Source organism: Rhizobium croatiense, from assembly GCF_019793465.1.
Lineage (GTDB): Bacteria > Pseudomonadota > Alphaproteobacteria > Rhizobiales > Rhizobiaceae > Rhizobium > Rhizobium croatiense.
The window spans coordinates 1-113,994 of sequence record NZ_JAILYJ010000015.1; the positions used below are offsets into that span (position 1 = coordinate 1).

The window sequence follows — 113,994 nt, forward strand, 5'->3', positions numbered from 1 at the left end:
TGAATTTTGCAACACCGGTCACCATCGCCGCCAACACCACTTATGTCGCCTCCTACCACACGACAGGAGCCTATGTGGCGACCAACAATTTCTTTACGACCGCCGTCACTAATGGTCCGCTGACGGCCCCGTCAAGTGCCGTCGCCGGCGGCAACGGTGTCTATGCCTATGGAGGATCCGCCACTGCAGGTCTTTTCCCCACCAACACCTACAATTCAGCGAATTACTATGCCGACGTGGTCTTCCGGCCGCAGCTCGTCGCGTGAGGCATGTGAGGGGATTACGAACGGGTTTCGAATGAGGCTGATACGTCGCAAGTACTCGCCGCGGCTCCGGTCGCCCGGAACGCCCACATTCAAGGAAGGCCGATGAGCAGGATCGAACGGCTTCCGGTAACCGTGCTGGCCGGCTTTCTCGGCGCCGGCAAGACGACGCTCCTCAGCCACGTTCTGAATAACCGTCAGGGCCTGCGGGTCGCCGTCATCGTCAATGACATGAGCGAAGTGAACATAGACGCCAGTCTCATTCGCGACGGCGACTGCAACCTGTCGCATACGACGGAGACATTGGTCGAGCTCAGCAACGGCTGCATATGCTGTACCCTGCGCAACGACCTCCTGACGGAAGTACGACGGCTGGCAGAGGAGCGGCGATACGACTATCTGTTGATCGAGGGCACCGGCATTGCCGAGCCACGTCCCATTGCCGCAACCTTTTCCTTCCGCGACGAGACCGGTGTTTCGCTCGCTGATTTTGCCAGGCTCGATACGATGGTCACCGTGGTCGACGCTGCAAATCTGTTAGCCGACTACAGCAGTGCCGACCTGCTTGCCGACCGTGGCCTGCAGCGTGACGGTGAGGACCGGCGCACCCTGATCGACCTGCTGGTGGATCAGATCGAGTTTGCCGATGTCGTCGTGATCAACAAGATCTCGGATGCGACCGAAGAGGTCCGCGCGGAGGTGAGCAAGATCGTTACCTCTCTCAACCCGGATGCGCTTCAGGTGGAGACGGATTTCGGCAAGATTTCTCTTTCAACCGTCCTCGATACAGGCCTCTTCGATGAAGCAAAGGCCGCGGCGCATCCCCTGTGGCACAAGGAATTGTACAGCCCGGATGAGCATGTTCCGGAGACGGAGGAATACGGGGTCTCAAGCTTTGTCTATCGCACCCGGCGTCCCTTCGATCCGATGCGGTTTCGGGCATTCCTCGACGAGCCCTGGCCGGGAGTGCTGCGCGCCAAGGGCCATTTCTGGCTTGCCACGCGCCCGCGTCATGTAGGCCTGATGTCGGCTGCCGGGATCCAGCGGCGCTGCGAGCCCATGGGGCTCTGGTGGGCAGCCGTGCCCCGGCAGGACTGGCCCAACCACCAGCAGTTTCATCGACAGCTGCAGAGCCGATGGGACAGCGCCTGGGGCGACCGCCGGCAGGAACTGGTTTTCATCGGCGTGGGCATGGACGAGACAACTGTACGGACTGCGCTGGACGGATGCCTCGCCAGCGCCGATCCGCGCGACTGGGCCGCCCTCGAAGATCCGTTTCCGGCCTGGTAACACGGGCGGCGAACGACAACGCTCGAGTTAACCGGCGCGGTCACCCAGCGCGGCCACCTGGCAGCAGCTGTAGGCGGCTTTGGGACCTTCTCGGCCAGTAGGCGCTGAGGGTCATCATATCGACGTATGGGGGTACCACCCATATACCCCAGATTGCTGTCGTCCGTTCCTTCACGAAAGCTGGCAGGATGAATGTCTGCAATGTCGATCGACGGATTGGGGACGCCGCTGATGCGGAGAATTCATGTCAGTAATCGTGAGTACCTGAGTATATTTGGTGGAGCGTTGATTATCTGTCGTTCATCCTCTGCCTGGAGCGCAGGCCTTGGATCCACGACGGTCGTGTCTTCGACGAATAGCGATGGTTCCCCGGGCTTTGCCAATCAGGGCAGCGCAACAGTCCAATCCTCCTTCACCGGCACGGTCACATCGTCCCTGACATCATCGGTCGACATGCAGGCGCCCTCGGCATCGCCGACGGCCATGCCGACGCCTGCGGCCGATGGCGGCACGCAGGACACGTCCACGAAGACGGCGTCGGCTGCGACGGTCTTCGAGACGCCTTCCTCGACATCCGAGCGCACCGTGCTTGGCCCGGATCCGCTCGAGGAGGCTGCGACACTGCCTGCCGCTCCCGAGCTGACCGGTGTTACCAGCAATGCCGATACGGGCAGCGGCGAAACGGCGGCGCCTGTTCCTTCTTCCGGCAGTGTCGCCACGGCTTCGTTGCGCCTACAGGCCTCGATTGCATCCATTTCGGTCGAGCAGAGCCAGGACACATCTGCGGAGACGACAGCGGCCCCGACAGCACTGGTGGCCCCAGCGACGGCTGCGCCTGCGGCGACGCCCAACAAGATCGCGCTGGAAAACCTGAAGCAGGGCAACCCGATCAGCGAGTGGGGGCTGGAGGGCGACGGCGGCGGCACCATCCAGGGCTTTGCCACCGAAATCAGCACGAATATAGGCCAGACGGTCAATTTCAAGATCGCCACCGATTCCACCCATTACCGCATCGATATCTATCGCATGGGCTATTATGGCGGGGCTGGCGCGCGCAAGGTCGACTCGATCGAGCAGCAGCTGACCACGGCGCAGATCCAGCCGCATCCAATCGTCGACATGTCGCTCGGTCTCATCGATTGCGGCAACTGGTCGGTCTCAGCAAGCTGGCAGATTCCATCGGACGCGGTCTCCGGCGTCTATTTCGCCAAGCTGGTGCGCGAGGATGGCACCGAGGATGCCAGCATCATCCCCTTCGTCGTGCGCGACGACGCCTCGACCAGCGATATCGTCTTCCAGACATCGGACACGACCTGGCAGGCCTATAATGCGTGGGGCGGCGCCAGCCTCTATTATGGTGAAGTGCCCGTCGATCCGGCAGACATGATCGGCTACCTGCCGCCGAACTGCAGCTGCGGCGTGACCGCGATCGGCCGCGCTTCGGCGGTCAGCTACAACAGGCCGATCATCACCAATACGAGTCCTATCGGCGGCTCGCATGATTACATCTTCGGCGTCGAATCCTCCGCCATCTCGTGGCTGGAGCAGAACGGCTACGACGTGTCCTATATATCAGGCGTCGATACGGCGCGCAGCGGCGGCCTGCTGCTCAACCATGATGCCTATCTCTCCGTCGGACATGACGAATACTGGTCTGCCGAACAGCGCGCCAATGTCGAGGCCGCCCGCGATGCCGGCGTCAACCTCGCCTTCTGGAGCGGCAACGAATGCTATTGGAAGGTGCGCTGGGAAAGCAGCATCGACGGCAGCGGCCAGGCCTACCGCACCATGGTCTGCTACAAGGAGACCTGGGGCACGAGCACGGATCCGAGCAATGTCGGCACCGGCACCTGGCGCGATCCGCGTTATGCCGATCCGGGGCAGGAGCCGGAGAATTCGCTGACGGGCACGATGTTCCAGGTGGACAGCTACCGCCAGGATACGATCTCCATCCCCTACGACTATTCGAACCTGCGCTTCTGGCGCAACACCGAGGTTTCGGAGCTGCAGGAGGGCGATAGCTATAATCTCGTGCAGAACCTGCTCGGCTATGAATGGGATTCCGATGTCGAGAACGGATTCCGTCCGGATGGACTGATCAATCTGTCGCTATCCTCGGTCTCGGTGAGCACCTATCTGCGCGACTACGGCACGACGGTCGGCGATGCGGTGGCAACCCACAGCCTGACCATGTACCGGGCGGCAAGCGGCGCGTTGGTCTTCGGCGCCGGCACCGTCTTCTGGTCCTGGGGCCTGAGCGACAACCATCAGGGCCCGACGACATCGACCGATCGCAACGTGCAGCAGGCGATGGTCAACATGTTCGCCGACATGGGCATCCAGCCGATGACGCTGGATGCGAGCCTGATCCTGGCGACACAATCGACCGATACGCTGAAGCCCACCTCGTCGATCAGCTCGTCGATATCAGGCGCAAGCTTCGTCGAGGGGCAGCGCGTGACGATCACCGGCACGGCCCAGGATTTCGGCGGCGGCATCATCGCCGGCGTCGAAATCTCGACCGATGGCGGCCAGCACTGGTTCAAGGCGACGGGCCGCGAGACCTGGAGCTATAACTGGGTCGTCCAGGCGAGCGGGACCTATACGATCCTGTCGCGCGCCGTCGACGACAGCGTCAACATGGAGGCGCCAGCGGCCGGCAAGCAGGTCACCGTCACCCTGCCGGACACGCAGGGCCTGTGGACGCTGGCGGACAAGCCCGCCGTCGAAACGGCGATCGATCGTGATTCCGTCGAACTCGGCCTGCGCTTCCAGGCGACGACGGCAGGCTATGTCGAGGGCATCCGCTTCTACAAGGGCTTCTACAATACCGGCGACCATGCCGTCAGCCTCTGGAGCGCCAACGGAACGCTGCTGGCAACGGGGGTCTCGGTCGGTGAATCGCTCTCCGGCTGGCAGACGGTGATGTTCTCCAGCCCGATCCAGATTGCGGCCGGCACGACCTATGTGGCCTCCTATCACACCAATGGCTTCTACTCCGCCACCGATAATTACTTCGGCGGCACCTATGCCAGCGGCGCGCTGAAGGTCGTCGATGGCGGCGGCGTCTATGCCTATGGCGATAATGCCGGCACCTTCCCCGGACAGAACCTCGGAACCGGCACCAACTACTGGGTCGACGTGGTCTTCGACGCCGGCCCCAACAGCGCGCCGGTTGCGACCGACAATACCGGGCTGACGCTGACCCGCAACGACAGCGTCGTCATCTCGATCGCCTCGCTCGTCGGAAACGATACGGATCCCAACGGCGATGCGATGACGATTTCGGCCGTCGGCAATGCCGTCAACGGCACGGTGATGCTCAACAAGCAGAACGGCACCATCACCTTCACGCCAACCAGCAATTATTCGGGGCCGGCAAGCTTCACCTATACGCTGTCGGACGGGCGCGGCGGCACGGATCAGGGCAATGTCAGCCTCACCGTGGAGCCAGGCCCTTCAGGGGAGACGCTGTTCAAGTCGAGCGAGGGGCCGACGGGCGCAGGCTTCAGCGAGGGCCAGTCGCTGGAACTCGGCATGCGGTTCTCCGCTTCGTCGAGCGGCATGGTGACCGGCATCCGCTTCTACAAGGCGTCCGGCGATACCGGCCCGCATACCGGCTCGCTGTGGACGGCCGACGGCACGCTGGTCGCGACCGTCACCTTCGCCGACAGCGGAGCGGTGAGCGGCTGGCAGACCGCGACGTTCTCGAACCCGGTGCATATCCTGGCCGGCACGACCTATGTCGCCTCCTACCACACGACGGGCTCTTATGTGGCAACGGCAAATTATTTCACGACCACCCATAGCAATGGCTCGCTGACGGCGCTTGCCGGCAGTAACGGCGTCTTTGCCGACGGCTCCGGTTTCCCGACCTCCAGCTACCAGTCGTCGAACTACTGGGTGGATGTCGTCTATAACCAGACGAGCAACGTGCTGCCGGTCGCCGCCAATGACAATGGCTACACGACCTATTCCAGCACGGCGCTGTCGATTGCCGCAGCCAGCCTGCTTGCAAACGACACCGATGGCGATGGCGACGCGCTCAGCATCACCGGTGTCAATGGTGCGGTCCACGGAACGGTGAGCTTCAACAGCCAGACCAAGTCAGTCATTTTCACGCCGACGGCGGGTTATACCGGCGCGGCAAGCTTCTCCTATACGGTTTCGGACGGGTTTGGCGGCACGGCGGCCGCCACTGTCAGCCTCACTGTCGACACGCCGCCGGCCGGGGGCGCGACGTCGAGCCTGTTCACCGGCGCCGATACGTCGGGGATTGCCGCCGCCAACGACGCCAACTCGGTCGAACTCGGCGTCAAGTTCATCGCTTCTGCCAACGGCCAGATCACCGGGCTCACCTATTACAGAAGCGCCCAGGATACCGGCACGCATGTCGGCTCGCTGTGGACGGTGAACGGCCAGCTTCTGGCCCAGGCGACCTTCATCAACGAGACGGCAAGCGGCTGGCAGACAGTTTCCTTCACCCAGCCGATGAATGTTTCGGCCGGCACCACCTATGTGGCAAGCTACCATTCGAACGGCTTCTATTCGGCAACAGCGAATTACTTCACGACGGATTATTCGAACGGTGCGCTGACGGCGCCGTCGAGTGCGACGAGCGGCGGCAACGGCCTTTATGCCTATGGCACGAGCAGCCTGTTTCCGACCGCTTCCTACAATGCGAGCAACTACTGGATCGACGTGCTCTATCAGCAGGGCAGCGGGCAGAATGCGGTTCCGGTCGCCGCCAATGACAGCGGCTTCTCGACCAACACCGGCACGCCGATCACCATTCAGGCCTCGGCACTCCTGGCAAACGATAGCGACGGCAATGGCGATCCGCTTGTCGTTACCGGTGTCAGCGGCGCGGTCAACGGCACTGTTTCCTACGATGCCCAGGCCCAGACGGTGACATTTACGCCGACGGCAGGCTATTCGGGGCCGGCAAGCTTCAGCTACGCGATTTCGGACGGCAAGGGCGGCACGGCCTCGGCCCAGGTTGCGCTCACCGTCAACGGCAGCCAGTCGGCTGGGCCGGAGCAGAACCTCTTTGCCGCCGATGCGACGCCTGCGATCGTCAACGCCAACGACAACCAGCAGATCAATCTCGGTATGAAATTCCAGGCCGATACCGCGGGCTGGATCACCGGCATCCGCTTCTACAAGGGTGCCGATAATACCGGCCCGCATAACGGCTATCTGTGGACGGCCTCCGGCACGCTGCTCGGCAGCGTCACCTTCAGCAACGAGACGGCGAGCGGCTGGCAGACTGCGCAGCTCACCCAGCAGATCGCGATCCAGGCCGATACGACCTACGTCGTTTCCTACTCGAGCAACGGCAATTACTCGGCGACCGGCAATTATTTTGCCAGCGATGTGACGAATGGGGACCTGAAGGCGCCCGGCGGCAATAACGGCGTCTATGCCTATGGATCGGGTGGGCTGTTCCCGACCGCCAGCTACAACAGCACGAACTACTACGTGGACGTGGCATTCAAACCGCAACTCGCGGCGTAATGCCCACGCGGATGTAAGACCAAGCATGCCGTAAAGAGTGAGAGTATCGATGATGCGTACAGATATCAGATTGCCGGTTACGGTTCTCGCCGGGTTTCTCGGCGCCGGAAAGACGACTGTCCTCAATCATGTCCTGAGCAATCGGGAGGGTCGTCGGGTTGCTGTCATCGTCAACGATATGAGCGAGGTCAACATCGATGCGGATCTCGTGCGCGAGGGCGGCGCGGATCTGTCGCGCACGGACGAGACGCTGGTAGAGCTCACCAACGGGTGCATCTGCTGCACCCTGCGCGACGATCTCCTGAGCGAGGTGCGGCGATTGGCAGCCGCCGGCCGTTTCGATTATCTGCTGATCGAGGGCACCGGCATTGCCGAGCCGCTGCCGGTCGCAGCCACGTTCTCCTTCCGCGACGAAAGCGGGGCAGCCCTTTGCGACGTCGCCCGACTGGACACGATGGTCTGCGTCGTCGATGCGGTCAATCTGCTTGCCGATTACCAGAGTGCCGAGTTCCTTGCCGATCGCGGCGAACGGCGTGACGGGGACGATGAGCGCAAGCTCGTGGAACTGCTCGTCGAGCAGATCGAATTTTCCGATGTCGTCATCATCAACAAGGCAGGCGACGTGCCGTGCGCCGACCTTGCCGAGGTGCGCCGGGTCGTCGCGGCCCTCAATCCGGATGCTGGGGTGATCGAAGCAGTCTTCGGCCAGGTGCCGCTCGGCACGATCCTGAATACCGGTCTCTTCAGCGAGGCGAAGGCCGCCCGCCATCCGCTGTGGCACAAGGAACTCTTCGGTTGGGGCGACCATGTGCCGGAGACCGAGGAATACGGCATCAGAAGCTTCGTCTATCGCAGCCGCCGGCCGTTTGATCCCTCAAAGCTGCAGGGTTTCCTCGGCAGGAAATGGTCTGGCCTCATCCGTGCGAAGGGGCATTTCTGGCTGGCGACGAGGCCGGATGAGATCGGCCTTCTGTCGATTGCTGGCACGCAGTGCCGCATCGATACCAGGGGTTTCTGGTGGGCCTCGGTGCCGAAGGTGCAGTGGCCACGCTTTCCGCAGTTCCGCCAGCTCATCGACCGGTATTGGGACGAGGTCTGGGGCGACCGCCGCCAGGAACTCGTCTTCATCGGCGCCGGCTTCGACGAAGGAGCAATCAGGGCGGCACTCGACGACTGCCTGACCGGTGAGGAGACAGGCTTCGACCCGCAGACTGCTGTCGGGCTCCGGGACCCGTTTCCAGCCTGGCCGCACGGGCATGTGCATGCACATCAAACAGTTAGAGCGTCCTCATGGACGTAAGGCGCCCTAAGGTGAAGACGTTTTGATTATGAACCAGAGGAGAGAACAATGAGCAACGAACTCTACGCAGACGGCATCGGCGAAATCACCATTACCGGAACGATCGTGCGCATCGACCTGATGTCGCTTTCGGCTACCGATCGTGATGCCAACAACAACCCGAAACCGGTCTTCCGCCAGCGCATCATCATGCCTGTCGATGCCTTCGCCAATGCGGTCGATCTGATGCAGAAGGCGCTCGGCGGGTTGGTCGAAGCGGGGGCGGTTCGTCGCGTTGGCGATATGTCAGCTGCGGCGGCTGCCGATATTCAATCGGGGCCGGCCGGCGCTTCGAACGCTTCGCCGAACTTCAACTGATAAAACAGATATCGCCTCGGTTTCGTATTGGGTTTCGGGTGGGCCATGAGTGGTTTTCTGCATACCAACCTGCATTGTCTGGCGCTCGTCGCGCGGCATCACGGCGTCGATCTTGCTCCTGAGCGCCTGCAGCACGATTATGCCATCGGCAACGATCCCGTTGCCGTGCGGCAGCTGCTGCGCATGGCCAAGGATGCCGGCCTCAGGGCCCGGCATCTGACGCTCGACTGGCGATCGCTGTTTCAGCTCGGCGAGGCCTTTCCGGTGCTCGCGGAACTGACGAACGGCAATTGGGTGGTTATCGCCGATGCTGTCGGGAGCGGTGAGGAGGAGAGAATTCGCGTTCTCGATCCGCTCGCCTCACGCGCCGAAGCGATGATGCTCAGCGAAGAGCAATTCGCCAAGGCCTGGCTCGGATCGGTGATCCTGCTGAAGCGCAATTATCGCATGTCCGATGAGGACCGGCCCTTCGGCTTCCGCTGGTTCGTTCCCGAAATCATCAAGCAGCGCAGCTTCTTCCGCGATGTCGCGCTCGCGGCCTTCGTGCTTTACGGCCTTGGGTTGATGACGCCGATCTTCTTCCAGCTCGTCATCGACAAGGTGCTCGTGCATCAGAGCTATGCGACACTGACGGTTCTGACGGCCGGCATTGCGATTGCGCTCGTCTTCGACGCGACGTTCACCTTCCTGCGGCGCTATCTGCTGCTCTACGCCACCAACAGGATCGACATCCGGGTCGCGACCCGCACCTTCGGCCACCTGCTGAACCTGCCGATCGCGCTCTTCGAACAGGCTTCCGCCGGCGTTCTCGTCAAGCACATGCAGCAGACGGGGCGCATCCGCGAATTCCTGACGGGCCGGCTGTTCCTGACGCTTCTCGACGGCGTGTCCCTCTTCGTCTTCGTGCCGATCCTGCTTCTCTACAGCGTCAAGCTGACGCTCGTGGTGCTCGGCTTCGCAGCGCTTGTCGGTCTGGTGGTGATGCTGCTCGTCGGGCCGTTCCAGCGCCGCCTGCAGGCACTCTACCAGGCGGAAGGCGACCGGCAGGCACTGCTGGTGGAAACCGTGCACGGCATGCGCACCGTCAAATCGCTGGCCCTGGAACCGCGCCAGCGCAAGGTATGGGACGATTATTCGGCCCAGTCGATCTCGGTGCGTTTCCGGGTCGAGAAGATCTCGACCATCGCTCAGGCGATGACCGGACTGCTGGAGAAGCTGATGAGTGTCGCGATTATCGGCCTCGGCGCGCTCGATGTCTTCAATGGCGCGATGACCATCGGCGCGCTGGTTGCCTTCAACATGCTCGCCGGCCGGGTCTCCGGACCGCTCGTCCAGATCGTCACCATGGTGCATGAATATCAGGAAGTGGCGCTCTCCGTGCGCATGCTCGGCGAGATCATGAACCAGCGGCCGGAGCAGGCGGGCCGCGGGCGCGGTGTTCGGCCGCATCTGCGGGGCCACATCGCATTCGACAGGGTCACCTTCCGCTACGCTCCCGACACCGCGCCGGCGCTCGACAATGTCTCCTTCGCCATTCCGGCAGGCTGCGTCTTCGGCGTGGTCGGCAAGAGCGGCTCGGGCAAGACGACGATCACCCGGCTCATCCAGGGACTCTATCAAAGCCAGGAAGGGCTGGTGCGCATGGATGGTTACGACAGCCGCGAGATCGACCTCGTGCATCTGAGAACCAGCATCGGCGTCGTGCTGCAGGACAATTTCCTGTTCCGCGGCTCGGTGCGCGACAATATCGCCGCGGCCAAGCCCGATGCCAGCATCGAGGAGATCATGGAGGTCGCCCGCATCGCCGGCGCCGAAGAGTTCATCGAACGGCTGCCGCGCGGCTTCGACACGATGCTGGAGGAAAATGCCGCCAACCTCTCCGGCGGCCAGAAGCAGCGCCTGGCGATTGCCCGCGCGCTGATCACCGATCCGAAGCTGCTGATCTTCGACGAGGCGACGAGCGCGCTCGACCCCGACAGCGAGGCGATCATCCGCGAGAATCTGAGCCGCATCGCCGCCGGCCGCACCGTCATCATCGTCTCGCACCGGCTTTCGACGCTCGTCGATGCCGATGCCATTCTCGTTATCGATCGCGGCAAGGTCGCCGATATCGGCCGGCACGATCAGCTCGTGTCGCGCTGCATGACCTACCGTCACCTCTGGGCACAGCAGATGAGGCAGGTCGCATGAACGCGCATATCAGAAAATCCAGCGAGAACCTGCCCGTACGCTCGAACAAAGCCCCGTCGGCCACGGGGCCGGACAAGGGCAGGGAGCTCACCGCCCGCCCACCGCTGCCGCCGGCAATTGCGGAATTTCAGTCCGACGCCGTCGAGCTGGAAGAGCGCGCGCCGCCGCGCGTTGCCCGCATGACGCTCTACTGCGTCACGGCGCTGCTTGCCGCAGCGATCACCTGGGCCTCGGTCTCGTCCATCGACGAGGTGGTGATTGCGCCCGGCAAGCTCGTCACCACTCAGCCGACCATCGTCGTCCAGCCGCTCGAAACCTCGATCATCCGCACGATCGACGTGAAGGCCGGCGAGGTGGTGCGTGCCGGCCAGACGCTGGCGACGCTCGACGCCACCTTCAGCCAGGCCGATGTCGGGCAGCTGAAGACGAAGTTTTCCGCCCTCGACGCCCAGGTGAAGCGGCTTGAGACCGAGCTGACCGGCGAGGACTATTCGAAGATCGCCGGCAATACGCCGGACGAGCAGTTGCAGGTGCAGCTGTTCGGCCAGCGGCGTGCCTTCTACACGGCGCAGCTGCAGAATTTCGAGCAGCAGATCGCCGGCCAGTCCTCCGTCCTTAAGGCAAACCGCAACCAGGAGGCCGTGCTGAACGACCGGCGCGACAATCTCTCGCAGATCGAGGCGACACGAAAGAAGCTCTATGACACGGAAAGCGGCTCGCTGCTCACCATGCTCGGCTCGCGCGACGCCCGCCTTGATGTCGAGGCCGATATCACTGCCGTGCGCGGCAAGGCCGACGAGGCGGCTCACACCCATGCCAAGCTGGTTGCCGACCGTCAGGCCTTTATCGAGGATTTCCGCCGTGCCGCGATGGAGCAGCTGGCGGACCTGCGCAGCCAGCGCGACATGGCGGGCGAAGAGCTGAAGAAACTGGAGCTGCGCCGCAACATGGTGGCGCTGACGGCACCCGCCGATGCCGTCGTGCTCGATCTGGCGCAACGTTCGGTCGGTTCAGTGGTGCGGGAGGCCGAACCGGTCGTCACGCTGGTGCCGATCAACGTACCGCTCGAAGCCGAAGTGTCGATCAACACGCGCGACATCGGCCGCGTGGCCGTCGGCAAGGAGGCACGCATCAAACTCGACGCCTATCCCTTCCAGAAATATGGCACCGCCTCCGGCGAAGTGAGAACCATCAGCCAGGACACCTTTCTAACCGGCCAACAGGAGCAGTCAGCCACCCCCGGCCAGCCGGCCGCCCCCTTCTTCAAGGCGCGGATCCTGCTTGCCGATACCCGGCTGAATGCCGCGGATGTGCCGGTGCGGCTGCTTCCCGGCATGACCGTGTCGACGGAAATCAAGGTCGGCAACCGCACGGTGATGTCCTACTTCCTGTATCCCTTGCTGCGCGGACTCGATAACGCAATACGTGAACCATAGGCTGACGGATCGGTTGGCTGAAAACACAGTTCCGAGTGAGCTTTGAGGCAGATATCGCCTCTCATCGTCTGCGGTTTGGCGGCCTGCATGTTCGTGAAGTCGGTCGCCGCTTGACGCTATACGCGCCTAACCTCACACTCGCTGTGTCGAAGGTGAGTCGAACAGACTGTACGGTTTTTCAGATGCGTTGCTCACCTCCCCAGGAGCCGCGAGCCGGGGCTGATCGATCCAAGCCCGGTTGGTCGCAAAGAGAATCGAGGTCGCTCGACTTCGAACTCGCACCGGCTCCTATTTTGTTTGTGAGGCCGCGCCGTGGATAAGGTGTTATCAGACGTCGATCCTCCTGGCGGCGGCCCACGTTCACACTGGAATTTCCCATGGCGGAACGTCCCCCGCTGGCTGCTTTGGCCAGTGCTTTTGATCTGCATGTTGCTTGCAGCCGGGGTCGTCGTTTTTTTCGGTGGAAGCGACCGCCTCGAAGGTCCGGCTGGGCCCATTGAAGATCGAGCTCTCAATAAGGCTGCCCCATCATCGGAAATCGCCGCCCGTCGTGATGATGAGGCTGCTTCTCCTCTCCGGCCGATGTCGATATCGCCGCAGCTGATCGAGGTCCCGAAGCCGGCGCTGGCAGGTCAGTTTCTACGGATATGGCGCGTCTCGGGGTCGAACATTTGCGCTGCTCTTCGAGAGGCCGGTATCGAGATGAGCGAATGGAAAGCGGCATCGATGCGCAATCGCAATTATGAATGTTATTTTCAGCGCATCTATGAACGCGACGAGGCGCGTCCCCTCAGTTCCACCTTCCTCAAGGTTCGTGGAAATGAAATGGGTGATATTGTTGAGATCCGCGCCAGGATCATCGGGCCGACGACAGACGATGAGGGGCGTCTCGCCCCGGCTATTCTGCGCATGTTCGAGATCATTGTGAAGCAGGCGTGCTGGCGCGATTTCGAGGATAGTCTTACGTCGATCCAAAACCTTCGAAATGTCGAAGAAGAGCGATTCGGCGCCTATCTCAGTTTCATGCGCGAAGCCGATGGCGGAAGTAATTTTGATTTTGTTCTTGGTCTTAAGGCGACTTCAGCTTCGCAGGTGAGGACCAAGACGTATTTTTCGCCAGAGCGCTGGCTAACCGGAACCGATCGCCGCCCCATTTCGGGGAACGTGATCCTCACGGACCGCTCGGGCACGTCCACGTCAGCCAATTGTGCAAATTGACGGCGTAGGAGGGTAACCTGCGGGAGTTGCTACGACCGCTGAGAAGGGCGCCACGAACGACGCTTTACAAGTCCTTACGGATAGAAAAAACGTAGTTATAAGGCCTTCCTGAAGAGCTCTTCCGAACCTCCTCGGACGACAGGGACCGCAATCTTCGATCTTTCAGGCAATATACCGAATAGCCAAACGGTGTGAGATAGTCGATCACACTGGCGACAGCGTTGGGTCGATGTCGGTCTTCCGCCTCGATGAGCAGGTTGGGATGGTCCCGGCTCAATATGGCCTCCGCACCTTTGAGTACTTTTAGCTCGTGGCCTTCAACGTCGATCTTGATGAAGCCGACAGCGTTCACTGGGGATCGCATCGTTGCAACGCCAGAGCTATCGGAGTGCGACCTGCTCGACCCGAACCGACCTTCGATCTCGCCAGGGAATGATGGCGCGGTGGGACTGGTCCATCGCGGAGGTCGAAACCACCGCAGACCGGGCAGGCCTAGTTTCCCGACTACGTTGGCCCAGAGAGAGGCCCCCGCCGTTCAATCGTGGGAATAAAGGCAGCTTCAATATATACAGCATTATTGGAAATGCTGTATATAACAGCAAATACAGCAAAGGAGGACGCCGATGCCCAGGTCAAGCGGTTCCTATTCTACCAGTGATCTCTCCCGGAAATCCGGCGACATCATCGCCGAGGCGCTTCGTCATCCGGTCACCATCACCCAGCGCAACAAGCCGCGCCTCGTCCTCCTCAACATCGAAGACTACGAGCGGCTGATGAAGCAATCCGACCGCCGATCCGCCGGCACCATCGGGACCATGTCGGATGAACTCTTCGCTGAATTCGAGAACGCCGTCGAGACCTATGCCGGCGAGGATGAGGCAGGTCGGTAGTGAGTTACGACCTGATCCAGACCGCAAGCGTCATACGCTATCCTTACCTGTGGGCGCGGGAGGCTGCGCGTGGAGAGACGGAAGGACGCAAGGAGCGACCGGTCGCCGTGGGCGTGAGAATGCCACGGCCGGACGGTGATCTGGTCATGTTCTTTCCCATCACCACCAAACAGCCGGAGGCATCGCGCTTTGCCGTAGAGGTGCCTGCGATCGAAAAGCGCCGCGCCGGCCTTGATGCCGATCGCAGGCTTTGGATCATCTTCGATGAGTTCAACACCGACACCGTCGGCAATTCATTCTATCTCGAGCCCGAGCCGCCGACAGGCTGCTTCAGCAAAGCCTTCTTCCTGCCGTTGCTGCGCGAATTCATCCGCCGCCGCAAGTCGGCCACGGAAGTCAGCCGGTTCCGCTGACGGCCACGGCAAGAGTGCGGCGGCGTATTGATCGTCATGAAATGGATTTGACGAAGCAGTTTGCCGCGGCCGGCGCTGGTAGGTGAGGCTCTCGCGCGTGGAAATGGAATGTACCCCGGCTACATGCGAATCTGGCGTAAGTTCTATTATGGAACTCGATTATAGGGGCGAACGCGAAGCGGCTGGAACAGTGCTCGTCGCGCCAAAACCAACGCCACCGAGATATCAATGTAGAGACGCTCTGGCGGGCATCGAGCGACGCGACGGCCGGTTGGTTGCGCGGGGCATGGTCCTCCCTAATCGCCTTTGATGATGGCTTCCGCCGCCTTCTCAGCAACCATGATCACCGGCGAGTTCGTGTTGCCGGAGACGATCGCAGGCATGATCGAGGCATCGACGACCCGGAGCTTCGCCACGCCGTGCACGCGCAGCCGCGTGTCGACCACCGCCATGGGATCGCTGCCCATCTTACAGGTGCCGACGGGATGGAAGATCGTCGTGGCGATGTCGCCGGCGCGGCGGATCAGATCGTCGTCGCTCTCATATTCTTGGCCCGGCAGCATTTCCTGCGGATTGAAGCGGGCTATAGCCCTTGTCCCCATCAGTCTACGCGCGTGGCGGATGGATTTTGCCGCAAGCAGCCGGTCGCCGGCGGTCGAAAGATAGTTCGGGCGGATTTCCGGCGGCTGGCTGGCGTCGCCTGTCGTGACATGTACAGTGCCGCGGCTTTCTGGCCGGAGGCTGCAGACGGAAACCGTTACTGCGGGATAGCGGTGCAACGGTTCGCCGAGCCGGTCCGTGCTGAGCGGCTGGACATGATACTCGAGGTCCGCCGTGGCGACGGCGGGATCGCTTTTGGCGAAGATTCCGAGCTGGCTCGGCGCCATGGAAAGAGGGCCCGACCGGTTGATGGCATATTGAAGGCCCATTCCGGCGCGGCTGAAGAGGTTGTGGTAAAGCTGATTGAGCGTGCGCGCGCCTTCGATCTTGAAGACCGTGCGGATCTGCAGGTGATCCTGGAGATTTTCGCCAACGCCCTTCAGGGGGTGACGAACCTGAATATCAAGGGCCGAAAGAACCTCCGGCCGACCGATGCCGGAGAGTTCTAGGATTTTGGGTGAGTTGATGGCACCCGCCGACAATACGACCTCGCGGAAGGCGCGGGCGATACAGAGCCGGCCGCCAAGCCGGAAGCGCACCCCGGAAACCGCCTTGCCGTCGAACTCCAGCCGTTCCGTCTCCGCGCCCGTCAGGACGCGAAGATTCCCCCGCTTCATCGCCGGCCGCAGGAAGGCTTTCGTCGTGTTCCAACGCAGGCCGCCCTTCTGATTGACTTCGAAATAGCCGGAGCCTTCATTGTCGCCATCGTTGAAATCATCAGTCTTCGGAATGCCGAGTTCTTCCGCTGCATCGCGGAAGGCGTCGAGGATCGGCCAAGAGAGGCGCTGGCGCTCGACGCGCCATTCACCGCCAGCGCCATGCATGGCGGATTTGCCGCGGTAATTATCTTCCGACTTCAGGAAATAAGGAAGCACATCGTCCCAGCCCCAGCCGGCGTTTCCGGCCTGCCGCCATCCGTCATAATCGGCCGCCTGGCCGCGCATGTAGATCATGCCGTTGATCGACGAACAGCCACCGAGAAGTTTTCCGCGCGGATAGTTCAGTGCGCGGCCATTGAGCCCGGCCTCGGCGGCCGTCTTCATCATCCAGTCGGTGCGCGGATTGCCCATACAGTAGAGATAGCCGATCGGCACATGGACCCAGTGATAGCGGTCCGTGCCTCCGGCCTCGAGCAGCAGCACCCGGGTTTTCGGATCGGCCGAGAGCCTGTTTGCCAGAACACAGCCGGCGGAGCCTGCGCCGACGATGATGAAGTCGTAGCTTCCCTCGTCAATCGGCGTTTCATTGCCTTGCATCGTCACGCTGCAGCTCCCGTCGCCGTAGGTTCGGCTGCCGAAAGCCGCCGCCAGAGCGGCGCCATGGCTTCCGCTATGTCATTGTAAAGCGCGTAGCGCCGGTCGTAATGCGCAGCGAGCGCGGCATTCGGCCGATAGTGCCGGTCGATACGTACCATGGCATCCGCACCTTCCGTAAAATCGGCGAACAACCCCACTCCGGTTCCCGCCGCAATCGCCGCACCGAGAGCCCCGGTTTCCCTGGAGATGGCGACCGAAACCGGCACGCCGAGCACATCGGCAAAGATCTGCGGCCAGAGGCGACTGCGCGATCCGCCGCCCGACAGCACCGCCTGGTCGAAGGTCGCCCCCGCTCCGCGGAGCGTCTCGACGTGTTGGCGGTGGCCGAAGGCAACACCTTCGAGCAGGGCGCGGATCAGGTGTCCCTTGGTGTGCCAGCCGGCAATGCCGTAAAAGCCGGCCCGTGCATGGCCGTCCTGCTGGGCGCCGTAGAGATAGGGATGATAGAGCGGATCGTCGGCAGCCGGCTGAATTTCCGCCGCCAGCGCACAGCAGGCGTCGAAGGGCGAGACGCCCTCCGCATGGTCGCCATCGAAAAACTCCCGCACCAGCCATTCGAGATTGGCAGCCGAAGTGGCGCTGTTTTCCATCGCCATGTAGCGCCTGCGATCGAAGGTCGAGGACATGAAGACGGGTCCGCCGAGATCAGGCCCGTCGATGATGACCTGGTTGATGCTCCAGGTGCCGGCGATGATCGAGGCGCTGCCGGTGCGCGAGACGCCCGAGCCGAGGGCCGAGGCGACGACGTCGAAGAGCCCTGCGACCACCGGCGTGCCGGCGGCAAGACCGGTTTCCGCCGCGACCTCTTCCGTCACCCTGCCGGCCATGTCGGCGCTTTCGATCAGCCGCGGCAGCAGGTCCATGCAGTCGCCAAGGCCGTAAGCCGCCATCAGCGTGCGGTCATAACGGCGGGCGGCGAGATCGAGCAGCCCTGCCCCTGACATATCCGACATCTCGCTGACACGCTCGCCGGTCAGCCGGTTGACGACGAAATCCTTGGAGTAGAACACCGTGCCGATGCGCTGGAAAATCTCCGGTCGATGACGTTTCAGCCAGGCGAGCAGCGTCGGTGTCTGCGAGGGCCAGGGCCGTTGGCGGGCGATCGGATAGGTGCGATCGCCGACAGCCTCAGCCGCCCATTCCTCGACGAGCCCGGTCGCCCGCGTATCGAGCGACTGGATGCCGAGGAAGGGTTCGCCATTTCGATCCAACGCATACAGCCCGTTGCCGTGACCGGCGCAGCCGATTGCGGCGATATCAACCGCAGCAATGCCTGCCCGGTCGAGGCAGGTGCGAATGACGCGCTTGGCGTTGGCCCAAAGCTCGCCGAGATCCCGCTCGACATGGCCGGGACATGGCATCCGGCTATGCCCCTCCTCTCCCGCATAAGCCACTTCCCGACCGGTACGGTCGAAGATCACCGCCTTGATGACGGTGTTGCCGGCGTCGAGCCCCAACAAATATTCTCCCATTCCGAACCCCTCCCAAGGTTCTGTCATTGCTTGTCCAATTCCAAAGATAAACCGCTTCACGCTTTTTCGGGAATTGCTTCGCCACCTCAGCCTTGCCGATAGATTGCAACGGCTTCTTCGCCGCTCGCATCCTGGTGGATGATCGCCATCAGCCCGCGCACGACAGCGCTTGGATTGGCATGCTGGTAGATGTTGCGGCCATAGACCATGCCCATCGCGCCCTGCCCCATCAAGGCGGCCGATTTGGCGAAGACGGCGGCGAGATCCTCCTTGCCGCCGCCGCGCACGAGCACCGGGCATCGCGCCGCTTCGACCACGCGGTGGAAATCCTCCGCATTCGTCGTCGGATCGGCCTTGACGATATCGGCGCCCATTTCGCGGGCAAGCCGCGTCAAGGTGACGATCTTGTCGGCATCGCCGTCCACCATGTAGCCGCCGCGCTCGGTCACCGGCTGCATCACGAGCGGTTCGATCATGAGCGGCATGCCGTATTTCTCGCAGTCCGCCCGGACTCGCGAAATATTCTGCACGCACTGGCGGAAGAGATCGGGCTCATCCGGCAGCATGAACAGGTTGACCACCACGCAGGCGGCATCCATCTGCAAGGCCCCGACCAGCGGCTCCGCTTCATTTTGCAGCACCGCCCACATGTCGCGGTGGCGGATACGGTTATAGGGATTGCCCATGTCGATGCGCATGACGAGCGCCGGCTTGTCCTTGCCGGGCAGATCCTGCAGAAGGTCGGCCTGGCCATAATTCATCTGGATCGCATCCGGCTTCGCATCGACCAGCGCCTTGACGACGGCCGGCATGTTCTCCAGTCCGTCGAGAAAGGACGGCTCGTTGCAGACGCCGTGATCGATCGCCACATCAAGGCAACGGCCGTTGCCAAACAGCCGGTTCATCCGGACCTTGCGGTTGTCTCGCATAATTCACTCCTTCGTTCGTTCCTTGCGGAAAGGCTTGCCTCCGCGACGCCGTGGCGCTCGCGCATGATAGTGAGAAAGCGGATGCGCTCTTCGGCGGCGCGCTCAGCCGACCAGCCTCTTTCGACGGCCAGCAGGTCGAGCACGGCGTCAGCCATGTCGAGCGAGAGCTCGCCGGAAATTGCCATCGTCGTGCGGCGCAGCAGCAGGTCGTCGAGATGCTCGACGGCTTCAGCGCCGATCAGATATTGGACTTCGCGGAGGCTATAGCCGGCATGCGGCAAAGGATGGTCAGGGCCTGCCGCGATGAAGCCGGCGACATCCTCCGCATCGGTGCCGTAGCGTTCGAAGAGGATCGCAGCGCGATCGATGGAGATACCCGTCGAGGCCGCAAGATCACGAACCCAGCCTCCGCCATCTTTAGGAAAGGCCCTTCCGCCGCCAAATGCCCTTTCCGCCGTATCGACGCGCCGGTGCCGGCCGAGCCGTTCCAGGACCATGTCGGCCGCCAGCTCACCGAAGGAGCGGAACGTCGTCCACTTGCCGCCGATCATGCAGAGCACCGGCGGGCCGCTATCATGGCCTTCGATCACGGTGCAGAAATGGTCCCGCGGGATGCGTCCGGTAAAACTGTCCTTGCTGGCCGGCAGCGGGCGCACGCCGGCAAACTGGAAAACGATCTCTTCCGGCCGGATGCGAATGCCCGGCAGCACGAAGGCAAGCGATTGCAGGATATAGTCGCGCTCGTCGGTCTCGCAGCGCACAATGCCGGGGTCATCGACGCGAATATCCGTCGAGCCGACCAGCACCTTGCCGAGATAGGGAAAAAGGATGCAGATGCGTCCGTCCTCGTTCTCGTAGTAGATCATGTGCCCGCCGAGCATGTCGCGGAGCGCGGGATTGTCGATGATGAGATGCGACCCCTTGGTGCCGCCCATCAGCGCGGCAGGCCGCGCGCGCTCGGGAAAGAGCGATCCATTCGCGATGTCGATCCAGCCCCCGGTCGCGTTGACGACCAGCGTCGGTTGGATGCGAAACGTCTCCCCGGCGATGCCGTCGCGCAGCAGAAAGTCCCCCGCCCCGGTCTGTTCGATCGTCGCATAGTTCAATGCCCGGGCATTCGGGCCGGCAGACAGGCCGTCGCGCAGCAACTCGATGCCGATCCGCTCCGGATGGCTCACCCAGGCGTCGTAATAGGTCGCGGAACTGCGGATCCCAGGATTGAGCGCCGGCCATTTTGCCAGTGTCGCCCGGCGTCCGCGGAACTGGTGGCGGGGCATCAGCGCGCGTTTGCGCGTCAGGAAATCGTAGATTGCGAGGCCGGTCTTGATGGCGACGGCGCCGCGGCGGCTCGGACGACGGGTGAGACCGAGGAAGCGCACGATGCCGTTGGCGAGGCCGGAGAAGACGTCGAAAACAGGAACCGTCGTCCGCAAGGGCGCCACATAATGGGGGGCGTTGCGCAGCAGCCGGTCTCGCTCGACCAGAGACTCCTGCACGAGGTTGAATTCGCCATTCTCCAGATAGCGCAGCCCGCCATGGACCATGCGCGAGAGGGCGGCGCTCGCACCGGAGCAATAGTCACCTTGCTCGACGAGCAGCACGTTCACGCCCTGCAGCGCAAGCTCGCGGAAGACGCTGAGCCCGTTGATGCCGCCGCCGAGGACGCAAACGTCCACCTTCCGGCTTTGGCGAAGCCCGTCCATTGTTTCCAGTCGGTTCATGATGGCGTCCGTTATCCGTCCATGGTGGCGAGCTGCGCCGATATGGCGGTGTCGATGGCCGCGAGATCGGCGGTTGAAAGGCGAAGCGTTCCGGCCTGCGCATTGTCGAGCGCCTGCGCCGGGTTTCTTGCGCCGCAAAGCGCGAAGGTTACGCCCGGCTGTGCCAGTGTCCAGGCGATCACCGTCTGCGCGATGCTGGCGCCGTGGCGCTCCGCGACAGGCCGGATCGCCTCGGCAAAATCCTTGGCATTGCGGCGGTTGGCGACGGAAAAGCGCGGATTGTCCTTGCGCTGGTCGTCGCCGGAAAACACGCGCTCGGGCCCGATGGCGCCGGAAAGCAGGCCGAGCGCCAGTGAGGAATAGCTGAGCGTCGATACGCTGTTGGCGATGGTGAGCGGCAACAGGTCCGCCTCGATCTGGCGATCGATCATGCTGAACCGCTCCTGGATCGCATCGAGCGAAGCGGTCGCGATATATTGTTCGAGTTCCGACCGGCTGACGTTGCTGGCGCCGACGGCGCGGATCTTTCCGGCCTGTTTCAGCTCTTCCAGCGCCGCGACAGTCTCCTCGATCGGCGTCGTCGGGTCCTGCCAGTGGGTGATGTAGAGGTCGATATGATCTGTGCCGAGGCGGCGCAGGCTTTCCTCAACCTCGTGAATGATCGAGTCTCGCCCGAGATAGCGATGCACCGGCCTGCCGTCCTGGTCGAAGAAATGGTTGCCCTTCTGCGTATGCCACACCAGCCCGCATTTGGTGGCGATTACCGCCTTGTCTCGGCGTCCGGCGAGCGCCTTGCCGACGATCTCTTCGGATCGGCCCAGGCCGTAGGCCGGCGCCGTGTCGATGAGCGTGACGCCGGCATCGAGCGAGGCCTGGATCGCGGCGATGGATTGCGCCTCATCCGTGCCGCCCCACATCCAGCCGCCGATTGCCCAGGTGCCGAGGCCGACGGCCGAAGCCTTGACGCCGGAGCGGCCGATTTCGCGGGTCAACTGTTCGCCGCTCATGCGGAAAATCCTTCCTCGGATGCGAGTTCAAGAATGCGCGCGCCCGTCGCCTCGTCGGTGACGAGCGTATCGAGGTGGTTGCCGCGCAGGATGCTGAGGATCGGCCCGGCCTTGTTCGGGCCGCTGGCGACACCGATCTTCGTCGGGATCGAGGCGAATTCCGGCAGCGTCAGCGAAACCAGCGACCGGTTCAGGCTGTAGTCGCAGACGCGGCCGTGATCGTCGAGCAAATGGGCGAGCAGTTCACAGCTGGCGCCCGAACGCTCGATTGCCGCACGATCGGTGCTGGAGGAAGGGTGCAGGTCGTAATAGCTCGAATCGTCAGTCAGGATCGAGCCGATGCCGACCACAGCGACTTTTGCCTCCCGCGCCCGCCGGAAGACGTCGGCGACGGAGCGCATGTTGATCAGCATCGACCGCTGCTCGGCGTCATCGGCAAAGAGCGGCGCGTGGATCTGATAGGAGCGCCCGCCGAGCCGGTCGGCCATCAGGGTCGAGACGTGGTTGACGTCGGTATAGTGTTTGCCCTGCACGCATCCGGTGGCCGGGATGACCTCGACATCGAAGCGGCGCGGCGCCTGCAGGCCGGCGACGACGGCGCTGACGCCCTTGCCGCCGGTGATGCAGATCGTATCGCCATCGGCGATTTCTTCGAGCAGCAGGCGTGCCGCCGCCTCGCCGACCGCCTGCAGCGCGGTCTGCGGATTGTCCGAGACTGTCGGTACCACGACCGCGCGGCTGATGCCGCCAAGCGCCAGAAGCCGTTCCTCCATATTAACAAGCGGTTCGATCGGCGATTTGATCTTGATCTCGACTAGGCCGAGCTGCCGGCCCCGCTTGATGAGGCGGTTGACGGTGGCGTGCGAGATCCCGAGCTGATCGGCGATCTGCGCCTGCGTCAGACCCTCCAGAAAATGCAGGACGAGCGCCTGGTGCATCTGGCGGGCGATGACGATTTCCTCGCGCGGGGCTGTCGTCCTGGGTTTCAGTTTGGCGATCGGCATGTCAGGCGGCCTTCCGCTTGTGCAGGAAATGGTCGATGGATACGGCGGCAAGCAGGATGCATCCTTTGATCATGTCCTGCCAATAGACGGAAACATTTAGCAGGATCAGCGACGAGGTGACGAGGGAAAGAAGCGCGATGCCGAGGATGGCCCCGAGGATGGTTCCCGAGCCGCCGTTCAGCGAGGCTCCGCCGATCACCGCGGCGGCGATGATGTTCAGCTCCATGCCGACGCCGAAAGTGGGTGTCGCCGCGCCGAAGCGGGACATGTAGATGACACCGGCGACGCCGGCGAGCGTCGAGCAGAGCACCGTCACCCAGAATTTCACCTGGTTCGTCTTGATGCCGGAATAGAGCGCCGCCTTCTCATTGCTGCCCGTGTAGAACACCTTGCGGAAGGCGGTCGCCCGGCGCAGCAGGAAATCGAACAGCATGACGACGGCGACGAAGATCAGGATGACATAGGGAATGCCGTAGAACGTGCCCTGCCCCACCGCCTTGAAGCCGGCCGGCAGCGTGAAGAGCGAGAGCGGCGTGCCCTTGGTGATGATGAGACAGAGGCCACGCACGATCACCATGCCCGCCAGCGACGTGATGAAGTGGTTGAGACCGACGACCGTCACGAAGAAGCCCATGATGGCGCCGATAGTGCTGCTGGCAAGAATGCCGACAAGCGAGGCCGTCCACGGATCGAGTCCGGCGAGAAAGAGCGAGCCCGAGAGCACCATCGCGAAGCAGACGACGGAGCCGACCGCAAGGTCGATGCCGCCAACGATGAGCAGAATCGTCATGCCGACAACGACGATGCCCTCCACGGAAAAGCTCATCAGCATGGCGCGGAAATTGCCGAGCGTCAGGAAGTGTGGCGACGCAAAGCTCATGATGATGCCGAGCGCCAGGATGATCGCGATCAGCCCTGCCTCGCGCATTGTGCCGATGCGTTTGAAGGACGACGTCCTGGGCATGCCTGCCGCCATCGTGTCGATTGCCATTTCCCTCTCTCCCATGTTCTCTTCACGCGGCATGGTCTGCCGCCCTTGCGCTGCCCATGCCGGAAGCAAGGCGGATCACAGTCTCTTCCGACATCTCGTCGGCCCCGAGTTCGCCTGCGATGCGTCCCTCACGGACGACCAGCAGACGGTCGGAAAGGCCGAGAAGCTCCGGCATTTCCGAGGAGATGACAATGATGCCGATGCCCGAGCTTGCCAGCTCGCGCAGCAGCCGGTGGATCTCCGCTTTCGCGCCGACATCGATGCCGCGCGTGGGCTCGTCCATCAGAATGACCTTCGGCTTTACCGCGAGCTGCTTGGCAATCGCCACTTTCTGCTGATTGCCGCCGGAAAGCGATTTTACCGGCGCCTCGATGCCACTCATGCGCACGGCAAGCCTTCGGGCGAAATCATCTGCTAGCGCGGCCTCCGCGCGGCCGTTCAGGAGGCCGACCGAATTGGTAAGCGCCTTCAGGTCCAGCACCGATATGTTCTGCGCGATGGACATTTCGAGAAAGATGCCCGATCCCTTGCGGTCCTCGGACAGGTAGACGATGCCGGCTTTCACCGCATCCGAATAGGCGCGGATCGGTTGCGCCGTGCCGTGCAGGCGGACGGTTCCTGCCGTGCGCGACCGCAGCCCGCAGATGCCTTCGGCGATTTCCGTGCGGCCGGAGCCGATGAGGCCGCCGATGCCCAGGATCTCGCCCTTGCGCAGGCCGAAGCTGACACCGTGAAAACGCACGCCGTCACTGATGCCGTCGACCTCGAGAATGGTCTCGTCTGAGGTTTCGCCGGCGCCGAGCTTGTCGGGATAGAGCTGCGTAATCTCGCGGCCGACCATGCGGCGCACCACGTCATCCGGCGTCACGTCGGCAATGCGGTCGGTGCAGACGTAGCGGCCGTCGCGGAACACGGTGACCCGGTCACAGAGGCTGAAGATTTCCGCCATGCGGTGGCTGATATAGATGATCGAAATGCCGTTCGCCTTGAGGTCGCGAATGATCGAGAAGAGCTGTTGCGCCTCGGTCTCGGTCAGGGCAGCCGTCGGTTCGTCGAGGATCAGCACGCGGCAGTCGAGTGTCAGCGCCTTGGCGATCTCGACCAGCTGCTGGCTTGATATCGGCAGGTCGGCGACCTTGCGGCGGACATCGATCGCGGCAAGCCGGTTCATCACCGCCTGCGCATCGCGCTCCAGCCCGCGGTAGTTCATGAGCGGCGCCCGGCGGCGATTGGTCGCCGCCATGAACATGTTTTCAGCGACCGTCGCATCCGGGCAGAGCGCGATTTCCTGGTGCACCAGGCCGATGCCGAGAGACTGGGCGGCGGCGGGAGAGGAAATGCGTACAGCCTTGCCGTCGAAGCGGATTTCGCCTTCGGTCGGCTGCAGTACGCCGGCGATGATGTTCATCAGCGTCGACTTGCCGGCGCCGTTTTCGCCGCAAAGCGCATGGACTTCGCCGCGCTCGAGCGTGAAGTCGACATCCGTCAACGCCTTCACCGCCCCGAAATGCTTGGTGACACCATGAATGGTGAGTACGGGCTCCGTCATCATCTTCCTCCCTCTCCATCTCGGCCATCCGCACCGAAAGTGCGGATGGCCTGTCGGGGTCTTATTCCTCGATGCCCTTGGTGCCGCGATGCTTGAGATACTTGTCCCAATAGAAGTCGTCGGCATTTGCGGCGGTCACGATGGAGAGGCCGTTGTCGACGACCGGGATGCTCATCGGGTTGAAGCCCGAGCGCTTGGCGTCGTTCATCGGATCGATCAGTTCCGGGTGCTTGGCGAGCCATAGCAGCATGAAGCCCATATAACCCTGCATGCCCTGATTGGGGTTGATCGAGCCGAAGACTTCGCCGGCCTTGATCATATCGAGGATGTTGGCATTGACGTCGGCGCACATGACGAGAACCTTGCCGCCGGTTTCCTTGTTGGCCTGCGCGGCGCCGATCGCGGAGTTCGCTTCCGGCATGAAAACCGCCCCAAGGTTGGGGTTGGCCTGGATGAGGCTGGAAAGCCCCTGATAGGCCTTGGTCGGATCCTGGTTGGATGCGGCGCGGCCGACGAGCTTCATATCAGGCCACTTCTCTCCCATGCGGGCGATGAAGGCGGCGATGCGCTTGTCGTGGTTGTCCTGGCCGGGATTTTCGAGAACGGCGTATTCGCCCTTGCCGCCCATCTTCTCGGCGATCGCATCAGCGGCATAGGTGCCTTCGCGGGTGTTGTCCGAGGTGATGAAGGAGACGCGCTTGGAGAGCGGCGAATCGGCTGCAAAGGTGACGACCGCCGTACCCTGGCCGATGGCGCGATTGATCGGCTCGATGAACGGGTCGGAGTTCATCGGATGAACGAGAATGCCGGCCGGATTTTGCGCCAGCGCCTGGTCGAAAGTGGCGATCTGCTTGTTGACGTCATATTCCGGTGTGCCGGTATATTCCGTTTCGCAGCCGAGTTGTTGCCCCGCCTGCTTGAACATCTCGTAAACCGGGAACCAGTATTCGACACCCGAAACCATAACATTCATGACGTATTTTTCGCCCGGCTTGCAGCGGAACGGGTTTTCCGTTCCCGCGCTTGCGGCGCCGGCGATAAACGTTGCAGCAAAAACCGCCATTGCGGTCGTGGTGAGTAAAGTGCGCAAGAGTCCTCCTTGAGGCCGAAGCCTCTCCCAAAAGCTCGAGGGCGCCGAAAAGCGCCGCTGATCGTGTTGAAGTCCGGACTTCCTCCTCGACGTCCGGTATGAGGCAGCTAAGCGTAAAGCTCGAGGGCTGTCAATATAATTCACGACGTGAAATATATTTCAGCAAGACCAGGTGCGGCATCTCAACCGACAGATCGCCAAGGCGCGGTCGCGGCCAGCCACTGTCGTGTGCGGGCCTCGGGATCCGGATTGCGAGTGATATCGGTGACCACGGCGGCGCTATCGGCGCCGTTTTCCAATACCAGCGGCGCGCGTTCGGCGGTGATCCCGCCAATGGCAACGAGCGGCATTGGTCCGACACGCCGCCGCCAGTCCGCAAGGCGTTCGATGCCTTGAGGCGCCCATTTCATTTCTTTGAGGATCGTGGGCCAGACCGGCCCAAGGGCAACATAGTCCGGCGCGGCGGCCAGCGCGGTTTCTAGTTCTGATGGATCGTGCGTGGAAAGGCCGAGCCTCAGGCCGGCGCGGCGAATGGCAGCCAGATCGGCAGCCATCAGGTCTTCCTGCCCGAGATGAATGAAATCGCATCCCTCGTCGATCGCCAGCCTCCAGTAATCGTTGATGATCAATTGGCAGGCCGCTGCCGCGCAGGCGGCTTTCGCACACCGGATCTCTTCGCGAAGCACCGGCGCCGGCCGGTCCTTGATGCGCAGCTGGACGAGTTTGACGCCGAGCGGCACGAGACGCTCGATCCATTCGGCGCTGTCGACGATGAGATAGAAGGGGTCGAGCTTCATGAGAAGACCGCCTTTCCGATGACGGGAGTGGAAGGAACGGCCATGTCGCGCGGCTCCAGCGGCACGGCGCCATGCGCGATGCCGCCGGCATCGATGGCAAGTGCGAAGGCCTCGGCCATGGCGGCAGGGTCGCTCGCGCCGGCAACGGCAGTGTTGAGAAGAACGGCGTCGTAACCGTACTCCATGACGGCGGCGGCATGCGACGGGCGGCCGATGCCGGCATCGACGACGAGCGGCACTTCAGGAAAATGCGCTCGGAATGACCGCAGTGCCATCGGGTTCACCGGTCCCATGGCGGAGCCGATCGGCGCGCACCAGGGCATCAGGATGCGGCAGCCGGCCTCCAGCAGCTTTTCGGCGACGACAAGGTCGTCGGTGGTATAGGGGAAGACCTGAAAGCCCTCCCCGGTCAGGATGCGTGCCGCTTCGACAAGGCCGAAGACATCGGGCTGCAGCGTATCGTGATGGCCGATCACTTCGAGCTTGATCCAGTCGGTGCGGAAAACATCGCGCGCCATCTTCGCCGTCAGCACAGCCTCCTGCACGCTGTGGCATCCGGCCGTATTTGGCAGCACCCGCACGCCGAGCTCGCGGATCAGCTCGAAGAAGGCGCCGCCCGCCTTGCCGCCGGCGGCCTCGCGCCGCAGCGAGACGGTGACAATTTCCGCCTTCGAGCGTCTCACGGCTTCTGCCAGGACGGCTGGCGACGGATAGCGGGCGGTGCCGAGCAGCAGCCGGGAATGGACCTCGACGTCGTAGAGTTTCAGCATGTCAGCCTCCCTGCATCGGTGAGAGAATTTCAATGCGGTCGTGCTCGCCGAGCACGAAATCGGCGCGATCCTCGCGGTGCACCAGTTCGCCGTTGACCGCGGTTGCGAGCCACCCGCCTTCGTAGTCCAGAGCGAGAAGCAGATCTGCGAGCGTCGCGGCCGCGACCTCCTGTTCCTCGCCATTGATGATGAAGGTCATGACGCCCTCCTTTCCGGTTGTCCTTGTTCTGTGAGAAGACGCCGCGCGACCTCTGCGGCCGTGGCCGGCGCCAGCAGAAAGCCGTGGCGGTAGAGGCCGTTGACATGGAGGGTGCGTCCCTCCTGTGTCACACGCGGCAGATTGTCGGGATAAGCGGGGCGAACGCCTGCGCCGGTTTCCGTAACCCGTGCCTCGCCGAAGGCAGGATGCAAGGCGTAGGAGGCGTTAAGCAATTCCATAAGCGAACGCGCGGTAATCGGGCCGGCATCGTCGCTTTCGATCATCGTCGCTCCGACCATGAAGCGGTTTTTTTCGCGCGGCACGATATAGATCGGGTGGCGCGGATGCAGCAGGCGAACGGGGCGGGAGAGACTGACCTCGCCTGTTTCGATGCAGAGCATCTCGCCTCGAACACCGCGCAATCCGGGCAGCCGGCCGATCTGGGCGGCACCGGTGCAGTCGATTACCCGGTCATATTGGGCAAGATCAGCTTCGCCCGTGACGCTGAGCATGAGACGCATGCGGGCGTCCTCAAGCCCTGCGGCCAGGGCCGCGAGTGCCTGTCTCGGATCGAGATGCGCTTCCTGCCGGAAGAACAGCGCCCTGCGGAAGCGGCCGGCGAGATCAGGCTCCAGGGCGGCGATCGCCGCCTCGTCCAGCCATTCCCATCCGCTTGTCCGGCGGGAAAAACGGTCGAGCTCGCCGGCATCGCGCCCGCCCGCCACGACAAGCGTTCCCCGGCGATTGACATGGCCGGGCAATGCCGCCTCCCACCAATCGGCGGCCAGGCGACCGAGCGTCAGCACCGGCTCCTCCGCACTTTCCCGTTCGCACCACGGCGCCAGCATGCCGCCGGCAAAGCCGGATGCGCCGGCGCCGGCCTTGTCGGCCTGCTCCGCAAGGGTGACGCGGAAGCCGTGGCGATAGAGCTGCCAGGCCACGGTGAGGCCGGCAACGCCGGCCCCTTTGACGAGAACGCGCATGGTCATTCTCCGGCGGGAGTTTTCGCGACCTCTGCGACCGGCATGTAGAGATCGCCGCCATCGCGGTACTTGGCCGCCATGGCTTCAAATCCTTCCTTCTGGGCTTCGGAGCGAATGTCGTGGGAAATTCGCATGGAGCAGAATTTCGGGCCGCACATCGAACAGAAGTGCGCCACCTTGTGCGCCTCCTTCGGCAGGGTCTCGTCGTGGAAGGAACGGGCCGTATCCGGGTCGAGGGAGAGGTTGAACTGATCCTCCCAGCGGAATTCGAAGCGCGCCCGCGACAGTGCATCGTCGCGGATGCGGGCGGCCGGATGTCCCTTGGCAAGATCGGCGGCATGGGCGGCGATCTTGTAGGTGATGACGCCGGTCTTGACGTCGCTGCGGTCGGGCAGCCCCAGATGCTCCTTCGGCGTGACGTAGCAGAGCATGGCCGTGCCGAACCAGCCGATCATGGCGGCGCCGATACCGGAGGTGATGTGATCATAGCCCGGCGCGATGTCGGTCGTCAGCGGTCCGAGCGTATAGAAGGGGGCTTCGCCGCAGACCTTGAGCTGCTTGTCCATATTCTCTTTGATCTTGTGCATCGGCACATGGCCGGGGCCTTCGATCATCACCTGGCAGTCCTTCGCCCAGGCAATCCTTGTGAGTTCGCCGAGGGTTTCGAGTTCGGCAAATTGCGCTGCGTCATTGGCGTCCGCGATCGACCCCGGACGCAAACCGTCGCCGAGCGAGAAGGAGACGTCATAGGCACGGCAGATGTCGCAGATTTCCTCAAAATGCTCGTAGAGGAAACTCTCCTTATGGTGATGCAGACACCACTTGGCCATGATCGAGCCGCCGCGTGAGACGATGCCGGTGACGCGATTGACGGTGAGCGGGATATAGGCCAGCCGCACGCCGGCATGGATGGTGAAGTAATCGACGCCCTGCTCGGCCTGTTCGATCAGCGTATCCCGATAGACTTCCCAGGTCAGATCTTCGGCAATGCCGTTCACCTTCTCGAGCGCCTGGTAAAGCGGCACCGTGCCGATCGGAACCGGCGAATTGCGGATGATCCATTCGCGGATGTTGTGAATGTTGCGGCCGGTGGAAAGGTCCATGACCGTGTCGGCGCCCCAGCGGATCGCCCAGACCATCTTCTCCACCTCTTCCGCCATCGATGACGTGACCGCCGAATTGCCGATATTGGCGTTGATCTTCACCAGAAAATTGCGGCCGATGATCATCGGTTCGGATTCGGGGTGGTTGATATTGGCGGGGATGATCGCCCTGCCCTCGGCGACTTCCCGCCGCACGAATTCGGGCGTCACGAAATCCGGAACATGCGCGCCGAAGCTCTCGCCGTCGCGCGCGAGCGCCTCCTTGGCGGCCTGCCGGCCGAGGTTTTCGCGAATCGCGATAAACTCCATTTCCGGGGTGATAATGCCGGCACGCGCATAGGCGAGCTGGGTCACGGCACGTCCGGCCTTTGCCTTTAGCGGCGTGTTGCGAATGGGAAATTCCGGCGTCAGCCGCTCGCCCGTGGCAAAACCATTGTCTTCAGGCTTCACCACCCGGCCTTCATAGGCTTCGACGTCGCCACGCGCCCTGACCCAGGCTTCGCGCAAACGCGGCAGCCCGGCGTCGATGGAAACCACATGGGCCGGATCGGTATAGGGGCCGGAGGAATCATAGACCGTAACCGGCGGCTCACCGGAGGTCGGGTGAAGGCTGATTTCGCGCATCGGCACGCGCAGATCCGGATAGAGCGTTCCGGGTTTGACGATCTTGGTCGAGGCCGGAAGCGAGCCGGTAGTGACGACGGGAGTAAGCTGGGGTGCAACAATATTCATGGATGAGGCTCCAAGGTTTGACGTTTGGAGACCCAGTTCCAGTGTTGGAATGATGTAAAGACGCCTTGCGCGACAAAGCGAAAATCCGCCCAACAGCCGCAGCGTCCGCACCGTCCCTACGCCAGTATGAACTGGATCAGGTTCAACGGGTCACTGCGCCACAATCGGCAAGGCCGTATAGTCTAGCAGAATCTCAGCCCCTTGCCGGGACACCCCTGGTGAATGTTCGCCATCAAAGACTGCAGCGGCCTTTGTGTCAAGAAGCCCTTTTGCGTTCCAAGGCAGTGGCTGTCGATGCTGGTCGCCGATCGGCTGGGATCGTAGAGTGTGCCGGCGGCCGGACCGGCCCCGGTCGAGCAACATTGATTGTGGATGGGCCGGTTTGCCGGCCCATTTCGCTCGCGCCCCTTGGACGGGTGCTCCATATTCTCATCCTGACGGCCACGTGACAGCGACCGCGCGTTCATCTGTCCGACGGCACCGGCTCATCATCCTGTCGCAACGCGATTTCTGCATTCATGGCTTATCGTTTCGTCCACACTGCCGATCTCCATCTCGACTCTCCGCTGCGGTCGCTGGCGCTTCGCAACGCCGAGCTGGCCGATCTCGTGAGTGACGCCAGCCGGCAGGCGCTGATCGCGATCGTCGACCTTTGCCTCGAGGAGCAGGTCGATGCGCTGGTCATCGCCGGCGATCTCTATGACGGCGAGCAGACGTCGATGAAGACGGCGCGCTTCCTGGCAAGCCAGCTGGAACGGCTGCACCGGGCGGGGATCTGCGTCTTCAAGATCCGCGGCAATCACGATGCGATGTCGAAGATCGCCAGGGAGCTGGTGATGCCCGATACGGTGAAGGTCTTCGGCGGCCACGCCGAGACCGTGGAGGCGACGAAGGGCAGCCTGTCGATCGCGATCCACGGCCTGAGCTTCGCCAAGCCGCAAGCGCCGGACCCGCTTCTGCCGAAATTCAAGCCGCCGGTCGCAGGTGCGGTCAATATCGGCATCATGCATACGAGCCTTGCCGGATCGGCCGGACATGATGTCTATGCACCCTGCAATGTGCTCGATCTTCACGCCTCGGGATTCGACTACTGGGCGCTCGGCCATCTTCATCAGCGCAGCCAGTATCCCGGCACGGCGACGGTCATCATGCCCGGCATGCCGCAAGGCCGCGACATCAACGAGTCGGGCGTCAAGACGGTGTCGCTGGTGACCGTGGCGGACGACCGGGCGGTGACGGTCGAGGAACGGCGCACCAGCATCGCGCAGTTCGAGCGCGTCGATGTCGACCTGACGGGTGTCGATGATTGGCGTGATGCGGCCATGGCGATCGAAGCGGCACTGACGGCGCAGCGCGACCATACGGCCTCGCCACATCTCGTCGCGCGCCTCAGGCTTTCCGGCCGCACGCCGCTCTCTTGGCAGCTTCGCCGCGATATCGACCTCATGCAGACGGAAGCCGAGCAGCGCGGTGACCGGGTCGGCCGGACCTGGATCGAGAAGCTGGAACTCACCTTCGAAGCGCCGGTGTCCCTCGCCGACGCATCCGTCGCTGATCCCGTCGTCGAGCTCGGCGCGCTGATGCGGAACGACGTCATCGCCCGCAGCGGGTTTCGCGACGACGTGAGGGAAATGGTCCGCGACCTGCTCGCAGACCTGCCGCCCGAGAGCCGGGCATTTGCCGGGCATGACGAGACGGGTTTCGAACGCTTCATCGACAGCCTTCTCGCTGACGGCGCCGAGGACATCGCCGCCCGGATGAAGGCCGCGGAGCGGGGAGACAGCTGATGCGCCTGCGTCGTCTCGACCTCATCCGTTATGGCAAGTTCACCGACCACTCGATCGATTTCGGCGCGGCCCGACCGGGTTCGCCGGATCTGCACATCGTCTATGGCCTCAACGAAGCGGGCAAGTCGACCACCTTCGCCGCCTATCTCGACCTGCTCTACGGCATAGGCGAGCGCAGCACCTACAATTTCCTGCATTCCTACAACACGATGAAGGTTGGTGCGCGGCTGGAATTCGGTGGCGCGGACCATGAATTGGCGCGGCTCAAATTGCGGACCGGCAGCCTCGTCGATGATCGGGGACAGGCTGTGAACGAGGCGCTTTTGGCCGGCGCGCTCGGCGGCGTCGGCCGCGACGCCTATCGCACCATGTTCTCGCTCGACGACCAGTCGCTCAAGGAAGGCGGCAACGCCATCATACAAAGCAAGGGCGAGCTCGGCGAGTTGCTGTTCTCGGCAAGCTCGGGCCTCGCCGGCCTCAGCCGTTCGCTGGTAACGGCAACCGACGAAGCCAATGGGATCTACAAGAAGCGGTCGTCGAGCACGAAGCTTGCGGAACTCAAACGCGCGCTCGAAGCGCTGAAGGCCGAGCGCAATGCCATCGACACGCTTGCCTCGACCTATTCGGGCCTGAAATCAACCCACGAGCAGGCCGACGCCGCCTATGCCGCGACGACGCGGGAACTGGCCGGGGCCAAGGCCCGGCATCAGGAGCTGACGCGCCTTCTCAGCGCCCTGCCCGCGGCGCTGGAACTCCGGCGGCTGGACACCGATGCAGCCGGCATGGGTGATCTGCCGCGGCCGCCGTCGGAATGGTTCACACTGCTGCCGCAGCTTTTCCACGACGAGACGCGGCTGCAGGCGCTTGTCGAAACCGCCGACCGCACGCTGCGCCAGCTTGCCGACGAGATTGAGGCGATCACGATCGACGACAAGGCGCTGGCGGTCGCCGCGCATATGGACATGCTGGATCAGGGGCGGGCGCGCTATCTCGCGGCTGAAAGCGACCTGCCGAAGCGCCGGCTGGCGCTGGCCGAACACGAAGGCGTGCTGGTGCGGCTGCTGGCCGATCTCGAACAGCCTGGCTATGCGATGCCCGAGGCGCTGCTGCTGCCCGCCTCGCTGATCGGCATCGTCCGCGATCTCATCGAGCGACGTTCCGGCGTCGAGGCCAACCTGGTTGCCGCGGGCCGCGAACTCGTGCGGGCGCGCGAGAATCTCGAAAGGCTGAACAAGGAAGGCCGCTCGCAAAACGGAGCCGTCGTGCTCGATCCCGCGCATCTCAGCCGCATCGAGGCCGCCCTGAGCCGGCTGGCCGGGTCCGATCTCGCAGTGCGGCTCACCATGGAAGAGCGGACCCTCGTGCAGGCGAAGCGAATACAGGAGAGGCAGTTCGCACAGCTTGCGCCCTGGACAGGTGATGCCGTCGCCCTGCAGCGGACGAGCGCGGCCGAGCCTCGGCAGACCGAGGCCTGGCGTGGCCAGGCGATCTCCATCGACAAGCGGATCGCGGATCACGAGGCACGGCTGCGCGATCTCGGCACCGAACAGGCGCTGACCAAAGCCCGGATCGCGGCTTTCGTCGCCGGTGGTTCGATCGACGATGCCGAGGCCGCGAGGCTGCGCGATGAACGCGATGCCGCATGGCAGGCGCATCTTGCCAGCTTGAATGCCGCCACCGCCCGGACGTTCGAGGAGCGGATGCGCCAGGACGATGTCGTGTCCGCCGGCCGGCTGTCACGCGCGCAGGAACTTGCCGAGCTGCGCCAGCTCCGCCTGTCCGAAGCGGCAACCGCGGCAGCGATCGAACGGCAAAGGGAATTGCTCGCCGAGGCGCGCGCCGAACATGATGGGCTTGCGGAACGCATCCGTGGTCTGCTGCCCGAGGCAATCGAATATGACACCGAAGCTGCGGCGCGCATTGCAGCACTCGAGGGATGGAGCACCAAGCGAGCCGCGGCGCTGGCCGCCTGGGACGAACTGCAGCGGGCCGAAGACGCGGTGGAAGCGCTTAGCGCCGAACTGGACAGGCATGCCGCAACGCTTGCAGCGAGCCTTGCGGATGCCGGCCATGGTGGCGCCGACGACCTGCCGCTCGCCGCGCTGATGCAGGCGGCGAGCGATATGCTTGCCGCCAGCAAAGCCGAACAGGCGGTGCGGCAGGCGCACGAGAAGGCGATCGGCGATCTCGACCGCGACGTCAGGGAACGCGAGCGCGACCAACAGGAGGCGGAAGCCGCGGTCGTGGCCTGGAACCGGGAATGGGCGGAGGCGCTGTCGCGAACCTGGTTTGCCGACAAGGCCGGCTCGATGGCCGCCGTCCGCGCCGTGCTGGATGCGCTCGCCACACTGCCCGCCATCCTGAAGGAGCGGGATGACTTCGCAAGCCGCGTTGCCGCGATGGAGCGCGATCAGGAGCAATTCCGTGGGGATATTGCCGGGCTTCTCGCGGGCTGCGGCCTCAGCCGGTTGGCATCCGATACGCTCGCCTCCGCCAATGCGCTGGTGGAACGCCATGAGGCAGCGCGGCATGCGGCGCAACTTCGGGCAGACCGGCAGGCGGATCTCGAAAAACATTTGGAGAAGCGACGGGCGCTGGAGGAAGAACTGGCCGTTCACAATGCCCGCAAGAACGAACTGACGAGCTATTTCGGCACGGACTCGCTTGCCTCGGTCGAAGCATTCCTGAACCAAGCCCGGGAGCGGGACCGGCTGGAGGCGCGGGCCGCCACCTTACGCGGCCAGATCACCGAGGCATTGCGCGCGGCGAGTTTTTCCGAAGCCGAACGCCGCCTTGCCGATATCGACGCCGCTGCGGCCGAGCGCGATGCGATCGAGCTCGGCGCCCGGATCGAGGATCTCACCGAGCGGGCGAAACTTCTCTATTCCGACGTGTCGCTGGCGCGGCAGAAGCTCGAGGCCGTCGGCGGGGACGACGCGGTGGCCCGAATCGAGGCCAAACGCCGAACCATCTTCCTCGAGATCGAGGAACTGGCGGTGCGGCATCTGACGCTGCGCGCCGGCACGCTCGCGGCCGAACAGGCGCTGCACATCTATCGCGAAAAACATCGCAGCTCGATGATGAACCGCGCATCGCAAGCTTTTCACCTGATCACCGGCGGCAACTATTCCGGCCTGACGACCCAACCCGACCGGGACAAGGAAATACTGATCGGCGTGTCACGCGACGGCGGCTCGAAGCTGGCGGACGCGATGTCGACGGGCACGCAGTTCCAGCTCTATCTCGCGCTTCGGCTGGCGGGCTATGAGGAATTCGCAGCGCTTCGCCCGCCCGTGCCCTTCATCGCCGACGATATTATGGAAAGCTTTGACAATCCTCGCTCCGAAGAGGTTTTCCGACTGCTCGGCGCAATGGCGAAGGTCGGACAGGTCATCTACCTCACGCATCACTGGCATCTCTGCGAGATCGCGCGACACGTTGTTCCTGATGTCACCATTCACCAGCTGCCATGACCGGGCGCAAAGACATCAATCTTGCCACGGATCCAGCACGACAACGCCTGCGCCTTCGAAATCCCTGACATTGCGCGTAACCACGGTCAGGCCGAGAACCAGGGCGGTTGCGGCAATCAGAGCATCGGCTTCATTGCGCCGATCCGGAATATGCAGGTGCGCGCAGCGTGTCGCGATCACGTCATCGACCGAAAGGATACGGCCGGCAAATGCCGGCCGCACCTGATTTTCCAGCCATGCACGCAGACGAGCCCCTTGCGCCGCATCGCGGCGCTGCACGCCGAGTATTCCACGCTCCAATTCCAGGATCGTGATGGCGGAGATGCATAAGCTCACGGTGTCTTGCGCCCCGGCCCATGCGACCACATTGGCATCTGCCTTGCCGTCTCCGACCTTGCGCAATTCGGAAACAACGTTGGTATCCAGCAGATATTTCAAGATAGATCGACCCGGCGCGGTGCGATCTCAACACGAGGCGGGTCGAAGTCGATATCTGACAAACCAGGCATGGAGAGCGCATCGACCAGACTGCGGCGCTTGCCGGTTAGACGCTCGAATTCGTCATAGGTCATCAACACGTGGGATGGTTTGCCACGATCCGTAATGATGACCGGGCCATTTTGCGCCGCCTTTTTTGCCCTGCTCACGTCGTGATTGAGTTCGCGGCTGGAAAGACTTGTCACATTCATATAACGCATCTCCATGTAGGTACTTACCTACATATACTATTCGGAGGATGCAAGGCAAGATCAGATAGCATGCTCCTGGGCGTGTTGGCTTCCCAGGTAATCTCTGATCTAGTCTGGACTCTCTGCCGGGCAGACCGGCCGCGGGTTCATGGCATTCGAAACGAGCGAGGGCTGTATACTCATGACCACTCACCGCTTCATTCCGACGCGCTTTCACAATGTCATCGGCTCGCTGCCGCCGGCCCTGCATATCGCCGACGGCGATACTGTCGTCACCGAGACCCTCGATGCCATCGGCTATGACAAGGACGGCATCCGGCGGACATCCGGTCCGAACCCGATGAATGGCCCGATCTTCGTGGAGGGCGCCGAGCCCGGAGATGCGTTGAAGGTCGAGATCATCAGCATGGTTCCGACCAGGGGCACCGGCTTTACCCGAAGCATCGTCGCGGCCAATGTCATCGATCCCGAAACGGTTCGCGACCTGCCGCCGCGGGGCATGGCGATCTGGGCCATCGACCGTGAAGAGCTGACCGTCCGGCTATTCGAGCCGGTCGCCGGCCTGGAAAATTTCGTTCTGCCGCTCGCCCCGATGATCGGCTGTTTCGGCGTGGCGCCCAGCCTCGGCCAGGTGATCTCGACGGCGACCAGCGGCGAATATGGCGGCAATATGGATTATCGCCTGTTCGGCCCCGGCACGACCGTTCGTTTCCCGGTATCGGCTCCCGGCGCGCTGTTCTTTCTCGGCGATTGCCATGGCGTGCAGGGGGATGGCGAGATCGTCGGCACCGGCGTCGAGACGACGTTCGAAGTCACGGTGCGGCTGACGGTGGAAAAGAAGGCCGGCTTGGTCTGGCCACGCGGCGAAACCGCCGAGGACATCTTCACCATCGGCAATGCCCGCCCCCTCGATCAGGCGCTTCAGCATGCCACCAGCGAAATGATGAACTGGCTGGCATCGGATTACGGCCTCGACAGGAGGGCGGCCAGCCATCTGCTGGGCCAGGTGGTGCGTTACGATGTTGGCAACGTCTTCGATCCGGCCTATACGATGGCCTGCCGTGTCGCCAAGAAATGGCTGGTCCGCCGATCGTGACGAGCTGGCACCTGCTTCAGTCGTAGCGCGACAGAAAGCCGGAAACGGTCGCCAGGCAAAGCTGCTTTTCCTCGACATGCGGCATGTGACTGGAATTTTCGAAGAGCACCCATTCGCAGCCGGGAACACGTTCGAGGTAGGGCTTTACCACCAGGGGCGTCGCCTCGTCATATTTCCCCGAAATCAGCAGCGTCGGCGCCTCGATGCGGTCGAGCCGGTCTTCGATCGTCCAGTCCTTCATCGTGCCGATGACGTGAAACTCGGTTGGGCCGTTCATGTTGCGGTAGACGGTGTTGTCCTCGTCCATGATCGCAAAGGTCCGCGCCACTTCCGGCGGCCACGGCAACACGCGGCAGACATGGCGATCATAGAAGACGCGGGAGGCGGCGATGTAGTCCGGATCGGTGAGGCTTCCCGCCTGCTCATGTTTCAGCAGAGTGTCCTGTACCTCTTTCGGCAGTTCCTGCCTCAGCCGGTTTGCTTCCGAAACCCAGGTGTGCATGTTGGCCGGCGAGTTGGCGATGACAAGCGCCTTCAGGCCTGGTGGCCGGCGCACCGCATGCTCGGCGCCCAGCATGCCGCCCCAGGACTGGCCGAGAAAGGCATAACGATCCTGTATGCCGAGATGGGCAAGCAGCGCATCCAGCTCTTCAAGGAAGAGGCCGACCGTCCAGAAATCCGGGCCTTTCTCGGGTAGACGGGTGGAATTGCCGTTGCCGAGCTGGTCGTAATGAATGACAGGGCGGCCGTCGAGCTCGGTAATGTCCTTGAAGGAATCGACGTAATCATGTGTGCAGCCGGGCCCTCCATGGGCGACGACGAGCGGCAGTTTGCCGCTTTCCACCGAACTGGTCACGCGATACCAGGTGCGATAGTCGCGAAAGGGCAGATAGGCTTCACTCGTTGCGATTTCGGCCACCGGCGTCTCCATCTCTTGGGCGTTTGGAGACCATAAAGCGGCGGCAGCGCCGAAGGCAGCTATCACAACTTATAGGGTGGCCAGGAACCGCTTTAGTTTCGGTCGCGCTCTTCGAGCAGGCGGTAGTGGGTGGCGCGCACGACGGCCTGGGTGCGGTTGCGGGCGCCGAGTTTCTTGGCCGCGGCATTGAGATGCATCACCACGGTGGGCACGGAGCGGCCGATGATGCGCGAGATTTCCTTGGCAGAATAGCCCTCCGCCGAATGGCGCAGGCATTCGCGTTCCCGCTCGGTCAGATGGACGGTACCGACGCTGCGCGCCTTCCTGTCGAAAAGCGAATAGGCCGTCTCGTGGAAGACATGGGCGAGCAGGTTGAAGTCGGCAATATAACGCAGCGCATGCCGTTCGAAGTCGCTGTCTTCGCCGAAGCGGATGCCGGTGACGGTCGCATAGTCGCCGCCCGGCATATGGACCGGCACGGTGACGCCGGTCGACATGTCGCGTTCGCGGAGATAGCGCGTCACGGGCGCGGTGTCGTCGCTCATGAAGCGGTTGATCAGCGTGTCGGCATTCGTATCGTAGTTCCAGAAGAAGGGCGCGCTGCTGCGCAGCGCCACCTGCTGGACCGGGTCGATGCGGAAATAACCGCGGCCGAACCAATAATCGTGCATGTCGTCGGCGATGTTCCGGAGTTTCAGCAGCGAGGGTATCATGATCGCGCCGTCGAGATCGTAGGGCACCGGCGTATAGTCATAGATCAGCGCCTCGAAGCCCAACCGCTTCATCGCCTCGAAGGCCTGGTCGATCCGGCCGTCCAGCGTTTCATGCGCTGTAAACTGCCGTCTGATCGTTCCGATATCATCAAGCATGGGCAGTTCCCTGGTTCGCATGCGCCCTACCCTATCACTTCTTATAGCTGGCACGGGACGCGATTTCCGGTAAAAATTTAACCATGCCCAAATATTGAGCAAGCGAAATCTTCTGCCGGAGCAATCAATGTGGCGTGAAATACAGCCGGACGCCCGTTTCGAAATCGATGTCGATGGCTACCGCGTCGTCGCCTATAGCTTCGGGACCGGCGACGAGACGGTTTTCTGCTTGAACGGCGGTCCCGGGCTGCCCTGCGATTACCTGCGCGAGGCGCATTCCTGCCTGATCGACAAGGGCTACCGTGTGGTCGCCTTCGACCAGCTCGGCACGGGCGCCTCCGATCGGCCGGACGATCTCTCGCTCTGGACGATCGGCCGTTATGTCGAGGAGACCGAGACGGTGCGCAAGGCACTTGGGCTCGGCGAGGTTCACCTGCTCGGCCATTCCTGGGGCGGGTGGCTGGCGATCGATTATGCGCTGACCTACCCCGAGAACCTCAAGACACTGATCCTCGAAGATACCGTCGCCGACATGCCGCATCTGATCTCGGAACTGGAACGGCTGCGGGCGGCACTCGGTCCCGAGACGGTGTCGATGATGCAGAAGCATGAGGCCGAGGGCACCTACGATCATCCGGAATATCTCGCCGCCGTCACCATCCTCAACTACCGCCACGTCTGCCGCCTGGCCGAATGGCCGGCGCCAGTTCGCCGCTCGCTCGACGACTGGAACATGGCGCCCTACGCGACCATGCAGGGCCCGAACGAGTTTCTCTACATCGGCAACCTCAAGGACTGGAACCGCATTCCTGATCTGCCGCGGTTGACGCTGCCGGTGCTGATCACCGCGGGAGAACATGACGAGCTGACACCGGCCTGCGCGCTGAGGATGAAGCTGGCGCTGCCGAACGCCGAGCTCAAGGTATTTGCCAATGCCAGCCATATGCCCTTCTATGAGAACCCGCAGGATTACTATCCGGCGCTTCTCGATTTTCTCGCCCGGCACGAGGCAGGCTGATGCAAGAGGAAGCGGACCGAAGCCGACGAAGTCAAAGGGGCGATCGGCGTCATGCATCGCTATAAATTCGTTCTGACGCGACCGCTGCAATTCCTGCCCGTCATTTTCGGTATCAGCGTCATCACTTTCATTTTGGTCCGCCTGATCCCAGGCGATCCCGCCCGCAACATCCTCGGCACGCGCGCAACGCCTGCAGCCCTTGCCAGCATCCGCGCCCAATACGGCCTCGATCAGCCGATATGGCTGCAATATCTCTACTTCCTCAAGAACCTCGCCAATGGCGAGATGGGCAAGTCGATCCTCTACAAGATCGACGTGCTGAAGCTGATCGTCACCCGCATCGAGCCGACACTTGCGCTCGTCGCCTCCAGCGTCGTGCTGTCGGTGCTGATTGCAGTGCCGATGGCGGCGATCGCCGCGCGCAATGCCGGCCGGGCGCCCGATCATGCGGTGCGCATCGTCTCGACCTTCGGCATCGGCTTTCCGCCGTTCTGGCTGGGGCTGATGCTGATCATCCTCTTCAGCGTCGAACTCGGCATGCTGCCGGTTTCCGGTTACGGGGCGTCGATCGGCGACAAGCTGTCGCATCTCGTGCTGCCGAGCCTGACGGTGGCGCTGTCGCTCTCGACCGTGCTGACGCGCAGCCTGCGGGCGGCGATGATCGAGCAGCTGAAATCGGATGTCGCGACGGCGGCGCGCGCCCGCGGCATGCCTGAAGGCATCGTCTTCTGGCGCCACGTGCTGCCGAATTCGCTGGTGTCTACGATCAACCTGCTTGCCGTCAACATCGGCTGGCTGATCGGCGGCACGGTGGTGGTCGAGAGCGTTTTTGCACTGCCCGGCATGGGGCAGCTGCTCGTCAGGGCGATCTTTTCGCGCGACTACATGGTGGTCCAGGGCGTCGCCATGGTCTTTGCCTGCGCCACCGTGCTCATCAACTTCATCGCCGACATCGTCACCGTCGCCGTCGATCCGAGGGTGAAGTTATGAGCGCCGAGGCGATCGTCCCTGCATCGCCCGGCTGGCGCCGGTTCTTCGGCCGGCGGCCGATGCTTGTGCTCAGTGCCGGCCTGCTGCTGTTCTTCGTACTGCTGGCGGTCGGCGCTCCCGTTATCGCGCCCTACGATCCTATCATGCAGAATGCCGAAGTGCGGCTGCAGGCGCCGTCGTTGCTTCACCCATTCGGCACCGATAATTTCGGCCGCGATATCCTCTCCCGCGTCATCTGGGGCGCGCGCCTCGATCTGCAGATGGCGCTGATCGGCGTCATCTTCCCCTTCCTGATCGGCACGACGGTCGGCACGATCGCCGGCTTCTTCGGCGGGATCGTCGATGCGCTGTTCATGCGCCTTGTGGATATCATCCTCGCCTTCCCCTTCCTGGTGCTGATGCTGTCGATCATCGCGATTCTCGGTCCCGGCCTCGGCAGCTTCTATATCGCCATGGCGCTGGTCGGCTGGGTCTCCTATGCGCGGCTGATCCGGGCGCAGATGCTGGTTCTGAAGGGCAGTGACTACGCCGTTGCCGCCGTCAGCCTCGGCTTCAGCCGCCCGCGCATCATGTTCCGCCACCTGCTGCCGAACGCGATCGCCGGATCGATCGTCTTTTCGATGTCGGATGCGACTCTGGTGCTGCTCAGCGGCGCCGCCGTCAGCTATCTCGGTCTCGGCATCCAGCCGCCGATCGCCGAATGGGGCGTCATGGTCGCGGAAGGACAGAGCTTCATCACCACGGCCTGGTGGATCACCCTGTTTCCCGGCCTCTCCATCGTCTGCCTCGCCTTCGGTTTCAGCATGCTGGGCGACGCGCTCGGCGAATTGCTGGGGGTGCATGAATGAGCGGCTCCTTGCTGTCCGTCCGTGATCTCACCCTCAGGGCACACGTCGATTCCGGCCCGCGCACGCTGCTCGATGCGGTATCGCTCGACCTCGGCAAGGGCGAGATCCTCGGTCTCGTCGGCGAGAGCGGCTCGGGCAAGAGCCTGTTCTGCCGTTCGCTGGTGCGGCTGCTGCCCTCCTCGCTCTTGAAGATCGAAAGCGGATCGGTGTTGCTCGAAGGGCGCGATCTCATGCGGGTCGACGACGGCGAGATGCTGAAGGTGCGCGGCGGTGAGATCGGCATGATCTTCCAGAACCCGACCAGCCATCTCGACCCGGTGATGCGGGTCGGCGAACAGATCGCCGAGGGCATCCGCTATCACGAGGGCGTCGGCGCCCGCGAGGCCCGCACCGCTGCGACGGAAATCCTGGCGCAGGTCGGTTTTCCCGATCCGAAGCGTCAGTACGACAGCTATCCGCACGAATTTTCCGGCGGCATGCGGCAGCGGGCGATGATCGGGGTGGCGCTGTCCTGCAATCCGAAGATCCTGATTGCCGACGAGCCGACGACGGCGCTCGATGTGACCATCCAGGCGCAGATCCTGCGGCTGTTGATCGACATTCGCGACCGGCGCGGCCTGTCGATCATTCTCATCACCCATGATCTCGGCATCGTCGCGCAAACCTGCGACCGCATCGCCGTGATGCGCGGCGGCAAGTTGGTGGAAGAGGGGCCGAAGCGGGCGATCCTGGCGCGGCCGAAGCATCCCTATACGGTCAGCCTGATCGACAGCCACCCTTCGATATCAGGCGAGACTTCCCCGTCGTCGCCCGAAGTGGCGGACGCCGGTCGGCCGGCAGGACCATTGCTTGAAATCGACGATCTCCATGTGCGGTTCAGAGCCGGCGGCGGCCTGCTGAAGGGTGGCGTCAAGACGGTCAGCGCGGTTTCCGGCGTCAGCCTGCAGATCATGGCCGGGGAGACGGTCGGCATCGTCGGTGAATCCGGCAGTGGCAAGAGCACGCTTGCCCGCGCCGTGCTTGGCCTTACGCCCCTCTCCTCCGGTCATGTCACTTTCGACGGCGTCGATCTGGCGCTACAGAAGGGCGCGGGCCTGGCAAAGCTCCGGCGCGAAACGGCGATGGTTTTCCAGGACCCCTATAACGCGCTCAATCCGCGATTGACGATCGGTCAGATGCTTGCCGAGGTGCTGAAGGTGCAGGGCAAAGTGGCCAAGGCCGATATCCCGGCGCGGATCGACGCTTTGCTCGATCACGTCGGCCTCGAACGCGAATTCGCCGGCCGCAAACCGCGCAGCATGAGCGGCGGCCAGTGCCAGCGGGCCGGCATCGCCCGGGCCATCGCCGTCGACCCGAAGATGATCATTGCCGATGAATGCGTCGCCGCCCTCGACGTCACCATTCAGGCGCAGATCATCGAACTCTTCCGCGAGCTGACGGCGAAGATGAACCTGACGCTGATCTTCATAGCCCATGATCTCGCAATCGTTCGCAATCTCTGCCAACGCGTGGTCGTCATGTATCGCGGTGAGATCGTCGAGGAAGGCCGCTGCGAAGAGGTCTTCGCGCGGCCGAAGCATGCCTATACGGCGGCGCTGATTGCCGCCATTCCCGACATCGATCCCGACAAGCCGCTGCTGCAAGGCGCCGGCGGTAGGGAGGATCTTCAATCGATACCGATCCAACCCATCAAACGCATGCCATAACAACGAAGGGAACGAACTCATGACAAACAGGTGGAAATCAATCGGGCCAGCAGCCTTGCTCGCTGGTCTGACGCTCAGCGCAAGCTATGCCGAAGCCGCCGGCGTGCTCACCATTGGCCGCCGCGAGGATTCGACGACATTCGATCCGATCAAGACCGCGCAGAACATCGACAACTGGGTATTCTCCAACGTCTACGACGTGCTGATCCGCGTCGACAAGACGGGCACGAAACTGGAGCCGGGGCTTGCCGAAAGCTGGACGGCCTCGGATGATGGCCTGACCTACACGTTCAAGATTCGCGACACGAAATTCTCGGACGGTTCGCCGCTGACGGCAGAGGATGCGGCCTACAGCCTGCTGCGCATTCGCGACGACCCCGCTTCGCTCTGGAGCGATTCCTACAAGGTGATCGACACGGCGGTGGCCACCGACGCACACACGTTGACGATCAAGCTCAAGAACCCGTCCGCACCATTCCTTTCGACGCTGGCACTTCCGAATGCCTCCCTCATCTCCAAGAAGGGCATGGAATCACTGGGTCCCGATGCCTATGGCGAAAAGCCGATCGCATCCGGCGCCTTCGTGGTCGAGGAATGGCGGCGTGGCGACCGCGTCATCCTGAAGAAGAACCCGAATTTCTGGCAGGCCGACCGCGTCAAGCTCGACGGCGTCGAGTGGATCTCGGTGCCTGACGACAACACCCGCATGCTGAACGTCCAGGCCGGCGAGCTGGATACGGCGATCTTCGTGCCCTTCTCCCGCGTCGAGGAGCTGAAGAAGGATCCGAACCTCAATGTCGACATCGACGCCTCGACGCGCGAGGATCATCTTCTGATCAACCATGCGCATGGCGATCTCGGCAAGAAGGAAGTGCGCCAGGCGCTCGATATGGCGATCGACAAGAAGGCGATCGTCGAGGCCGTCACCTTTGGCCAGGGCACGGTCGCTAACTCTTATATTCCGAAGGGTGCGCTCTATCATTACGCCGATAACCTGCAGCGCCCCTACGATCCTGAAAAGGCCAAGAAGATGCTGGCGGATGCCGGTGTCTCCAACTTGACGCTGAACTATCTCATCCGCGCCGGCGACGAAGTGGACGAGCAGACGGCCGTGCTTGTGCAGCAACAGCTTGCCAAGGCCGGCATCACGGCGAACCTGCAGAAGGTCGATCCAAGCCAGGAATGGGATATGACGGTTGCCGGTGATTACGACATCTCGGTCAACTACTGGACGAACGACATTCTCGATCCGGACCAGAAGACGACTTTCGTTCTCGGCCACGATTCCAATAACAACTATCTGACCAATTACAAAAACGAGGCGGTCAAAGAATTGGTGGCGAAGGCCCGTCTCGAGCTCGACCCAAAGAAGCGCGAAGAGATGTATGTCGATCTGCAGAAGATGGCAAAGGACGACGTCAACTGGATCGACCTTTACTACAGCCCCTATATCAACGTCTCGCGCAAGAATATCGAGAACTTCTACCAGAACCCGCTCGGCCGCTTCTTCCTGGAGGATACGGTCAAGAACTGAGTTCGGGCAGCTCGCAAATGCTCCGTCGCCGTAAAGGCGGCGGAGCATCATTTATTGCTGCGACACACGGCTGGGGCCGCCGCTTGCTTACTCGGCGGCCGCGAGCTTGTCCTGCGTTCTGGTGTCGAAGTCGCTGGCGTCGTGGCGCTCGTGCAACTGGCTCGACGGCTCGCCGGAGAGGCGGTTGACCATCCGGCCACGTTGTACGGCCGGCCGGCCGTGAATGGTGTCGGCCCAGCGCTGGACGTTCTTATAGTCCTCTACCTGCAGGAATTCGGCGGCGCCGTAGGTCCAGCCCTTCACCAAGCCGCCATACCACGGCCAGACGGCAATATCGGCGATCGTATATTCGCCGCCTGCCAGATACTCGCTTTCGGCGAGGCGGCGATCGAGCACGTCGAGCTGGCGCTTCACTTCCATGGCAAAGCGGTCGATCGCATATTCGATCTTGGTCGGCGCATAGGCATAGAAATGGCCGAAGCCACCGCCGAGATAGGGGGCGCTGCCCATCTGCCAGAACAGCCATGACAGGCATTCGGCGCGTTCGCCCGGTTCGGTCGACAGGAAAGCGCCGAACTTCTCGGCGAGATAGGTGAGAATGGCGCCGGACTCGAAGACGCGGATCGGCTTTTCGCCGCTGCGGTCCATCAGCGCCGGAATCTTCGAGTTGGGATTGATCTTGACGAAATCGCTGCCGAACTGGTCGCCATCGCCGATCCGGATCAGCCAGGCGTCATATTCGGCACCGCTATGGCCGAGGGCCAGCAGTTCCTCGAGCATGATGGTGACCTTCTGGCCGTTCGGCGTGCCCAGCGAATAGAGCTGCAGCGGATGACGGCCGATCGGAAGCTCCTTCTCATGTGTCGGTCCTGCTATCGGGCGATTGATGCTGGCGAACTGGCCGCCATTCGCCTTGTTCCAGGTCCAGACCTTCGGGGGGACATAATCGGAAGAACCGCTCATCTTTCAAACTCCTGGCATTGGTCGGATAGAGCACGGCGCCCGGATGGGCCGCCAGCATTTTTCCTGACATAGCAGAGGCGATGAGGGTTTGTCACAGGTCTCCAAGCTGTTTCACGCAATCGTCAGAATCTTGGCAAAGCTCAAGAAGACGCTGGTTTCAGGCGTTCGCTTCAGGAAGGCGCCTGCCTGTCGCGGCTGAAAACAGATGCTCGCCGGCCGCTTGCAAAGTGAAGCGGATCGTGTCGCCACGCCTTATCGCAATGCGCTCGCGAAAGAGCATATTGACGTTTTCTTCTCAGGCCCGCGCGACGACCTGCGTCTCCGCGCCCGTCGGTTCGAGGGCGACGTTCTTCGCCGTGTTCCCCGTCGCGACACCGATCGCTTCCGCCGGCGGAACGATCGACAGGATCAGCTCGGCCTCCGCCAGCGCCCGGTGTTCGACCGGCACCATGCCGGCTGACTTGGCGCGCGCAATCGTCTGATCGCTTCTACCGTCGAGATGGGTCAGCACCGTGGCGCCATGGTCGATCAGCCTCTGGCCACAGCGCTTCCCATTGCGTCCGCTCCGATGATTGCGAAATTCGGCATATGAAACCTCTGTGGTGTGACGACGACATCGCATCAGAGCTATCGCCGATCGGACCGACGTCAAATGCGACAAGGCGGCAGGATGCTCGTGTCGAAGCGGGGCGACGGTTTTTCCGTGCACGCCGCCGTTTCACTGACGGACTTGATTTTGGTCAGAGCAGGCGTCGTCGACGCCGAAAAGAAGCTTGTGTCGCTCTGCAAGGAGTTGGGAATCCCGGCGATCATCGAGGTTCGCATCGGCGTTGCCGCTGCCCTGCTGGTGTCGGCCGCAAGGGAGAGCGGCCGCTCTGCTTTGAGCTCTGGCAAGTTCCCGCCGATCACAGGACCACCGGCTTGAAGCTTGCCCCTCCCCGGCGGCGGCCCGGCAACCTATATCAGTGCCAAGCCAACCAGCAGCATGGACTGCCCGACCGGAGATATGCATGAGCCAGGATCCCTATGAGCTTCTGGGCGTGAAGCGGGATGCGACGCAGAAGGATATTCAGAGTGCCTTCCGCAAGCTCGCCAAGAAACTTCACCCCGACCTTAACCCCGGCGACAAAAAGGCGGAGGACCGATTCAAGGATATTTCGACCGCTTACGAGATTTTGAGCGACGAACAGAAGCGGAGACGTTTTGACCGCGGCGAGATCGATATGACGGGCGCCGAGCGGGCGCAGCGCAGCTATTACCGCGACTATGCCTCGGCGAGCGGTGCCAATGATCCCTACCGCAACAATTCCGGCTTTGCCGATTTCGCCGACATCGACAATAGCTTTGCCAATTTCTTTTCGCGTCGCGGTGGCGGCGGCAGGACGCGCAGCCAAGGCCAGGATCGGCGTTTCTCCATGGAGGTCGATTTTCTCGAGGCCGTCAACGGCACCAGGACCGAGATCAAGCTGCCGGATGGGCCGCAGCTCGATGTGCAGATTCCGCCCGGAACCCGCGACGGCCAGACCTTGCGGCTGCGTGGCAAGGGTGAGCCGGGCCTTGGAGGCGGGCCGCCGGGCGATGCCCTTATCGAAATCCGTGTGGCCCCCCACCGCTTTTTCACGCGCGACGGCGACGACATCCGCCTGGAACTGCCGATCTCGCTTGACGAGGCGGTGCTCGGCGGCAAGGTCCGCGTGCCGACACCATCGGGACCTGTCAACGTGACGCTGCCCCCGCACTCGAATACCGGCAAGGTCCTGCGTCTCAGGGGCAAGGGCGTTCCAAAACGCGGCGGCGGACACGGCGACGTCTATGTCTCCTTGAAGATCGTGCTGCCCGATAATTCAGACGAACGGCTGACCTCCCTGGTGAAGGAATGGGCGGCGGCAAATCCATACGATCCGAGGAAGAATATGGAGGCCTGATCATGGATGATCATGAGTTCCGTCTTTGCCTGAAAATCGATGTCGTCCAGCTCGACTTCTGGGTCGAACGGGGTTGGCTGATCCCGGAGATATCAGGCGAAGGGCGGCAGTTTCGCGAGGCCGATGTCGCCCGCGGCCGGCTCATCCTCGATCTCATGGGCAACATGGGCGTCAACGAAGCGGGCGTCGATGTCGTCATGGATCTGGTCGACCAGCTTCACGGAGTCAGGGGAACGATGGGCAAGCTGGTGACGGCCATCGGCCGGCAAGAGCGGCAGGTTCAGCAGCGGCTCATCGAGAGCCTCGAGGATATCGACCGCTTTTGAGGAACCGGCCGCATGCGGCGGATATCCTCACATGGTGAACCAGTAGCGGATGATGTGGAAGAATAGCGGTGCGGCAAAGGTGATAGAATCCAGCCGGTCGAGCACGCCGCCATGGCCTTCGATCACATAACCCCAGTCCTTGGCGTTGAGATCGCGCTTGATCGCCGAGAGCACGAAGCCGCCGAAGAAGCCGGCAACGACGATGACCGTGCTGACGGCTGCCGCCTGCAGGGGTGAGAACGGCGTCAGCCGGTAGAGCATCGTTCCGACCAGGATCGCCGAGGCACCGCCGCCGATCAGGCCCTCGAGCGTCTTCGACGGGCTGATGTTCGGCGAGAAACGATGTTTTCCCAGAAGCTTGCCCCAGACATACTGGAAGACGTCGCTGAGCTGCACGACGATAACGAGATAGACGAGAAGAAGCGCCGGCGGTGTGCCTGTCTCAAGCATCAGCAGCGCGGGCGCATGGCTGATCGAATAGACCGTCAGCATCAAGCCCCATTGCACCCTGGCGGTCCGCGCCAGGAATTCCTTGACGTCGCCGGTGAGCGTCGCCACCGCCGGCAGGATCAGGAAGGCATAGACCGGAATGAAGATCGCAAAGAGGCCGTACCATAACGTTCCGAGCAGCACATAGTGCAGCGGCAGGACGACGAAGAAGGACAGGAACAGCGCCAGGTGATCGCCGCGCCGTGACGGCGTCAGCGTCCAGAATTCGCGCAGCGCCATGAAGGACAGGAACGCGAACAGGATAACCACCGCCGTATCGCCGAGCAGGATCGCGCCGCCGAACACCGCGACCATGACCCACCAGGAACGGATGCGGGCGTTGAGGTTCTGGACGGTGGCGACGGAGCCAGGCTCGGTCGCCCGTCGCTGCAGGATGAAGCCGATGGCGGAGGCGACGGCGAGCAGGCCGAGGATTGCGGCAAGGACGATGGAGAAAAGGCTGGTCATGCGGTGCGCCCTCCATCTGCCAGCTCGATGACCGCGGCGCGGGCCCGCGCCAGGAATGCGTCCTTGCCTTCGCCGGGTTCGACGCGCAGCGGCTTGCCGAAGCGTGCCGTGCAGGTGATCGGCACGATCAGTATGCTTCCCTTCGGCAGGATGCGCTGCAGATTGTCGAGATGGATCGGTATGAGATCGACATCGGGGAAGCGGCAGGCAAGGCGATAGATGCCGCTGCGGAACGGAGCGATCTCCTCGGTGGCGCTTCTCGTCCCCTCGGGAAAAATCAGGATCGAACGCCCTTCCTCGAGCAGGCGCTCGAGCGGCTCCAGCGGGTTGCTGTCCGGCAGAGGCTTGCGGTCGATCAGAACGGCGCGCAGGCCCTTCTCCGCAATGAAACGGCGAAGGGCGCTGGTTCCCCAATAGTCGCGCGCCGCCACCGGATGGGTCAGCCGCCGCACCTGATACGGCAGGGCGGCCATGACGGCGACGGTATCGACATGACTGTTGTGATTGGCGAAATAGATACGGCGGCGCGTGTCGGGCTTGCAGCCCCGCCACTCGCTTCGGGCGCCGACCATGATACGGACGAACAACACGAGGAGGCGACGGACAAGCGCGGTCATAGTCTCTCCAGCGAATGGGAAACCGTTATCGTACGGGTGATGTAGGTGACGAGGCTGCCGGCCGCGATGATGATGGAGGCGGCGATCGGATGTGAGGTGAACAGGATGAGCGCCGCGCCGATGCCGGCAAACAGGATCGAGAGAAGCGAAATGCTGTTCAGCGTGACGCCGGTGCGCGCCAGCCACGCGCTCAGGGCGATCGCCCAGGACGACGACCGGCTCGCGATCGGTCGCCGCGAGGCGTGTTCTTCATCACCCATTTACTTGTTTCCCCACCCCAACAGTTCTCTGCATATCCTGCAAATATCGTCGCGCCAAGCCCTGTAGATCCGGTCCGAGCTTTCCTCGCGTCGAAGCGATGGAGGCGCGCGTTGGAAGAGAAATTCTCAACCGGGAAGCGCGACGGCATCGGGGTGCAGCCTGCCACGCCGCGGTCTTTCCGCCAAGTCGCGACGCCATGTGGGCACGCATAAATTCGGCGGCCGAAGAAAGAGCCTAAAGGGGCGATCAGCCTGATTTTTAAGCCTGTTCTCTCCTTGACACCTTTTTAGGCGATACTATGATTTTTGAACCAGATGGTAAAAAAAGGGGAGCAATCGATGACCAAAGACATCCTGATTTCACGCCGGGCAGTGATCGCATCGGGCATTGCGCTCGGAGTGAGCAGCTTCGCCCCGCTCGCAAGGGCTGCCGCCCCGCTGAAAGTTGCCGGCATTCATGCGTCGCCGGTTGAAAATGCCTGGAATTCCTGTCTTCACAAGGCCCTCCAGGACGCCGCCAAGGAAGGCGTCATCGAATATGTCTTTTCCGAAGGTGTCTCCGGCACCGATTATCCGCGCGCCATGCGCGAATATGCCGAACAGGGCAACAAGCTGATCATCGGCGAGGCCTATGCGGTGGAGAAGGAAGCCCGGCAGGTCGCGGCCGACTATCCGGAGACCGCTTTCGTGCTGGGTTCGAGCGGCGAGCAGGCCGGCGACAATTTCGGTGTCTTCGGCACGTGGAATCATGACGGCGCCTATCTGGCCGGCATGCTTGCGGGCAAGATGACCAAGTCGAACGTCGTCGGTTCGGTCGGCGCCATCCCGATTCCCGAAGTCAACATGCTGATCAATGCCTTTGCCGCGGGCGTCAAGGCTGTCAATCCCGACGCAAAGCACCTGGTGTCGTTCATCGGTACCTTCTTCGACCCGCCGAAGGCCCGCGAGGCCGGCCTCGCCCAGATCGACGCCGGCGCCGATATCCTGTTCGGCGAGCGCATCGGCACGGCCGATGCTGCCAAGGAACGCGGCATCAAGTCGGTCGGCTCGCTGGTCGATTACACGCCGCGTTATCCGGACACGGTGTTTGCCAACGCCATGTGGTATTTCCGCCCGATCCTCAATGCCGCGATCGCCGATGTCGCTGCCGGCAAACCAGTCGGGAGGAACTACACGTCCTACGGTCTGATGAAGGAAGGCGGCAGCGATATCGTCTTCGTCAAGGGTGTTGCGCCTGCCGAGGCTGAGGCTGCTATGGAAGCCAAGCGAGCCGAGATCAAAGCTGGCACCTTCGAAGTTCCGAAGATGATGGAAGAGCCGAAGTAGTTCGACTGATGCAGGGCGACGCGACGGAACTGGCGGCGGCGCTCAGGCATGGCAGCCTGAGCGCCGTAGAAGCGATGCAGATCTCCATCGAGGCAGCCGCGCGGCTTGAGCCGCTCGGCACAATAGCCTATCTCGACGGCGCCATGGGTCTCGCCGCGGCGCAGGCCTGCGACGAGGAACGGCAGCGCGCGCCGGAGCGTTTCTCGGCGCGGCCCTTTGCCGGCGTGCCGACCTTGGCGAAGGATCTTGGCGGTCCCTTCCGCGGACTGCCGGTAACGGCCGGCTCCCGCCTCTTTGAGAGAAAAGGCGGCGGAGCCGACTCCGATCTCGCTTCGCGGTTCCGCGAGGCCGGCTTCTGTCTGTTCGGCCTGACGACGAGCCCGGAATTCGGCCTCTCGCTCGCCAGCGAACCGGCAATCGGGCCTGTCTGTCGCAACCCGCTCGATCCGGCCCGCACCGCCGGCGGCTCGTCGGGCGGTGCGGCGGCAGCCGTTGCCGCCGGGATCGTGGCGATTGCCCATGCCACCGACGCCGGCGGCTCGATCCGCGTGCCCGCCGCCTGTTGGGCCTTGTCGGAATGAAGCCGACCCGCGGCGCCATCCCCGGCGGACCATCTTTCGGCAATCATCTTGCCGGCATTGCGAGCGAACTGGCGGTCTGCCGCTCGGTGCGGGATGCGGCATTGATCTTCGACCGGCTAAGCGGCAATGCACGCGGACCCGTTCCGGATCCCTCTCCCGCCGATGTCGACACCGGCCGTTTGCGGATCGGCCTGTTGACCGACACCGGGCCGGCCTACCCCACCGAGGATCGCCGCCTTGCAGCCGTCGCGGACGCCGCGCGTGTGCTCGCGAAGGACGGACATGCCATCGTTCCCTTGGCCTGGGCCGACTTCGAATGGAGTGTTGCCGCCAGCAGCCGTGCCTTCGCCGATATCGTTTCCGTCAATCTCGCCGCCCTCATCGAGGCGGCAGCGCTTGAAGAAAGCAAGGCCGAGCCTCTCACGCAGGCTTTTGCGATGCGCGGGCGGGCGCTTTCAGCCGCCAGGCTTTGGCATACGTTAAACGATGCAGTTCTGGTGAGCCATGCGGTCTGGGGGCTGCTCGATACGGTCGATTGCATCCTGATGCCGATGCTCGCCTCCGCGCCCCTTGCGATCGGCTCGTTTCCGACCGATCATGCCGACACCGATCTGCATCTGGAGCGAATGACTGCGTTTGCGCCGCTTGCCTGCCTTGCCAATGTTTCGGGTTTTCCTGCTTTGACGCTGCCTTTCGGACAGGATGAACACGCCATGCCGCTACCGGTGCAGCTCATGATGCCGATGGGTCACGAGCCGAGGCTTCTGTCGCTTGCGGCACGCCTGGAGGCCGAGGGGCGATGGCAGCACCGTTTTCCGGTGGCGGGGTTGCCGTCATGACCGGGCCTGTTCTGGAAATTGTCGGCGTCAGCAAAAGCTTCGGCGCCAACCTTGCCAATGACGATATTTCCATGACGCTGGCCAAAGGCGAGGTCGTCGCCCTGCTCGGCGAGAACGGCGCGGGCAAGACCACGCTGATGAGCATCCTTTTCGGCCACTACGTGCCTGATGCCGGCCGAATTCTGATCGACGGCGCCGAGTTGCCGCAGGGCAAGCCGCGCGCGGCAATCCGCGCCGGCGTCGGCATGGTGCATCAGCATTTCTCGCTCGCACCCAATCTGACCGTTCTCGAAAACGTCATGACCGGCACGGAAGGGCTTTGGTCCTGGCGATCGGCAACATCGGCGGCGCGCAAGAAGCTCCTGGCGATTTCGGAGCGCTTTGGTCTCCAGGTCGATCCGAACGCCCGTCTTGGCGACCTTTCGGTCGGCGAGCAGCAAAGAGTGGAAATCCTCAAGGCGCTCTACAACGATGCCCGCATCTTGATCCTCGATGAGCCGACGGCGGTGCTGACCAACATCGAAGCCGAGCGGCTGTTCACGACCCTGAAGGAAATGGCCCGCCAGGGCCTGTCGCTGATCTTCATTTCGCACAAGCTCGACGAGGTAATGGCGGCGGCAGACCGCATCGTCGTGCTGCGCACAGGCAGGATGGTCGCCGAGCGCAGGGCGTCGGAAACGAGCAAGGCGGAACTCGCCGAGCTGATGGTCGGGCACCGCGTAACGCGGCCCGTTCGCCAACCGTCGACACCCGGTGACATTGCACTCGAGGCTTCGGGCGTGACCGTGCGAAGCGGCGGCATCGATCGTCTGAAATCGATCAGCTTCCGGCTACATCAGGGAGAGATCCTCGGCATTATTGGCGTTTCCGGCAATGGCCAGGCGGCATTGGCGCATCTTCTTTCCGGCACGCTGGCGCGCAGCAGCGGCGACCTCCGGCTGTTCGGCGAAGTGGTCGGCAATCTTGACGTCGCCGATGTCGTCGAAGCCGGCATCGGCCGCATTCCCGAGGACCGCAACCATGAGGGCGTGATCGGGGAAATGGCGATCTGGGAAAACGCCGTGCTGGAGCGGATCGCCTCGCCGGCCTTCTCGCGCCACGGCCTCGTCAACCGCAAGGCCGGCATAGCCTTCGCGCGCGCGATCATCGACGGCTTCGACGTTCGCGGCGGCGGCCCGGCGATCCGCACACGGCTGCTGTCCGGCGGCAATATGCAAAAGCTCATTCTTGGGCGCAGCCTCTATCGGCGGCCGCGCATTCTGCTTGCTGCCCAGCCTGCCCGCGGCCTTGATGAAGGGGCTGTGGCCGCTGTGCATGCGCGCCTGCTGGAAGCCCGCCGGCAGGGGACTGCGGTGCTGCTGATATCAGAGGATCTTGACGAGGTGATTGCGCTCGCAGACCGCATACAGGCGATCGTCGGCGGCCGGCTGTCGCCGCCCGTCGACGCCGATGGCGCCGACGCCCGCAGGCTGGGGCTGATGATGGCCGGCGAATGGCAAGAGACCCGCGAGGCCGATCATGCGATTTGAGCGCCGCGAGCACCGCCCGCTTTACCTGCTGGTCGCCACACCCGTCATCGCCATCATCGCGGCGCTGGGGCTGGCGGGCATCTTGATCTCGATCGCCGGCGCACCTGTCCTGGACGCCTATTGGCGCATCCTGACCGGGGCCTTCGGCTCGCGGCTTTCGGCGACCGAAACGCTGACGCGGGCAACGCCACTGATGCTGACCGGACTTGCCGCCGCCGTCGCTTTCCGCGCGCGACTCTGGAATATCGGCGCCGAGGGCCAGTTCTATCTCGGCGCCATCGCCGTTGCTGCGGCAAGCTCGAAACTGCTCGGCAATCTTCCGGCAACCATTCTCATTCCACTACTGCTGCTGGTTGGTGCCATTGCCGGCATGGTGCTGATTTTGATCCCGCTGTGGCTGAGGTTGCGCTTTTCCGTCGATGAGGTCGTCACAAGCCTGCTGATGAATTTCATCGCCGTACTTTTCGTCTCGATGCTCATAGACGGCGTCCTCAAGGATCCGCTCGCCTTTGGCTGGCCGCAGTCGCAATCCGTTAGCGATCATGCCATGCTGGCGAAGCTGATCGCCCGCTCGCGCCTGCATATCGGATTTGCGATCGCGATCGTGCTGGCGATCATCATTCACTTCGTCCAGTCCCGCACCGTATTTGGCATGCAGTCGCGCGCCGCGGGCCTCAATCCTGCCGGTGCGGTTTTTGCTGGTGTGCCGCTCGGAAGAACACTGGTGAAGGTTGCCTGTCTCTCCGGTGGGCTTGCAGGGCTTGCGGGAGCAATCGAAGTGATGGGCGTTAAGGGTTACGTGACGACCGACCTGTCGCCCGGTTTCGGCTACGCCGGCATCGTGGTGGCGATGCTTGCCAATCTCAATCCGCTCGGCGTCGTCTTCGCCGCCATATTTACGGCGACGATGTTCGTCGGCGCGGACGGCATGAGCCGGGGTCTCGGCATCCCGACCTATATTGCCGACGTTACGGTGGCGCTGTCGCTGCTGACGATGCTGATCGCATTGTTCTTCACCCAATACAGGATAAGGCGATGACGCAACTGTTCGATATCATCGCCTCTGCCGGGCTATGGGCGGCAGTCCTGCGGATCGCCACGCCGCTGATTTTCGGCACGCTCGGCGCTTTGCTCTGCGAACGGGCCGGCGTGCTTAATCTCGGCATCGAAGGCATCATGACCTTCGGCGCGATGATCGGCTGGCTTTCCGTCTATCACGGCGCCGATCTGTGGACCGGCCTGCTGATCGCGGCGGTCGCCGGCGGCTTCTTCGGCCTGCTGCACGCGTCGCTGACGGTGACGCTCGGCCTGTCCCAGCACGTCTCCGGTCTCGGCGTCACGCTCTTTGCCTCCAGTTTCAGCTATTATGTCTTCAGGCTGATCGTGCCGCTCGCCAATACGCCACCCACTATCATGCCGTTCCAGCCGATCGCCATTCCCGGCCTCTCGACGCTGCCATTCATCGGCCCGGCTCTCTTTACGCAGACGGCGCCGACCTATCTTGCGATCCTTATCGCCCTCTTGATGGCCTACATCATCTTCCGAACGCCCGTGGGGCTCGCAATCCGCATGACCGGTGAAAATCCGCATGCGGCGGAAGCCCAGGGCGTCAATCCGATGAAGGTGCGATACGGTGCAGTCATCATCGGCAGCGCGCTGATGGGAATGGGCGGCGCTTTCCTGACATTGTCGGCGTTCAACAGCTTCTTCCCGACCATGGTGCAGGGGCGCGGCTGGATCTGCATCGCACTTGTCGTGTTCGCCTCCTGGCGGCCGGGACGCGCGCTGTTCGGGGCCTTGCTCTTCGCCTTCTTCGATGCCTTTCAGCTTCGGCTGCAAACGGCGTTAAGCGGACTTGTACCCTATCAGCTCTTCCTGATGACGCCCTATATCCTTTCCATTGCGGCTCTCGCCATCATGGCCCGCCGTGCCCGCGTCCCGCAGGCGCTGATGCAGCCCTATCGTCGCGGTGAGCGGTGAAGCCGCCTTTTCCAACGAGGTTCCGATGTTCGATCTAATCGTCAGAAACGCAAATCTCCCCGATGGCCGAACCGGCATCGACATCGGCATTGAGGGCGACAGGATCATTGCCGTCGAGCGCAATCTGCAGGCGCACGCGCCGGAGGAAATCGACGCAACCGGCAGGCTGGTCAGCCCGCCTTTCGTCGATCCGCATTTTCACATGGACGCCACGCTATCGCTCGGCCTGCCGCGAATGAACGTATCGGGTACGCTGCTCGAAGGTATCGCGCTCTGGGGAGAGCTGCGCCCGATCGTGACGAAGGAGGAATTGGTCGACCGCGCGCTGCGCTATTGCGATCTCGCGGTCACGCAAGGCCTGCTGTTCATCCGCAGCCATGTCGATACGAGTGATCCCAGACTGGTGACCGTCGAGGCGATGATCGAAGTCCGCGAAAGGGTCGCGCCCTATATCGATCTGCAACTGGTCGCTTTTCCCCAGGACGGTTATTACCGCTCGCCGGGCGCGATCGACGCGCTCAACCGGGCGCTCGCTATGGGCGTCGATATCGTCGGTGGCATTCCTCACTTCGAACGGACGATGGGCGAAGGCACGGCGTCGGTCGAGGCGCTCTGCCGCATCGCCGCCGATCGCGGCCTGCCGGTCGACATGCATTGCGACGAAACCGACGATCCGCTCTCGCGCCATATCGAGACGCTGGCCGCGCAAACCATCCGCTTCGGCCTGCAGGGACGTGTCGCCGGCTCGCATCTGACCTCGATGCATTCGATGGACAATTATTATGTTTCCAAGCTCATCCCGCTGATGGCAGAGGCGGAGATCAACGTGATCCCCAATCCGCTGATCAACATCATGCTGCAGGGCCGGCACGACACCTATCCGAAACGCCGCGGCATGACCCGCGTCCGCGAGCTGATGGATGCCGGGCTGAATGTCTCCTTCGGGCACGATTGCGTCATGGATCCGTGGTATTCGATGGGGTCCGGCGACATGCTGGAGGTTGGCCACATGGCGATCCATGTCGCGCAGATGGCCGGCATCGACGACAAGAAAAGGATCTTCGACGCACTGACCGTCAATTCGGCGAAGACGATGGGGCTTGCAGGCTACGGGCTGGAGAAAGGTTGCAATGCGGACCTCATCATCCTCCAGGCAAACGATACGCTGGAGGCGCTGCGGCTGAGGCCGAACCGGCTGGCGGTGATCCGCCGCGGCAAGGTCGTCGCCCGCACGGCGCCGCGTATCGGCGAGCTTTTTCTGAACGGGCGTCCGGCCCGGATCGACGGCGGTCTGGACTACATACCTCGCTATTGAGAAGTGACGGCGCTGACCGTCGGTGGCGCGAAGCCTACCCGGCTCCTCTGCCTATCCCGCCGCTCGGCGAGCGGTGATGATCCACGCCTGCGAGTCGAACAACACACCCTCCGGAGTCGTATGCGCCTCCAGTAGATCGCGCAGCCGCTGCAGCGGTTGGTCTGGCGGTTCAGCGGTTTGTGCGAGCGCGTCCTTCACAAGATAGAGGCCGATGAACGACTCAAGCGCCGCTTCGACGTTCGATCCGTAGAAGACCGGCTCCCGCACCTCGGCAAAGTCGATCGAGACAAAGCCTGCTGCGCTGAGAAGCTCCGTTGCGACGGTTGGATCGCCCAGCGAAAACGGATTGGGAGCACCTGGGGAAACGGCAGGTTCAGGCGCCAGAGCCTGACGGATGGCGCCGGACCAGACGTTGCGCTCCCGGCTCTGCCACACCATCCAAACGATACGCCCGCCCGGCCGCATCGCTCGGCCGATATTGGCAAATGCCGCCGCCGGATCGGCAAAAAACATCACGCCGAACCGGCTGATACAGAGGTCGAACCTGGCTGGCAGGAAGGCGTGGAACGGCGCGTTCGCCTGCTCGAAAACCACATTTCGCAAACCCTCCGCGGCACTCCGTCGCCTTGCGATCTCGAGCATTTCAGCCGAAACGTCCACACCGACCGCTTCTCCCTGCCTTGCGGCGCGGGCGGCCTCGCGCGTCGTTTGTCCTGCACCGCAGCCGATATCGAGCACTCGATCGCCCGGGCCGACGCCGGCGGCAATCCTGAGGTGCTGATTGTGTCTTGCCAATTCCGCATCGTAAAAGTCGGCACGATCCAACGCCATAACGCTTCCCTCTGCTTTGTTGGATGGGCAATTCAAGTCGCTGTCACGCGTGTCAGCTTACGCGAAAACAGATTGCATATTAGGATCAGTTGTGCAAGGTGATGAACTAGTTGCGATATGCAATCGGAAGGATTGAAGCATGCAAACGACCGGATCAATGCTCGTCACCGAAAAGATGGTTGAACTCACGGGTGTCAAACTCCAGACCCAAGCCTTCGGCGACCCGGCCGGCGCACCGATCCTGTTGATCATGGGAGTGATGTCCTCGATGCTGTGGTGGCCGGAACGGTTCTGTGAGGAACTTGCCGCACGGGGACGCTACGTCATCCGCTACGACCAGCGTGACACCGGCCTTTCCACGCATTATGCGCCGGGTGAGCCCGGCTATTCGTTTGACGATCTGTCCGAAGACGCCATCGCCGTTCTCGATGGCTATGGCATTGAAGCCGCGCATCTGGTCGGCATGTCGATGGGCGGTTTCGTCGCGCAAGAAGCCGCTTTGCGCCACCCCCGGCGTGTGCTGACCCTCACCCTGATCAGCACCTCCCCGATCGGGATCGACGGCCTGCCCTCCTCCACCGGGGCTTACAATGAACACTCCGCCGCTGCCGAGCATATCGACTGGTCGGACCTTGAAGCCATTGCCGATTTCATGCGTCGCGATTCAGCCATGTTGGCCGGCACCAGGCATCCGCACGATGCCGAGGCGGCGAGTGCGCTGATCGCGCGCGACATGGGCCGCGCCACGTCCTTTGTCAGTGCGACCAATCATTTCATGCTGTTAAGCGGGGACAAGGCCGCCACCGTGCATGCGTCCAACATCAAGGCGCCGGTTCTCGCGATCCACGGCACAGCGGATCCGCTGTTTCCGATCGAGCACGGAGAGGCCTTCACCCGTGTCGTGCCGAAGGCGGATCTGCACCGGATTGCCGGCGGAGGGCACGAGATTCACGATCGCGACATTGACGAGATGGTGCGCATTATTGCCGATCATACCAGGCCATCACCCAATCGCTAAACGGCTGGAGCCATGCGTGCCGGCGTCGCTTCCGGCATGCCTGAATTGCATCAGGCGATCTTCTGGCGGGCCGGCAGCTTCCAGCCGGGCCGGACGAAATGGCAGGTATAGCCGTTCGGGATGCGCTCCAGATAGTCCTGATGCTCGGGTTCGGCCTCCCAAAAGTCGCCGGCCGGCAGGACGTCGGTGACGACCTTGCCGGGCCAGAGGCCGGATGCGTCGACATCGGCGATCGTATCTCTGGCGACTTGCTCCTGCTCGGGGCTGACATAGAAGATTGCCGAACGATAGCTGGTGCCGACGTCGTTGCCCTGGCGGTTGCGCGTGCTCGGATCGTGGATCTGGAAGAAGAATTCGAGGATGTCCCGATAGCTGATTCTGGCGGGATCGAAGATGATTTCGATCGCCTCGGCATGGGTTCCGTGGTTGCGGTAGGTGGCATTCGGCACGTCGCCACCGGTATAGCCGACGCGGGTCGAAATCACGCCCTTATAGCGGCGGATGAGGTCCTGCATGCCCCAGAAGCAGCCGCCGGCGAGCACTGCACGTTCTTCGGTCATTGGGTGTCTCCTTGTTTGCCCAGAGATAGTGTCTCGCGGCGCCGATTTCCATAAGGCGGAAACAAGCACAGCTGTGCAATTTCTCTGCAAACAGGCCCGCTCCTGTCATGTCGATGTTACCCGCCGGCGTTAGCAAAGCCTTGGACAATCCCGCGGAGGCAGAGCCTCGACACCTGATGGAGATGGGTTATGAATAGACGTGAATTTCTGATCACATCCTCGGCTGCGGCCGGTCTTCTGGCTCTTCCGCGTTTCGCATCGGCCGCGGCCGGCACGATCGACCTCTATAGCGGCTCGGATGCCAATATCGTCGACCTCTGGAACAACATCATCCGCCCCGCCTTTCAAAAGGCGCATCCTGACGTCGCCCTGAAGGTGACCGATGCCGGCGACAATAACGGCCTGCGCGCCATCGCCGACCGCGCGCTCGCGGCGCTGAAGACGAAGACCGATCCGCAGGCCGACCTCTTCGAGCAGTTCGATCCGCGTCTGCCGTCCGGCGGCATCGATGCCGGCCTCTGGGTCAAATTCTCCGCCGAGAATATCGAAGGCTACGATCGCATCAACCCGCTCGCCCTCGACACGCCTTATTCGCTTCCCTATCGCGGTTCGCAGGTGCTTCTCGCCTACGACACGACCAAACTCGACCCGAAGAATGCGCCGAAGAGCTGGGATCAGCTGACCGCGTGGATCAAGGCCAACCCGGGCCAGTTCATCTACAACAGGCCCGACAAGGGCGGCTCGGGCGGCAACTTCGTCCGCCGCGCGATCCATGAAGTGAACGGCCGCGATCCGAAGAAGTTCAAGGTCGACAATTTCACCGCAGACCTCGCCACCGAGGCGCTGACGCCGGCCTGGAAGATCCTCAGCGATCTCGCTCCCTCGCTCTACGACAAGGGTGCGTATACAGCAGGCAATACCCAGTCGATCCAGCTGCTCGCCCAGGGCGTCGTCACCATGGTGCCGGTCTGGTCGGATCAGGTGCTGCAGGCGATTGCGCAGGGCGTGCTGCCGGACACGACCGGCCTCGTGCAGCTCGGCGATCTCGCCCTTTGCGGCGGTTTCTCCAGCATCACGGTCTTCTCGAACGGCGCCAACAAGGACGCGGCCCTGCAACTTGCCGCATTCATGCTGACGAAGGAAATGCAGGAAGCGATCATCACTCAGATCGGCGGCTTCCCCGCCGTCTCCTGGGACCACATCTCCGACGACCTGCGCAAGAAATATGCCGATGTCATTCCGTCGACCATCCCGACCTTCCCGAGCGGCGATTGGGAAAAGGCGATCAATGACGGCTGGTACCGCAACGTCGCTCCGAGCATCAGCCGCACCTGATGTCCGCCGCCGATGCTGCGCCGGCGGCCCTCAGCCGTCACCGGTTCATCAACAGGGGGAGCTCGATCGGGCTCCTCCTCGTTGCCCTGCCGGTGTTCCTGCTCGCATGGCTGATCATCTTCCCGATCTTCTCGGCGGTCGTCGGCACGATCCTCGTTCGGGGTCCTGACGGTGCGACCGAGGTCTCGCTCGCCTCCTATCGTTTCTTCTTCACCGACGGCTACAGCCTCGGCAATCTGTGGCTGACGCTCTGGACCACCGCCGTCTGCGGTGTCCTGCTGCTGGCGATCGGCCTTCCGATCGCGCTTTACCTCAGGTTTTCACAAGGGCGGCTCGCCGCCTATGTGCAGGCCCTGGCGATCTTTCCGATGTTCGTGCCGTCGATCATCCTTGCCTATGCGCTGATCAGGACGATCGGGCCGAACGGCACGGTCGACCTGCTGCTGAACGCCGTCGGCCTGCCCAAACTGCGCACGCCCTATCTGACGCCCTGGGGTCCGGTCATCGGACTCGTCTGGGACAATCTTCCGCTCACGGTGCTGATGCTGACGGCCGGGCTTTCCTCCGTCTCGAACAGCGCCATCGAGGCCGCCCGCGACGTCGGCGCAAGGCCGCTTCGGGTCTTCGTCTCGATCATCCTGCCGCGCATGGGCAATTCCCTGCTGGTGACCGCCTCCTTCGCCGTGCTCGGCATCTTCTCCGCCTTCACCCTTCCCTACGTGCTCGGCCCGGCATCGCCTGAAATGATGGGGCCGTTCATGCAGCGCACTTTCGCCGACATGAACGACCCGCTGAACGCGATGACCCAAGCCGTCATCACGTTCGGCTTCTGCCTGCTTTTCGGCATTTTCTATGTCCGGTCGATCGCAAAGAACCGCGAGGCACGCGCATGAGGACGGCCAAACCAGGCATCGCGCTCCGCTTCGATTGGATCGGCCTCGTCTTCGCATGCCTGCTGACCCTGTTCATCGCGCTGCCGCTCATCGTCGTCGGCACATGGGCCTTCACCGAGGTCTGGCGTTACCCCTCGGTCATCCCGCAGCGGTTCGGCCTGCGTTTCTGGGGTCAAACGCTGGCGCGTCCGGATGTCTGGGACGCGCTGCTCCTCAGCCTGCGCCTGACGACGACGGTAACCGTTCTTTCCGCCATCATCTGCCTTCCTGCGGCTTACGCCTTCGCGCGCATGCGCTTTCCCGGCAGGGACATCCTGTTCCTCTCGTTCCTCGCATCGCATGCCTTTCCGAAATTCGGCCTGCTCGTCGCCATTGCCGGCATTTTCCTGCAGCTCGGCCTGATCAGCACCTTCTGGGGCGTCGTGTTGATCCAGCTCGTCGGCACGCTGATGCTGATGATCTGGATTCCGGTCGCGGCCTTTCAGAATGTCGACCGGCGCATGGAGGAGGCGGCGCGCGACGCCGGTGCCACGCCGCTGCGCGTCTTCTGGTCGATCACGCTGCCGCAGGCCGCCCCGACGATATCAGCCGCACTGCTCCTGACCTTCGTCGGCACCTTCTACGAAACCGAAGGCGCCTGGTTGATCGGCGCGCCTCAGATCCGCACCATGCCGGTGCTGATGATCAGCTTCATCAACAATCAGATCGTCGTGCAATACGGCGCCGTGCTCTCGGTGATGCTGTGGGTGCCGTCCTTCATCGCGCTGACGTTTGCGCGCCGCGTGGTCGGCACCGGCGCCTTTGCGAGAGGTTTTGGTGCGTGAGGCGCCGCGCGTCAAAACAGGGAAGGATCTGAGCATGGCACATCTGGCGATCGAAGGCGTTTCGAAGCTGTTCGGGAGCACCTTTGCCGTTCGCGACTTCTCCCTTGAAGTCGGCGACGGCGAGCTCGTCTGCCTGCTCGGCCCATCCGGCTCCGGCAAGTCTACGCTTCTGAGGATGATCGGTGGCTTCGAGCGGCCGAGCGGCGGAACGATCCGCATCGATGCCGGGGACGTAACGAACCTGCCGCCCGAGCGGCGGCCGACCGGCATGGTGTTCCAGAGCCATGCGCTCTGGACGCATATGGATGTCTTCAACAACATCGCCTTCGGCTTGAAGCTCCGCCGGCTGCCGAAGTCCGAAATCCGTGAGCGCGTGGAGAACGCTTTGACGCTGGTCGGCCTTGGCGATTATGGGCGCCGGATGACGACGCAATTGTCGGGCGGGCAGCAGCAGCGCGTGGCGCTTGCCCGCTCGCTGGTGCTCGAGCCGAAGATCCTACTGCTCGACGAGCCCTTCGCCAGCCTCGATCAGCACCTGCGCGAAAGGCTGCGGGAGGAAGTGCGCGATATCCAGCAGCGCCTCGGCATCACCACGCTCTTCGTCACCCACGGCCAGGACGAGGCCCTGGCGCTTGCCGACCGCATCGTCGTCATGCGCGACGGATGCACCGAGCAGATCGCGCCGCCGAGCACCATCTATCGTCAGCCGCAGACGGCCTTCGTCGCCGGTTTCATCGGTTCGATGAATTTCGTCCACAGCCACACAAGGAACGGCGTCTGCGACCATCCGCTCTTTCCGCTGGCCGTCCCGGTCGAAGACGGGCCGGTGACCCTTGCCGCCCGCCCGGAAGCGCTGACGATCCGGCTCGCGGACCGGCCGGATGCCGCCACAGTCCATCGCACCGTCGATTTCGGCACTCATAAAATGGTCGATATCGATCTTGCCGACGGCAGTCGCCTGAAGGCGATGGTGGCGCCGGACGATCGCTTGCAGGCGGGGATGAAGGTCGAGCCGAGCTTCATGAGCTTCTTCGTTTTCCGCGACAACGCGCTCATCTACCAGTCGGCGCCGGCAAAGGGCGGTGCGGAGGCCGGGCAACTTCTGCCGGTCTAAAACGGCTATGCTTTTGCCAGAAAGCCATCCTTGAGCCAGGGATGCAATGCCTTGCTGGCGGCGAGGATATCGCCCTTCCCGTCGACCTCGGCCCCGGAAAAACGGGTGACGATGCCGCCCGCCTCTTCGACCATCAGCGCCGAGGCACCAAAGTCATGGATCGAAAGCCCGTCCTCGAAAAAGCCGTCCAGCCGGCCGCAGGCGACATAGGCGATCGACAGTGCCGCCGAGCCGAGGCGGCGCACGCCGGCCGTATTTGCCATCAGACGCTTGATGGCGTCGAAATAGGTTTCCTCGGCGACCGCCTTGACCTGCCCGGGGATCGGCAGGCCGGCGCCGATAAGCACGTTCTCGATGTCGGCGATATCGGCGCAGCGGATAGGCTCGCCGTTGAGATAGGCGCCGCCGCCGGTCTCGGCGCTGAACAATTCGTCCTGCATGGCGTCATAAACGACGCCAGCGACCAGCCTGCCGCCTTCGGCGATGGCGATCGTCATGCCGAAATGCGGAACGCCCCAGGCGTAATTGGTGGTGCCGTCGATCGGGTCGATGTAGATGATCGGCGTGTCCGGCCCGCCTGTGCGGTTGCCGACGGCCTCTTCGCCCTGGATGGCATAATCCGGAAAGGCCTTCGTGATTTCCTCGACAATGATCCGCTCGACGGCGACATCGATTTCGGTCTGGTAATCGCGCGGCGCCTTGGCCAGGATTTCTGCCGATGTCCGCCGCCGCAGCGAGGCTCGGGCCGTTTCGCCTGCCTTCAGGACCGTTTCGGCAAGCACGATGAGGCGGGATGACGCGGTCGGCGAAAGACGCGCTGATATCGGGGAGGATGCCATGAGAAGATCCGGATGCTGCAGATGAAACGCAAGTGACTCGTGCGAAAGCACTCCCTTCGCAGAGGCCGATGATGGTTTTATGAAGCTGACTCTCGCCCCTGTCCACCTGTTGTTATATCAGGCGATCCGTCGATGCATCGAAGAGATGGATCTGAGCCGGGTCGACCGAAAGGCCGATCATGTCTCCTGTTTTGACCCTGTCGCGGCGCGTCTCGACGATCGTCAGTTCCGGCTCGGTCGCCGCGACGATGAAGGTCGAGGAGCCGGTCGATTCGACGAAGGCAATCGGCACGTCGAAACTGCCCTGCCCGGGAGCGACAACCTCGATATGTTCAGGCCGGACACCTGCGATGAGCTTGCGTCCGGGCTCGATGGCGCGGTCGATGGCAAGTCTCTGCTTCACGGCGCCGAAATCCAGCATCAGGCTCTTGCCGTCTTCCGCGACGATCGCCGGAATGAAATTCATCGCCGGTGAACCGATGAAGCCTGCCACGAACCGGTTCGCCGGCCGGTCGTAGAGATCGAGCGGTGCGCCCTGCTGCTCGATGATGCCGTCGCGCATCACCACCACATGATCGGCCATGGTCATCGCTTCGACCTGGTCATGGGTGACGTAAACGAAGGTTGCGTTCAGCCGGTCGTGCAGCGACCGGATTTCCTTGCGCATATGGACACGCAGTGCCGCATCGAGGTTGGACAGCGGCTCGTCGAACAGGAAGGCTTTGGGATGGCGGATGATGGCGCGGCTCATGGCGACGCGCTGGCGCTGGCCGCCGGAAAGTTCGCGCGGATAACGCTTGAGGAGATGCGAAAGACCGGTTGTCGCCGCCACCTCCTCTGCCGCCTTTTTGGCTTCCGCCTTGGCGATGCCGCGAATGCGCAGGCTGTAGGTCAGGTTCTCCTCGACCGTCATGTGCGGATAGAGCGCATAAGACTGGAACACCATGGCGACGTCGCGCTTGCGCGGCGGCACGCCGTTCATCAGCTCGCCGGCGATCCGGAGGTCGCCGGTCGAAATGCTTTCAAGACCGGCAAGCGAGCGCAGCAATGTGGATTTGCCGCAGCCCGAAGGGCCGACGAGCGCGACGAAAGTACCCTTGGCGATCGACAGGTCGATGTTCTTCAGGGCGTGGAAGGCGCCGTAATATTTGTTGACGCCTCTGAGCTCGATCTGTGTGGTCATTTGAGGGCTCCAGAGGTGAGGCCGGATACGATGCGGCGCTGCAAGAGAACGAAGATGGCAAGGATCGGCGTCACATACATCGTCGCGTAGGCCATGATGTTGTTCCACTCGTTGGTGTTCGGCCCCATAAAGGAGTTGAGACCGACGCTTGCCGGCTGAAGGTCGACCGCCTGGATCATCGACTTCGAATAGACGAATTCGCCGAAGGCCTGCATGAAGATCAGGATGGCGCTGACGAGGATGCCGTTGCGGGCGAGCGGCAGGACGATGCTGAAGAAGGCGCCGACCCGCGAATTGCCGTCGACGAGGGCTGCCTCTTCCAGTTCCTGGGGAACGCTCATGAAGGTGGCGCGCACCAGGATGACGAAGAACGGCATGCTCTTGGCCGCGACCGCGATGATGACAGCAAGCCGCGGATAAGAAAGCATGCCGATCTGCGAGAATCCGACGAAGATCGGCGTGATCATCAGCGAGGCTGGCAGGACCTGCAGCATCAGGATCAGGAACAGGCCGATATCCACCCAGACATTACGGTATCTGGCGAGCACATAGGCGCAGCCGACGCCGAGCAGCGTGATCAGCACTACCGAGCCCAGCGCGATGACCAGCGAATTCCAGAGATAGCGGCCCATGCCGCGGCTTTCCCACACATAGGTGTAGGTGCCCCATTGCGGTGCTGCCGGCCAGAAACTCGGCGGCGTGGCGAACATCTCCGAGCCGCTTTTCAGCGCGGTGATGTACATCCAATAGAGCGGGAAGAGATAGATCGCCGCCATGACGATCGATATTGCCAGCATCAGCCGGTCGCGGTTCGTGGTCGTGCTCATCCGCGCACCTCATGACGTGTGGAGCGGACATAGACGACGGAGGCGAACATGACGAAGACGATCATGATGACGGAGATCGTCGCGCCCTTGGCGAAATCATATTGGCGGAAGGAAAGGTCCCAGGCCCAATATTGCGTGACGTTCGACGAATTGTTCGGTCCGCCCGAAGTGATCGCGGCGAAAAGATCGAACTGCTGCAGCGTGAAAATCAGCCCGAGCGCGATGATCGCGCCGATCGTCGAGCGCATCATCGGCAGCGTGATCGTCCAGAAACGCTGCCAGACATTGGCGCCGTCGAGTTCGGCCGCTTCGTAGAGATCGGCGGGAATGCCGGCAAGACCGACGGACAGCAGGATCATGTTGAACGAGGTACCGAGCCAGATATTGGCGATAATGACGGCATAGAGCGAATAATGCGGGTCCGAGCGCCAGAAGATATTGCCGGAGATGATGCCGCTTTCCCTGAGAATGAAATTCAGCACGCCGAAATCGCCTGAAAGAATCCAGTTCCAGATGGCGCCGACAACGAGGCCGGGCATTACCCAGGAGACGAGGAACAGGCCGCGCATCCACGAGGCGCCGGGGAAACTGACCCAGAAGAACAGCGCCAGGCCGAAGCCGATCAGGAACTGGCCGGCGATGGAGCCGGTGACGAAGATGACGGTGTTCGCGAGGATCGGCAGCGTTTCCGGCTGTGCGAAGAGATCGGTATAATTCTTGAAGCCGACGAAAGGACGCGAGAAGGTCCCGAGGCTGAACATGTCGACCTCCTGGAAACTCATCACCACATTGTAGATGAGCGGCAACCCCGCCATCAGGAACAGAAAGCCGAGCGGGAAAGCGACGAGCACGATATCGAAACCGCGGCCGTCCCTGACGCTCATCAGGATCCTTTTCATGCGTCCTCCGATGCTCCGATCGGGGCCGCCTGGCGCAAAATGCGGAAGGCGGCCCCTGCCGGGAGGAAATGGTTGAGTTATCCCTTCTCCCCAGCGGGGAGAAGGTGCCCGATAGGGCGGATGAGGGGGCGGCAGGCTCGACGGCAGTTGTCCTTCGCGTTTACGCTCAGGACGTTCGTCGCTTTGCTCCTCACCCCCTCATCTGCCTTCGGGCATCCGTACCTGGGTCGAGCCGCGTGTCTCGACCCGTCCTTCGGACCCCCGCCGGGAGAAGGGGAGCAAGGCTCAGCCTAACACAGCCTTGATCTTATCCGCGGCCTGGTCGAGCGCGTCCTTCGGGCTCATCTGGCCGGTCAGCGCCGCCTGGATGGCGTCCTGGATCGCCTTGGAGATCTTCGGCCATTGCGGATGGGGGCCGCGCGGCTTGGCGTATTTCAGCTGTTCGAGGAAGACCTTGAGGGCGGCGTCCTTCAGCGGCTGACCGCTTTCGGGGATGGAGATGTCGGAACGGGCCGGAAGCTGGCCGAAATTCTTGAACATCTTGTCGTCCTGCGAGGCGAAAAATTCGAGCGCCTTGAAGGCTTCGGCCGGATGTTTGCTGCTGGCGAAGATCGCCCAGTTGAAGTCGCCCATGGCCGACGAGCGTTCAGCCCCTTCCTTGGGAACCGGAAGCAGGGTGACGCCCCAGTCGAATTTCGCTTCCTGCGTCATGCGGTCGAGTTCCCAGGGACCGGAGATCGCCATGGCCGCGTTGCCGGAGTTGAACGTGCCGGTCGAATCCCACTGGCCGCGCGTCAGCGTGTCGGGAGAAGCGAGCTTCTCGTCCATGATCGTCTTCCAGATCCCGAGCGCCTTCACCGCGCCGTCGGCGTTGATATGCTCATAGCTGCCGCCACCCATCTGAGCCCAGGGGAGAAATTGGAAGGTGCCCTCCTCATTGGCCTTGGCCGAGAAAGCGAGACCGTAGATGTTCTTGGCGGGGTCGGTCAGCTTGCGCGCATCCTCGACCAGCTCGTCCCAGGTCTGCGGCGGCTTCGCCGGATCGAGGCCCTTCGCTTTGAACATATCCTTGTTGTAGTAGAGCGCGATCGTGTTCGTCGCTTTCGGCACGCCGTAATATTTGCCGTCCCATTCGACCGATTTCAGCGGGCCGGGGAAATAATTATCCGGCTTGATGACGGTCGACTTGGCGATCATGTCGGTGAGATCGAGGAAGGCGCCGCGCGACGAGAACATCGCATGTTCCGGATTGTCGACGGCGATGATGTCGGGCGCCTGGCCGGTCGCATAGGCGCGCATCGCCTCGGTGACGACGTCGTCGAACTGGATCAGCCGGTATTCGATCTTGATGCCGTTGTTCTGGGCGTTGAACTCCTTGACGAGGTTGGGCGCGGGCTGGGTGTCCTTATCGAGCGACCAGAGCGTCAGCGTGACGTCCTCGGCCTTGGCCGAGAGGCCGAACAGTGAAACGCCTGCCAGCGCCAGAGCGCCGAGAATTGCATATTTGCGGATAGCCATGGTTCTCCTCCTTTGTGGTTATCCCCGTTGCCGGCAATTCCTCCTTGCCGGCAACGATGTCATCAGGCTGGATCGACGACGAATTCGCCGCCCCGGGCATGCTTGAGGTGGTTGAGCGCATAGACCTGGCCGGTCATTTCCAGTTCGTCGCGGTAGACCGGGTCGTGCCAGCCTTCGATGTCGATCGAGCCTGACCAGCCGGCAAGCCGCAGCTCGGAAATGATGTCGGTCCAGTTGCTGTCGCCAAAGCCCGGCGTGCGCATGAAGACGAATTTCTCCTTGCCGAAGATGCCGTGTTCCTTGATGACCTCCCAGCGGATGGTCGCGTCCTTGCCATGGACGTGGAAGATTTTATGCGCCCATTTGCGGATCTGCGGCATGGGGTCGATCAGATAGACCATCTGATGGCATGGTTCCCATTCCAGCCCGATATGGTCGTCCGGCGTCTCGTTGAAGATCAGCTCCCAGGCATCCGGATTATGGGCGATGTTCCAGTCGCCGCTTTCCCAGTTGCCGTCCATCGCGCAATTCTCGAAGGCGATCCTGATGCCTTTGTCGGCGGCACGCTTGGCAAGCTCGCTCCAGATCTGCTTGTAGCGCGGCAGGCTGTCGGTCAGCGGCTTGCCGCGGATGCGGCCGGTGAAGCCGGCAACGCAGGTCGCGCCGAAATGATGGGCATTGTCGATGCAGTCTTTCCAGCCCTGCAGGGTCTCGAGGTCGATTGCGCTCTCTTCCAGCGGATTGCCGAACATGCCGAGCGTCGAGATGGTGATGTCGCGATCGCCGATCGCATCGAGGCAGCGTTTGCCGAGCTCGGCGAGATCCTGGCCCTTGGTCGTCTGCCAGAAGAAGGGCTCGAAGCTCTCGAAGCCCAGATCGGCAATCTGGCCGATGCGCTGGGCGGCATCGCCCTTGTTGCCGCTGACCATGGTGCCGATGCGAATGGATTTTGCAGGGTTGCTCACGTCACGTCTTCCTATGCTGAAATTTCGATGCGCCGGCCGGTCTTGGCGCTTTCGATCGCACCGAAGACCATGGCGAGGCTTCTGATATTGTCGGAATTGACCGTTTCGGGCTGTTTGCCGCTGCGGATCGCCGCGATGAAATCGGCGATGACGCTGGCGTGGCCGTGCGTTTCGGCATCGTGTTCCGGACCGGGAACGTTTACGGCAGCAGAGCCGCGCAGAAGGCCTGGCTCCTCGCCGACAACAGTCGCCTTGAAACTCTCCTCGCCATCCCAGGTCAGCATCCCCTTCGAGCCGACCAGGCGCCACTGACTTTCCCAGCTGGTGCGCTCGCCCTCGGCGCACCAGGAGCCGCGATAGGTGAAGACGATATCGTCGGAAAATTCGAAGATTGCATTGGCCGAGGCGCCGTGCCGGTACCACGAGCCCTTCGGATTGCGCTCGACGCAATAGACGGCCAGCGGCTTCCTGTCGGCGACGTAACGCGCGGCATCGAAGGTGTGGATCGCCATGTCGAGAAGCAGCACGTTGTCCATCTCCTCGCGGAAACCGCCGAAATGCGGCGCAAGGAAGAAGTCGCAATGAATGCCGGTGAGATCACCGATCGCGCCACTGTCGACGAAACGGCGCAGGCGCCGGATGCCGGAGATGAAGCGGCGGTTCTGGATGACGGCGTGGATGCGGCCAGTTTCGGCGGCGAGATCGATCAGCGCGGCGCCCTCGGCAAGCGTGGCAGCCATCGGCTTTTCGCTCAGCACATGGCAGCCGGCCTTGAGTGCCGTCGAAACGACATCGTAACGGGCGGACGGAATGACGATGTCGAAGACCAGATCTGCCTTCGTGGCAGCGATGACGTCGGAGAGATCTGAACCGATGACGGCGCTGTCGAGGCCGAACTCGGCAGCGAGCTGTTCCGCCGTCTCGCGATTGATGTCGACAAGGCCGACGATGGCGATGGAGCCAGCGAGATCAGGGTTGGACGCGATGGCACGCAACCAACCTTTGGACATAGCTCCGCACCCGCACAGAATGGCACTGAATTTCACGATTTCCTCCGGGGAATGGCGCCAACTCTCCTCGTGACACGCACTCCGTAAACGTTTACGACTGTAGGCGAAAACATTTTGCGGTGTCAATAGAGGCCAATTGTGAAATTACGGGCGGGAGGAAAAACACAACAGATGAAAGGGATTCGCCAGCTTGCCGAATCCCTGGATATCTCGATCGGAACGGTCTCCCGCGCGCTGAACGGCAGGCCGGATGTCAATAAGGAAACCCGTCTTCGCGTGTTGGCGGCGGCTGAGGCGCTTGGCTATGTTGCCAACCAATCGGGGCGGAGCCTGAGGCAGGGAGAGACGAAGGTCATCGGGCTGATGATCGAATCGAGCACGGAGGCGGTCGAAAATGCCGATAACTTCTTCCTCGGCGTCACCAGCGGCCTGCAGAGCGTCTTCGCCCACCACAAGCTCGACCTCGTCATGCTGCCCTGCCCGAGCGACGAGGATCCGCACGAATATTTGAAGCGCATGGTGGCGCGGCGCATGGTCGATGCGATGATCATCTCGAACACACAGCGCATCGACCGCCGCATCGATCTTCTGTCGCGGGCAAAGATTCCGTTCGTTACGGTCGGTCGCAGCCTTTCGGCGAACAGCTTCCCATGGATCGACCTCGACTTCGAAGGCGTCGCCGAGCGCGCCGTCGAACGGCTGGTCGCGCGCGGCCACCGCCGGATCGCGATCACGGCGCCGTCGAGCGAGGTCAACCTCGGCTACGTCTTTGTCTAGAGCTATCGCCGTGCGCTCGAGCAGCACGGTCTTCCCTTCGACCCGTCGCTCGTCATCCGCGTCAAATCGAGCGAACAGGGCGGCTACCAGGCGGCCCATGAACTGCTGCTGCTTGAGGACCGGCCGACGGCGGTGATCCTGATCTACGAACTGATGGCGATCGGCCTTTACCGCCGCCTGATGCAATCGGGCGTCCTGCCCGGCCGCGATCTTGCGGTGATCGGCTTCCGCGATGCCCCGCGCGCCCGATTTCTGCAGCCTTCGCTCAACTGCTTCCGCATGTCGCTCTACGATCTCGGCGTCGCGCTCGGCCAAATGCTGCTCGCCCGCATGCCGGCCTATCGAGACTTCTATTCCGATGCCGGTGGCAACATGATCTGGCCACTGGAACTGGTGGCAGGAGAAAGCGACGTATTTCAGCTGACGGAGGCCTGAAGGTTGCCGGCTTCGGCCTCCCCTGCGAGCACCGCAGAGGATATAATGGCTGGGTGACAAAAAATGTCTCGCGGAGCCCGATCATTCGAATTTAATCTCTATGCCAACCGGTATTTCGGGCCGAATATGGTAGCCGGTTTCGATCGATCAGGAGGGGTCATGACGGTGTCATCTATCTCGCGGCGCACGCTGATGAAGGGCGCTGCTCTGCTGCTTGCCTCGACGGCGCTCGCCCGCCAGGCGCTGGCGCAGACCGCGCCTGGCGGCGGGAGACTGGTCGTTGCGGCCGATTCCGAGCCCAAGAACCTCAACCCTGCCATCGTCGCTTCGAACGGTGTCTTTTTCATCGCCAGCAAGGTGATCGAACCACTGGCCGAAGCCTCCTTTGACGGCAAGGACGGGCTTGCGCCGCGGCTTGCCACCTCCTGGGAAGGCTCGGCCGACGGCCTTTCCGTCACCTTCAAGCTACGCGACGGCGTCACCTGGCACGACGGCAAGCCGTTCACCTCGGTCGATGTCGCCTTCTCCGCCCTGAATATCTGGAAGCCGCTGCAGAATCTCGGCCGCCTTGTCTTCGCCAATCTCGAGGCCGTCGATACGCCCGACGACTACACCGCCATCTTCCGCTTCTCCAAGCCGACGCCGTTCCAGCTCATTCGCAATGCCCTGCCCGTCGTCACCAGCGTCGTCGCCAAACACATCTTCGACGGCAGCGATATCGCCGTCAATCCTGCCAACAACAAGCTTGTCGGCACCGGGCCGTTCAAATTCGCCGAACACAAACCCGGCGAATACTACCGGCTGACGCGCAATGAGACTTATTGGGACAAGGACCAGCCGAAACTCGACGAGGTCATCTTCCGCGTGCTGCCCGACCGGGCGTCGGCCGGTGCGGCGCTCGAAGCCGGCGAAATCCAACTGGCAGCCTTCTCGGCGGTGCCGCTAGCCGATCTTGACCGCATCTCCAAGGTCGACGGCATCAAGGTGATCTCGAAGGGTTACGAGGCCTTGACCTACCAGCTCGTCGTCGAGATCAATCACCGCCGCAAGGAGCTCGCCGACCTCAGGGTCCGCCAGGCGATCGCGCACGCTATCGACAAGAAATTCGTGGTCGACACGATCTTCCTCGGTTATGCCGCCGCCGCCACAGGCCCGGTGCCGCAGAATGCGCCGGAATTCTATAGCTCCGATGTCGCGACCTATGATTTCAATCCGGCGGCCGCCAACGATATTCTCGACAAGGCGGGTTATGCCCAGGGGGCGGACGGCAACCGCTTCAAGCTGAAGCTCCGCCCCGCGCCCTATTTCAACGAGACCCGCCAGTTCGGCGATTACCTTCGCCAGGCGCTTGCCGCGATCGGCATCGATGCCGAGATCGTCAATGCCGATGCGGCCGCGCACCAAAAGGCTGTCTACACCGACCACGATTTCGACCTCGCCGTCGCCCCGCCGGTGTTCCGCGGCGATCCAGCGATCTCCACCACCATTCTCGTTCAGTCCGGTACGCCTGGTGGTGTGCCTTTTTCCAACCAGGGCGGTTATGCCAATCCCGAGCTCGACAAGATCATCAAGCAGGCCTCCGAGACCGTCGACACGGCGGCACGCACCGATCTCTACCGCAAGTTCCAGGAGCTCGTCGTCGCCGATCTGCCGCTGATCAACGTCGCGGAATGGGGCTTCATCACCGTCGCCCGCGACACCGTGCTCAATGTCGCGGACAATCCGCGCTGGGCCGTCTCGAACTGGGGCGATACCGCGCTGCAATCGTGATAGGATCGGCGGCAATTCTCTTCCGGAGGCCTTAGCCGGCGTGAAACGCGCAATCCTCCTCCTGCGGCGTAGGGCGATCAGCAGCCTTCCAGTGCTGCTGATCGTGGTGATCTTCACCTTTTTCCTGCTCGAATCCGCCTCGGGTGATGCCGTCGATGCCTATCTGGGCGCGATCGGCGGCGGCGATGCGGCACTCAGGCAGGCGCTGCGCGAGAGCTACGGCCTCGACCGGTCCGTGCTGGCACGGCTCTGGCTCTATCTTTCCTCGCTGGCACGGCTCGATCTCGGCTGGTCGGTCGCCTTCGACCGGCCGGTCGGCGCACTCATCGCCGAGCGCCTGCCCAACACGCTGCTGTTGATGGGCAGCGCGACGGCGCTTTCTTTCGGCCTTGGTTCCGCGCTCGGCATCCTCGCCGGGGCGCGGCCGGGAAGCTTGCGCGACCGGCTGCTGTCGATCGGCTCGCTGATCGTCTATGCCATTCCGAGCTTCTGGCTCGGCCTGGTCCTGAGCATTGTCCTTTCGGTGAAGCTGCGCTGGTTTCCCATCGCCGGCATCGAGACGATCGCTTCGGGCAAGACCGGGTTTTCCCGTGCCCTCGACATATCAGAGCATCTGGTCCTGCCGGTCGGCGCCCTTGCCCTGATCTATCTCGCCTTGTTCCTGCGGGTGATGCGGGCCGGTATGGCTGAGGCCTGGAAATTGGAATTCGTCCTTTTCGCCCGCGCCAAGGGCCTGTCGCGCAGCCGCATCGTGCTGCGCCATGTGGCGCGCAATGCGCTGCTGCCGCTTGTCACCATGCTTGGGCTGCAATCGGCGGCCATGCTCGGCGGCAGCGTGGTCATCGAGAGTGTTTTTGCGATCCCCGGTTTCGGGCGCTTGGCACAGGAGGCAGTCAACGGCCGCGACGCGCCGCTGTTGATGGGCATCGTCGTCACCAGCGCTGTTCTTGTCATTTCGGTCAATTTCCTCGTCGATCTTATCTATGCCGCGCTCGACCCGCGCATCGGCGCTTCGGAGGGCGGCGCATGAGTGGTCTCCAGCGTCTGCTCGGCACGTGGGAAGGCATGGCCGGATTTGCAATCCTGGTCATCCTGCTTCTGTTCGGGCTGCTTGCCCCCATCATTTCGCCCGGCGATCCGCTGAGGATCGCCGGGCGGGCGCTACTTGCGCCCTTCACCGACCCGGCCTTTCCCCTTGGCACGGATCGCCTCGGACGTGATGTGCTCGCCGGCCTGCTCTATGGCGCGCGAACCTCGCTTGCCGTCGGCCTCGCGGCAGCCTTTTCGGCCATGGTCCTCGGCGTCTGCGTCGGCATGGCGGCCGGATTTTCCGGCGGGTTCGTCGACGAGGCGTTGATGCGCGTGGTCGACGCCTTCCAGATCGTGCCGGGCTTCCTGCTTGCCCTCGCCTTCGTCAGCACCATCGGGGTGTCGACCCCGATCGTCGTGCTTGCCATCGCGCTTGGCGCCTGGGCCGATCCGGCGCGGCTGACGCGAGCCCAGGTGCTGGCGATCCGCGAGCAGGATTACGTCGCCTCGGCAAGGGTGATCGGCATGCATCCCGCGGAAATCGCCTTTCGCGAGATCCTGCCGAACGCGCTGCCGCCGGTGCTGGCGCTTTCCGCGACCATCGTCGCCGGCGCGATCCTCACCGAGGCGGCGCTTTCCTTTCTTGGCCTCGGCAATCCGAATATCGCCACCTGGGGTTCGATGATCGCCGAAGGCCGCAGCGTCCTGCGCTCGGCCGCCTATCTCTCCGTCCTGCCGGGCGCGGCACTTGCCGTGACCGTGCTCGGCGTGCATCTCTTCAGCGAGGGTCTCGGCAGGGCGCTCGGCGATGACGGCGGGAGGGCGGCATGAGCGACATCTTCTGCAGCCTCCGGCAGCTTTCGGTCACGTATGGGCGCGGCAGGAACAATGCGACCGCGCTCGATCATATCGATCTCGATATCGCCACCGGCGAGAGGCTGGCGATCATCGGCGAAAGCGGCTCCGGCAAGAGCACGCTCGCCCGGGCGCTCGCCGGTCTGCTGCCCGAGGGAACGAAAGTCACGGGCGAGATGTTCTGGCCTGCGCTCGGCCATCCGCCCCGCCCGGGCCGCGATTTCGGCTTCGTCTTCCAGGATCCCGGTACGAGCCTCAATCCCGTCCTGACGGTCGGCGAGCAGATCGCCGAGGGCGCCAGGCGCCATCTCGGGCTCAGCTGGAAGCAGGCCTCTACCCGAGCCGAGGAACTGCTCGGGCGGGTGCGGATGCCGCAGCCGGACAAGGCGATGCGGGCCTTTCCGCACCAGCTTTCCGGCGGCCAGCGCCAGCGCGTGGCGATCGCAGCGGCGATCGCTGCAAGGCCCGCGTTGCTGATGGCCGACGAGGCGACGAGCGCCCTCGATGTCGTGGTCCAGGCCGAGATCGTCCGCCTGCTTGACGGGCTGGTGCGCGAGGACGGCATGACGCTGCTCTTCATCACCCACGACATCGCGCTCGCCTCCGGCTTCGTCGACCGGATCGCCGTGTTCCGCGATGCGCGCCTCGTCGAGGCAGGTCCCGTGCGTTCGGTGCTTTCAGCGACCGCGAGCAACTATACCGCCGCTCTCATTGCCAGCCATCGCGACCTCGCGACGCCACCCCTGATCGAAGAGCTGGCGCCATGAACCCTCTGCTGTCCATAGAAAACATCTCGAAGGATTTTTCTTCCGCGGGCCGCCGGGTCGCCGCGCTCGACAATGTTTCGCTGACGATCGCAGGCGGGGAAACGCTCGGTCTGGTCGGCGCCTCCGGCAGCGGAAAATCGACGCTGTCGCGTATCCTGCTGCGGCTCCTCTCCTGTGATGCCGGTGCGATCCGTTTTGAGGGAGAGGATTGGCTGACGCTGAGAGGTGCTGCCTTGCGCCGCAGGCGGGCGCGCATGCAGATGGTGTTCCAGGATCCGCTGGCCGCCTTCAACCCGCTGGCGACGGTCGGTTCGGTGCTTGACGACCCCTTGCGCATCCACGGCGTCGTGTCGAAAAACCGGCGTGCCGGCGAGATCGCCATGCTCCTCGAACGTGTCGGCCTGCCTGCCGACTATGCCCGCCGGCCGGTCCGCGCGCTCTCCGGCGGCCAGCGCCAGCGTGTGGCGATTGCCCGGGCGATCGCCACACGGCCGTCGCTGCTGGTGCTCGACGAGGCAGTCTCGGCGCTTGACGTCACCGTGCGCGGCAGGATCCTCGAACTTTTAGTCGAGCTGCAGAAGGAGCACGGCATTGCCTGTCTGTTCATTTCGCACGATCTTGCCGTGGTGCGTGCCGTTTCCCACCGCATCGCCGTCATGGACGGCGGCCGGATCGTCGAGACCGGTCCGGCCGCGGCAGTTGTCGCCGCACCGCAATCGGCTGCCGGCCGCGCGCTCGTGGCAGCCGTTCCTCGTCTTGTGACCGAACCGTTGTGAAGGAGGCGTCAATGTTCGATCTCGGTTGGAATCCCCTGCTCGGCGCGCCTTTGTACCCCGCGGAGCGCTACGCCATGCTCGCTGACCGGATCGGCCGCATTCTGCGCTGCCGGGGTGACGTCGTGCTGGTGCAGGCAGAGGCGGTGGTGGCGCTGGAAGCGGTGGCGGTCAGTCTCGCGCGTCCCGGCCTTTCAGCCCTCAACCTCGTCACCAGTCCCTATGGTGGCTGGTTCGGGCAGTGGCTGCGGCGAGGCGGCGCAACCGTTCGGAATCTCGTCGCCGAATCGGGCTTGCCGATCGAGATCGACGCCGTCGCCAAAGCCCTCGATGCCGGCCCTCATATCGATGTGCTCGCCGTGGTTCATGCGGAATCTGCGAGCGGCATTCTCAACCCGCTGCCGGAGATACTCGCGGTTGCGCACGCCCGCGGCATCGCCACCGTCGTCGATGCGGTCGCCTCGGTCGGCGGACATCGGCTCGAGGTCGACGATCTCGGCATCGACATCGCGGTGATCGGCCCGCAAAAGGCGCTCGGCGGTCCGGCGGGTGTCTCTGCGCTCTCCGTCAGTCAGCGTGCCTGGGATCTCGTTCTCAAGGGTGGCGCGCCGCGCGACTCGATCCTGTCGCTGGCCGATCTGAAGCGCTGGATCGACGACGGTCGGCGCATCCTGCCCGGAACCCCGGCGCCGCTGGAATTCTTTGCGCTGGAGGCGGCCCTCGACCGCATCGAGGCCGAGGGCCTGGAGAATGTCATTGCCCGCCATGCGCTGGCGGCATCGGCGACGTGGGCCGGGCTCGCCGCACTCGGCGCCCCGGCCTGGGTGCCGGCGGCAACAGCGTCGAACCTGGTGACGGCGGTGCCGTTGCCTGAGGTACTGGAACCGGCTTCGGTGATCGCGGCCGCGGGGCGGCTGGGGGTCGAGCTGACGGAAGCCGTGGGAACCGCGCCCGCCCGGCTCGTGCGGCTGAACCACACAGGCCCGCGCGCCGCATTCCAGACAGTGCTCTCGAATGTCGTGGGCTACGGCGCAGCCCTTAGGCAGACCGGCCGTCCCGCCGATATCGCCGCCGCTGCAGAGGCGATAGCCGCAGCCTACGGTCGCTGAATGTTATGTTCGGCTCTTGATAATCGCGGCTCGGCAAGGCAGGAGTGTGGCATCGCGGAGACCGGATGCAGATGACGAAATTGCTGGATGCGCAGGGCCTGGAGATTTTGCACGAGGGGCATCGCACCCGTCTGAAATGGCACCGGCTGCGCAAACGTTTTGCCGATCCGCTGTTCTCCGCCGAAGTGATGGCGGAGGGATTTGCCGCAGGCGCCTCGATGGAACTCGATCTGCGCGTGCGCGCCGACGGCGGTTTCGTCGTGCTGCACGACGAGGACCTCGAAGGGGAAACGACTGGTCATGGACCGATCGCCGAAAAGCGCCTCAGCGACCTCCGCGATATCAGGATGCAGGGGGGCGACCGGCCGCTGATCCTCAGCGAGGACCTCGCCGCCATGCTGCAAGCGGCCCACCCGGCCGCACTGCTGCAGTTCGACATGAAGGACGATTACGAGGCGATCGGCGCGCAGGGCATCGCGCATCTCGCCGCGCATTTCCAGGAAATCGCCGCGTCGGTGATCGTCAGCGCCGGCAGTCTCGATCTTATCGTCGCGGTCAAGGAGAAGCTTCCGCATCTCTTGCGCGGCATCGATCCCACGGACAAGCTCTACGGGATCAGGAAGGCCGGCGGCTGGAAGGCTGTCGAGATCGAATTGCGCGCCGACCTCCGCGGCCCGACCGAACCGGACACGGTCTATCTCCACTGGCCGCTGATCCTTGATGCCGCCAATGAGGGTCTCGACATGATCGCGCTCTGCCAGGACGAAGGCAAACGCGTCGATGCCTGGACCTTTACCCTGAAGCATCCCGAGGTCGGTTTCAGCGAACCGGAATGGCGGAACTTCCAGGCGCTGATGGCGCTGAAGCCGGATCAGATCACCACCGACGAGGCGCCGGCGACCGACCGCGCGTGGAGCCGCCGCATGGCATGTTGACCCGTCCGGAAATGTGCAGCCGTTCCGGACGATGGCATGCCTTAAGCAACGGGCTTTTAGCCGCCGACTGACAGCCCCTCGCTCTCAAGGATGAAGGCGAACTCGCCGGCAAGCCCCGGCGCATGGGCGATGACCGGCCCGCCATCCGCAAGCAGCTTGTCGATCGGCGGCATCGCCACCACAGCGCCGGCCTCTTCGGCGATCAGCGCGCCGGCAAGCATGTCCCAGGCATTGAGATGGCGTTCGTAATAGAGGTCGGCAGCACCCTCGGCGACGCGAACCAGGTCGATGGCAGCCGCGCCCATGCGGCGATAGTCGATGCCGCGTTCGTGCAGCCGCCGGGAGAGTGCGAGATAGTCGTCGAAACTCGTTTTGCGGGAATGCCCGAGGATGACCAGCGCATTGGCTGGATCGTCGGTTGCGGCGGCATGAATGGCAAGCCCGTCCTTGAAGGCACCGCCGCCGCGCACGGCATGGAAGACCTTGTCTTCGGCGGCGTCGTAGACCACGCCGATCTCGATCCTGCCGCCAGCGACGAAAGCGATCGAGACGCCCCAATGCCGGAAGCCCCTGATGTAATTGGTCGTGCCGTCGATTGGATCGACGACCCAGGCGCCGACCCCGTCCGACAGTCCGCCGCTTTCCTCTCCCATGAACGTATCGTCTGGAAAGCGCGAGAGGAGCCCGTCGCGGATCGCCTGTTCGGCCCTCTTGTCGGCGACAGTGACGAAATCCTGCAATCCCTTGTTTTCGACGGCGAGGATGCCGGGGTCAGAGTCGCGGCGAAACCGGGCCGCTTCCCGTCCGGTCTCGAGGGCAACGGCGATCGCGACCTCCGCCCGGGCCCGGATGGCAGCGGCATCGAATGCGGAATTCATCAAGCAGTCCTTCTTCTTATCAGTGTCACCGGCGTAAATTCGACGCGCGCAGTCAGGTCCGGCTCGGCTATCCGGCCCATCAGCAGATCGACGGTCTGTTCGGCCTGGATATCGCAAGGTTGGCGGATCGTCGTTAGCTCATAGGCGGTCCAGCTCGCCTGCGGAATATCGTCATGGCCGATGATGGAGAGCGGCGGCGCGTCGGCGCGGCCGCGGCCCTGCATGATGCGGTCGAGGACGCCGCAGGCCATGTAGTCGTTGGCGCAGAACAAGCCGTCAATGCCGGATGCGGCAAGTTCGCCGGCCGCATCATAGCCGCTCCGGTAATCGTTGATCCTGATCTGCAGAAACTGCGGCTCGGCGCCGAGCTGCTTGCAGCGGGCAATGAAGGCCTCGCTGCGCCGCCGCGCCGTATAGGATATCGCGGGTGCGGCCATCACCGCGGGCTTTCGCACGCCGCTTTCGATCAAGTGCGTGGCGGCGAGATGGCCGGCCATGCGGTCGTCCGAGATGATGCGATCGACAAAGGGAATGTCATTGCCCTTGTTGATCAGCACGATCGGCACGCCTTCGGCCGCACATTGCTCGCAGATCGTGGTCGGCGGTGCGTCCGAGGTGACGATGACGCCGGAGACGGCGTAATGCAGCAGCTGACCGATGACTGTCGACGTATCCGCCTCCTGCGAGGTCGGCAGCAGGATCGGGCGGAAATTGCGGGCAAGCAGCACTCTCGCCAGATGCTCGATCTGCAATGTGCGGAACGGATTGTCGAGGCCGGCGGCGACGACGCCGACGAGATCGGAGCGTTTGTTGGTGAGGCTTCGGGCAAGATAGTTCACCCGGTAGCCGAGCTCCTTGGCGGCCTGATAGACCTTTTCCCGGGTCTTCGGTGAGACGCTGGCATCCGGCGTGAAGGCGCGTGAGACGGCGGCGCGCGAGACGCCGGCCACCCGCGCCACGTCGAAGGAGGTTACCTTGCGCGGTCCCTTATCCCTGTCTGCCAACTGCTTTTTCCCTCTCTGCCGACGGCCGCATCAGATCGGGCAGATCCGTGCAGATGCCGAGAACCGGAAGTTTCATGATGTCGTCGAGAACCGCCGGCCGCTCCTCGTGCCAGAGCACGATCTCGCGGCCCGCCTCGAAGGCGCGGTGCATCAGCGCGTCGGTTACCAGGTCCTGCGGACGCTCGCCTGACCTCTCCCAGCAGAGATGCAAAATATCGGCGCCGGTCTCGTCGCCGAGGGCATGCGGATCGTGGCCGACGCGGATCAGCACCGAAAGCGGGAAATCGCAGCCCGCGTCCCTGAGTTCGCGCACCTGCGCCGTATCGAAGGAGCCGAGGCAGGCAAAACGCTGGTTCATCTCGGCAAGATGGCGCCAACAGCGCGGGCCGGTCCCGGACGCCTTCAGTTCGACATAGAGACCGGTTCCGGTCTCCCGGGCGAGAGCGGCGACCTCCGAAAAACGCGGCACGTCGACGCCGTCAAGGGCGGCGAGCTCGGCGGCCGTCATGTCGGAAATGCGGCGGTCGATGCCGAAGACGCGCTCGAGATGGTCGTCATGCGAGACGACGACCACGCCGTCGCCGGTCAGCTGCGCGTCGAGCTCCCACATCTCGGCGCCGAGTTCGGCAGCGCGGCGGAAGGCGGCGAGCGTGTTCTCGCGTTCATGGCCGCTGGCGCCGCGATGGCCGATGCAGAAGGGAAGCCGGTCCTTGGCTGCTGGCCAGCCGTAGCGCTCGAAAAAAGCCGAAAAATCGCGGGTCATCAAATCCTCCTGCCATTTTCGTCGAACACGAACACGCCACGGCTGTCGATCGCCCAGGTGACATGGTCGCCAACATGGATATCGTTGCGCACCGGCTGAATCGAACGCAGCAGCGGGCCACCCGCAAGGGCCACGTCGTAGAGGTTTTCGCGGCCCTGTGTCTCGGCGAAGGTAATCTTGCCGGTGACGGGAGTATCACCCGCCGGTGTGAAATGCTCGGGCCTGACGCCAAGCATCAGCTTGCTGCCCTCGGCGGCGCCGACAGTGCCTGGCAGCGGCACGCGGATCTCGCTCTCGGGGATGATGAAGGCACCTTTGTCCATGACGCCGCGCAGGAAAGTAATCGGCGGATTGCCGAGGAAGCCGGCGACGAAAGCGGTTTTCGGGTCATTGTACATTTCGGCCGGCGTAGCGATCTGGACGATCTCGCCCTCCTTCATGATGGCGATGCGGTCGCACATGCTCATCGCCTCCACCTGGTCATGGGTGACGAGAATGGCGGTGATGCCGGTCTCGCGCTGCAGCCGGCGGATTTCCGAGCGCATTTCGAGGCGCAGCTTGGCGTCGAGATTGGCGAGCGGTTCGTCGAGCAGCAGCACATCAGGCTTGCGGATCAGGGCGCGGGCCAGCGCCACGCGCTGCTGCTGGCCGCCGGAAAGCTGCGCCGGTCGGCGTTCCATGAGATTGTCGATATGGACAAGCCCTGAAATACGATCGACCGCCTTGCGGATCTCGGCGGCGTTGACGCCCTTCACCTTGAGGGGAAAACTGATGTTTTCGGCAACCGTCATGTGCGGATAGAGCGCATAGGACTGGAAGACAACGCCGACATTGCGGGCCTGGCTCGGCAGGTCGGTGACATCGCGGTCGCCGAAGAGGATGCGTCCGCTGGTCGGCCGGTGGATGCCGCAAACCGCGAAAAGCGTTGTCGATTTGCCGCAGCCGGAAGGCCCGAGCAGCGCCAGCATCTCGCCGTCGCGGACTTCGAGCTGCATGTTCTCGATGACCTTGGTGGAGCCGAAGCTCTTCGAAAAATTGTCGAGGAGGATGCGCATCAGCCTTTGCTCCCGCCGCCGTAGATGTTCATCAGATATTTGTTGAAGAGCGCGTAAGCGATCAGCACCGGAATGAGGTAGAAGAGGCCGACCGCTTTGAACATGTTGAAATCGTAGTTGTTGTCGTCGGCGAGGAAGCCGGCGAGATAGACCGACAACACCTGCACGTCATTGCCCGGTGCCAGCACCTGCGGCAGGATGAATTCGCCCCAGCCGGAGAGGAAGGAGAACAGGCCGAGCGCCATGATGCCGGGCTTGACCTGCGGCAGCACGAGGCTGCGCCAGACCCGGAAGCGCGAGGCACCGTCGACGACGCCGGCCATTTCGATTTCCCACGGCACGGTGTCGTAGAAGCCCTTCATCAGCCAGATGCCGAGCGGCAGGTCGATCGCCGCCTTCACCAGGATGACACCGATCAGCGAATTGTAGAGACCGATCATCTGCAGCACGATGAAGATGGCGATAATCAGCGTGACCGACGGGAAGGCATGCAGCACCATGACGCCGGCAAGGAAGAAACCGCGCGCCGGCACGTTCAGCCGCGACAGCACATAACCGGCCATCGACGAGACGATGAGCACGAGGCTGGTGGTGCAGGCCGAAAACAGCAGCGTATTCACCGTCACCTGCCAGATATTCGCCTTGCCCGCCGTCGTCTGCCACAGGAAACGCCAGTGATTGAGCGTCAGGCCGGAAGGCAGCAAGGCATCCGGCTGTTTCACGGTCACGGTGTCGAGGAAGAGATAGACATACATCAGGAGCAGCGGCAGGCTGACGATGGTCAGCGCCGTTATGACGGGCCAGCTGCGATAATTTGCCGAAGGCTGCGATTGTTCGGCCATGGTCAGTCCTCGATCAGGGGCTTGGCGACAAGCGTGCCGTAGTTGAAGACGCGCAGATAAAGGAGCGACAGCAGCACGCCGATGACGACGAGCACCAGCGCCATGGCCGCGCCCAGCCCGTATTCGAGATTGCCGGCATAATTCCTGAGCGCGGTGTGATAGGCGGAGAGCGCCCAAACCTCGGTCGTGTTGCCCGGTCCGCCATTGGTCGCGAGCAGGATTTCATTGAAGGAGGCGAGCAGCGACAGCGTCTGGTAGCAGGTGACGAAGAGGATCGGCCAGCGCATCTGCGGCAGGATGATGTAGCGGATCTGCTGCCAGCGCGACGCGCCGTCGACCTCGCTCGCATAGAACTGGCTCTTCGGAATGGCCTTCATTGCCGAGGAGAACACCAGCATGCCCATCGAGGCGCCGATGAAGCCGTTGATAAGCACGACGAAGAACCAGGCATTATAAGCGTTGTCGAGCAGGTAGTTCTTCGGGGGATAGCCGAACTTGCCCATCAGGATCGAGATGAAACCCGTATCCCAGGCGAGCCATTTCCACAGCATGACATAGATGACGACGGGGGTGATGCGCGGCAGAAGCCAGATGCCGCGAAAGATCGAGGCCGGCGTCGGCGGCATATAATGCGTCCAGATGGCGAGCAGCAGCGCATAGCCGACATTGAAGAGCGTCAGCACCAGCGCGACGTAGAGCGCGGTGTTGAATAGCACCCGCGCCATATCAGGCGAGGTGGCGATGCGGGAGAAATTGTCTGGTGTCCAGGTCCAGCCGGTATAGGTGGCCTCGGCCACCGTTTCCTTCTGTTCCTGCGTCAGCTTGAGGCCGAGGGTGTCCAGCGCCGAAAACAGCTCTTCCTTGCTGTTGAAGCGGGTGTTGACGACGGAGCGGTTGAACTGTTCGGAGATCTGTTTGACCTCGCGCGTCGAAGGGCGATCGGCGAGATCCTTGATCATACGCTCGGCTTCGCGGCGCGTCGGGAAGACCTCGCCGGCATGTTTGGCGCGCAGCTCCGCGGCGATACCAGGCTCAAGGCCGAGGCCCTCGACGGCCTTGAGGCCCCCCTCGTCGATCGCGTAGCGCGGTTCGGCCATCTCGGCGGCAATGTCGGGCATGGCCGACTTCAGTGCGATCAGGGAATTGGGTGCGATCTGATAGACGCCGCCGGAAATGCCGGTTGCGGTCGTCATATTGGTCATCGAGAAGACCGCGGTCAAAACGACCGGCATCAGGAAGAACAGGACGATCATGATCGCCGCAGGCGCGATCATCACCAGTCCAAGCCTTCTGGACGATTTCATGGAAGCCTCCTCGCGGGGACCGACCGGGCAGCGGGGTCGCCGCTGCCCGGAAGAGTGCTTCGACTTTAGCGGATGACGATCTTGTCGCCGAGCGTGCTCTTCAGCTCGCTCTCGGCATCGCCGATAGCGGCGTCGACGGTCTTGGCGCCGGTCCAGGATGCCTCGAGGTTCTTCCACATGATGTTCCAATATTTGCCGAAATCGGAATTGTTCGGCATCGCATTGGCATGCGGCAGCAGGCGCTCGGTGGCTTCGCGAGCCCAGCGGTCGTCCGCATAGAAGTCCACTTCGGCTTCGGCTTTGGAGATGCCGAGATGGGCGGATTTGATCGCATGCAGCGCGTTGATGCGCGGTTCGGAGGCGATCGTGATCAGCTGAGCGGCGATCTGCGTATCTTCATCGCTGTGTCCTGCGGTCAGCATGTAGACGAGCGGATGCGTCAGCGTGTTGGCCTTGCCGCCCTCGCCGGCCGGGATCAGCGTGAAGACGATGTTGTCGAAGAAATCCTTCAGGCCTTCCTGGTTGACGAGGCGGGCATAATGCCAGGTGCCGGCGTCCCAGATGCCGGCCTTGCCGGTGGCGACTTCCTTCCACCACTGATCACCCGGCATGCCGATATGGTTCTTCTTGGTGACGCCCGTTTTCACGGCATCGGAGATGAACTGATAGGTCCGGGTCATGGCCGCCTTGTCGAAAACGAGCTTGCCGTTTTCTTCCATCGTACCGCCGAAGCTCGTGTAGAACTGCCAGTAGTCAGGGCCGTTGCTGGGGCGCGGATAGAAGCCGTAGCCTGGCTGGACGAGACCCTTGTCCTGCATCTTCTTGGCGTCTTCTAGCAGGTTCTTCATGGTGTACTTGCCGTCCTGAACGTTCTGCGGCAGTGCATCGAGATCGGCGTCGCTATAGCCGATCGCCTTCATGTAAGGCTTCCAGAAGAACATCGGGCGGGATTCGGCATCCTGCGGAATGCCGTATACGGTGCCGTTGTACGAGGCGATCTGCATCAGGTTTTCGTAGATGCCGTTGAGCGGCCATGCGTCGAGATCAACGTGATCCTCGATCGGAACGATAAGGCCGGCCTGTGACCAGGGGGCGATATCTTCATGACCGCTGGCGACGATGTTCGGGGCGGTCTTGGCTTCCGCGGCAAGCGTCAGCGCCTGCTTGAAATCGTCCCAGCCGGAATAGGGCTTCTTCTCGATGGTGATCTTCAGGTCTTCACCCTTGAGCGCGGCTTCGCGCTGGAGCTGCTGGGCTGCGATCTCGATGGCGTCGAGGCGATAGGTGTCGTTCGGGCCGGTGCCGCCGGCCCAGACGCTGATGGTAACGTCCTTGGCAAGCGCAAATGCGGAGGTCGAGGCCAGGATGGCGGCCGCGATCGTAAGGGATTTCAACGTCGGCAAAATGGTCATTTTCTTCGTCTCCCTGGAAGAGCAGTGTGAAGCCTCTTGACGGGCCAGCACTGTCGCTTGACGGCCGTTCCGAAACCCCACGAAAACGTGACATGTCCCGCTCTATGGGCTCAACGTAACGGCCGAATGACAAAATTGAGCACGTGTGCAAAATTATTATGACGATGTCCGAAAGACTTGCAAGCGACGGTTTTCGGCGGGCATGTTTTGCGCTTCAAATTGCGCTTATGCTGCGCTAGCATCACGTCATGAGCCTTGAATCCGTCCGCGCCTTCCTCCGTGCGCATGCCCCTGATATCGACATCATCGAAACCGCCGAGAGTTCCTCGACGGTTGCCCTTGCCGCCGAGGCCCATGGTGTCGAGCCCGCCCAGATCGCCAAGACGATCTGCCTGCGCGTCGGCGAGCAGATGATGTTGGTTGTCGCCGGCGGGACGGCCCGCCTCGACAATCGCAAGTTCAAGGACACGTTCGGGGCCAAGGGGCGCATGCTCGATGCCGAAGAGGTCGCGGCGGTCACCAGCCATCCGGTGGGCGGTGTCTGCCCCTTCGGCCTGCCCTCGCCGCTGCCGATCTATTGCGATATTTCGCTACAACGCTTCGACGAAGTCGTCCCGGCGGCCGGCTCGACCAATTCGGCCGTGCGCATCGCCACAGGGCGGCTGGCGGAGTTGACCGGCGCCAGCTGGGTCGATGTCTGCCAGTAATGGCGTCGAAGAGCTTCACACGCGGGAAAGAATACCTATATGACATCTCGACATGCCGCGATGTGCATGACAGGAGATCAGGAATGAGTGCCGTTTCGCGTTTTGCCAAGGTCGCGGCCATTGCCGTACTGACGAGCGCTACCGTTTTTGCTTCGCTCGGGGATGCCGAGGCGCGCCGCGCCGGCGGCGGTTTCGGAAGCCGCGGCACGCGCACCTTCCAGGCTCCGCCTGTCACCCAAACTGCGCCTGCTCCGGCCGCGCCGATCGAACGGTCGATGACGCCGCGCCCGCAGACGACGGCACCCGCTGCCGCGCAACAGCCCTTCGGCGCCCAGCGCCCGGGCCTCTTCGGCGGTTTCGGCCGGTCGATGATCGGCGGCCTGATCGCCGGCGGCCTTCTCGGCATGCTGCTCGGCCACGGTTTCGGCGGCGGCTTCGGCTTTCTCGGCATGCTGCTGCAGATCGCGTTGATCGGCGGCGCCGTGATGCTGGCGATGCGTTATTTCGCCAATCGCCGCCAGCCCTCCTACGGGGTGAGCGGCCAGAGCCGCTCCTATAATATGTCGCCTACCAACAATTCGTCCTTCCAGACCCCGACGATCGGTTCGGGCGCTTCTTTCGGCCAATCGTCGCGCGGCAACCGCCCGAGCGACGAGATCGGGCTGGCACAGGCCGATCTCGATCAGTTCGAGGAATTGCTGACCAGCATTCAGACCGCTTACGGCGCTGAGGATTATGGCACGCTGCGCCGGCTGACGACGCCCGAGGCCATGTCCTATCTTGCCGAGGAACTCGGCGAAAACGCCACCAACGGCGTGCGCAACCGCGTCTCCGACGTCAAGCTGCTGCAGGGCGATATTGCCGAGGCCTGGCGCGAAGACGGCCAGGAATATGCGACGCTCGCCATGCGTTACTCGTCGATCGACGCCATGGTCGAACGCGACAGCGGCCGTGTCGTTTCCGGTGACGACCGTCACCCGAGTGAAAGTACCGAGGTGTGGACCTTCGTGCGCAAATCGGGCGCTGACTGGAAGCTCGCCGCGATCCAGGGCACCGAACAGCGCGCCGCCTGAGGCGCGCGCTTACCCTGGCTTAATTCACCGCGACCGGTTTGGAGCGCATGCGGGAGACCGTCTCGCGCTCCGCCCGCTTGCAGCGCATCGGCGGCAAGCCACGATCCATCAGGTCCATATCTTCCAGCACCATATCGCCCATCTTCTTGAAGGCGCTGTCGAGGGCGCCGGCCCGATGCGCCGAGCGGATGAAGCCTTTCAGGCTGCGCACCGGATGATCGGGCGGCAGCGGCTCTTGCGGATAGACGTCGCTCGCCGCGACGATATGGCCTGACGAGACGGCCGCCATCAGCGCATCGAAATCGACGACATCGGCGCGGCTGAGCAGGATGAAGGCTGCACCCTTGCGCATGCCGGCGAAGGCCTCGGCGCCGAGAAATCCCTTGTTTTCGCTGGTGACGGCGGCGACGACGAAGACGAAATCGCTCTTCGTCAGGACATCCTCCAGGCTTGCCGGTTCGACGCCGTTTTCCTCGAGGATCGATTGGGGCAGCCAGGGATCGAACACCCTGATGCGCGCCCTGAAGCCGGACAGCACCCGGCGCAGCGCCTTGCCGAGATCGCCGAAGCCGACGATGCCGATCTCGGAACCGGCGACGAGCCGCGCACTCGCATTGCCCTCTCCGCCCCACAGCTCGCTGCCCTGACGGAAGTCGACATCCGCATCGACGATGCCGCGCGCCAAGGCCAGGGCGAAGCCGAGACCGATTTCGGCGACCGGCTCGGCAAAGACCTGGCCTGTGGTCACGACATGAATGCCGCGCTCAAAGAGCACCTCATAGGGCATGTTGTTCAAGAGATTGCTTTCGACATTGAGGATCGAGCGCAAGGCCGGCATTCTGGCCAGCGTTTCCGCCGACAACGGCGGCTGGCCGATGATGTAGCGCGCCTTGCCGAGGATATCGTCGCCAAGCCCGGCGACAGTATCCGCATCGGCTTCGACGACCTCATATTTCGCATGCAATCGGGCACGGCTCTTGTCGCTGAAGATCAGATCGAGCGTGCGCGGCTCGGGCGCGCTGATTACCAGCGGCCGTTCGGCATTCGTCATGGGTATCTCCTCTGTCGCCGGCGGCTTGCGTTGCCCCGGCCGGAGAATTGATACTCTCTGGCCTTGGTCGTTTCCAGCTGACGGCAAAGGAATTGGAGAGCGAACCCCTCATCGGCGCTGATCTTGATCTGCCAGAGCAATCGAAAGCGGCATTTGCCTATCAGATAAGCAATTGAATTCTCTTGTTGTTTTGCGGCTATCGTGTTGACGGGGCCGATTGCTTGATTTAGCTTGATGCGCGCAAGTAGGCGCCGTGCCGGCGGCCGCAGGATGTCGAAGAACTGCAAAGGAACGAACAATGAATTCAGTATTTAAGAGCGGCTTGCTTGCCTTGGCTGCCGTCGCGCTTCCGGCCGTTGCTTCCGCCCATCCTGCCGTTGGTGAGGGTGCCGGCTTCAGCCATGGCTTTGCTCATCCGATGTCCGGGCTCGATCATGTTCTCGCCATGGTGATGGTCGGGGTTTTTGCTTTCCAGCTCGGCGGCCGCGCCATCTGGCTCCTGCCGACGACCTTCGTCCTGGTGATGGCGGGTGGCGGCGCTCTCGGCGTTGCCGGCGTCAATCTTCCCTTCGTTGAAACCGGGATTGCGCTTTCCGTCGTCATTCTGGGGGCCGTCGTTGCACTCAACGTCAAGGCGCCGCTGGCCGCAGCACTCGGCATCGCCGGCCTCTTCGCCATCTTCCATGGTCATGCGCACGGCGCCGAAATGCCGGAAAATGCGACCGGCGCTGCCTATGCTGCCGGCTTCATGATCGCGACCGTGCTGCTGCATGGCGCCGGCCTCGCTCTCGGCTACGTCATCGGTCGCGCCGGCGAAAGTCGAAGCATTTTCGTGACGCGGGCCGCCGGCGGCGTTGCCGCCATATCGGGCCTCGGCATCCTGGCCGGCTTGATCTGATCGGCCGTATTGCTGCTGCCAGAAAGCACCCATTCAGCCAAGAACGCCCGGCGATATATTGCCGGCGTTTTTTGCATCGTTCGGTAACGAGCCATGGACTTGCCCTACGTAATTCGGGCCGCCGCCAAATCTGACGGGTGAATTGACAATATCCAAATTGACGCAGGCACCTCTTGCCGATTGCCGGCGAGGTGTAAAACTCTGTATAGTAATTTCAGAAATTTCTGAAATCACAGATGCAACGGAAATTGCCATGAACCTTCCGCCTCTCGTCCAATCCTTCGTTCTCCATTTCGGCGAGATGGGATCGCGCTGGGGGATCAACCGCACGGTCGGCCAGATCTATGCCCTGCTCTTCGTCTCGCCCGGACCGCTCTGCGCCGAGGAGATCGCCGAGTCGCTCGGCATCTCGCGCTCCAATGTGTCGATGAGCCTGCGCGAATTGCAGGCCTGGAACCTCGTCCTTCTCAAACACAAGCCGGACGATCGGCGCGATTTCTTCACCACGCCGGATGACGTCTGGCTCATCTTGCGGACGCTGGCCGAGGAACGAAAGAAGCGTGAAGTCGATCCGACGCTGTCGGTTCTGCGCGAAATCCTGATGCAGCGCCCCGCCAGCGAGGCCGAACGGCATGCGCAACAGCGCATGGGCGAGATGCACACGCTGATCGAACAGCTGACCCATTGGTACGAAGACGTAAAACAACTTGAGACGGAGAGGCTTGCAACGCTACTCTCGCTCGGCGCGAAAGTGACAAAGCTTCTGGAGGCCAAGGACCGAGTCATCTCGCTCGGCCGCAGCCGCCGGCCGAATCCTGCGAACAAGAGTTAGCGCCATGGGCACTGCTTTCTTCGACGCGAGAGACAGACCAGAGGCTCGGCCACTCCCAGAGGGCGAAGCCGTGCCGGCCGGCCGCGATGCGACAAAGAGCGGAATGCGCCGGGCGGCGGTGCTGCAAGCGCTGGCCGCCGCGTTCTGGGTTCCTCAGGCCGGGTTGCTGGCCTTCGCGGTGGGGCGCATCGTCGATGGCGGCGGGTTGCGTGAGGTACTCTGGCCAGCCCTCGGCATTCTTGTCCTCGGACTTGCAAGAAGCTGTCTCGACGCGGCCGGCGGCCGCCTGGCCTTTCATGTCGCGCGCGCCGAGCTCAGCCGCAGGCGGCGGATCGCGGCCGCGGCCATCTCGAGCTCGTCGCCGATCGATCGCGGTCGGCCGGTCTCCGGCAAAGCGGCAAGCGTGCTTGGCGAGCAAGCCGAACTCATCATGCCCTACCTCTCCCGTTTTCAGCCGGCGCGCATCAAGGCGAGCCTCGTGCCGCTTGTCATTCTTGCCTGCGTCCTGCCGGTCTCCTGGATCGCGGCGCTGGTTCTGCTGTTCGCCGCGCCGCTGATCCCGATCTTCATGGCACTGATCGGCTGGCGCGCCCAGGCGGCCAGCGAAAGACAACTCGTTGCCACCGGCGGTCTCAACGGCTTCCTGCTCGACCGCCTACGCGGCCTGGCGACGATCCGCGCGCTCGGCGCGGTCGATGCAACCGCATTGCGGCTGCGCCAGGAGGCGGAATCGCTGCGTAAGCGCACCATGGCGGTGCTGAAGATCGCCTTTCTCTCTTCGGCGGTGCTCGAGCTTTTCGCCGCCCTCGGTGTGGCGATGATCGCCGTCTATGTCGGCTTCAGCCTGCTCGGCGAGATCCGCTTCGGCACTTGGGCAGGCCGGCTCGACCTGACGGAGGGACTGTTCATCCTGCTGCTGGCGCCGGCCTTTTTCGAGCCGCTGCGCGAGCTCTCGGCCGTTTGGCACGACCGGGCAGCGGGTGATGCGGCGCTGAAGGCCCTGGACGCTCTTGCCGCTGGCGGCATGCCGATTCAGGGATCGGCCGAAGTTGCGCCGTTGATATCCGCCGGTGCGCCGGCCATCGAGCTTGAAAATCTTGTCTTTCGCTACGGTGCCGATGAAGCCTTGATCCTCAGCGACTTCAATCTCAATATCGCCGCCGGCGAACATCTGGCGCTTCTCGGCGCCAGCGGTTCCGGCAAGTCGACACTTCTTTCGCTGATGGCGGGGCTGGCGCCCTGCACCGGCGGTCGCATCGTCATCGGCGGCGTCGAGCTTATGGGCGACACCGCCGGTGGCTTGCGCGGCGGCATGGCCTGGATCGGCCAGAGGCCGCATATCTTTGCCGGCACCATTGTGGGAAATACCGCGCTCGGCAGAACCGACATCCCGCGCGCCGGCGTGGCGAAGGCGCTGGACGCCGCGAGGCTCGGACATGCAGTTGCCGCCTACGGCAGCCGTCCGCTCGGAGAAGGCGGGACCGGGCTTTCCGGCGGCGAGGCGCTGCGGCTTGCGATCGCGCGGGCGGCCTGCAATCCGCATCTGCGGCTGATCCTGGCCGACGAGCCGACCGCGCATCTCGATGCTGCCACCGCGGCGGAGGTTACCGAGAGCCTGCTTTCGCTCGCCAAGGGACGCACCCTTGTTGTTGCGACCCACGATCCGCTGCTTGCCGCACGCATGCATCGCAGCGTGCGCATCGATTCCCACAGCATGATCCGGGAGGCGGCCTAATGAGTGGAGTGGCTGCAGATCTCAAGCCGATCCTGCGCCTGTTCCTCGCCGAGCGCCGGCGAGCACTGCTGCTCGGCGCGGTGCTTTCGGCAGCGACGGTGACTGCGGGCATTGCCCTTCTCGGCCTGTCCGGCTGGTTCATCACCGCCACCTCGGTTGCCGGCCTTTCGGCTGCGGCCGCCGTCACTTTCGACGTCTTTGCGCCCTCGGCCGGCATTCGCCTGCTGGCCATCGTCCGAACCGCGGCGCGTTATGGCGAAAGGCTTGCGACCCATGACGCCACGCTCGGCGTGCTTGCTGGCCTGCGCGAGAAATTGTTTCGCGGTTTTGCCGAACCGGGTGCGGCGCGCGCCCTGCTCTATCGTCCCGCACGGCTGCTGTTCCGGCTGACAGCCGATGTCGATGCGCTCGACTCCCTTTATCTCCGTATTCTCGTGCCGGCCGCGGTGGCCGTCGGCGCAGCTCTGGTCGCGAGCCTCGCGCTGGGGCTGATGCATCCCTTGTTCGGTCTGTGTTTTGGCTTGCTTCTCGCCGGCGCCGGCCTCGGCCTGCCGCTGATTGCCGGCCGCGCTGCCCGCAAACACGCTCGCCGGCGCGCCCATGGCATCGAGGCGCTGCGGTCGCTGACGATCGATCTCGTCGCCGGCCAGACCGACCTGTTGATGGCCGGCCGGCTTTTCGCGCAGAAAGAGGCGATCGCCGCTGCCGATCGGTACGCCGCCAGCGCCGACGGCCGCCTGAACCGCGTGGAGACCGGCCTGACCTTCGGTTTCAGCCTTGTTTCGGCGCTGCTGCTGACGGCATCTCTGCTTGCCGTTGCGGCTCTTGCGGAAGCCCGGCTGATCACCGCTCCCGTTGCGGCCCTCGTGGTGCTTGTCGCCTTTGCGGCCGTCGAACCCTTTGCGGCGCTGCGTCGCGGCGCCCTTGACCTCGGCAGGACGCTGCTTGCGGCAAGGCGCATCGCGCCGCGGCTTGCCGTCGCCGTCGCATCCGAGCCAGTGGCACCGCCCCTCCCGGGATACGCCGTGTCGCTGGCTGACGTGTCCGCCTTCCATGAAGGCTCCAACGCAGCGGTGCTCAAGGACATCGATCTTGCGCTCCGGCAGGGCGAACGCCTCGCCGTAATCGGCAGCAGCGGCGCCGGCAAGTCGAGCCTGCTTGCTTTGCTTTCCGGCGAGTTGCCTGCCAGGACGGGAAGCATTGCCGCGACGCCGGCGACGCTGCTGACACAACGGACGGAACTCTTTGAGGATAGCCTGCGGGGTAACCTTACCCTTGCCGACCCGAAAGCGAGCGAGGCCCGTCTCCATGATGTGCTTGCCGCCGCCGGTCTGCTTGCCGATGTCGAGGCGATGCCGCAAGGGATCGATACACGGCTCGGCGAAGGCGGGCTTGGCCTTTCGGGCGGCCAGTCGCGCCGGCTGGCGCTTGCCCGGCTCTTCCTGCGCGCTACGCCGCTCTGGCTGCTCGACGAACCGACCGAGGGCCTCGACGGCGCCACCGCCCGCGACGTGCTCGGTCGTCTGTCGGCGATGGCGGCAGGCCGCTCGCTTGTTATCGCGACTCACATCCGCCGCGAGGCTGTTATCGCCGATCGCATCGCCGTCATCGAAGGCGGCCGCATCTTAGACGTTTCGCGCCGTGGAGAAGTGGCGTTCGAAAAGGCGCTCGACCGGCTTCGGCCGGATTGAGTGAGATCGCATGCCCTCAAGCGCCGGCCGGCGCTTGGGAATGCTCCATACCCCGTGGGACCGTGGGAGAAAGACAATGGAACTAGACATCGTCGCGTTATCGCGCTTCCAATTCGCGCTGACGGCGCTTTACCACTTCCTGTTCGTACCGCTGACGCTCGGCCTGTCCGTGCTCTTGGCGATCATGGAAACCGTTTATGTCATGACCGGCCGCCAGATCTGGCGGCAGATGACGAAATTCTGGGGCACGCTGTTCGGCATCAATTTCGTGCTCGGCGTCGCCACCGGCATCGTCATGGAATTCCAGTTCGGCATGAACTGGAGCTATTACAGCTATTATGTCGGCGACATCTTCGGCGCGCCGCTGGCGATCGAAGGCCTGATGGCCTTCTTCCTGGAGGCGACCTTCGTCGGCCTATTCTTCTTCGGCTGGGACAAGCTGTCGAAGGTCGGCCATCTCGTTGCCACCTGGGCGGTGGCGCTCGGTTCGAACTTCTCCGCGCTCTGGATCCTTATTGCGAACGGCTGGATGCAAAACCCGGTCGGATCTGCTCTCAATCCGCAGACGATGCGCATGGAGATCACCAGCTTCTTCGACGTCGTCTTCAATCCGGTCGCCCAGGCGAAATTCGTCCATACGGTATCGGCCGGTTACGTCTGCGCCTCGATCTTCGTGCTCGGCGTCTCGGCCTGGTATGTGCTGAAGGGCCGGCATATCGAGCTTGCTAAACGTTCGATGACTGTGGCCGCCTCCTTCGGTCTCGCTTCGGCGCTCTCGGTGGTCGTGCTCGGCGACGAGAGCGGTTATCTCGCGACCGAGAACCAGAAGATGAAGCTTGCCGCGATCGAAGGCATGTGGAAGACCGAGCCGGCGCCGGCCGCCTTCACCGCCTTCGGCTTTCCCGATCAGGAGGCGCGCGAGACGCATTTTGCCGTGCATATTCCCTGGGTCATGGGCCTGATCGGCACACGGTCGCTGACGACCGAAATACCCGGCATCGATCAGCTCGAAAAGCAGGCCGAGGTGCGCATCCGCGACGGCATCAAGGCCTATGACGCGCTGATGCAGATCCGTGCGGCGCCCGCGCAGGATCAGGTGGCGCAGGAGGTTCGCACCTCCTTCGAGGATCTCGGCCATGATCTCGGCTATGCCCTTTTGCTGAAGCGCTATGTCGACGATCCGCGCCAGGCGACCCACGCGCAGATCGCTCAGGCTGCGCGCGACACGATCCCGCATGTGCCGATGCTCTTCTGGTCCTTCCGCATCATGGTCGGCCTCGGCATCTTCTTCATCCTGCTGACCGCCACCTTCTTCTGGCTGTCGGCGCGCCGCCACCTCGACAAATACCCGCTGCTTCTGAGGGTTGCCGTGCTGGCGATCCCCCTGCCCTGGGTCGCCATCGAGCTCGGTTGGGTCGTCGCCGAGTTCGGCCGCCAGCCCTGGGTGATCGAAGGCGTCCTGCCGACGGCGGCGGCCGTCTCCAGCCTCGGCGCCGGCACCGTGCTTCTGACGATCATCGGTTTTGCCGCCCTCTACACAGTGCTGATCGTCATCGAGATGAGCCTGATGATCAAAGCGATCAGGCAGGGGCCGGAACCGGACGACGAGCCGGAAGCCGTCCTGATATCAGAAACCCTCGTCCCGGCCGCGGAGTGACTGCCATGATCCTTCACGAACTCATCGATTACGAAACCCTGCGCCTCATCTGGTGGCTGCTGCTCGGCGTGATATTGATCGCTTTTGCAACGACAGGCGGCTTCGATCTCGGCGTCGGCACGCTTCTGCCCTTTGTCGCCAGGACCGATGCGGAGCGGCGCGTGGCGATCAACACGATCGGCGCCACCTGGGAAGGCAACCAGGTCTGGCTGATCCTCGGAGGCGGCGCCATCTTCGCCGCCTGGCCGCCGCTTTACGCGGTTTCCTTCTCGGGCTTCTATCTCGCCATGTTCGCGATCCTTTTCGCGCTCATCCTGCGCCCGGTCGGCTTCAAATACCGGTCGAAACGGGAAAGCGTCCGTTGGCGAAACGGCTGGGACTGGGCGCTTTTCATCGGCGGCTTCGTGCCGGCGCTGATCTTCGGTGTTGCGGTCGGCAACGTCCTGCAGGGCGTGCCCTTCCGCTTTGCCGACGACATGCGGATCTTCTACGAAGGCTCGTTCTTCGCTTTGCTCAACCCCTTTGCGCTGCTGTGCGGGCTGTTGTCCGTCGCCATGCTGACGATGCACGGTGCCGCCTGGCTGGTCTTGAAGGCGAGCGGTCCGGTTGCAGAGCGGGCCAGAAGCTATGGCAGCATCGCCGCTCTCGCCGCCATCGTGCTGTTTGCCTTCGGCGGCGTCTTCCTGTGGATCGGCGTCGGCGGCTATCGCATCACCAGCGACATCAGCCCGATCGGGCCTTCCAATCCGCTGCTGAAGACGGTGGCGCTGGAGAAAGGCGCGTGGCTTGCCAATTACACCGCACATTCGTGGATGATCGCCGCGCCCGTCCTCGGCTTTGCCGGTGCGGCACTGGCCTTCATCGCCATGCGGGCAAGGCGCGAGGTGACGACGCTGCTCTTCAGCACGGTCGCGATCCTGGGCATCATCTCGACGGTCGGTCTCTCGATGTTCCCGTTCATCCTGCCCTCCTCGCTCGATCCACGATCGGGCCTGACGGTCTGGGATGCATCCTCCAGCCATATGACGTTGTTCATCATGCTCGTGGTGTCGGCGATCTTCCTGCCGATCATCTGTGCCTACACGGCCTGGGTCTACAAGGTTTTGTGGGGCAAGGTCGAAGAGAAATCCGTCACCGACAAAAACAGCCACGCCTACTGAGGGAGACGAAACGATGTGGTATTTCGCATGGATCCTCGGCCTGCCGCTGGCCGCCGCCTTCGCCGTCCTCAACGCCATGTGGTATGAGCTGATGGATGACGCCGCCAGAAAGAAGGCGTCCGAAACGCGCAAGTAGTTATGGAAAGGGCGCGGCTTCGAACCGCGCCCTTTCTTCTATTATCAGCCTTCCAGCCATTTCATCTGTTCGGGCGTCAGCTTGATGTCGAGCGCCGAGAGACTGTCTTCCAGTTCGGCGACGGTGCGCGGCCCGATCAGCGGAATGACAGGGAAGGGCTGGGCGATGACATAGGCGAGCGCGATGTGGATCGGATTGCGGCCGAGCTTGTCGGCAAGCTCGATGGCGCGGTCGCGGCGTCCGAAATTGCGCTCGGAATACCAGACGCGCACGATTTCCTCGTCGTCGCGCTTGTCGCGGCCGGCGCGGTCGGTAAAGAAGCCGCGGCCCTGGCTCGACCAGGCAAAGTTCGGGATCTGCTTCTCGTTCAGCCATTTCTTCCAATCGTCATCGGAAGCGGCGACGCAGCCGGCCCAGATCGGATCGAGCATCTCGGCAAGCGAGAAGTTGTTGGAGAGTGCTGCCGGCGCCGCCTTGCCGGTCTTTTCGGCATAGGCGATTGCCTCGTCGAAACGCGCCCTTGTCCAGTTCGAGCCGCCGAAGATGCCGCGGATGCGGCCGCGTTTGACTTCTGCATCCATGGCATCGACGAACTCGCCGACCGGCACGTCGGTATTGTCGCGATGCATGAAATAGATGTCGACATAGTCGGTCTTCAGCCGGGCGAGAGACTGGTCGAGCTGCTTGGCGATCATATCGGGATAGCAGAGCGGCGAATGGGCGCCCTTGCCGATCAGCACGATCTCCTCGCGCGGCACCTGGCGGCTCGTGTGCCAGTCGCCGAAGATCGCCTCCGTCTTGCCGGCGCCATAGACATAGGCGGTATCGAAGGCGTTGCCGCCGGCTTCATAGAAGGCGTCGAGCGTCAGCGAGGCGGCGGCGAAGTTCGGGAAGAATTCGAAGCCGAGCGTCACCACCGAGGCCGGCTTGGAAATGCCTGGTATCTCACGCTGCGGGATGCTGCTACCGCGCGTGACCACGCCGCCGGCAATGTTGGCCGTGCGCTTTGCCGCTTTCTCGACGCCATATTCGAGGCCGACCGAGGCTCGCCACTGGTCGAGCACGCGCAGGTTTGCGATCGAATCCGCCCAGCTCATGCCGGGGGCGCTGAATTCGGTTCGGCCGGCACGGATAGCATCGCCCGCTGCGTCCGCCTCGAAGGAATAGAGCCAGCGATCCTCCCTGACTTCGATCGTCTCCTGTTTGCCGCCCTTGAAGATCTCGATCTTGCCGACGCCGCCCTTGTGACCGGAGGCGAACCAGAAGTCGGCGACCTCGATCCGGCCCTCGGAGCCGATGATGCGCAGGACATTGTCCTGCTGCGCCATGATCGAGCAGGAGACCTCGGCGATGATCTCGTTCGGGAATTTGAGCACCGCCGACGCCCACTCATCGACGCCGCTCTCTCCGAGATGGGCGACGCCCGCAACCTTCTCCGGTTCGAGGAAGGCTTTGCCTTCCGCTGCACCCGCAATCAGCCTCGCCATCGAGACCGGATAACCGCCGACGTCGAGAATGCCGCCGCCGGCGGTGTCATTGGCGAACAGCCGGTGTTCCGGCCTGTAGCTGCCCATATTGAAGCCGAAGCTCGAGCGGATGATGCGCAGCGTGCCGATGACGCCGTTCTTGATGAGCTCGACCAGCTTCTCCGTCTGCGGATGCACGCGGTACATGAAGGCCTCGCCGGCAAAGACGCCGGCCTTCCTGGCTTCGTAGTAGACGGCTTCGGCGTCATAGGCCGAAAGTGCGATCGGCTTTTCCACCAGGATGTGCTTGCCGGCGCGGGCGGCCTTGATCGCCCATTCTGCATGGCCGGTATGGGGCACGGAAATATAGACCGCATCAACCTCGGGGTCGGAAAGCAGCGCCTCATAACCGTTGACGATGCGGGCGCCGGGGAAGTTTTCGGCAAGTCCCGGCTTGGAAGGATTACGGGTGGCGATTGCCACCAATTTGCCGGTACGCGAATGGGCGACGCCATCGGCAAAGGTGCGGGCGATGGTGCCGGGGCCGATGATGCCCCAGCGGATCGGTTGATCGGACGTCATGGAAACCTCTTTCGTCTTTCTGCCTTGGGAGGGGTTTAACGAAGCCGTTTGCCGGCGCCGTCGAAAAGGAATGTGTGGCTTGCGGGAAGGCCGACGGTCAGCGTCTCGCGGTTGCCGGCGACGCGCGATTCCGGCCGCTCGATGATCAGCTGCTCGCTGCCGATGGCGGCATAGATGTAGCTGGTATTGCCGAGATGTTCGGCGACGTCGACCGCGACGGTGAGATCGGCATCGCCCGCGCCGGCATCGACGAAATGTTCGGGCCGGATGCCGAGCGTCACCTTCGTGCCGGCTTCGATGGGTTCGGTGACGGGCAGCGGCAAGCGCATATTGGCGTCGGTTTCCAGCGCGATGACCGCCCTGCCCGGCTGCGTTTCGACCACCATCGCTTTCAGGAAATTCATCTTCGGCGAGCCGACGAAGCCGGCGACGAACTGGTTGGCGGGATCGTCGTAGAGATCGAGCGGGGCGCCGATCTGCTCGATATTGCCGGCGCGCAGCACGACGATCCTGTCGGCGAGCGTCATCGCTTCCGTCTGGTCGTGGGTGACGTAGATCATCGTCGTGCCGAGCTGTTTGTGCAGCCTCGAGATTTCGACGCGCATCTGCACGCGCAGTTCCGCGTCGAGGTTCGACAGCGGCTCGTCGAACAGGAAGACCTCCGGCTCGCGGACGATGGCGCGGCCGATTGCGACGCGCTGGCGCTGGCCGCCGGAAAGCTGCTTCGGCCGCCGCTTCATCAGCTCGGTGATCTGCAGGATTTCGGCGACATGGCGCACGCGCCGCTCGGTATCGGCCTTCGGATTGCCGTTCATCCGCAGGCCGAAGCTCAGATTTTCCTCGACGGTCAGGTGCGGATACAGCGCATAGGACTGGAAGACCATGGCGATGCCGCGATCGGCCGGCTCGACGTCGTTGACGACCCTGCCGCCGATCTGAAGTTCGCCCGAGGTGATATCCTCAAGACCGGCGATCATCCTGAGCAGCGTGGACTTGCCGCAGCCGGACGGGCCGACGAAGACGACGAATTCGCCATCCTTCACCTCCAGATTGGCGCCGTGGATGATCTCAAAGCCGCCGAAGCGTTTGACTATGTTGCTGAGTGAAAGCTCTGCCATGCGGCCTCCCGACTATTTAATTGCGCCGGCCGCGATGCCGGCGATGAAATGGCGCTGAAGAGCCACGAAGATGACGAGGATCGGCGCCGTCAGCAGCACCGCGCCGGCCATGATGCCGCCCCAGGAGACCTTGGTGAGGCCGATCAGCGTTCCCAATGCCACCGGCGCCGTCATCATGCCTGGCCTGGAATTGATCAGCAGCGGCCAGAGGTAATTGTTCCACGAGTGCAGGAAGAGAATGATCGCCAATGCCGCCATGGTCGGGCGCGCCAGCGGCAAGGCGATGCGCAGGAAAATCTGCCATTCCTTGACGCCTTCGACCCGGGCCGCATCGAAAAGCTCGCCCGGCATCATCGAGAAGGATTGCCGCATGAACAGCACGCCGAGCGAATTGAACAGCGGCGGCACGATCAGCGCCACCCAGGTGTTTGCCAGCTTGAACTCGCGCGCCACCATGATGAATTGCGGGATGACGACCACGGAGAAGGGCAGCGTGATCGTACCGAGGATGATAGCGATGACGACGGTGCGGCCGACGAAACGGTAACGTGCCAGTGCCCAGCCGGCCATCGAAGTCAGCAGCACCGAAAGCACCGTATAGATGAGTGCCACGCCGATGGAGATCACCATGGCCCCGATGAAATCAGTATCGGCCTGCAGGTTCTTGAAATTCTCGACGAAGTTGGTCGATGGCCACAGCACGATGTCAGGGCTGAAGATGCCGTTGTCGGGCATCGTGGAGAAGACGAACATCATCCAGAGCGGAAACAGCCAGATTATCGCAAGCGGCGCCAGTGCGGCATGCAACGCGATCTGGCGCAGCAGAAGGGATTGCGATTTGGATTTCATTTCGGATCCCTCCCGACCCAGAGATTGAGAAGCGAGATCGCCACGGCAAGGGCAGCCATAGTATAGGCGATCGCCGAGGCATAACCGAAGTTCAGCGCGGTGAAACCCTGGCGATAAAGGAAGAGGCCGAGCGTCTCCGTGCCGCCGCCCGGGCCGCCGCGATTGGTGATGAGGAAGGGCTCGGTGAAAAGCTGCATGGTGCCGATCACCGAAAGCACCACACAGAAGAGGATGATCGGTTTCAACAGCGGCAGGGTGATATGAAAGAACTGCTGTACCTTGCTCACTCGGTCGAGCGTCGCTGCCTCGTAGACATCGTCGGGAATGGCCTGCAGGCCGGCGAGGATGATGATGGCATTATAGCCGGCCCAGCGCCATGTGACGGCGAGGATGATCACGGCCATCGCCGCATTGGCATTGTCGAACCAGGATATCGGGCTGAAACCGATGGCCGAAATCATCTTGTTGATGACGCCGAAATCGAGGCTGAACATCAGTCGGAACACGGCTGCGTAAGCGACCTCTCCGACGACAACCGGCGCAAAGAAGGCGAAGCGGAAAAGCGGGCGCGCTTTCAACAGCGGCGAATTGAGCATGACGGCCATGACCGTCGCCAGCGCGATCATGACCGGCACCTGGATCACCAGGATGATCAGCGTGTTGTAAAGAGCGTTATAGAAGGCCGGATCATAAAAGAGCCGGCCCCAATTGGCCTGGAAACTGTATTTCCACGGATTGATGCGCGTGTTCTGAAAGGAAATCAGGAACGAATTGATGATCGGCCAGACCCAGAAGGTGGCGAAAACAAGCAGATAAGGGGCGAGGAACGCATAAGCGCTCCGGGTTCTGAACGGCATCAAGCCTCCTCCTTACGAACGAACGAATGACCGGCCGTAGCAAGCCGGAGGCCGGGCGCTTGAAACGCCCGGCACTCGTCACTCATTGCGCGATCGGAAGACCGGTCGCCGAAGCGATCTGGTTGGCGGCGTCGTCGAGAGCCGCCTTTGCATCGGGGTAGCCGCCGGCGAAGAACTTCGCCTGCGTTGCCCTGAAGATGCCTTCGGCATCGCTCTGGAAGGCGGTGCCGCGGCTCGGCACGATCTTCGGCAGCGTCGCCAGGATATCTGCCCAGACCTTCTGCCCGCCCCAATAGGGCTGCGCCTCGTTGACGAAAGGATCCTTCTCGGCCGAAAGCAGCGACGGCACCAGGCCGAATTCCTTCAGCATGGTCACCTGCCCCTCGTTGGTGCCGAGGGCATAGTTGACAAACTTCCAGGCCGCTTCCTTATTTGCGGACGCTGCCGAAATGGCGAGCGACGAACCGCCGAGATTAGCCGCGTGCGGGCCGTCGGCCGTCAGGCTCGGCATCCTGTAGACGCCCCACTTGCCCTTGAGATCGGGAGAGGTCGAACGCACGGTGCCTTCATACCAGCCGCCATAGAGCTGGCTTGCCGCCTTGCCGGCGGTATTGGCCTGGATCTTCTCGTCCCAGTTGGCGGCCGTCAGCGTGCCGGCATCCTTCATCTCCTTCACCTTTTGCAGCGAAGCGACGCAGGCCGGCTGGTTGATGGTGATATTCTGGCCGTCGGTCGAGAAGTAGCCGCAGCCCTGCTCGTTGGCGATCATGCGGAACCATTCGCTGTCCCCGTTGAAATCGGCCTGCGCCATAACGACACCGGGATTGGCGGCCGAGATCTTCTTGCCGGCGGCGATGAAATCGTCCCAGGTGCTGATGGTGCTCGGATCGACGCCGGCCTTTTCATAGAGATCGCGGCGGTAGAAGACGGCGACGGGACCGGAATCCCAGGGCATGGCATAGGCAACATCGCCGACCTCGAGCTCGGTGCGCTTGAAGTCGGGGAACTTCGCCTGAATATCGGCGGTGTAACCGAGCTCCTTCAGATTGGCGAAGCAATCCGGGAAGCGGCTCCAGAAGATTTCAGCTTCGAAATTCTCGATGCTGACGATGTCGGGCAAGCCTTCGCCGCCGGCAGCGCAGGCAGCCAGCGTCTTGTCGAAAACCTGGCTGTTGCCGAGGTCCTCGACCGTGACCTTGATATCGGGAAACTCTTTGTTGAAGCCCGGCAGCGTGGACTTCAATGCCGATGCGGCGACATTCCAGCTCCAGATGGTGAGATTGGCCGGTTCTGCAAAGGCAGAGCCGGAAGCAAGCAGTGCGACAGCTGCTGTCGCAGCGAGAAGTTTGAAGCGCATTGAAAATCCTCCCTTTTCAATTGCCGATCTTTCACGAACGCGGTTAGACTATCCGCAAGGGAGCGGCTGTCTCCTAAAAAGGGAACATGGATTTGGCGGAAAGTAAGGTCGGTACGCGTGCAATCTATCAGCCCGGCGCAAGCAGCATCGAGGGTTCGCCGACGGCGCTGCAGATGTTTCATGCCCACCCGCCCGTCATGGCCATGCCGCACTGGCACGCGCAGGTCGAGGTCAATTATGTGATTCGCGGCACCGTGCACTACCGCATGAACGATCACGAATTCCGGCTGAACGCCGGCCAGATGTGCCTTTTCTGGGGTGGCCAGCCGCATCAGATGGATGAATCCTCGGATGATTCGCTCTATGCCGGGGCCCATCTGCCGCTGGTCTATTTCTTCCGGCTGCGTCTGCCGATCAGCATTTCCAGCCGGCTGATGAAGGGCGAGACGCTGCTGACGTCGGCGACCGATGCCGCCGACAGAGAAAACTTCGCCCGCTGGGTCCGCTACGCCAATTCAGGCGATTCCGCCAAGGCCCAGCACGCCGTCGACGAACTGCTGCTGCGCATCGAGCGCATTGCGCTCGAACCCTACTCGATGGCGACGTCGAAGACGACCACCAGCCTTGAAGGCGACCAGCCGCATCCGCATTCCTCGCGCAGCGTCGCGCGCATGTGCGATTTCATCGCTGCCAATTTCCTGCAGGACATCGATTCGGTCGACATCGCCCGCGCCGCCGACCTGCATCCGAAATATGCGATGAACCTGTTCAAGCGATCGACCGGCATGACGCTCAGCAAATATGTGACGCTGCTCAGGCTGTCGCGCGCTCAGGCGATGCTGATGAGCGAGGGCGCCAATGTTCTGCAGGTGGCGATGGACAGCGGTTTCGGCTCGATCAGCGCCTTCAACAAATCCTTCCGCCATATCGCAGGCATGTCGCCGTCCGATTTCCGGCGCGATATCAGGCTGGTGACGACGATGCCCGCCGGCGCCTTCCGCAATTAAATCATGTCCGCCTCGGCTAGCTTGCAAGCGCCGCGTTATCTTTTTTCAGCGAGTTCTATCTGAATTCCATCGGGATCGCGCAGAAAAGCGACCTTGTGCAGCACTTCGACGTTAACAGCCAGACGCGGCCGTTCTTTGATCTCGACGCCGGTTCTTTCGAGGCGAGCGAAGGTCTCCGCGACATTTTCGAACAGGAAGGTCAGGTGGCGCAGGCCGGCCGTATCATCCGGCACATCCACCGCCCTCGCCGCACCACCCGCCGGCGCAACAATTTCAAGCATGCCGCCACCAGCGTCGAGAAAGGCGACCTCAGAGCCATCGGCCATCATCTTGCGCAGATGCAGGCGCAGGCCGAGCAGGCCGCAATAGAACTCGACCGTGCGGTCCATATCGCTGACCGTCATGCCGACATGCTCGAAGGATTTTAGCATGGGTGCTTCTTTCTGTTTCGATTGCGAGAAATTACATCGACGGCTTGGAATTTCAAGGGTGAGCGAAGATTGCTCGAGGCGACAGACGGGTGGCTTGTGCTCCATCGCGGCCATCGGCTACGCTGCCGATCCAGAGATGGAGAGACCGAAAGCAATGCATATTCGAAGAGCGGTACCTGCCGACGCGGAGGAACTGTGCGGTCTCCTGAACGAGATCATCCTGGCCGGCGGAACAACCGCGCTCGAGACGCCGCTTACGGCCGCGGAATTCGCAGACTGGTTCATCGACGGCGAGTTTCCCCTTGTCTGCCATGTAGCCGAGCATGATCGGTCGCTTGTTGGCTTTCAGTCGTTGAGCGTGTACGGCGATCCGCCGAAGGGTTATGCCGATATCGCAACATTTGCCCGCATGAGCCCGAGGATTTCCGGCGCCGGCAGCGCCCTTTTTCCAGCGACGCGGGCTGCAGCCGAAGAGCTCGGGCTCGAATTCATCAATGCGACCATTCGTGCCGACAATGTCGGCGGTCTTGCTTACTACGCAAAGATGGGCTTCGAGCCCTATGACAGGCTTATCCAGGTTCCACTGTTGGACGGGACGCCCGTCGATCGGGTCAAGAAGCGTTTCAAGGTGGATGCCAAGCCCAGTCCGGCATCCCCCGTTTGACCGTTCGAAGGCCCCATCGGAAGGCCCCACGTCCCTAGCCCTTTTTTAACGCCGCTCCCCTGCTTTGCTCACAGGCCAGCAGCCGCGCGCTGTTCCTCCGGAAGCCAGGAGCGGTAGAGCGGGTGATCGGCGGCGATCGGCATCGGCGTCGGCTTGCCGGTGCGCTGCGAGAAATAGGCGGCCGTCACCAGTTCCAGCGAATTGCGGGCATCCTGCAATGTGACCGGCGGATCCGTGTCCTCGACGATCGCCCGGTGGAACAGCTCGAACTGGCGGGTATAGCCGTCCTCGCCGGGCACGTAGGCGGCCAGCGCCGCGTCGATCCGCGCCTGATGTTCCTCCGTTCCGGCGGTAAAGACCCAGGGATCGCGGCCCATCGTATAGGGTTCGAGAATGCTTTCAGCGACAAGATCGCTGAAGCAGAAACGCAGCCGCGAGATCTCCTTGCGCGAGCCGAGCGTCATCGACAGCGTCGCCAGAGAACCGTTCTGCATCTTCACCGAAAGCGCTGCCGTATCCTCGACCTCGATCGGGTTGACCAGGGTGGCGCCATAGGAAAACACCTCGGCACAGGGGCCATGCACGTAATTCAGCATGTCATGGGCGTGGATCGCGTGGCCGAGGAGGCCGCCGCCGAGCTCGGTCGCCCATTTGCCGCGCCACGGCACGGCGTAATAATCCGGGCCGCGCCACCAATGGGTCTCGATCGTCGTCAGGAACGGTTTGCCGGCCAGGCCGCGTTCGATCAGCAGCTTCAGCTTCTGCAAGCCGGAGCCGTAGCGATACTGAAAGATCGGCATCAGCTTCCTGCCGGGGAAACGGGCGAGGATGCGCTCCATCTCGTCGACCTCGGCAATCGAGCCGAAGAGCGGCTTCTCGCAGATTACGTGCTTGCCGGATTCGATGCCCTTGCGGCAAAGCTCGAAATGCGAGCTCGGCGGCGTCGAAATATCGATGATGTCGAGATCGTCGCGGGCAAACAGCGAATCCGCATCCTGCGTATATTCATCGATGCCGAACTCCTCGCACAGCGCTTTGCCGCGGTCCTCGTCGAGCGAGCAGAGTACGGGAACGTCGAAAAGTTCCTTGTTCCAGCCGAAGCCGGTCAGATGCCGCGCGGCAATCCCTGCGCCGATGACGCCGACTCGCAATTTCCTGGTCATGTTTTCCTCCTCAGCGAGCGCCGATACGCGCGGCTCTCGTCTGGGCTTCGAGCGAAAGGCGGCAGACTTCGAACACGTGGTCCTGCGTCATCGCCGTCTGCGTGCGGTTGGCTACATCGGCGGTGAAAGCATCGAAATAATCGAGTTTCTCGCCGCTGCAATCGATATGGGTCATCTCCTTGCCGTTGACGAGGAAGAGATGATCCTTGCCCGGCCGGCCGGCAATATCGATATATTTGCGCAGTTCGATATAACCCTCGGTGCCGAGGATGGTGAGGCGTCCGTCGCCCCAGGTCGGCAGCGCCTCCGGGGTGAACCAGTCGACGCGGACATAACCTGCCGCTCTGTCGGAGCGCAGCAGCACTTCGCCGAAATCCTGGAAGGCCGGCTTGTCGGGCATGCCGAAATTGCCGATCGAGCTTGCGATGACCTCGCCTGAGGTCGAGCCGGTATAGAACAGGAACTGGTCGACTTGATGCGAGGCGATGTCGACGATGATACCGCCGAAGGCTTCCGGATCGAAGAACCAGTCCGGCCGGGTCGGCAGCTGCAGCCGATGCGGGCCGACGCCGAGCGTCTGGATCACCTTGCCGATCGCGCCGTCGGCGACGAGCTTGCCGGCCTTGACGGCGGAGCGCACGCAGTGGCGCTCGGAAAAGCAGATCGAGAAAATCTTGCCGGTTTCGGCAACGGTGCGCTTAACCTCCTCGAGCTGGGCGAAGGTCGTCACACCAGGCTTATCGGTCATCACGTCCTTGCCCGCTTTCATCGCCCGGATGGCAAGCCCGGCGCGGTCGCGCGGGATCGCGGCAATGCAGATGACGTCGATCGACGGATCGTCGAACAGCTTCTCCCGATCGATCTGCGGCGCATCGGGATAGGTCTTCTCGAAGGCTTCGCGCAATGCCGGCACCGAGGTCTGCGGGCAATAGCCGACGAACTCGCCGCCAGCGGCAAGCAATCCCTTCACATGATCGAATGTATGCCCATGGTCGATTCCGACGACGGCAAATCTCAACATCGCTGCAATATCCTCCCGGGATTTTCTGAGCGCCGGCTGAGGCCGGCACCTCCATGTCGGGCAAAACAGATATCGAAACTTGCCTCCTGTCAAGGCGAGATCGAGGCTGAAAGTGCGTATCGATATATGTAAATATCTGAAATTAAATAGATATTTTGTATCTAAATAGTTATTTACTGACTTCCGACACCGTGTTGCCGACAAGTCGCTCATTCGATCCGATTGGACGAAAGTCTTTTTCTCCAGGATGTCTTGCCCCGTCTGCGTGAATGTGATCGATTTCCGCCACCGCCGGCTCGGAGGGCGGCAACGACCTCGAAGATATTCAAAGAGTGCTCCCGCTTACCTGTGACGGAGGATCACCATGTCTCATCCCCTTCTCGATGCTGCTGCTTCGGCTGGGCTTTTTGTCGGCCGCGTCTGGAGCCCCGAGACTGCCGGCCCGAGCATCGTCACGCTTCGCGAGGGGATGCTGGTCGACATTACCTCGCGCGAAGCGCCGACGCTGAGCGCCCTGCTTGAAAAACAGGATGCCGCCGGCTTCGTCCGCGCCGCAAAGGGCAAGGCGGTCGGTTCCTTGGAGGAAGTCGCCGGCAACAGTATGGGAACGCCGGATAAGGCGCGTCCCTATCTGCTGGCCCCCGCCGACCTGCAGGCGGTCAAGGCCTGCGGCGTCACCTTCGCCCAGTCGATGATCGAGCGCGTCATCGAGGAGAAGGCGGCCGGCAATCCCGATCGCGCCGCCTCGATCCGCGAGCGCGTCAGCACGTTGATCGGCGGCAGTCTCACCAATCTCAAGGCCGGTTCGCCGGAGGCCGCCAAGGTCAAGCAGGCCCTGATCGACGAAGGCATGTGGTCGCAATATCTCGAGGTCGGCATAGGTCCCGACGCCGAGGTCTTCACCAAGGCGCCGGTGCTGTCCTCGGTCGGCTGGGGTGCTGATGTCGGCCTGCATCCGATCTCGACCTGGAACAATCCCGAGCCGGAAATCGTGCTCGCGGTCAACAGCCGCGGCGAGATCAAGGGAGCGACGCTCGGTAACGACGTCAATCTGCGCGACGTCGAGGGCCGTTCGGCGCTCTTGCTCGGCAAGGCCAAGGACAACAACGCTTCCTGCGCGATTGGTCCCTTCATCCGCCTGTTCGATGCCGGTTACAGGCTGGATGACGTGCGCAAGGCGGAACTCGACCTCAAGGTCACCGGTCGCGATGGCTTCGTGCTCAACGGCAAAAGTTCGATGTCGCAGATCAGCCGCGATCCGACCGATCTCGTCAAACAGACGCTCGGCCCCCATCATCAATATCCCGATGGTTTCATGCTCTTTCTCGGCACGCTGTTTGCGCCGACGCAGGATCGCGACGCACCGAAGCAGGGTTTCACGCACAAGATCGGCGATGTCGTCGAGATCTCCTCGGCCGAGCTCGGCGCGCTCGTCAACACCGTTCGCCTCTCCACCGAATGCCCGCCCTGGACCTTCGGCATTTCGGCGCTGATGAGCAACCTGGCGAAGCGCGGATTGCTGTAAGCTACTGGTTCCGCCGCCTGCCCTGCAGCAGGTCGAGGACGGAGTTTGCCGCCTCGAGGACGTTGGTGCCCGGACCGAATACGGCCGCAACGCCGTGTTCGTGCAGGAATTCATAGTCCTGCCGCGGAATGACGCCGCCGCAGACGACGATGATGTCGCCGCCACCCTTCTCCTTCAGCCTGTCGATCAATTGCGGCAGCAGCGTCCTGTGGCCCGCCGCCAGCGACGACACGCCGACGACATTGACCTTCTCGTCAAGCGCCATGTCGACTGCCTCGTCCGGCGTCTGGAAAAGCGGGCCGGCAAGCACATCGAAGCCGATATCGCCGAAGGCCGAGGCGATCACCTTGGCGCCACGGTCATGCCCGTCCTGGCCGAGCTTGGCGACCATGATCTTCGGCCGCTGGCCCATCGCTTCCGTGACCTCTGCCATGCGGGTCTTCAGCACCACGAGTTCCGGCTCGTTGTCATAGGCCTCGCCATAGACGCCTTTGATGACGGCAGGTGTGGCGGCATGGTCGCCGAAGGCATCGCGCATGGCATCGGAGATTTCGCCGACGGTGGCACGGGCTCGCGCCGCCTCGATCGCGGCTTCGAGCAGGTTGCCCCTGCCGCTGCGCGCCACTTCCGAAAGGGTGGCCAACGTCTCGCGCACGGCATTGCCGTCGCGCCGCCGCCTGGTCTCCTCGATCCGTCTGATCTGGGCGTCGCGGACGGCGCTGTTGTCGATCTTCAGAATGTCGATCTGCTGCTCGTTGTCGAGCCTGTAGCGGTTGACGCCGACGATGACCTCCTCGCCCTTGTCGACGGCGGCCTGACGGCGCGCGGCCGCTTCCTCGATCAGCCGCTTCGGCAGGCCGTCATTGACGGCTTTCGTCATGCCGCCGAGTGCTTCCACCTCCTCGATCAGCGCCCAGGCCTTATCGGCAAGCTCCTTCGTCAGGCTCTCGACGTAATAGGAGCCGGCAAGCGGGTCGACCACCTTGGTGACGCCGGTTTCGTGGCTTAGGATGAGCTGGGTGTTGCGAGCGATGCGGGCGGAAAATTCCGTCGGCAGCGCGATCGCCTCGTCGAAGGAATTCGTGTGCAGCGATTGCGTGCCGCCGAGCACGGCCGACATAGCCTCGAAGGCGGTGCGGATGATGTTGTTATAGGGATCCTGCTCCTGCAGCGAGACGCCGGAGGTCTGGCAATGGGTGCGCAGCATCAGCGAGGACGCCTTCTTCGGCTCGAACTCCTCCATGATCCGGCTCCAGAGCAGCCGGGCGGCGCGCAGCTTCGCCGCCTCCATGAAGAAGTTCATGCCGATCGCGAAGAAGAAGGAGAGCCGTCCGGCAAAATCATCGACGTTGAGGCCCTTAGCGATCGCCGCCCTGACATATTCGCGACCGTCGGCCAGCGTGAAGGCGAGCTCCTGCACCAGCGTCGCGCCGGCCTCGTGCATGTGATAGCCGGAGATCGAGATCGAGTTGAATTTCGGCATCTCCCTTGCCGTATATTCGATGATGTCGGCAACGATCCGCATCGAAGGCTTAGGCGGATAGATATAGGTGTTGCGGACCATGAACTCCTTGAGGATATCATTCTGGATGGTGCCTGAAAGGTCGGCTCTCGGCACCCCCTGCTCCTCGCCGGCGACGATAAAGGAGGCGAGGATCGGGATGACGGCGCCGTTCATCGTCATCGACACAGACATTTCTCCGAGCGGAATGCCGTCGAACAGGATCTTCATGTCCTCGACGCTGTCGATTGCCACACCCGCCTTTCCGACATCCCCTTCGACGCGGGGATGATCGCTGTCATAACCGCGATGGGTGGCGAGATCGAAGGCAACCGACAGGCCCTTCTGGCCGGCGGCCAGATTGCGGCGGTAGAAGGCGTTCGATTCCTCTGCCGTCGAGAAGCCGGCATATTGACGGATCGTCCATGGCCGGCCGGCATACATCGTGGCGCGCGGGCCGCGGGTAAACGGCGAAAAGCCGGGAAGCGAGCCGAGGTGGGCGGCGCCTTCGAGATCCTCGGCCGTATAGAGCGGCTTGACGGCAATGCCTTCCGGCGTCTGCCAGGTCAGCGTTTCCGGCGAAGCACGCAGCTCCTTCTGCGCAAGCTCCGCCCAATCCGACAGCGTCTTCTTCGTCATGCCTTCCTCCGGCTCTTTCATTGCACCTTATCATTTCATAGGCGCACAATGCGATAAAGCCTTAGGACGTTGAACGCAGCAAAGCATCGATCGCCTGCCGCTCATCCGCCGCGAGTTTGCGGGGCCGACCTATTTGTGGTCCAGCTTGGCGACCAGCCGGTCGCCGAGCCACTGAATGCCGCAGACGAGGATGACAAGCACGGCCACCACCGCGATCATCACATTGGTTTCGAAGCGCTGGTAGCCATAGCGAATGGCGAGGTCGCCGAGGCCGCCGGCGCCGATTGCGCCCGCCATGGCCGAGGCGCCGATCAGCGTCACCAGAGTGACGGTGAAGCCGGCGACGATGCCGGGCAGCGCTTCGGGCACCAGTACTTCGCGCACGATGGTCCAGCGATTGCCGCCCATGGCGCGCACCGCATCGATCAGCCCGCGGTCGACCTCGCGCAGCGACACTTCGGCGATGCGGGCGTAATAGGGCGTCGCAGCGATGGCGAGTGGCACGATGGCCGCCCATGTGCCAAGCGCCGTGCCGACGATCAGCCGCGTCAGTGGGATCAGCGCCACCAGCAGGATGATGAAGGGCACCGAACGGAAGCCGTTGAT

At 62.9% G+C, this 113,994-nt stretch carries 99 protein-coding genes, 5 pseudogenes and 1 riboswitch (1 of these 105 only partly in view); of the genes and pseudogenes, 52 read left to right on the top strand and 52 right to left on the bottom strand.

Translation table 11 applies throughout. The annotated features are described in order from the left end of the window. The 8 genes from K6M89_RS22310 to K6M89_RS22345 form a co-directional block, all read left to right on the top strand. A partial coding sequence (locus K6M89_RS22310) for a DUF4082 domain-containing protein (protein WP_222141010.1) occupies nt 1-266 on the top strand: 266 nt, incomplete at its 5' end. 102 nt (nt 267-368) lie between these two features. Next, nucleotides 369-1,553, top strand: coding sequence for a GTP-binding protein (locus tag K6M89_RS22315; RefSeq protein WP_222141011.1), 1,185 nt, complete (start codon nt 369-371; stop codon nt 1,551-1,553). A gap of 231 nt (nt 1,554-1,784) precedes the next feature. After that, nucleotides 1,785-7,070, top strand: a complete 5,286-nt coding sequence (locus K6M89_RS22320) for a DUF4082 domain-containing protein (RefSeq protein ID WP_222141012.1) — start codon at nt 1,785-1,787, stop codon at nt 7,068-7,070. A 49-nt stretch (nt 7,071-7,119) separates the two neighbouring features. Further along, complete coding sequence (locus tag K6M89_RS22325; protein ID WP_222141013.1) at nt 7,120-8,370, top strand: GTP-binding protein; 1,251 nt, start codon at nt 7,120-7,122, stop codon at nt 8,368-8,370. 48 nt (nt 8,371-8,418) lie between these two features. Next, nucleotides 8,419-8,727, top strand: coding sequence for a hypothetical protein (locus K6M89_RS22330; RefSeq protein WP_040112893.1), 309 nt, complete (start codon nt 8,419-8,421; stop codon nt 8,725-8,727). A 45-nt stretch (nt 8,728-8,772) separates the two neighbouring features. After that, nucleotides 8,773-10,917, top strand: a complete 2,145-nt coding sequence (locus tag K6M89_RS22335) for a peptidase domain-containing ABC transporter (RefSeq protein ID WP_222141014.1) — start codon at nt 8,773-8,775, stop codon at nt 10,915-10,917. Further along, the gene (locus tag K6M89_RS22340; RefSeq protein ID WP_222141015.1) at nt 10,914-12,353 is read left to right on the top strand and encodes an HlyD family type I secretion periplasmic adaptor subunit; all 1,440 of its coding nucleotides are present in this window, start codon (nt 10,914-10,916) and stop codon (nt 12,351-12,353) included. The genes K6M89_RS22335 and K6M89_RS22340 overlap by 4 nt, the downstream gene beginning before the upstream one ends. Nucleotides 12,354-12,779: 426 nt before the next feature. Beyond that, the gene (locus K6M89_RS22345; RefSeq protein WP_222141134.1) at nt 12,780-13,571 is read left to right on the top strand and encodes a DUF6030 family protein; all 792 of its coding nucleotides are present in this window, start codon (nt 12,780-12,782) and stop codon (nt 13,569-13,571) included. 64 nt (nt 13,572-13,635) lie between these two features. Here K6M89_RS22345 and K6M89_RS22350 read toward each other — a convergent pair whose 3' ends face one another. Beyond that, the gene (locus K6M89_RS22350; protein WP_246642623.1) at nt 13,636-13,935 is read right to left on the bottom strand and encodes an FkbM family methyltransferase; all 300 of its coding nucleotides are present in this window, start codon (nt 13,933-13,935) and stop codon (nt 13,636-13,638) included. A 259-nt stretch (nt 13,936-14,194) separates the two neighbouring features. Between K6M89_RS22350 and K6M89_RS22355 the strand changes: the two genes are divergently transcribed. Continuing rightward, nucleotides 14,195-14,461 (top strand): type II toxin-antitoxin system prevent-host-death family antitoxin, encoded by a 267-nt coding sequence (locus K6M89_RS22355; RefSeq protein ID WP_064685161.1) that lies wholly within the window; start codon nt 14,195-14,197, stop codon nt 14,459-14,461. Further along, nucleotides 14,461-14,874, top strand: a complete 414-nt coding sequence (locus K6M89_RS22360; protein WP_222141016.1) for a hypothetical protein — start codon at nt 14,461-14,463, stop codon at nt 14,872-14,874. Before K6M89_RS22355 ends, K6M89_RS22360 begins: the two co-directional genes overlap by 1 nt. Nucleotides 14,875-15,170: 296 nt before the next feature. Here the strand turns inward: K6M89_RS22360 and K6M89_RS22365 are convergent, their stop codons facing one another. The 14 genes from K6M89_RS22365 to thiC form a co-directional block, all read right to left on the bottom strand. Then, complete coding sequence (locus tag K6M89_RS22365; RefSeq protein WP_246642629.1) at nt 15,171-16,790, bottom strand: GMC family oxidoreductase; 1,620 nt, start codon at nt 16,788-16,790, stop codon at nt 15,171-15,173. A gap of 2 nt (nt 16,791-16,792) precedes the next feature. After that, nucleotides 16,793-18,322 carry an FGGY-family carbohydrate kinase gene (locus K6M89_RS22370; RefSeq protein WP_222141018.1) on the bottom strand — a complete coding sequence of 510 codons (1,530 nt, stop codon included), beginning with the start codon at nt 18,320-18,322 and terminating at the stop codon, nt 16,793-16,795. 86 nt (nt 18,323-18,408) lie between these two features. Then, nucleotides 18,409-19,251, bottom strand: coding sequence for a class I fructose-bisphosphate aldolase (locus K6M89_RS22375; RefSeq protein WP_222141019.1), 843 nt, complete (start codon nt 19,249-19,251; stop codon nt 18,409-18,411). Then, on the bottom strand, nt 19,224-20,972 hold the full coding sequence (locus tag K6M89_RS22380; RefSeq protein WP_222141020.1) for a glycerol-3-phosphate dehydrogenase/oxidase: 1,749 nt from the start codon (nt 20,970-20,972) through the stop codon (nt 19,224-19,226). The genes K6M89_RS22375 and K6M89_RS22380 overlap by 28 nt, the downstream gene beginning before the upstream one ends. A gap of 11 nt (nt 20,973-20,983) precedes the next feature. Continuing rightward, nucleotides 20,984-21,979, bottom strand: a complete 996-nt coding sequence (locus tag K6M89_RS22385) for an aldo/keto reductase (protein ID WP_222141021.1) — start codon at nt 21,977-21,979, stop codon at nt 20,984-20,986. Continuing rightward, the gene (locus K6M89_RS22390) at nt 21,976-22,983 is read right to left on the bottom strand and encodes a sugar-binding transcriptional regulator (protein WP_222141022.1); all 1,008 of its coding nucleotides are present in this window, start codon (nt 22,981-22,983) and stop codon (nt 21,976-21,978) included. The genes K6M89_RS22385 and K6M89_RS22390 overlap by 4 nt, the downstream gene beginning before the upstream one ends. A gap of 1 nt (nt 22,984) precedes the next feature. Next, the gene (locus tag K6M89_RS22395; RefSeq protein ID WP_222141023.1) at nt 22,985-23,974 is read right to left on the bottom strand and encodes an ABC transporter permease; all 990 of its coding nucleotides are present in this window, start codon (nt 23,972-23,974) and stop codon (nt 22,985-22,987) included. Between the two features lie 22 nt (nt 23,975-23,996). Continuing rightward, nucleotides 23,997-25,523 (bottom strand): sugar ABC transporter ATP-binding protein, encoded by a 1,527-nt coding sequence (locus K6M89_RS22400; RefSeq protein ID WP_222141024.1) that lies wholly within the window; start codon nt 25,521-25,523, stop codon nt 23,997-23,999. Nucleotides 25,524-25,584: 61 nt separating this feature from the next. Next, on the bottom strand, nt 25,585-26,613 hold the full coding sequence (locus tag K6M89_RS22405) for a substrate-binding domain-containing protein (protein ID WP_222141025.1): 1,029 nt from the start codon (nt 26,611-26,613) through the stop codon (nt 25,585-25,587). 182 nt (nt 26,614-26,795) lie between these two features. Beyond that, nucleotides 26,796-27,410: a thiamine phosphate synthase gene (locus K6M89_RS22410; RefSeq protein ID WP_222141026.1), complete on the bottom strand. Its 615-nt coding sequence runs from the start codon at nt 27,408-27,410 to the stop codon at nt 26,796-26,798. Beyond that, nucleotides 27,407-28,180, bottom strand: coding sequence for a thiazole synthase (locus tag K6M89_RS22415; protein ID WP_222141027.1), 774 nt, complete (start codon nt 28,178-28,180; stop codon nt 27,407-27,409). The genes K6M89_RS22410 and K6M89_RS22415 overlap by 4 nt, the downstream gene beginning before the upstream one ends. 1 nt (nt 28,181) lies before the next feature. Further along, entirely contained in the window at nt 28,182-28,379 is a 198-nt protein-coding gene (gene thiS, locus K6M89_RS22420; RefSeq protein WP_222141028.1) for a sulfur carrier protein ThiS, read from the bottom strand. After that, nucleotides 28,376-29,362, bottom strand: coding sequence for a glycine oxidase ThiO (gene thiO / locus K6M89_RS22425; RefSeq protein ID WP_222141029.1), 987 nt, complete (start codon nt 29,360-29,362; stop codon nt 28,376-28,378). Before thiO ends, thiS begins: the two co-directional genes overlap by 4 nt. Before the next feature lie 2 nt (nt 29,363-29,364). Next, complete coding sequence (thiC, locus tag K6M89_RS22430) at nt 29,365-31,197, bottom strand: phosphomethylpyrimidine synthase ThiC (protein ID WP_222141030.1); 1,833 nt, start codon at nt 31,195-31,197, stop codon at nt 29,365-29,367. A 95-nt stretch (nt 31,198-31,292) separates the two neighbouring features. Then, nucleotides 31,293-31,424: riboswitch (TPP riboswitch) on the bottom strand. A gap of 291 nt (nt 31,425-31,715) precedes the next feature. Here thiC and K6M89_RS22435 point away from each other — a divergent pair. Next, the gene (locus tag K6M89_RS22435; protein ID WP_222141031.1) at nt 31,716-32,984 is read left to right on the top strand and encodes a metallophosphoesterase family protein; all 1,269 of its coding nucleotides are present in this window, start codon (nt 31,716-31,718) and stop codon (nt 32,982-32,984) included. Further along, nucleotides 32,984-36,457, top strand: coding sequence for an AAA family ATPase (locus K6M89_RS22440; RefSeq protein WP_222141032.1), 3,474 nt, complete (start codon nt 32,984-32,986; stop codon nt 36,455-36,457). Before K6M89_RS22435 ends, K6M89_RS22440 begins: the two co-directional genes overlap by 1 nt. A gap of 15 nt (nt 36,458-36,472) precedes the next feature. Here the strand turns inward: K6M89_RS22440 and K6M89_RS22445 are convergent, their stop codons facing one another. Further along, nucleotides 36,473-36,895 carry a type II toxin-antitoxin system VapC family toxin gene (locus K6M89_RS22445; RefSeq protein WP_222141033.1) on the bottom strand — a complete coding sequence of 141 codons (423 nt, stop codon included), beginning with the start codon at nt 36,893-36,895 and terminating at the stop codon, nt 36,473-36,475. Then, complete coding sequence (locus K6M89_RS22450; RefSeq protein WP_222141135.1) at nt 36,892-37,146, bottom strand: type II toxin-antitoxin system Phd/YefM family antitoxin; 255 nt, start codon at nt 37,144-37,146, stop codon at nt 36,892-36,894. Before K6M89_RS22450 ends, K6M89_RS22445 begins: the two co-directional genes overlap by 4 nt. Before the next feature lie 181 nt (nt 37,147-37,327). Here K6M89_RS22450 and K6M89_RS22455 point away from each other — a divergent pair, with 181 nt between their 5' ends. Next, nucleotides 37,328-38,242, top strand: coding sequence for an acetamidase/formamidase family protein (locus tag K6M89_RS22455; RefSeq protein WP_222141034.1), 915 nt, complete (start codon nt 37,328-37,330; stop codon nt 38,240-38,242). A 16-nt stretch (nt 38,243-38,258) separates the two neighbouring features. Here the strand turns inward: K6M89_RS22455 and K6M89_RS22460 are convergent, their stop codons facing one another. Further along, nucleotides 38,259-39,173: a proline iminopeptidase-family hydrolase gene (locus K6M89_RS22460; RefSeq protein ID WP_246642624.1), complete on the bottom strand. Its 915-nt coding sequence runs from the start codon at nt 39,171-39,173 to the stop codon at nt 38,259-38,261. Between the two features lie 80 nt (nt 39,174-39,253). Beyond that, the gene (locus K6M89_RS22465) at nt 39,254-40,030 is read right to left on the bottom strand and encodes a helix-turn-helix transcriptional regulator (RefSeq protein WP_097583396.1); all 777 of its coding nucleotides are present in this window, start codon (nt 40,028-40,030) and stop codon (nt 39,254-39,256) included. A 127-nt stretch (nt 40,031-40,157) separates the two neighbouring features. Between K6M89_RS22465 and K6M89_RS22470 the strand changes: the two genes are divergently transcribed. The 5 genes from K6M89_RS22470 to K6M89_RS22490 are packed head-to-tail and all read left to right on the top strand — an operon-like array spanning nt 40,158 to nt 46,126. Then, nucleotides 40,158-41,048 carry a proline iminopeptidase-family hydrolase gene (locus tag K6M89_RS22470; protein ID WP_222141036.1) on the top strand — a complete coding sequence of 297 codons (891 nt, stop codon included), beginning with the start codon at nt 40,158-40,160 and terminating at the stop codon, nt 41,046-41,048. A gap of 51 nt (nt 41,049-41,099) precedes the next feature. Then, the gene (locus K6M89_RS22475) at nt 41,100-42,038 is read left to right on the top strand and encodes an ABC transporter permease (protein WP_222141037.1); all 939 of its coding nucleotides are present in this window, start codon (nt 41,100-41,102) and stop codon (nt 42,036-42,038) included. Next, nucleotides 42,035-42,886, top strand: coding sequence for an ABC transporter permease (locus tag K6M89_RS22480; protein ID WP_222141038.1), 852 nt, complete (start codon nt 42,035-42,037; stop codon nt 42,884-42,886). Before K6M89_RS22475 ends, K6M89_RS22480 begins: the two co-directional genes overlap by 4 nt. After that, the gene (locus K6M89_RS22485; protein WP_222141039.1) at nt 42,883-44,592 is read left to right on the top strand and encodes a dipeptide ABC transporter ATP-binding protein; all 1,710 of its coding nucleotides are present in this window, start codon (nt 42,883-42,885) and stop codon (nt 44,590-44,592) included. The genes K6M89_RS22480 and K6M89_RS22485 overlap by 4 nt, the downstream gene beginning before the upstream one ends. Nucleotides 44,593-44,611: 19 nt before the next feature. Continuing rightward, a complete protein-coding gene (locus tag K6M89_RS22490; protein ID WP_097583387.1) occupies nt 44,612-46,126 on the top strand; it encodes an ABC transporter substrate-binding protein in 1,515 nt (504 codons plus the stop codon). 87 nt (nt 46,127-46,213) lie between these two features. Here the strand turns inward: K6M89_RS22490 and yghU are convergent, their stop codons facing one another. Together yghU and K6M89_RS22505 are read right to left on the bottom strand one after the other, a co-directional pair. Further along, on the bottom strand, nt 46,214-47,089 hold the full coding sequence (gene yghU / locus K6M89_RS22495) for a glutathione-dependent disulfide-bond oxidoreductase (protein ID WP_222141040.1): 876 nt from the start codon (nt 47,087-47,089) through the stop codon (nt 46,214-46,216). A 367-nt stretch (nt 47,090-47,456) separates the two neighbouring features. Continuing rightward, a pseudogene (locus K6M89_RS22505) lies at nt 47,457-47,677 on the bottom strand (NAD(P)-binding domain-containing protein); the annotation flags it as partial. Nucleotides 47,678-47,840: 163 nt separating this feature from the next. On the opposite strand from K6M89_RS22505, the pseudogene K6M89_RS22510 reads away from it, so the two are divergent. From K6M89_RS22510 to K6M89_RS22520, 3 genes and pseudogenes are all read left to right on the top strand, one after another. After that, nucleotides 47,841-47,954: pseudogene (locus K6M89_RS22510) on the top strand (universal stress protein); the annotation flags it as partial. Nucleotides 47,955-48,099: 145 nt separating this feature from the next. Continuing rightward, nucleotides 48,100-49,014, top strand: a complete 915-nt coding sequence (locus K6M89_RS22515; protein ID WP_097583367.1) for a DnaJ C-terminal domain-containing protein — start codon at nt 48,100-48,102, stop codon at nt 49,012-49,014. A 2-nt stretch (nt 49,015-49,016) separates the two neighbouring features. Continuing rightward, nucleotides 49,017-49,340 carry a MerR family transcriptional regulator gene (locus tag K6M89_RS22520; RefSeq protein ID WP_222141041.1) on the top strand — a complete coding sequence of 108 codons (324 nt, stop codon included), beginning with the start codon at nt 49,017-49,019 and terminating at the stop codon, nt 49,338-49,340. A 27-nt stretch (nt 49,341-49,367) separates the two neighbouring features. On the opposite strand, the gene K6M89_RS22525 is transcribed toward K6M89_RS22520, so the two are convergent. From K6M89_RS22525 to K6M89_RS22535, 3 genes and pseudogenes are all read right to left on the bottom strand, one after another. Continuing rightward, nucleotides 49,368-50,297 (bottom strand): phosphatidate cytidylyltransferase, encoded by a 930-nt coding sequence (locus tag K6M89_RS22525; protein ID WP_222141042.1) that lies wholly within the window; start codon nt 50,295-50,297, stop codon nt 49,368-49,370. After that, nucleotides 50,294-50,914: a lysophospholipid acyltransferase family protein gene (locus K6M89_RS22530; protein ID WP_222141043.1), complete on the bottom strand. Its 621-nt coding sequence runs from the start codon at nt 50,912-50,914 to the stop codon at nt 50,294-50,296. Before K6M89_RS22530 ends, K6M89_RS22525 begins: the two co-directional genes overlap by 4 nt. A gap of 80 nt (nt 50,915-50,994) precedes the next feature. Beyond that, nucleotides 50,995-51,174, bottom strand: a pseudogene (locus K6M89_RS22535) (CDP-alcohol phosphatidyltransferase family protein); the annotation flags it as partial. Nucleotides 51,175-51,513: 339 nt separating this feature from the next. Here K6M89_RS22535 and K6M89_RS22540 point away from each other — a divergent pair. From K6M89_RS22540 to K6M89_RS22565, 6 genes and pseudogenes are all read left to right on the top strand, one after another. Beyond that, nucleotides 51,514-52,500 (top strand): BMP family protein, encoded by a 987-nt coding sequence (locus K6M89_RS22540; protein ID WP_097583360.1) that lies wholly within the window; start codon nt 51,514-51,516, stop codon nt 52,498-52,500. A gap of 8 nt (nt 52,501-52,508) precedes the next feature. After that, nucleotides 52,509-53,920, top strand: a pseudogene (locus K6M89_RS22545) (amidase). Continuing rightward, entirely contained in the window at nt 53,917-55,449 is a 1,533-nt protein-coding gene (locus K6M89_RS22550; RefSeq protein ID WP_222141136.1) for an ABC transporter ATP-binding protein, read from the top strand. Before K6M89_RS22545 ends, K6M89_RS22550 begins: the two are co-directional and overlap by 4 nt. Then, the gene (locus tag K6M89_RS22555) at nt 55,439-56,488 is read left to right on the top strand and encodes an ABC transporter permease (RefSeq protein WP_222141044.1); all 1,050 of its coding nucleotides are present in this window, start codon (nt 55,439-55,441) and stop codon (nt 56,486-56,488) included. Before K6M89_RS22550 ends, K6M89_RS22555 begins: the two co-directional genes overlap by 11 nt. After that, on the top strand, nt 56,485-57,429 hold the full coding sequence (locus tag K6M89_RS22560) for an ABC transporter permease (RefSeq protein WP_222141045.1): 945 nt from the start codon (nt 56,485-56,487) through the stop codon (nt 57,427-57,429). The genes K6M89_RS22555 and K6M89_RS22560 overlap by 4 nt, the downstream gene beginning before the upstream one ends. 25 nt (nt 57,430-57,454) lie before the next feature. Next, nucleotides 57,455-58,744, top strand: coding sequence for an amidohydrolase family protein (locus K6M89_RS22565; protein WP_222141046.1), 1,290 nt, complete (start codon nt 57,455-57,457; stop codon nt 58,742-58,744). Nucleotides 58,745-58,795: 51 nt separating this feature from the next. Here the strand turns inward: K6M89_RS22565 and K6M89_RS22570 are convergent, their stop codons facing one another. After that, a complete protein-coding gene (locus tag K6M89_RS22570; protein ID WP_222141047.1) occupies nt 58,796-59,575 on the bottom strand; it encodes a class I SAM-dependent methyltransferase in 780 nt (259 codons plus the stop codon). A 139-nt stretch (nt 59,576-59,714) separates the two neighbouring features. Here K6M89_RS22570 and K6M89_RS22575 point away from each other — a divergent pair, with 139 nt between their 5' ends. Next, entirely contained in the window at nt 59,715-60,593 is an 879-nt protein-coding gene (locus K6M89_RS22575; RefSeq protein WP_369010568.1) for an alpha/beta fold hydrolase, read from the top strand. A 50-nt stretch (nt 60,594-60,643) separates the two neighbouring features. Here the strand turns inward: K6M89_RS22575 and msrA are convergent, their stop codons facing one another. Beyond that, nucleotides 60,644-61,153 carry a peptide-methionine (S)-S-oxide reductase MsrA gene (gene msrA, locus K6M89_RS22580; RefSeq protein ID WP_222141048.1) on the bottom strand — a complete coding sequence of 170 codons (510 nt, stop codon included), beginning with the start codon at nt 61,151-61,153 and terminating at the stop codon, nt 60,644-60,646. Nucleotides 61,154-61,342: 189 nt separating this feature from the next. On the opposite strand from msrA, the gene K6M89_RS22585 reads away from it, so the two are divergent. From K6M89_RS22585 to K6M89_RS22600, 4 genes are read left to right on the top strand one after another with little or no spacing between them, the layout of a single operon-like run. Next, the gene (locus tag K6M89_RS22585) at nt 61,343-62,488 is read left to right on the top strand and encodes an extracellular solute-binding protein (protein ID WP_222141049.1); all 1,146 of its coding nucleotides are present in this window, start codon (nt 61,343-61,345) and stop codon (nt 62,486-62,488) included. Then, nucleotides 62,488-63,381 (top strand): ABC transporter permease, encoded by an 894-nt coding sequence (locus K6M89_RS22590; RefSeq protein ID WP_222141050.1) that lies wholly within the window; start codon nt 62,488-62,490, stop codon nt 63,379-63,381. Before K6M89_RS22585 ends, K6M89_RS22590 begins: the two co-directional genes overlap by 1 nt. Then, nucleotides 63,378-64,205 carry an ABC transporter permease gene (locus tag K6M89_RS22595; RefSeq protein WP_222141051.1) on the top strand — a complete coding sequence of 276 codons (828 nt, stop codon included), beginning with the start codon at nt 63,378-63,380 and terminating at the stop codon, nt 64,203-64,205. The genes K6M89_RS22590 and K6M89_RS22595 overlap by 4 nt, the downstream gene beginning before the upstream one ends. 34 nt (nt 64,206-64,239) lie before the next feature. After that, a complete protein-coding gene (locus K6M89_RS22600) occupies nt 64,240-65,319 on the top strand; it encodes an ABC transporter ATP-binding protein (protein ID WP_222141052.1) in 1,080 nt (359 codons plus the stop codon). A gap of 5 nt (nt 65,320-65,324) precedes the next feature. Here K6M89_RS22600 and K6M89_RS22605 read toward each other — a convergent pair whose 3' ends face one another. From K6M89_RS22605 to K6M89_RS22635, 7 genes are all read right to left on the bottom strand, one after another. Continuing rightward, nucleotides 65,325-66,158 (bottom strand): inositol monophosphatase family protein, encoded by an 834-nt coding sequence (locus K6M89_RS22605; RefSeq protein WP_222141053.1) that lies wholly within the window; start codon nt 66,156-66,158, stop codon nt 65,325-65,327. 112 nt (nt 66,159-66,270) lie between these two features. Then, a complete protein-coding gene (locus tag K6M89_RS22610; protein ID WP_222141054.1) occupies nt 66,271-67,341 on the bottom strand; it encodes an ABC transporter ATP-binding protein in 1,071 nt (356 codons plus the stop codon). After that, on the bottom strand, nt 67,338-68,168 hold the full coding sequence (locus K6M89_RS22615) for a carbohydrate ABC transporter permease (RefSeq protein ID WP_222141055.1): 831 nt from the start codon (nt 68,166-68,168) through the stop codon (nt 67,338-67,340). The genes K6M89_RS22610 and K6M89_RS22615 overlap by 4 nt, the downstream gene beginning before the upstream one ends. Further along, complete coding sequence (locus K6M89_RS22620) at nt 68,165-69,067, bottom strand: carbohydrate ABC transporter permease (protein ID WP_222141056.1); 903 nt, start codon at nt 69,065-69,067, stop codon at nt 68,165-68,167. Before K6M89_RS22620 ends, K6M89_RS22615 begins: the two co-directional genes overlap by 4 nt. Nucleotides 69,068-69,352: 285 nt before the next feature. Continuing rightward, nucleotides 69,353-70,585 (bottom strand): ABC transporter substrate-binding protein, encoded by a 1,233-nt coding sequence (locus tag K6M89_RS22625; protein ID WP_040112947.1) that lies wholly within the window; start codon nt 70,583-70,585, stop codon nt 69,353-69,355. A gap of 62 nt (nt 70,586-70,647) precedes the next feature. Next, entirely contained in the window at nt 70,648-71,550 is a 903-nt protein-coding gene (locus K6M89_RS22630; protein WP_097583331.1) for a sugar phosphate isomerase/epimerase family protein, read from the bottom strand. An 11-nt stretch (nt 71,551-71,561) separates the two neighbouring features. Continuing rightward, nucleotides 71,562-72,596 (bottom strand): Gfo/Idh/MocA family protein, encoded by a 1,035-nt coding sequence (locus K6M89_RS22635; RefSeq protein ID WP_222141057.1) that lies wholly within the window; start codon nt 72,594-72,596, stop codon nt 71,562-71,564. A gap of 135 nt (nt 72,597-72,731) precedes the next feature. Here K6M89_RS22635 and K6M89_RS22640 point away from each other — a divergent pair. From K6M89_RS22640 to K6M89_RS22675, 8 genes and pseudogenes are all read left to right on the top strand, one after another. Beyond that, nucleotides 72,732-73,772: pseudogene (locus K6M89_RS22640) on the top strand (substrate-binding domain-containing protein). Nucleotides 73,773-73,931: 159 nt separating this feature from the next. Next, nucleotides 73,932-75,542 (top strand): ABC transporter substrate-binding protein, encoded by a 1,611-nt coding sequence (locus K6M89_RS22645; RefSeq protein WP_222141058.1) that lies wholly within the window; start codon nt 73,932-73,934, stop codon nt 75,540-75,542. A gap of 40 nt (nt 75,543-75,582) precedes the next feature. Next, nucleotides 75,583-76,572 carry an ABC transporter permease gene (locus K6M89_RS22650; protein WP_222141059.1) on the top strand — a complete coding sequence of 330 codons (990 nt, stop codon included), beginning with the start codon at nt 75,583-75,585 and terminating at the stop codon, nt 76,570-76,572. Further along, nucleotides 76,569-77,402 (top strand): ABC transporter permease, encoded by an 834-nt coding sequence (locus K6M89_RS22655; RefSeq protein ID WP_222141060.1) that lies wholly within the window; start codon nt 76,569-76,571, stop codon nt 77,400-77,402. The genes K6M89_RS22650 and K6M89_RS22655 overlap by 4 nt, the downstream gene beginning before the upstream one ends. Continuing rightward, on the top strand, nt 77,399-78,193 hold the full coding sequence (locus tag K6M89_RS22660) for an ABC transporter ATP-binding protein (protein ID WP_222141061.1): 795 nt from the start codon (nt 77,399-77,401) through the stop codon (nt 78,191-78,193). The genes K6M89_RS22655 and K6M89_RS22660 overlap by 4 nt, the downstream gene beginning before the upstream one ends. After that, complete coding sequence (locus K6M89_RS22665; protein ID WP_222141062.1) at nt 78,190-78,969, top strand: ABC transporter ATP-binding protein; 780 nt, start codon at nt 78,190-78,192, stop codon at nt 78,967-78,969. Before K6M89_RS22660 ends, K6M89_RS22665 begins: the two co-directional genes overlap by 4 nt. An 11-nt stretch (nt 78,970-78,980) precedes the next feature. Next, complete coding sequence (locus K6M89_RS22670; protein ID WP_222141063.1) at nt 78,981-80,075, top strand: pyridoxal-phosphate-dependent aminotransferase family protein; 1,095 nt, start codon at nt 78,981-78,983, stop codon at nt 80,073-80,075. A 71-nt stretch (nt 80,076-80,146) separates the two neighbouring features. After that, a complete protein-coding gene (locus K6M89_RS22675) occupies nt 80,147-81,010 on the top strand; it encodes a glycerophosphodiester phosphodiesterase (protein WP_222141064.1) in 864 nt (287 codons plus the stop codon). A gap of 56 nt (nt 81,011-81,066) precedes the next feature. Here the strand turns inward: K6M89_RS22675 and K6M89_RS22680 are convergent, their stop codons facing one another. The 7 genes from K6M89_RS22680 to K6M89_RS22710 form a co-directional block, all read right to left on the bottom strand. Beyond that, nucleotides 81,067-81,888, bottom strand: coding sequence for an inositol monophosphatase family protein (locus tag K6M89_RS22680; RefSeq protein ID WP_222141065.1), 822 nt, complete (start codon nt 81,886-81,888; stop codon nt 81,067-81,069). Further along, nucleotides 81,888-82,892 carry a LacI family DNA-binding transcriptional regulator gene (locus K6M89_RS22685; protein ID WP_222141066.1) on the bottom strand — a complete coding sequence of 335 codons (1,005 nt, stop codon included), beginning with the start codon at nt 82,890-82,892 and terminating at the stop codon, nt 81,888-81,890. Before K6M89_RS22685 ends, K6M89_RS22680 begins: the two co-directional genes overlap by 1 nt. After that, on the bottom strand, nt 82,876-83,655 hold the full coding sequence (locus K6M89_RS22690; protein WP_222141067.1) for a glycerophosphodiester phosphodiesterase: 780 nt from the start codon (nt 83,653-83,655) through the stop codon (nt 82,876-82,878). Before K6M89_RS22690 ends, K6M89_RS22685 begins: the two co-directional genes overlap by 17 nt. Continuing rightward, the gene (locus tag K6M89_RS22695; RefSeq protein WP_222141068.1) at nt 83,655-84,710 is read right to left on the bottom strand and encodes an ABC transporter ATP-binding protein; all 1,056 of its coding nucleotides are present in this window, start codon (nt 84,708-84,710) and stop codon (nt 83,655-83,657) included. Before K6M89_RS22695 ends, K6M89_RS22690 begins: the two co-directional genes overlap by 1 nt. Further along, nucleotides 84,710-85,552 (bottom strand): carbohydrate ABC transporter permease, encoded by an 843-nt coding sequence (locus K6M89_RS22700; protein ID WP_222141069.1) that lies wholly within the window; start codon nt 85,550-85,552, stop codon nt 84,710-84,712. The genes K6M89_RS22695 and K6M89_RS22700 overlap by 1 nt, the downstream gene beginning before the upstream one ends. Before the next feature lie 2 nt (nt 85,553-85,554). Beyond that, a complete protein-coding gene (locus K6M89_RS22705; RefSeq protein ID WP_222141070.1) occupies nt 85,555-86,856 on the bottom strand; it encodes a carbohydrate ABC transporter permease in 1,302 nt (433 codons plus the stop codon). A 65-nt stretch (nt 86,857-86,921) separates the two neighbouring features. Continuing rightward, the gene (locus K6M89_RS22710) at nt 86,922-88,268 is read right to left on the bottom strand and encodes an extracellular solute-binding protein (RefSeq protein ID WP_097583300.1); all 1,347 of its coding nucleotides are present in this window, start codon (nt 88,266-88,268) and stop codon (nt 86,922-86,924) included. A 248-nt stretch (nt 88,269-88,516) separates the two neighbouring features. On the opposite strand from K6M89_RS22710, the gene K6M89_RS22715 reads away from it, so the two are divergent. Next, nucleotides 88,517-88,975: a YbaK/EbsC family protein gene (locus K6M89_RS22715; protein ID WP_097583298.1), complete on the top strand. Its 459-nt coding sequence runs from the start codon at nt 88,517-88,519 to the stop codon at nt 88,973-88,975. Nucleotides 88,976-89,058: 83 nt separating this feature from the next. Then, nucleotides 89,059-90,048 (top strand): Tim44 domain-containing protein, encoded by a 990-nt coding sequence (locus K6M89_RS22720; protein ID WP_222141071.1) that lies wholly within the window; start codon nt 89,059-89,061, stop codon nt 90,046-90,048. A gap of 19 nt (nt 90,049-90,067) precedes the next feature. On the opposite strand, the gene K6M89_RS22725 is transcribed toward K6M89_RS22720, so the two are convergent. After that, a complete protein-coding gene (locus K6M89_RS22725) occupies nt 90,068-91,099 on the bottom strand; it encodes a hydroxyacid dehydrogenase (protein ID WP_222141072.1) in 1,032 nt (343 codons plus the stop codon). Between the two features lie 298 nt (nt 91,100-91,397). Here K6M89_RS22725 and K6M89_RS22730 point away from each other — a divergent pair, with 298 nt between their 5' ends. After that, nucleotides 91,398-91,997 (top strand): HupE/UreJ family protein, encoded by a 600-nt coding sequence (locus K6M89_RS22730; RefSeq protein ID WP_222141073.1) that lies wholly within the window; start codon nt 91,398-91,400, stop codon nt 91,995-91,997. 33 nt (nt 91,998-92,030) lie between these two features. On the opposite strand, the gene K6M89_RS22735 is transcribed toward K6M89_RS22730, so the two are convergent. Next, nucleotides 92,031-92,252: a hypothetical protein gene (locus K6M89_RS22735; protein ID WP_222141074.1), complete on the bottom strand. Its 222-nt coding sequence runs from the start codon at nt 92,250-92,252 to the stop codon at nt 92,031-92,033. Here K6M89_RS22735 and K6M89_RS22740 point away from each other — a divergent pair. The 6 genes from K6M89_RS22740 (at nt 92,251) to cydX (ending at nt 99,208) form a co-directional block, all read left to right on the top strand. After that, nucleotides 92,251-92,829, top strand: a complete 579-nt coding sequence (locus K6M89_RS22740; RefSeq protein ID WP_222141075.1) for a GbsR/MarR family transcriptional regulator — start codon at nt 92,251-92,253, stop codon at nt 92,827-92,829. The genes K6M89_RS22735 and K6M89_RS22740 overlap by 2 nt on opposite strands. Before the next feature lie 4 nt (nt 92,830-92,833). Next, entirely contained in the window at nt 92,834-94,564 is a 1,731-nt protein-coding gene (cydD, locus tag K6M89_RS22745) for a thiol reductant ABC exporter subunit CydD (RefSeq protein ID WP_222141076.1), read from the top strand. Continuing rightward, on the top strand, nt 94,564-96,255 hold the full coding sequence (locus K6M89_RS22750) for an amino acid ABC transporter ATP-binding/permease protein (RefSeq protein ID WP_222141077.1): 1,692 nt from the start codon (nt 94,564-94,566) through the stop codon (nt 96,253-96,255). The genes cydD and K6M89_RS22750 overlap by 1 nt, the downstream gene beginning before the upstream one ends. A gap of 76 nt (nt 96,256-96,331) precedes the next feature. After that, the gene (locus K6M89_RS22755; RefSeq protein ID WP_222141078.1) at nt 96,332-97,912 is read left to right on the top strand and encodes a cytochrome ubiquinol oxidase subunit I; all 1,581 of its coding nucleotides are present in this window, start codon (nt 96,332-96,334) and stop codon (nt 97,910-97,912) included. A 5-nt stretch (nt 97,913-97,917) separates the two neighbouring features. Next, a complete protein-coding gene (gene cydB / locus K6M89_RS22760; RefSeq protein ID WP_222141079.1) occupies nt 97,918-99,072 on the top strand; it encodes a cytochrome d ubiquinol oxidase subunit II in 1,155 nt (384 codons plus the stop codon). Nucleotides 99,073-99,085: 13 nt separating this feature from the next. Next, complete coding sequence (gene cydX, locus K6M89_RS22765; RefSeq protein ID WP_003595707.1) at nt 99,086-99,208, top strand: cytochrome bd-I oxidase subunit CydX; 123 nt, start codon at nt 99,086-99,088, stop codon at nt 99,206-99,208. Nucleotides 99,209-99,252: 44 nt separating this feature from the next. Here cydX and K6M89_RS22770 read toward each other — a convergent pair whose 3' ends face one another. The 5 genes from K6M89_RS22770 to K6M89_RS22790 all read right to left on the bottom strand — a co-directional run bounded on the left by K6M89_RS22770 (nt 99,253) and on the right by K6M89_RS22790 (nt 105,437). Next, nucleotides 99,253-101,256, bottom strand: a complete 2,004-nt coding sequence (locus K6M89_RS22770) for an aldo/keto reductase (protein WP_222141080.1) — start codon at nt 101,254-101,256, stop codon at nt 99,253-99,255. Between the two features lie 35 nt (nt 101,257-101,291). Further along, the gene (locus K6M89_RS22775) at nt 101,292-102,374 is read right to left on the bottom strand and encodes an ABC transporter ATP-binding protein (RefSeq protein WP_222141081.1); all 1,083 of its coding nucleotides are present in this window, start codon (nt 102,372-102,374) and stop codon (nt 101,292-101,294) included. Between the two features lie 12 nt (nt 102,375-102,386). Beyond that, complete coding sequence (locus tag K6M89_RS22780; protein ID WP_097583274.1) at nt 102,387-103,223, bottom strand: carbohydrate ABC transporter permease; 837 nt, start codon at nt 103,221-103,223, stop codon at nt 102,387-102,389. Then, nucleotides 103,220-104,080 (bottom strand): carbohydrate ABC transporter permease, encoded by an 861-nt coding sequence (locus K6M89_RS22785; protein ID WP_222141082.1) that lies wholly within the window; start codon nt 104,078-104,080, stop codon nt 103,220-103,222. Before K6M89_RS22785 ends, K6M89_RS22780 begins: the two co-directional genes overlap by 4 nt. 82 nt (nt 104,081-104,162) lie before the next feature. Next, nucleotides 104,163-105,437, bottom strand: coding sequence for an ABC transporter substrate-binding protein (locus K6M89_RS22790; RefSeq protein ID WP_222141083.1), 1,275 nt, complete (start codon nt 105,435-105,437; stop codon nt 104,163-104,165). Between the two features lie 86 nt (nt 105,438-105,523). Here K6M89_RS22790 and K6M89_RS22795 point away from each other — a divergent pair, with 86 nt between their 5' ends. Continuing rightward, nucleotides 105,524-106,444, top strand: a complete 921-nt coding sequence (locus K6M89_RS22795; RefSeq protein ID WP_222141084.1) for a helix-turn-helix domain-containing protein — start codon at nt 105,524-105,526, stop codon at nt 106,442-106,444. A gap of 35 nt (nt 106,445-106,479) precedes the next feature. Here K6M89_RS22795 and K6M89_RS22800 read toward each other — a convergent pair whose 3' ends face one another. After that, nucleotides 106,480-106,875 (bottom strand): VOC family protein, encoded by a 396-nt coding sequence (locus tag K6M89_RS22800; RefSeq protein WP_222141138.1) that lies wholly within the window; start codon nt 106,873-106,875, stop codon nt 106,480-106,482. A 154-nt stretch (nt 106,876-107,029) separates the two neighbouring features. Between K6M89_RS22800 and K6M89_RS22805 the strand changes: the two genes are divergently transcribed. Further along, on the top strand, nt 107,030-107,539 hold the full coding sequence (locus tag K6M89_RS22805) for a GNAT family N-acetyltransferase (protein WP_097583265.1): 510 nt from the start codon (nt 107,030-107,032) through the stop codon (nt 107,537-107,539). A 68-nt stretch (nt 107,540-107,607) separates the two neighbouring features. Here the strand turns inward: K6M89_RS22805 and K6M89_RS22810 are convergent, their stop codons facing one another. Next, entirely contained in the window at nt 107,608-108,702 is a 1,095-nt protein-coding gene (locus tag K6M89_RS22810) for a Gfo/Idh/MocA family protein (protein WP_222141085.1), read from the bottom strand. Between the two features lie 10 nt (nt 108,703-108,712). Then, the gene (locus K6M89_RS22815) at nt 108,713-109,723 is read right to left on the bottom strand and encodes a Gfo/Idh/MocA family protein (RefSeq protein ID WP_097583262.1); all 1,011 of its coding nucleotides are present in this window, start codon (nt 109,721-109,723) and stop codon (nt 108,713-108,715) included. 364 nt (nt 109,724-110,087) lie between these two features. Between K6M89_RS22815 and K6M89_RS22820 the strand changes: the two genes are divergently transcribed. Further along, nucleotides 110,088-111,248, top strand: coding sequence for a fumarylacetoacetate hydrolase family protein (locus K6M89_RS22820; protein WP_222141086.1), 1,161 nt, complete (start codon nt 110,088-110,090; stop codon nt 111,246-111,248). A gap of 1 nt (nt 111,249) precedes the next feature. On the opposite strand, the gene scpA is transcribed toward K6M89_RS22820, so the two are convergent. Next, a complete protein-coding gene (scpA, locus tag K6M89_RS22825) occupies nt 111,250-113,388 on the bottom strand; it encodes a methylmalonyl-CoA mutase (RefSeq protein WP_222141087.1) in 2,139 nt (712 codons plus the stop codon). Nucleotides 113,389-113,517: 129 nt separating this feature from the next. Then, nucleotides 113,518-113,994 carry the 3' portion of a methionine ABC transporter permease gene (locus tag K6M89_RS22830; protein WP_097583259.1) on the bottom strand. It continues 177 nt past the right edge of the window, so only the last 477 of its 654 coding nucleotides appear in the window; its start codon lies off the right edge, out of view; its stop codon occupies nt 113,518-113,520.

Bases quoted from the DNA above. Each gene is read 5' to 3' on its own strand.
- K6M89_RS22795 (WP_222141084.1), top strand. From the start codon at position 105,524: ATGGATTTGGCGGAAAGTAAGGTCGGTACGCGTGCAATCTATCAGCCC.
- K6M89_RS22375 (WP_222141019.1), bottom strand. From the start codon at position 19,251: ATGCGAGACAACCGCAAGGTCCGGATGAACCGGCTGTTTGGCAACGGC.
- K6M89_RS22380 (WP_222141020.1), bottom strand. From the start codon at position 20,972: ATGAACCGACTGGAAACAATGGACGGGCTTCGCCAAAGCCGGAAGGTG.
- K6M89_RS22690 (WP_222141067.1), bottom strand. From the start codon at position 83,655: ATGACCCGCGATTTTTCGGCTTTTTTCGAGCGCTACGGCTGGCCAGCA.
- K6M89_RS22395 (WP_222141023.1), bottom strand. From the start codon at position 23,974: ATGGCAATCGACACGATGGCGGCAGGCATGCCCAGGACGTCGTCCTTC.
- K6M89_RS22705 (WP_222141070.1), bottom strand. From the start codon at position 86,856: ATGAAATCGTCCAGAAGGCTTGGACTGGTGATGATCGCGCCTGCGGCG.
- cydB (WP_222141079.1), top strand. From the start codon at position 97,918: ATGATCCTTCACGAACTCATCGATTACGAAACCCTGCGCCTCATCTGG.
- K6M89_RS22800 (WP_222141138.1), bottom strand. From the start codon at position 106,875: ATGCTAAAATCCTTCGAGCATGTCGGCATGACGGTCAGCGATATGGAC.
- K6M89_RS22410 (WP_222141026.1), bottom strand. From the start codon at position 27,410: ATGAAGCTCGACCCCTTCTATCTCATCGTCGACAGCGCCGAATGGATC.
- K6M89_RS22615 (WP_222141055.1), bottom strand. From the start codon at position 68,168: ATGAGCACGACCACGAACCGCGACCGGCTGATGCTGGCAATATCGATC.
- K6M89_RS22400 (WP_222141024.1), bottom strand. From the start codon at position 25,523: ATGACGGAGCCCGTACTCACCATTCATGGTGTCACCAAGCATTTCGGG.
- K6M89_RS22660 (WP_222141061.1), top strand. From the start codon at position 77,399: ATGAGCGACATCTTCTGCAGCCTCCGGCAGCTTTCGGTCACGTATGGG.
- K6M89_RS22560 (WP_222141045.1), top strand. From the start codon at position 56,485: ATGACGCAACTGTTCGATATCATCGCCTCTGCCGGGCTATGGGCGGCA.
- thiO (WP_222141029.1), bottom strand. From the start codon at position 29,362: ATGCGCGTTCTCGTCAAAGGGGCCGGCGTTGCCGGCCTCACCGTGGCC.
- K6M89_RS22610 (WP_222141054.1), bottom strand. From the start codon at position 67,341: ATGACCACACAGATCGAGCTCAGAGGCGTCAACAAATATTACGGCGCC.
- K6M89_RS22325 (WP_222141013.1), top strand. From the start codon at position 7,120: ATGATGCGTACAGATATCAGATTGCCGGTTACGGTTCTCGCCGGGTTT.
- K6M89_RS22450 (WP_222141135.1), bottom strand. From the start codon at position 37,146: ATGAATGTGACAAGTCTTTCCAGCCGCGAACTCAATCACGACGTGAGC.
- K6M89_RS22645 (WP_222141058.1), top strand. From the start codon at position 73,932: ATGACGGTGTCATCTATCTCGCGGCGCACGCTGATGAAGGGCGCTGCT.
- K6M89_RS22625 (WP_040112947.1), bottom strand. From the start codon at position 70,585: ATGGCTATCCGCAAATATGCAATTCTCGGCGCTCTGGCGCTGGCAGGC.
- K6M89_RS22465 (WP_097583396.1), bottom strand. From the start codon at position 40,030: ATGCTTGATGATATCGGAACGATCAGACGGCAGTTTACAGCGCATGAA.
- K6M89_RS22480 (WP_222141038.1), top strand. From the start codon at position 42,035: ATGAGCGCCGAGGCGATCGTCCCTGCATCGCCCGGCTGGCGCCGGTTC.
- yghU (WP_222141040.1), bottom strand. From the start codon at position 47,089: ATGAGCGGTTCTTCCGATTATGTCCCCCCGAAGGTCTGGACCTGGAAC.
- K6M89_RS22555 (WP_222141044.1), top strand. From the start codon at position 55,439: ATGCGATTTGAGCGCCGCGAGCACCGCCCGCTTTACCTGCTGGTCGCC.
- K6M89_RS22750 (WP_222141077.1), top strand. From the start codon at position 94,564: ATGAGTGGAGTGGCTGCAGATCTCAAGCCGATCCTGCGCCTGTTCCTC.
- cydD (WP_222141076.1), top strand. From the start codon at position 92,834: ATGGGCACTGCTTTCTTCGACGCGAGAGACAGACCAGAGGCTCGGCCA.
- K6M89_RS22725 (WP_222141072.1), bottom strand. From the start codon at position 91,099: ATGACGAATGCCGAACGGCCGCTGGTAATCAGCGCGCCCGAGCCGCGC.
- K6M89_RS22820 (WP_222141086.1), top strand. From the start codon at position 110,088: ATGTCTCATCCCCTTCTCGATGCTGCTGCTTCGGCTGGGCTTTTTGTC.
- K6M89_RS22605 (WP_222141053.1), bottom strand. From the start codon at position 66,158: ATGGCATCCTCCCCGATATCAGCGCGTCTTTCGCCGACCGCGTCATCC.
- K6M89_RS22730 (WP_222141073.1), top strand. From the start codon at position 91,398: ATGAATTCAGTATTTAAGAGCGGCTTGCTTGCCTTGGCTGCCGTCGCG.
- K6M89_RS22350 (WP_246642623.1), bottom strand. From the start codon at position 13,935: ATGCGATCCCCAGTGAACGCTGTCGGCTTCATCAAGATCGACGTTGAA.
- K6M89_RS22345 (WP_222141134.1), top strand. From the start codon at position 12,780: ATGTTGCTTGCAGCCGGGGTCGTCGTTTTTTTCGGTGGAAGCGACCGC.
- K6M89_RS22735 (WP_222141074.1), bottom strand. From the start codon at position 92,252: ATGGCAATTTCCGTTGCATCTGTGATTTCAGAAATTTCTGAAATTACT.
- K6M89_RS22805 (WP_097583265.1), top strand. From the start codon at position 107,030: ATGCATATTCGAAGAGCGGTACCTGCCGACGCGGAGGAACTGTGCGGT.
- K6M89_RS22770 (WP_222141080.1), bottom strand. From the start codon at position 101,256: ATGACGTCCGATCAACCGATCCGCTGGGGCATCATCGGCCCCGGCACC.
- K6M89_RS22320 (WP_222141012.1), top strand. From the start codon at position 1,785: ATGCGGAGAATTCATGTCAGTAATCGTGAGTACCTGAGTATATTTGGT.
- K6M89_RS22710 (WP_097583300.1), bottom strand. From the start codon at position 88,268: ATGACCATTTTGCCGACGTTGAAATCCCTTACGATCGCGGCCGCCATC.
- K6M89_RS22740 (WP_222141075.1), top strand. From the start codon at position 92,251: ATGAACCTTCCGCCTCTCGTCCAATCCTTCGTTCTCCATTTCGGCGAG.
- K6M89_RS22785 (WP_222141082.1), bottom strand. From the start codon at position 104,080: ATGCCGTTCAGAACCCGGAGCGCTTATGCGTTCCTCGCCCCTTATCTG.
- K6M89_RS22720 (WP_222141071.1), top strand. From the start codon at position 89,059: ATGAGTGCCGTTTCGCGTTTTGCCAAGGTCGCGGCCATTGCCGTACTG.
- K6M89_RS22780 (WP_097583274.1), bottom strand. From the start codon at position 103,223: ATGAAATCCAAATCGCAATCCCTTCTGCTGCGCCAGATCGCGTTGCAT.
- K6M89_RS22335 (WP_222141014.1), top strand. From the start codon at position 8,773: ATGAGTGGTTTTCTGCATACCAACCTGCATTGTCTGGCGCTCGTCGCG.
- K6M89_RS22700 (WP_222141069.1), bottom strand. From the start codon at position 85,552: ATGGCCGAACAATCGCAGCCTTCGGCAAATTATCGCAGCTGGCCCGTC.
- K6M89_RS22575 (WP_369010568.1), top strand. From the start codon at position 59,715: ATGCAAACGACCGGATCAATGCTCGTCACCGAAAAGATGGTTGAACTC.
- K6M89_RS22315 (WP_222141011.1), top strand. From the start codon at position 369: ATGAGCAGGATCGAACGGCTTCCGGTAACCGTGCTGGCCGGCTTTCTC.
- thiC (WP_222141030.1), bottom strand. From the start codon at position 31,197: ATGAATATTGTTGCACCCCAGCTTACTCCCGTCGTCACTACCGGCTCG.
- K6M89_RS22755 (WP_222141078.1), top strand. From the start codon at position 96,332: ATGGAACTAGACATCGTCGCGTTATCGCGCTTCCAATTCGCGCTGACG.
- K6M89_RS22675 (WP_222141064.1), top strand. From the start codon at position 80,147: ATGACGAAATTGCTGGATGCGCAGGGCCTGGAGATTTTGCACGAGGGG.
- K6M89_RS22680 (WP_222141065.1), bottom strand. From the start codon at position 81,888: ATGAATTCCGCATTCGATGCCGCTGCCATCCGGGCCCGGGCGGAGGTC.
- K6M89_RS22355 (WP_064685161.1), top strand. From the start codon at position 14,195: ATGCCCAGGTCAAGCGGTTCCTATTCTACCAGTGATCTCTCCCGGAAA.
- K6M89_RS22485 (WP_222141039.1), top strand. From the start codon at position 42,883: ATGAGCGGCTCCTTGCTGTCCGTCCGTGATCTCACCCTCAGGGCACAC.
- K6M89_RS22620 (WP_222141056.1), bottom strand. From the start codon at position 69,067: ATGAAAAGGATCCTGATGAGCGTCAGGGACGGCCGCGGTTTCGATATC.
- K6M89_RS22655 (WP_222141060.1), top strand. From the start codon at position 76,569: ATGAGTGGTCTCCAGCGTCTGCTCGGCACGTGGGAAGGCATGGCCGGA.
- K6M89_RS22435 (WP_222141031.1), top strand. From the start codon at position 31,716: ATGGCTTATCGTTTCGTCCACACTGCCGATCTCCATCTCGACTCTCCG.
- K6M89_RS22455 (WP_222141034.1), top strand. From the start codon at position 37,328: ATGACCACTCACCGCTTCATTCCGACGCGCTTTCACAATGTCATCGGC.
- K6M89_RS22525 (WP_222141042.1), bottom strand. From the start codon at position 50,297: ATGACCAGCCTTTTCTCCATCGTCCTTGCCGCAATCCTCGGCCTGCTC.
- K6M89_RS22530 (WP_222141043.1), bottom strand. From the start codon at position 50,914: ATGACCGCGCTTGTCCGTCGCCTCCTCGTGTTGTTCGTCCGTATCATG.
- K6M89_RS22775 (WP_222141081.1), bottom strand. From the start codon at position 102,374: ATGGCAGAGCTTTCACTCAGCAACATAGTCAAACGCTTCGGCGGCTTT.
- cydX (WP_003595707.1), top strand. From the start codon at position 99,086: ATGTGGTATTTCGCATGGATCCTCGGCCTGCCGCTGGCCGCCGCCTTC.
- K6M89_RS22385 (WP_222141021.1), bottom strand. From the start codon at position 21,979: ATGAGCGGCGAACAGTTGACCCGCGAAATCGGCCGCTCCGGCGTCAAG.
- K6M89_RS22515 (WP_097583367.1), top strand. From the start codon at position 48,100: ATGAGCCAGGATCCCTATGAGCTTCTGGGCGTGAAGCGGGATGCGACG.
- K6M89_RS22695 (WP_222141068.1), bottom strand. From the start codon at position 84,710: ATGCGCATCCTCCTCGACAATTTTTCGAAGAGCTTCGGCTCCACCAAG.
- K6M89_RS22815 (WP_097583262.1), bottom strand. From the start codon at position 109,723: ATGTTGAGATTTGCCGTCGTCGGAATCGACCATGGGCATACATTCGAT.
- K6M89_RS22595 (WP_222141051.1), top strand. From the start codon at position 63,378: ATGAGGACGGCCAAACCAGGCATCGCGCTCCGCTTCGATTGGATCGGC.
- K6M89_RS22470 (WP_222141036.1), top strand. From the start codon at position 40,158: ATGTGGCGTGAAATACAGCCGGACGCCCGTTTCGAAATCGATGTCGAT.
- K6M89_RS22600 (WP_222141052.1), top strand. From the start codon at position 64,240: ATGGCACATCTGGCGATCGAAGGCGTTTCGAAGCTGTTCGGGAGCACC.
- K6M89_RS22490 (WP_097583387.1), top strand. From the start codon at position 44,612: ATGACAAACAGGTGGAAATCAATCGGGCCAGCAGCCTTGCTCGCTGGT.
- K6M89_RS22415 (WP_222141027.1), bottom strand. From the start codon at position 28,180: ATGCTGAAACTCTACGACGTCGAGGTCCATTCCCGGCTGCTGCTCGGC.
- thiS (WP_222141028.1), bottom strand. From the start codon at position 28,379: ATGACCTTCATCATCAATGGCGAGGAACAGGAGGTCGCGGCCGCGACG.
- K6M89_RS22340 (WP_222141015.1), top strand. From the start codon at position 10,914: ATGAACGCGCATATCAGAAAATCCAGCGAGAACCTGCCCGTACGCTCG.
- K6M89_RS22330 (WP_040112893.1), top strand. From the start codon at position 8,419: ATGAGCAACGAACTCTACGCAGACGGCATCGGCGAAATCACCATTACC.
- K6M89_RS22520 (WP_222141041.1), top strand. From the start codon at position 49,017: ATGGATGATCATGAGTTCCGTCTTTGCCTGAAAATCGATGTCGTCCAG.
- K6M89_RS22590 (WP_222141050.1), top strand. From the start codon at position 62,488: ATGTCCGCCGCCGATGCTGCGCCGGCGGCCCTCAGCCGTCACCGGTTC.
- scpA (WP_222141087.1), bottom strand. From the start codon at position 113,388: ATGACGAAGAAGACGCTGTCGGATTGGGCGGAGCTTGCGCAGAAGGAG.
- K6M89_RS22670 (WP_222141063.1), top strand. From the start codon at position 78,981: ATGTTCGATCTCGGTTGGAATCCCCTGCTCGGCGCGCCTTTGTACCCC.
- K6M89_RS22390 (WP_222141022.1), bottom strand. From the start codon at position 22,983: ATGCCGATCGCCAAACTGAAACCCAGGACGACAGCCCCGCGCGAGGAA.
- K6M89_RS22540 (WP_097583360.1), top strand. From the start codon at position 51,514: ATGACCAAAGACATCCTGATTTCACGCCGGGCAGTGATCGCATCGGGC.
- K6M89_RS22475 (WP_222141037.1), top strand. From the start codon at position 41,100: ATGCATCGCTATAAATTCGTTCTGACGCGACCGCTGCAATTCCTGCCC.
- K6M89_RS22460 (WP_246642624.1), bottom strand. From the start codon at position 39,173: ATGGAGACGCCGGTGGCCGAAATCGCAACGAGTGAAGCCTATCTGCCC.
- K6M89_RS22570 (WP_222141047.1), bottom strand. From the start codon at position 59,575: ATGGCGTTGGATCGTGCCGACTTTTACGATGCGGAATTGGCAAGACAC.
- K6M89_RS22440 (WP_222141032.1), top strand. From the start codon at position 32,984: ATGCGCCTGCGTCGTCTCGACCTCATCCGTTATGGCAAGTTCACCGAC.
- K6M89_RS22370 (WP_222141018.1), bottom strand. From the start codon at position 18,322: ATGGGAGAATATTTGTTGGGGCTCGACGCCGGCAACACCGTCATCAAG.
- K6M89_RS22790 (WP_222141083.1), bottom strand. From the start codon at position 105,437: ATGCGCTTCAAACTTCTCGCTGCGACAGCAGCTGTCGCACTGCTTGCT.
- K6M89_RS22365 (WP_246642629.1), bottom strand. From the start codon at position 16,790: ATGCAAGGCAATGAAACGCCGATTGACGAGGGAAGCTACGACTTCATC.
- K6M89_RS22715 (WP_097583298.1), top strand. From the start codon at position 88,517: ATGAGCCTTGAATCCGTCCGCGCCTTCCTCCGTGCGCATGCCCCTGAT.
- K6M89_RS22585 (WP_222141049.1), top strand. From the start codon at position 61,343: ATGAATAGACGTGAATTTCTGATCACATCCTCGGCTGCGGCCGGTCTT.
- K6M89_RS22665 (WP_222141062.1), top strand. From the start codon at position 78,190: ATGAACCCTCTGCTGTCCATAGAAAACATCTCGAAGGATTTTTCTTCC.
- K6M89_RS22565 (WP_222141046.1), top strand. From the start codon at position 57,455: ATGTTCGATCTAATCGTCAGAAACGCAAATCTCCCCGATGGCCGAACC.
- msrA (WP_222141048.1), bottom strand. From the start codon at position 61,153: ATGACCGAAGAACGTGCAGTGCTCGCCGGCGGCTGCTTCTGGGGCATG.
- K6M89_RS22550 (WP_222141136.1), top strand. From the start codon at position 53,917: ATGACCGGGCCTGTTCTGGAAATTGTCGGCGTCAGCAAAAGCTTCGGC.
- K6M89_RS22810 (WP_222141085.1), bottom strand. From the start codon at position 108,702: ATGACCAGGAAATTGCGAGTCGGCGTCATCGGCGCAGGGATTGCCGCG.